114 protein-coding genes and 1 other RNA gene (2 of these 115 cut by a window edge) are annotated in these 115343 nt (G+C 34.7%); 63 read left to right on the forward strand and 52 right to left on the reverse strand.

Annotation, left to right across the window (positions count from 1 at the left end):
• The 9 genes from ACPF9A_RS21135 to ACPF9A_RS21175 all read right to left on the reverse strand — a co-directional run.
• Window positions 1-693: the 5' portion of a beta-ketoacyl-[acyl-carrier-protein] synthase family protein gene (locus tag ACPF9A_RS21135; protein WP_424000215.1), read on the reverse strand. The gene continues 588 nt to the left of window position 1, outside the view; 693 of the gene's 1281 nt are visible here — the first part of the coding sequence; its start codon is at window positions 691-693; its stop codon lies beyond the left edge, outside the window.
• On the reverse strand, window positions 686-1135 hold the full coding sequence (locus ACPF9A_RS21140; protein ID WP_424000217.1) for a 3-hydroxyacyl-ACP dehydratase FabZ family protein: 450 nt from the start codon (window positions 1133-1135) through the stop codon (window positions 686-688). Before ACPF9A_RS21140 ends, ACPF9A_RS21135 begins: the two co-directional genes overlap by 8 nt.
• 12 nt (window positions 1136-1147) lie before the next feature.
• The gene (locus ACPF9A_RS21145) at window positions 1148-1930 is read right to left on the reverse strand and encodes an SDR family oxidoreductase (protein WP_424000219.1); all 783 of its coding nucleotides are present in this window, start codon (window positions 1928-1930) and stop codon (window positions 1148-1150) included.
• 18 nt (window positions 1931-1948) lie between these two features.
• The gene (locus ACPF9A_RS21150; protein WP_424000221.1) at window positions 1949-3004 is read right to left on the reverse strand and encodes a type III polyketide synthase; all 1056 of its coding nucleotides are present in this window, start codon (window positions 3002-3004) and stop codon (window positions 1949-1951) included.
• 23 nt (window positions 3005-3027) lie between these two features.
• Window positions 3028-3735: a methyltransferase domain-containing protein gene (locus tag ACPF9A_RS21155; protein WP_424000223.1), complete on the reverse strand. Its 708-nt coding sequence runs from the start codon at window positions 3733-3735 to the stop codon at window positions 3028-3030.
• Window positions 3735-4856 carry an NAD(P)/FAD-dependent oxidoreductase gene (locus ACPF9A_RS21160; RefSeq protein ID WP_424000225.1) on the reverse strand — a complete coding sequence of 374 codons (1122 nt, stop codon included), beginning with the start codon at window positions 4854-4856 and terminating at the stop codon, window positions 3735-3737. The genes ACPF9A_RS21155 and ACPF9A_RS21160 overlap by 1 nt, the downstream gene beginning before the upstream one ends.
• An 81-nt stretch (window positions 4857-4937) precedes the next feature.
• Window positions 4938-5630 (reverse strand): OmpA family protein, encoded by a 693-nt coding sequence (locus ACPF9A_RS21165; RefSeq protein ID WP_424000227.1) that lies wholly within the window; start codon window positions 5628-5630, stop codon window positions 4938-4940.
• A 27-nt stretch (window positions 5631-5657) separates the two neighbouring features.
• On the reverse strand, window positions 5658-6137 hold the full coding sequence (locus ACPF9A_RS21170; protein ID WP_424000229.1) for a lipocalin family protein: 480 nt from the start codon (window positions 6135-6137) through the stop codon (window positions 5658-5660).
• A 241-nt stretch (window positions 6138-6378) separates the two neighbouring features.
• A complete protein-coding gene (locus ACPF9A_RS21175; protein ID WP_424000231.1) occupies window positions 6379-8355 on the reverse strand; it encodes an alpha-ketoacid dehydrogenase subunit alpha/beta in 1977 nt (658 codons plus the stop codon).
• 121 nt (window positions 8356-8476) lie between these two features.
• On the opposite strand from ACPF9A_RS21175, the gene ACPF9A_RS21180 reads away from it, so the two are divergent.
• From ACPF9A_RS21180 to ACPF9A_RS21205, 6 genes are all read left to right on the forward strand, one after another.
• Window positions 8477-9427, forward strand: a complete 951-nt coding sequence (locus ACPF9A_RS21180; RefSeq protein ID WP_424000233.1) for an isopenicillin N synthase family dioxygenase — start codon at window positions 8477-8479, stop codon at window positions 9425-9427.
• 5 nt (window positions 9428-9432) lie between these two features.
• Window positions 9433-9762, forward strand: coding sequence for a translation initiation factor (locus tag ACPF9A_RS21185; protein WP_424000235.1), 330 nt, complete (start codon window positions 9433-9435; stop codon window positions 9760-9762).
• A gap of 108 nt (window positions 9763-9870) precedes the next feature.
• A complete protein-coding gene (locus ACPF9A_RS21190; RefSeq protein ID WP_424000237.1) occupies window positions 9871-10803 on the forward strand; it encodes a DUF1835 domain-containing protein in 933 nt (310 codons plus the stop codon).
• A 1-nt stretch (window position 10804) separates the two neighbouring features.
• Window positions 10805-11671 carry a nucleoside phosphorylase gene (locus tag ACPF9A_RS21195; protein ID WP_424000239.1) on the forward strand — a complete coding sequence of 289 codons (867 nt, stop codon included), beginning with the start codon at window positions 10805-10807 and terminating at the stop codon, window positions 11669-11671.
• Between the two features lie 55 nt (window positions 11672-11726).
• Entirely contained in the window at window positions 11727-13760 is a 2034-nt protein-coding gene (ppk1, locus tag ACPF9A_RS21200) for a polyphosphate kinase 1 (RefSeq protein ID WP_424000241.1), read from the forward strand.
• Window positions 13747-14592 carry a substrate-binding domain-containing protein gene (locus ACPF9A_RS21205; RefSeq protein ID WP_424000243.1) on the forward strand — a complete coding sequence of 282 codons (846 nt, stop codon included), beginning with the start codon at window positions 13747-13749 and terminating at the stop codon, window positions 14590-14592. The genes ppk1 and ACPF9A_RS21205 overlap by 14 nt, the downstream gene beginning before the upstream one ends.
• 1 nt (window position 14593) lies before the next feature.
• Here the strand turns inward: ACPF9A_RS21205 and ACPF9A_RS21210 are convergent, their stop codons facing one another.
• Together ACPF9A_RS21210 and ung are read right to left on the reverse strand one after the other, a co-directional pair.
• Window positions 14594-15022, reverse strand: coding sequence for a response regulator (locus ACPF9A_RS21210; protein ID WP_424000245.1), 429 nt, complete (start codon window positions 15020-15022; stop codon window positions 14594-14596).
• Between the two features lie 79 nt (window positions 15023-15101).
• On the reverse strand, window positions 15102-15767 hold the full coding sequence (ung, locus tag ACPF9A_RS21215) for a uracil-DNA glycosylase (RefSeq protein WP_424000247.1): 666 nt from the start codon (window positions 15765-15767) through the stop codon (window positions 15102-15104).
• Window positions 15768-15964: 197 nt separating this feature from the next.
• On the opposite strand from ung, the gene ACPF9A_RS21220 reads away from it, so the two are divergent.
• From ACPF9A_RS21220 to ACPF9A_RS21230, 3 genes are all read left to right on the forward strand, one after another.
• A complete protein-coding gene (locus tag ACPF9A_RS21220) occupies window positions 15965-18136 on the forward strand; it encodes an endonuclease MutS2 (protein ID WP_424000249.1) in 2172 nt (723 codons plus the stop codon).
• 158 nt (window positions 18137-18294) lie between these two features.
• On the forward strand, window positions 18295-18699 hold the full coding sequence (locus ACPF9A_RS21225) for a thiol-disulfide oxidoreductase DCC family protein (RefSeq protein ID WP_424000251.1): 405 nt from the start codon (window positions 18295-18297) through the stop codon (window positions 18697-18699).
• 133 nt (window positions 18700-18832) lie between these two features.
• Window positions 18833-19945, forward strand: a complete 1113-nt coding sequence (locus ACPF9A_RS21230) for a DUF748 domain-containing protein (RefSeq protein WP_424000253.1) — start codon at window positions 18833-18835, stop codon at window positions 19943-19945.
• Window positions 19946-19959: 14 nt separating this feature from the next.
• Here ACPF9A_RS21230 and ACPF9A_RS21235 read toward each other — a convergent pair whose 3' ends face one another.
• Together ACPF9A_RS21235 and aroC are read right to left on the reverse strand one after the other, a co-directional pair.
• Window positions 19960-21270 carry a dicarboxylate/amino acid:cation symporter gene (locus ACPF9A_RS21235; protein WP_424000255.1) on the reverse strand — a complete coding sequence of 437 codons (1311 nt, stop codon included), beginning with the start codon at window positions 21268-21270 and terminating at the stop codon, window positions 19960-19962.
• 61 nt (window positions 21271-21331) lie between these two features.
• Window positions 21332-22396 carry a chorismate synthase gene (gene aroC / locus ACPF9A_RS21240; protein WP_424000257.1) on the reverse strand — a complete coding sequence of 355 codons (1065 nt, stop codon included), beginning with the start codon at window positions 22394-22396 and terminating at the stop codon, window positions 21332-21334.
• A gap of 228 nt (window positions 22397-22624) precedes the next feature.
• Between aroC and ACPF9A_RS21245 the strand changes: the two genes are divergently transcribed.
• Window positions 22625-23494, forward strand: a complete 870-nt coding sequence (locus ACPF9A_RS21245) for a UDP-2,3-diacylglucosamine diphosphatase (RefSeq protein WP_424000259.1) — start codon at window positions 22625-22627, stop codon at window positions 23492-23494.
• Here ACPF9A_RS21245 and ACPF9A_RS21250 read toward each other — a convergent pair whose 3' ends face one another.
• Window positions 23495-26413: an FAD-binding and (Fe-S)-binding domain-containing protein gene (locus tag ACPF9A_RS21250; RefSeq protein ID WP_424000261.1), complete on the reverse strand. Its 2919-nt coding sequence runs from the start codon at window positions 26411-26413 to the stop codon at window positions 23495-23497.
• Window positions 26414-26503: 90 nt separating this feature from the next.
• Here ACPF9A_RS21250 and ACPF9A_RS21255 point away from each other — a divergent pair, with 90 nt between their 5' ends.
• Both ACPF9A_RS21255 and ACPF9A_RS21260 read left to right on the forward strand, forming a co-directional pair.
• On the forward strand, window positions 26504-26983 hold the full coding sequence (locus tag ACPF9A_RS21255) for a hypothetical protein (RefSeq protein WP_424000263.1): 480 nt from the start codon (window positions 26504-26506) through the stop codon (window positions 26981-26983).
• A 103-nt stretch (window positions 26984-27086) separates the two neighbouring features.
• On the forward strand, window positions 27087-28205 hold the full coding sequence (locus tag ACPF9A_RS21260; protein WP_424000265.1) for a redoxin domain-containing protein: 1119 nt from the start codon (window positions 27087-27089) through the stop codon (window positions 28203-28205).
• Between the two features lie 73 nt (window positions 28206-28278).
• Here ACPF9A_RS21260 and ACPF9A_RS21265 read toward each other — a convergent pair whose 3' ends face one another.
• Window positions 28279-29937 carry a hypothetical protein gene (locus ACPF9A_RS21265; protein ID WP_424000267.1) on the reverse strand — a complete coding sequence of 553 codons (1659 nt, stop codon included), beginning with the start codon at window positions 29935-29937 and terminating at the stop codon, window positions 28279-28281.
• Between the two features lie 126 nt (window positions 29938-30063).
• Complete coding sequence (locus ACPF9A_RS21270) at window positions 30064-30699, reverse strand: rhomboid family intramembrane serine protease (protein ID WP_424000269.1); 636 nt, start codon at window positions 30697-30699, stop codon at window positions 30064-30066.
• Window positions 30700-30756: 57 nt separating this feature from the next.
• Between ACPF9A_RS21270 and ACPF9A_RS21275 the strand changes: the two genes are divergently transcribed.
• A complete protein-coding gene (locus tag ACPF9A_RS21275; RefSeq protein ID WP_424000271.1) occupies window positions 30757-31653 on the forward strand; it encodes a lysophospholipid acyltransferase family protein in 897 nt (298 codons plus the stop codon).
• Window positions 31654-31720: 67 nt separating this feature from the next.
• On the opposite strand, the gene glmM is transcribed toward ACPF9A_RS21275, so the two are convergent.
• On the reverse strand, window positions 31721-33109 hold the full coding sequence (gene glmM / locus ACPF9A_RS21280; RefSeq protein ID WP_424000273.1) for a phosphoglucosamine mutase: 1389 nt from the start codon (window positions 33107-33109) through the stop codon (window positions 31721-31723).
• 95 nt (window positions 33110-33204) lie between these two features.
• Here glmM and ACPF9A_RS21285 point away from each other — a divergent pair, with 95 nt between their 5' ends.
• From ACPF9A_RS21285 to ACPF9A_RS21300, 4 genes are all read left to right on the forward strand, one after another.
• Window positions 33205-33795 carry an ACP phosphodiesterase gene (locus ACPF9A_RS21285; protein ID WP_424000275.1) on the forward strand — a complete coding sequence of 197 codons (591 nt, stop codon included), beginning with the start codon at window positions 33205-33207 and terminating at the stop codon, window positions 33793-33795.
• 331 nt (window positions 33796-34126) lie between these two features.
• A complete protein-coding gene (gene ggt / locus ACPF9A_RS21290; RefSeq protein ID WP_424000277.1) occupies window positions 34127-35818 on the forward strand; it encodes a gamma-glutamyltransferase in 1692 nt (563 codons plus the stop codon).
• A 74-nt stretch (window positions 35819-35892) separates the two neighbouring features.
• Window positions 35893-36594: a hypothetical protein gene (locus ACPF9A_RS21295; RefSeq protein ID WP_424000279.1), complete on the forward strand. Its 702-nt coding sequence runs from the start codon at window positions 35893-35895 to the stop codon at window positions 36592-36594.
• 51 nt (window positions 36595-36645) lie between these two features.
• Entirely contained in the window at window positions 36646-37242 is a 597-nt protein-coding gene (locus ACPF9A_RS21300; RefSeq protein WP_424000281.1) for a hypothetical protein, read from the forward strand.
• On the opposite strand, the gene ACPF9A_RS21305 is transcribed toward ACPF9A_RS21300, so the two are convergent.
• On the reverse strand, window positions 37239-38309 hold the full coding sequence (locus tag ACPF9A_RS21305) for a substrate-binding periplasmic protein (protein ID WP_424000283.1): 1071 nt from the start codon (window positions 38307-38309) through the stop codon (window positions 37239-37241). The genes ACPF9A_RS21300 and ACPF9A_RS21305 overlap by 4 nt on opposite strands.
• Before the next feature lie 110 nt (window positions 38310-38419).
• Here ACPF9A_RS21305 and ACPF9A_RS21310 point away from each other — a divergent pair, with 110 nt between their 5' ends.
• Entirely contained in the window at window positions 38420-38845 is a 426-nt protein-coding gene (locus tag ACPF9A_RS21310) for a GNAT family N-acetyltransferase (protein ID WP_424000285.1), read from the forward strand.
• Between the two features lie 9 nt (window positions 38846-38854).
• On the opposite strand, the gene ACPF9A_RS21315 is transcribed toward ACPF9A_RS21310, so the two are convergent.
• The gene (locus ACPF9A_RS21315; protein WP_424000287.1) at window positions 38855-39622 is read right to left on the reverse strand and encodes an XRE family transcriptional regulator; all 768 of its coding nucleotides are present in this window, start codon (window positions 39620-39622) and stop codon (window positions 38855-38857) included.
• 138 nt (window positions 39623-39760) lie between these two features.
• On the opposite strand from ACPF9A_RS21315, the gene ACPF9A_RS21320 reads away from it, so the two are divergent.
• From ACPF9A_RS21320 to ACPF9A_RS21330, 3 genes are all read left to right on the forward strand, one after another.
• Window positions 39761-41020, forward strand: a complete 1260-nt coding sequence (locus ACPF9A_RS21320) for a putative DNA modification/repair radical SAM protein (RefSeq protein ID WP_424000289.1) — start codon at window positions 39761-39763, stop codon at window positions 41018-41020.
• A gap of 209 nt (window positions 41021-41229) precedes the next feature.
• A complete protein-coding gene (locus tag ACPF9A_RS21325) occupies window positions 41230-42003 on the forward strand; it encodes a TIGR03915 family putative DNA repair protein (protein ID WP_424000291.1) in 774 nt (257 codons plus the stop codon).
• A gap of 441 nt (window positions 42004-42444) precedes the next feature.
• Complete coding sequence (locus ACPF9A_RS21330; RefSeq protein ID WP_424000293.1) at window positions 42445-42855, forward strand: OsmC family protein; 411 nt, start codon at window positions 42445-42447, stop codon at window positions 42853-42855.
• A 72-nt stretch (window positions 42856-42927) separates the two neighbouring features.
• Here ACPF9A_RS21330 and ACPF9A_RS21335 read toward each other — a convergent pair whose 3' ends face one another.
• The gene (locus ACPF9A_RS21335; protein WP_424000295.1) at window positions 42928-43932 is read right to left on the reverse strand and encodes a sugar kinase; all 1005 of its coding nucleotides are present in this window, start codon (window positions 43930-43932) and stop codon (window positions 42928-42930) included.
• A gap of 469 nt (window positions 43933-44401) precedes the next feature.
• Here ACPF9A_RS21335 and ACPF9A_RS21340 point away from each other — a divergent pair, with 469 nt between their 5' ends.
• On the forward strand, window positions 44402-45442 hold the full coding sequence (locus ACPF9A_RS21340; RefSeq protein WP_424000297.1) for an alpha/beta hydrolase: 1041 nt from the start codon (window positions 44402-44404) through the stop codon (window positions 45440-45442).
• Window positions 45443-45456: 14 nt separating this feature from the next.
• Here ACPF9A_RS21340 and ACPF9A_RS21345 read toward each other — a convergent pair whose 3' ends face one another.
• Entirely contained in the window at window positions 45457-45987 is a 531-nt protein-coding gene (locus ACPF9A_RS21345) for a hypothetical protein (protein ID WP_424000299.1), read from the reverse strand.
• 161 nt (window positions 45988-46148) lie between these two features.
• Here ACPF9A_RS21345 and ACPF9A_RS21350 point away from each other — a divergent pair, with 161 nt between their 5' ends.
• Complete coding sequence (locus tag ACPF9A_RS21350) at window positions 46149-47192, forward strand: ThuA domain-containing protein (protein WP_424000301.1); 1044 nt, start codon at window positions 46149-46151, stop codon at window positions 47190-47192.
• 10 nt (window positions 47193-47202) lie between these two features.
• Here ACPF9A_RS21350 and ACPF9A_RS21355 read toward each other — a convergent pair whose 3' ends face one another.
• On the reverse strand, window positions 47203-47670 hold the full coding sequence (locus ACPF9A_RS21355) for a nuclear transport factor 2 family protein (RefSeq protein ID WP_424000303.1): 468 nt from the start codon (window positions 47668-47670) through the stop codon (window positions 47203-47205).
• Between the two features lie 127 nt (window positions 47671-47797).
• Between ACPF9A_RS21355 and panB the strand changes: the two genes are divergently transcribed.
• From panB to ACPF9A_RS21375, 4 genes are read left to right on the forward strand one after another with little or no spacing between them, the layout of a single operon-like run.
• Complete coding sequence (gene panB, locus ACPF9A_RS21360) at window positions 47798-48616, forward strand: 3-methyl-2-oxobutanoate hydroxymethyltransferase (protein WP_133687749.1); 819 nt, start codon at window positions 47798-47800, stop codon at window positions 48614-48616.
• Window positions 48617-48627: 11 nt separating this feature from the next.
• Window positions 48628-49128, forward strand: a complete 501-nt coding sequence (gene lspA, locus ACPF9A_RS21365; RefSeq protein ID WP_424000305.1) for a signal peptidase II — start codon at window positions 48628-48630, stop codon at window positions 49126-49128.
• A gap of 32 nt (window positions 49129-49160) precedes the next feature.
• A complete protein-coding gene (locus ACPF9A_RS21370) occupies window positions 49161-49859 on the forward strand; it encodes an RluA family pseudouridine synthase (protein ID WP_424000307.1) in 699 nt (232 codons plus the stop codon).
• A gap of 30 nt (window positions 49860-49889) precedes the next feature.
• Window positions 49890-50420, forward strand: a complete 531-nt coding sequence (locus ACPF9A_RS21375) for a DUF4252 domain-containing protein (RefSeq protein WP_424000309.1) — start codon at window positions 49890-49892, stop codon at window positions 50418-50420.
• Between the two features lie 9 nt (window positions 50421-50429).
• Here the strand turns inward: ACPF9A_RS21375 and ACPF9A_RS21380 are convergent, their stop codons facing one another.
• Window positions 50430-51290, reverse strand: coding sequence for a DMT family transporter (locus ACPF9A_RS21380; RefSeq protein ID WP_424000311.1), 861 nt, complete (start codon window positions 51288-51290; stop codon window positions 50430-50432).
• Between the two features lie 13 nt (window positions 51291-51303).
• Window positions 51304-52848: a hypothetical protein gene (locus tag ACPF9A_RS21385; RefSeq protein WP_424000313.1), complete on the reverse strand. Its 1545-nt coding sequence runs from the start codon at window positions 52846-52848 to the stop codon at window positions 51304-51306.
• Between the two features lie 145 nt (window positions 52849-52993).
• On the opposite strand from ACPF9A_RS21385, the gene ACPF9A_RS21390 reads away from it, so the two are divergent.
• Both ACPF9A_RS21390 and leuB read left to right on the forward strand, forming a co-directional pair.
• Complete coding sequence (locus ACPF9A_RS21390; RefSeq protein WP_424000315.1) at window positions 52994-54166, forward strand: 2-isopropylmalate synthase; 1173 nt, start codon at window positions 52994-52996, stop codon at window positions 54164-54166.
• A 2-nt stretch (window positions 54167-54168) separates the two neighbouring features.
• A complete protein-coding gene (gene leuB / locus ACPF9A_RS21395; protein WP_424000317.1) occupies window positions 54169-55287 on the forward strand; it encodes a 3-isopropylmalate dehydrogenase in 1119 nt (372 codons plus the stop codon).
• Between the two features lies 1 nt (window position 55288).
• Here the strand turns inward: leuB and ACPF9A_RS21400 are convergent, their stop codons facing one another.
• Window positions 55289-56512 (reverse strand): TlpA family protein disulfide reductase, encoded by a 1224-nt coding sequence (locus tag ACPF9A_RS21400; protein WP_424000319.1) that lies wholly within the window; start codon window positions 56510-56512, stop codon window positions 55289-55291.
• Between the two features lie 126 nt (window positions 56513-56638).
• Between ACPF9A_RS21400 and pheT the strand changes: the two genes are divergently transcribed.
• Entirely contained in the window at window positions 56639-59068 is a 2430-nt protein-coding gene (gene pheT / locus ACPF9A_RS21405) for a phenylalanine--tRNA ligase subunit beta (RefSeq protein WP_424000321.1), read from the forward strand.
• Here the strand turns inward: pheT and ACPF9A_RS21410 are convergent, their stop codons facing one another.
• Complete coding sequence (locus tag ACPF9A_RS21410) at window positions 59069-59641, reverse strand: fasciclin domain-containing protein (protein ID WP_424000323.1); 573 nt, start codon at window positions 59639-59641, stop codon at window positions 59069-59071.
• A gap of 205 nt (window positions 59642-59846) precedes the next feature.
• On the opposite strand from ACPF9A_RS21410, the gene ACPF9A_RS21415 reads away from it, so the two are divergent.
• Window positions 59847-60569, forward strand: a complete 723-nt coding sequence (locus tag ACPF9A_RS21415; protein WP_424000325.1) for a hypothetical protein — start codon at window positions 59847-59849, stop codon at window positions 60567-60569.
• Window positions 60570-60576: 7 nt separating this feature from the next.
• On the opposite strand, the gene ACPF9A_RS21420 is transcribed toward ACPF9A_RS21415, so the two are convergent.
• Window positions 60577-61701: a hypothetical protein gene (locus ACPF9A_RS21420; protein WP_424000327.1), complete on the reverse strand. Its 1125-nt coding sequence runs from the start codon at window positions 61699-61701 to the stop codon at window positions 60577-60579.
• A gap of 32 nt (window positions 61702-61733) precedes the next feature.
• Window positions 61734-63356 carry an ABC-F family ATP-binding cassette domain-containing protein gene (locus ACPF9A_RS21425; protein ID WP_424000329.1) on the reverse strand — a complete coding sequence of 541 codons (1623 nt, stop codon included), beginning with the start codon at window positions 63354-63356 and terminating at the stop codon, window positions 61734-61736.
• 179 nt (window positions 63357-63535) lie between these two features.
• Between ACPF9A_RS21425 and ACPF9A_RS21430 the strand changes: the two genes are divergently transcribed.
• Window positions 63536-64918: a transaldolase gene (locus ACPF9A_RS21430; protein ID WP_424000331.1), complete on the forward strand. Its 1383-nt coding sequence runs from the start codon at window positions 63536-63538 to the stop codon at window positions 64916-64918.
• Window positions 64919-64942: 24 nt separating this feature from the next.
• On the opposite strand, the gene ACPF9A_RS21435 is transcribed toward ACPF9A_RS21430, so the two are convergent.
• Both ACPF9A_RS21435 and ffs read right to left on the reverse strand, forming a co-directional pair.
• On the reverse strand, window positions 64943-65752 hold the full coding sequence (locus ACPF9A_RS21435) for an SDR family oxidoreductase (protein WP_424000333.1): 810 nt from the start codon (window positions 65750-65752) through the stop codon (window positions 64943-64945).
• A gap of 89 nt (window positions 65753-65841) precedes the next feature.
• Window positions 65842-65940: signal recognition particle sRNA small type (ffs, locus tag ACPF9A_RS21440), an RNA gene on the reverse strand.
• Window positions 65941-66073: 133 nt separating this feature from the next.
• Here ffs and ACPF9A_RS21445 point away from each other — a divergent pair.
• The 8 genes from ACPF9A_RS21445 (at window position 66074) to ACPF9A_RS21480 (ending at window position 74036) form a co-directional block, all read left to right on the forward strand.
• Window positions 66074-67129, forward strand: coding sequence for a glutaminyl-peptide cyclotransferase (locus ACPF9A_RS21445; protein WP_424000335.1), 1056 nt, complete (start codon window positions 66074-66076; stop codon window positions 67127-67129).
• A gap of 4 nt (window positions 67130-67133) precedes the next feature.
• A complete protein-coding gene (locus tag ACPF9A_RS21450; RefSeq protein WP_424000337.1) occupies window positions 67134-67520 on the forward strand; it encodes an acyl-CoA thioesterase in 387 nt (128 codons plus the stop codon).
• A 158-nt stretch (window positions 67521-67678) separates the two neighbouring features.
• Window positions 67679-69175: a hypothetical protein gene (locus ACPF9A_RS21455; protein ID WP_424000339.1), complete on the forward strand. Its 1497-nt coding sequence runs from the start codon at window positions 67679-67681 to the stop codon at window positions 69173-69175.
• A 144-nt stretch (window positions 69176-69319) separates the two neighbouring features.
• Window positions 69320-70051, forward strand: coding sequence for a LytR/AlgR family response regulator transcription factor (locus ACPF9A_RS21460; RefSeq protein ID WP_424000341.1), 732 nt, complete (start codon window positions 69320-69322; stop codon window positions 70049-70051).
• Between the two features lie 139 nt (window positions 70052-70190).
• Entirely contained in the window at window positions 70191-70367 is a 177-nt protein-coding gene (locus ACPF9A_RS21465) for a hypothetical protein (protein ID WP_424000343.1), read from the forward strand.
• A gap of 93 nt (window positions 70368-70460) precedes the next feature.
• Window positions 70461-72518, forward strand: coding sequence for a tetratricopeptide repeat-containing sensor histidine kinase (locus ACPF9A_RS21470; RefSeq protein ID WP_424000345.1), 2058 nt, complete (start codon window positions 70461-70463; stop codon window positions 72516-72518).
• 57 nt (window positions 72519-72575) lie between these two features.
• Window positions 72576-73244, forward strand: a complete 669-nt coding sequence (locus ACPF9A_RS21475; RefSeq protein WP_424000347.1) for a histidine kinase — start codon at window positions 72576-72578, stop codon at window positions 73242-73244.
• Window positions 73245-73397: 153 nt separating this feature from the next.
• Window positions 73398-74036 carry a hypothetical protein gene (locus ACPF9A_RS21480; protein WP_424000349.1) on the forward strand — a complete coding sequence of 213 codons (639 nt, stop codon included), beginning with the start codon at window positions 73398-73400 and terminating at the stop codon, window positions 74034-74036.
• A 27-nt stretch (window positions 74037-74063) separates the two neighbouring features.
• Here ACPF9A_RS21480 and glyA read toward each other — a convergent pair whose 3' ends face one another.
• Window positions 74064-75338: a serine hydroxymethyltransferase gene (gene glyA, locus ACPF9A_RS21485; protein WP_424000351.1), complete on the reverse strand. Its 1275-nt coding sequence runs from the start codon at window positions 75336-75338 to the stop codon at window positions 74064-74066.
• Window positions 75339-75585: 247 nt separating this feature from the next.
• Between glyA and ACPF9A_RS21490 the strand changes: the two genes are divergently transcribed.
• The gene (locus tag ACPF9A_RS21490) at window positions 75586-76770 is read left to right on the forward strand and encodes a hypothetical protein (RefSeq protein WP_424000353.1); all 1185 of its coding nucleotides are present in this window, start codon (window positions 75586-75588) and stop codon (window positions 76768-76770) included.
• A gap of 30 nt (window positions 76771-76800) precedes the next feature.
• On the opposite strand, the gene ytxJ is transcribed toward ACPF9A_RS21490, so the two are convergent.
• Entirely contained in the window at window positions 76801-77196 is a 396-nt protein-coding gene (gene ytxJ, locus ACPF9A_RS21495) for a bacillithiol system redox-active protein YtxJ (RefSeq protein ID WP_424000355.1), read from the reverse strand.
• Between the two features lie 157 nt (window positions 77197-77353).
• On the opposite strand from ytxJ, the gene clpB reads away from it, so the two are divergent.
• Complete coding sequence (gene clpB, locus ACPF9A_RS21500) at window positions 77354-79954, forward strand: ATP-dependent chaperone ClpB (protein ID WP_424000357.1); 2601 nt, start codon at window positions 77354-77356, stop codon at window positions 79952-79954.
• A 112-nt stretch (window positions 79955-80066) separates the two neighbouring features.
• Complete coding sequence (locus ACPF9A_RS21505; protein ID WP_424000359.1) at window positions 80067-80660, forward strand: TetR family transcriptional regulator C-terminal domain-containing protein; 594 nt, start codon at window positions 80067-80069, stop codon at window positions 80658-80660.
• Between the two features lie 57 nt (window positions 80661-80717).
• On the opposite strand, the gene ACPF9A_RS21510 is transcribed toward ACPF9A_RS21505, so the two are convergent.
• Window positions 80718-82355 (reverse strand): PorP/SprF family type IX secretion system membrane protein, encoded by a 1638-nt coding sequence (locus tag ACPF9A_RS21510; protein WP_424000361.1) that lies wholly within the window; start codon window positions 82353-82355, stop codon window positions 80718-80720.
• Between the two features lie 84 nt (window positions 82356-82439).
• Between ACPF9A_RS21510 and ACPF9A_RS21515 the strand changes: the two genes are divergently transcribed.
• A complete protein-coding gene (locus ACPF9A_RS21515) occupies window positions 82440-82982 on the forward strand; it encodes a SixA phosphatase family protein (RefSeq protein WP_424000363.1) in 543 nt (180 codons plus the stop codon).
• An 80-nt stretch (window positions 82983-83062) separates the two neighbouring features.
• Window positions 83063-83524 carry an SsrA-binding protein SmpB gene (smpB, locus tag ACPF9A_RS21520; protein ID WP_424000365.1) on the forward strand — a complete coding sequence of 154 codons (462 nt, stop codon included), beginning with the start codon at window positions 83063-83065 and terminating at the stop codon, window positions 83522-83524.
• Here smpB and ACPF9A_RS21525 read toward each other — a convergent pair.
• Window positions 83521-84162: a protein-L-isoaspartate(D-aspartate) O-methyltransferase gene (locus ACPF9A_RS21525; protein ID WP_424000367.1), complete on the reverse strand. Its 642-nt coding sequence runs from the start codon at window positions 84160-84162 to the stop codon at window positions 83521-83523. The genes smpB and ACPF9A_RS21525 overlap by 4 nt on opposite strands.
• A gap of 146 nt (window positions 84163-84308) precedes the next feature.
• On the opposite strand from ACPF9A_RS21525, the gene ACPF9A_RS21530 reads away from it, so the two are divergent.
• The 7 genes from ACPF9A_RS21530 to ACPF9A_RS21560 are packed head-to-tail and all read left to right on the forward strand — an operon-like array spanning window position 84309 to window position 90510.
• Window positions 84309-85283 (forward strand): Gfo/Idh/MocA family oxidoreductase, encoded by a 975-nt coding sequence (locus ACPF9A_RS21530; protein WP_424000369.1) that lies wholly within the window; start codon window positions 84309-84311, stop codon window positions 85281-85283.
• Window positions 85280-86170, forward strand: coding sequence for a 3-hydroxyacyl-CoA dehydrogenase family protein (locus ACPF9A_RS21535; RefSeq protein WP_424000371.1), 891 nt, complete (start codon window positions 85280-85282; stop codon window positions 86168-86170). Before ACPF9A_RS21530 ends, ACPF9A_RS21535 begins: the two co-directional genes overlap by 4 nt.
• A 24-nt stretch (window positions 86171-86194) precedes the next feature.
• A complete protein-coding gene (locus ACPF9A_RS21540; protein WP_424000373.1) occupies window positions 86195-86848 on the forward strand; it encodes a YggS family pyridoxal phosphate-dependent enzyme in 654 nt (217 codons plus the stop codon).
• A gap of 41 nt (window positions 86849-86889) precedes the next feature.
• Window positions 86890-88257, forward strand: a complete 1368-nt coding sequence (locus tag ACPF9A_RS21545) for an exonuclease domain-containing protein (RefSeq protein ID WP_424000375.1) — start codon at window positions 86890-86892, stop codon at window positions 88255-88257.
• A 1-nt stretch (window position 88258) separates the two neighbouring features.
• On the forward strand, window positions 88259-89116 hold the full coding sequence (locus ACPF9A_RS21550) for an ion transporter (protein ID WP_424000377.1): 858 nt from the start codon (window positions 88259-88261) through the stop codon (window positions 89114-89116).
• On the forward strand, window positions 89109-90029 hold the full coding sequence (miaA, locus tag ACPF9A_RS21555; RefSeq protein ID WP_424000379.1) for a tRNA (adenosine(37)-N6)-dimethylallyltransferase MiaA: 921 nt from the start codon (window positions 89109-89111) through the stop codon (window positions 90027-90029). The genes ACPF9A_RS21550 and miaA overlap by 8 nt, the downstream gene beginning before the upstream one ends.
• Window positions 90022-90510 (forward strand): gluconokinase, encoded by a 489-nt coding sequence (locus ACPF9A_RS21560; RefSeq protein ID WP_424000381.1) that lies wholly within the window; start codon window positions 90022-90024, stop codon window positions 90508-90510. Before miaA ends, ACPF9A_RS21560 begins: the two co-directional genes overlap by 8 nt.
• 54 nt (window positions 90511-90564) lie before the next feature.
• Here the strand turns inward: ACPF9A_RS21560 and ACPF9A_RS21565 are convergent, their stop codons facing one another.
• The 13 genes from ACPF9A_RS21565 to ACPF9A_RS21625 all read right to left on the reverse strand — a co-directional run bounded on the left by ACPF9A_RS21565 (window position 90565) and on the right by ACPF9A_RS21625 (window position 103064).
• Window positions 90565-91278: a response regulator transcription factor gene (locus tag ACPF9A_RS21565; protein WP_424000383.1), complete on the reverse strand. Its 714-nt coding sequence runs from the start codon at window positions 91276-91278 to the stop codon at window positions 90565-90567.
• Window positions 91279-91284: 6 nt separating this feature from the next.
• A complete protein-coding gene (locus tag ACPF9A_RS21570; protein WP_424000385.1) occupies window positions 91285-92868 on the reverse strand; it encodes a sensor histidine kinase in 1584 nt (527 codons plus the stop codon).
• 83 nt (window positions 92869-92951) lie between these two features.
• Window positions 92952-93536, reverse strand: coding sequence for a dephospho-CoA kinase (gene coaE / locus ACPF9A_RS21575; protein ID WP_424000387.1), 585 nt, complete (start codon window positions 93534-93536; stop codon window positions 92952-92954).
• Window positions 93533-94498 (reverse strand): CdaR family protein, encoded by a 966-nt coding sequence (locus tag ACPF9A_RS21580; RefSeq protein WP_424000389.1) that lies wholly within the window; start codon window positions 94496-94498, stop codon window positions 93533-93535. Before ACPF9A_RS21580 ends, coaE begins: the two co-directional genes overlap by 4 nt.
• Window positions 94498-95505, reverse strand: a complete 1008-nt coding sequence (locus tag ACPF9A_RS21585; protein WP_424000391.1) for a glycosyltransferase — start codon at window positions 95503-95505, stop codon at window positions 94498-94500. Before ACPF9A_RS21585 ends, ACPF9A_RS21580 begins: the two co-directional genes overlap by 1 nt.
• Before the next feature lie 52 nt (window positions 95506-95557).
• Window positions 95558-96364, reverse strand: a complete 807-nt coding sequence (locus tag ACPF9A_RS21590) for an enoyl-ACP reductase FabI (protein WP_424000393.1) — start codon at window positions 96362-96364, stop codon at window positions 95558-95560.
• Between the two features lie 168 nt (window positions 96365-96532).
• On the reverse strand, window positions 96533-98194 hold the full coding sequence (recN, locus tag ACPF9A_RS21595; protein WP_424000395.1) for a DNA repair protein RecN: 1662 nt from the start codon (window positions 98192-98194) through the stop codon (window positions 96533-96535).
• 55 nt (window positions 98195-98249) lie between these two features.
• Window positions 98250-99143, reverse strand: a complete 894-nt coding sequence (locus tag ACPF9A_RS21600; RefSeq protein WP_424004551.1) for a DUF4835 family protein — start codon at window positions 99141-99143, stop codon at window positions 98250-98252.
• Window positions 99136-100341 carry a bifunctional phosphopantothenoylcysteine decarboxylase/phosphopantothenate--cysteine ligase CoaBC gene (gene coaBC, locus ACPF9A_RS21605; protein ID WP_424000397.1) on the reverse strand — a complete coding sequence of 402 codons (1206 nt, stop codon included), beginning with the start codon at window positions 100339-100341 and terminating at the stop codon, window positions 99136-99138. The genes ACPF9A_RS21600 and coaBC overlap by 8 nt, the downstream gene beginning before the upstream one ends.
• A 5-nt stretch (window positions 100342-100346) precedes the next feature.
• On the reverse strand, window positions 100347-100673 hold the full coding sequence (locus tag ACPF9A_RS21610) for a DNA-directed RNA polymerase subunit omega (RefSeq protein ID WP_424000399.1): 327 nt from the start codon (window positions 100671-100673) through the stop codon (window positions 100347-100349).
• A 17-nt stretch (window positions 100674-100690) separates the two neighbouring features.
• A complete protein-coding gene (locus ACPF9A_RS21615) occupies window positions 100691-101518 on the reverse strand; it encodes an outer membrane protein assembly factor BamD (RefSeq protein WP_424000401.1) in 828 nt (275 codons plus the stop codon).
• A 119-nt stretch (window positions 101519-101637) separates the two neighbouring features.
• Complete coding sequence (gene dapA / locus ACPF9A_RS21620) at window positions 101638-102528, reverse strand: 4-hydroxy-tetrahydrodipicolinate synthase (RefSeq protein WP_424000403.1); 891 nt, start codon at window positions 102526-102528, stop codon at window positions 101638-101640.
• Window positions 102529-102530: 2 nt separating this feature from the next.
• Window positions 102531-103064 carry a DUF6913 domain-containing protein gene (locus ACPF9A_RS21625; RefSeq protein WP_424000405.1) on the reverse strand — a complete coding sequence of 178 codons (534 nt, stop codon included), beginning with the start codon at window positions 103062-103064 and terminating at the stop codon, window positions 102531-102533.
• A 45-nt stretch (window positions 103065-103109) separates the two neighbouring features.
• Here ACPF9A_RS21625 and ACPF9A_RS21630 point away from each other — a divergent pair, with 45 nt between their 5' ends.
• From ACPF9A_RS21630 to ACPF9A_RS21680, 11 genes are all read left to right on the forward strand, one after another.
• Window positions 103110-103895, forward strand: coding sequence for a 5'-nucleotidase C-terminal domain-containing protein (locus ACPF9A_RS21630; protein ID WP_424000407.1), 786 nt, complete (start codon window positions 103110-103112; stop codon window positions 103893-103895).
• 1 nt (window position 103896) lies between these two features.
• Window positions 103897-104802 carry a bifunctional metallophosphatase/5'-nucleotidase gene (locus ACPF9A_RS21635; protein WP_424000409.1) on the forward strand — a complete coding sequence of 302 codons (906 nt, stop codon included), beginning with the start codon at window positions 103897-103899 and terminating at the stop codon, window positions 104800-104802.
• A 14-nt stretch (window positions 104803-104816) separates the two neighbouring features.
• Window positions 104817-105266 (forward strand): GNAT family N-acetyltransferase, encoded by a 450-nt coding sequence (locus ACPF9A_RS21640; RefSeq protein ID WP_424000411.1) that lies wholly within the window; start codon window positions 104817-104819, stop codon window positions 105264-105266.
• A 92-nt stretch (window positions 105267-105358) separates the two neighbouring features.
• Window positions 105359-105952 (forward strand): hypothetical protein, encoded by a 594-nt coding sequence (locus tag ACPF9A_RS21645; RefSeq protein ID WP_424000413.1) that lies wholly within the window; start codon window positions 105359-105361, stop codon window positions 105950-105952.
• A 415-nt stretch (window positions 105953-106367) separates the two neighbouring features.
• Entirely contained in the window at window positions 106368-106610 is a 243-nt protein-coding gene (locus ACPF9A_RS21650; RefSeq protein ID WP_424000415.1) for a hypothetical protein, read from the forward strand.
• Entirely contained in the window at window positions 106592-106768 is a 177-nt protein-coding gene (locus tag ACPF9A_RS21655; protein WP_424000417.1) for a hypothetical protein, read from the forward strand. Before ACPF9A_RS21650 ends, ACPF9A_RS21655 begins: the two co-directional genes overlap by 19 nt.
• A gap of 14 nt (window positions 106769-106782) precedes the next feature.
• A complete protein-coding gene (locus tag ACPF9A_RS21660; protein ID WP_424000419.1) occupies window positions 106783-106971 on the forward strand; it encodes a hypothetical protein in 189 nt (62 codons plus the stop codon).
• Window positions 106972-107072: 101 nt separating this feature from the next.
• Window positions 107073-108317: a hypothetical protein gene (locus ACPF9A_RS21665; protein WP_424000421.1), complete on the forward strand. Its 1245-nt coding sequence runs from the start codon at window positions 107073-107075 to the stop codon at window positions 108315-108317.
• Window positions 108318-108440: 123 nt separating this feature from the next.
• Window positions 108441-109055: a fumarylacetoacetate hydrolase family protein gene (locus tag ACPF9A_RS21670; RefSeq protein ID WP_424000423.1), complete on the forward strand. Its 615-nt coding sequence runs from the start codon at window positions 108441-108443 to the stop codon at window positions 109053-109055.
• 221 nt (window positions 109056-109276) lie between these two features.
• Window positions 109277-109852: a hypothetical protein gene (locus tag ACPF9A_RS21675; protein ID WP_424000425.1), complete on the forward strand. Its 576-nt coding sequence runs from the start codon at window positions 109277-109279 to the stop codon at window positions 109850-109852.
• Window positions 109853-109857: 5 nt separating this feature from the next.
• A complete protein-coding gene (locus ACPF9A_RS21680; protein ID WP_424000427.1) occupies window positions 109858-110424 on the forward strand; it encodes a helix-turn-helix domain-containing protein in 567 nt (188 codons plus the stop codon).
• Window positions 110425-110432: 8 nt separating this feature from the next.
• Here ACPF9A_RS21680 and ACPF9A_RS21685 read toward each other — a convergent pair whose 3' ends face one another.
• The 5 genes in view from ACPF9A_RS21685 to prmC are tightly spaced (at most 6 nt apart) and all read right to left on the reverse strand, a layout consistent with a single transcriptional unit that may run on beyond the window.
• Entirely contained in the window at window positions 110433-110738 is a 306-nt protein-coding gene (locus tag ACPF9A_RS21685; protein WP_424000429.1) for a hypothetical protein, read from the reverse strand.
• The gene (locus ACPF9A_RS21690) at window positions 110735-111973 is read right to left on the reverse strand and encodes a cation:proton antiporter (protein ID WP_424000431.1); all 1239 of its coding nucleotides are present in this window, start codon (window positions 111971-111973) and stop codon (window positions 110735-110737) included. Before ACPF9A_RS21690 ends, ACPF9A_RS21685 begins: the two co-directional genes overlap by 4 nt.
• Window positions 111974-111979: 6 nt before the next feature.
• Window positions 111980-113971, reverse strand: coding sequence for an NAD-dependent DNA ligase LigA (ligA, locus tag ACPF9A_RS21695; protein WP_424000433.1), 1992 nt, complete (start codon window positions 113969-113971; stop codon window positions 111980-111982).
• A 5-nt stretch (window positions 113972-113976) separates the two neighbouring features.
• Window positions 113977-114558, reverse strand: coding sequence for a TIGR00730 family Rossman fold protein (locus tag ACPF9A_RS21700; RefSeq protein WP_424000435.1), 582 nt, complete (start codon window positions 114556-114558; stop codon window positions 113977-113979).
• A protein-coding gene (gene prmC / locus ACPF9A_RS21705; RefSeq protein ID WP_424000437.1) for a peptide chain release factor N(5)-glutamine methyltransferase crosses the window boundary here: on the reverse strand, window positions 114555-115343 show its 3' portion. It continues 81 nt past the right edge of the window; only the last 789 of its 870 coding nucleotides appear in the window; its start codon lies off the right edge, out of view; the stop codon is at window positions 114555-114557. The genes ACPF9A_RS21700 and prmC overlap by 4 nt, the downstream gene beginning before the upstream one ends.

Here is a 115343-nt window from a genome sequence, read left to right on the forward strand (position 1 = left end):
TGCGGTGCCACTCATAGGTCTACTTGCCTTCGTAGGATTATCGTTATATCCGCGAGGTAAAATACGCATGGCATCAAAGCCTCCCCATACATACGGACCACTATCACTACAACTACCGGTCAACATAATTTCAGCTTTGCCCTGGCTTATACGATCATATGCCATTAAAATACCCTCGGTACCCGTTGTACATGCTGCGGAATTTGTTGTGACTTGATTTCCGCAACCTAACAATCCCCCTAAATAGGCACTTATACCGCTCGCCATCGTCTGTATAACCGAAGTACTGCCGAGCCTACGCACATTCCCTTCATCTATTAAATGAATGGCTTCCCTAAATTTGTCGACCCCTAAAATTCCGGTACCAAAAATAATTCCGCGATCCCAACTTGGTTCATCGGTCGTATTTTTTTCTAATCCCGCATGTTTCCATGCATCTACACCCGCGATTACACCGTAAACGATTCCCGTGGCATTTAATCCTCTGCGCTCTAACGGTGTAAAATAGTTATCTATGAGTTTATCTTTTACCAAAGGCTCACCAGCAACCTGGCAACCAAAACCTAGCTTTTCTAAATTTGGTTGATGCCGGAGTCCGCTTTTACCTTCTAATAAAGCATTGGTAAAATCGGTAAGTCCCACGCCATTTGGCGCACATACTCCCAAACCTGTTATGACAACTCTTCTATTCATTATTTGTACCTATCATGCCAGCAACTATACCTTTACAGACTAATTTATCATCTTCGTCATACATTTTTACATTGCATTTTAGTTTCTGAAATCTAAAATACACCAATTCTGATATTACCTTAACGCGTTCCCCCGGAAAAACAGGCAGTAGAAACTCCATCTCAGAACTACTCATTCCTATTTTTAGGTTTGTTAGTTTAGATTGATTTCCTAATAGAAAAATTCCCAAGCAGACCAAACCTATTTGTGCGCAACACTCCGTTAACAATACACCCGGTGTTACAGGATTGTTCTTGAAATGCCCTTTGTAAAAATCTGAATCTGGTGAAAATCGATAGTTGCCCTGAACTCCTTTTCTATCTATATGCTGAATTTCGTCCACAAACAGAAATGGTGCCGTGTATGGTAATTCATCCAATATCCATTCGAAAGATTCTTTCATAGCCTTAACACCTTATATTAAACTTTCGCCACCATCAACTTTAATAACAGTACCCGTAATCCATTTTGCTTCATCAGTCGTTAGTAAATACACTGCATTTGCAACGTCTTCGGGATTTGTTAACCGATTATTCGGATTCCTCTTTAATGCATTTTCTTTGATTTTCTCATAACCGGGAATCATAGATAATGATTTAGTCATAGTAATACCTGCCTGTATGCAATTCGCTTTTATACCGATCGGTGCAAATTCTAATGCCATGCTTCTGGTCAATGCTTCTAAAGCTACTTTAGCTACCGAAACTGCACTGTAATTTGGCAATGCTTTCGTATTACCTTCACTTGTAAACGATATTACCCTAGTATCTTCTGCAAAAAGTTTGGCTTCCACCAAAGCCTTTGTCCAATCGTAGAGACTCAAAGCCATGGCATCAAAAGTGATTCTAAAATCGGTATCGGTCAATGTAGGTCCGTTTTCTGAATACATGGGTTTTAGTGTTCCTTTGGCTACGCTATGTATCAATACTTTTATTTGATGCCCTTCAGGTAACTTTTCATGAATATCAGTAAGTATTTCTGCTCGCTTACCTGCATTCAAAGCATCTACATTCATGCCAATAACTTCATTACCATAAGACCGAATTTCATTAAACGCCATTTCTATAACTTCCATATCTGTACGTCGATCTCGGTGAAGAATGAGTATATGATAACCGTGTTTAGCCAATTTCTTCGCCGTAGCTAATCCGAGTCCACTACTTCCTCCTAAAATCAAAGCCCAATAGGTATTTTTCATAGTTGTTATTTGATTATACTACCATTCTATCAATACACGTTGAGCCGAAAAACCAGGACCAAAACTTAATATCAAACCCTGTTCGCCTTCTGATATATCTTTTTCTAAAAAACGTTCTAACACGTATAAAACAGTGGCACTACTCATATTTCCATAAAGTCTTAAAACTTCTCTTGTATCATCAATATTCTTGCCTAAGGCACCAAAAAGTGATTCTACGGTTTGCACTATTTTCTTTCCTCCGGGATGAAAAATTAAATGGTCTACATTCTGAATATTACTACCGTACTTTTCTAAGAAAGGATGTACAATATCAGCAAAATGATTTGAAATTGTTTCGGGTACAGCAGGATCAAGAATCATTTTTAATCCGTGATTGGTCAAATCAAATCCCATCATCTGTGTTGCATCTTTAAAGTGATACATTTCTTCACCTATGATTTTTGGACCGACAGCATCTGCTTCTGAAGATAGCAACACACATGCCGCACCATCTCCAAAAATTGCTGCACTTACCATATTTGCCATGGAATAATCTTCTAGCTGAAATGTGGCAGTGGGACTCTCTACTGCAACCAAAGCAATACGCTTACCAGGATTTGACTTTAAAAAGTTGTGTGCATAGATGAGTCCCGAAACTCCCGCAGCGCAACCCATTTCTGTAACTGGCAATCTTACCACATCTTGTCGCAACCCCAATTCATTAATTAAATAGGCATCTAAAGACGGAATCATAATACCGGTACAACTAACGGTAATAATATAATCGATAGTTGAAGCGTCCCAATTACTTTTCTGCAAGGCATTTCTGAGCACATTCGAACCCATACGTTTGGCCTCCCTACTATATATTTTATTTTTATCTTCAAAAGAGGTGGTTACGAACACTTCTTCAGGTGGCATAATGGAATACCGCCTATCTACTGCTGCACCTTCAAAAATCTTTACCACTTTTCGTGAAAAACGTTCTTCTTGACCGCTTAGCCAAAACTCTACTAGTGGAATGATATCTTTTGTATCTCTATAAAACGCGGGTAATTCTTTGGTAACGCTAACAATTTTTGTGTGATTCATAATTATTCTTAATCTTCAATCTACTACTTCTTTTTTAAAACCCATATATATCTAAAAGCCCATTTCCATTGAATATGGTGTGATGCGGTTGTAACCTGACGAGCAAAATGCTCTAATTCTTCCTTTTTAAACGCCCTTCGTATAGATAAAAGTCCGTCTTTCTTGGCAATCTCAGTTTTTATAAAGAAGAAACTGAATGCCTTGAATAAATAATACGCAACGGGACTCCGTTCCAAATCATTTATGACGACACCCAACTTTGCTATTTCTACAAAACGATTTACAAATTGCAGTACACCCTCATCTGTAAAATGATGCAATGTCAACGTCGTCATGACCACATCAATATTCCATTCAGAAAAATCAGTTTTTAAAATATCGGTATTCAAGTAACTTATCTCAGGATAATCGGTTGAATATTGCTGTGCTAACTGTAAACCTTGTTCATTAAAATCTACGCCTATTAAATTTACTGTAATATTCCTCTTTCTGGCTTCATCTGCAAGCTTTCTTAGCATGGTTCCTTCGGCACAACCCATATCTAAAATCGTATACGATTTTTTAATTCCTGAACCAATCAGCTCAAAAACAGCACTTAAAGTAATACTATAACCCCCTAATAGTTTATTTACCCTATTAATATCTTGAAGTATAGTTTCTAGTTCAGTTGTAGTACCCAAAAAGGTATCCATTATCTCAATGTCTGAACTTCTTTGCTTAAAATCTACCATTATGAAATCAGTTGTCCATGGGTTTTTGAAATGATAAATTTTAGTATTGATTTTGATTTTCCGACGGATTTAATTCCCATTGAAACTAATGTTTTATTCATTAATACACCCTGTAATCTTCTCCCGAACCATAATCGATTACTAAATTCCTTTGACCATGATTTTTTATAATCTCGTTCCAAAAGCTCACGCGTATATTTTGGGTCATTAAAAAAGCGCAATGTCAATTCTGAAGCAATCTTAGCACTATGAATAGCCATCGCCATACCATTACCGCAAAGCGGATGAATGAGCCCTGCAGTATCACCACACATTAGCATATGACCAACGACACTTTCTTTTCTATCAAATGCAATCTGGGCAATTGTCATAGGTTGCTCGAAAATAGGTTCGGCATTTTCTAAAAACTTATTCAGAAATGGATTTACTGCTATTACGTTGGAGTTAAAACTACTGATATCCTTAAATTTTTTGAAACTATTATAATTAACCAAATAACAGAAATTGACATCTCCTGTTTCCGTCTTTGACAATCCGCCATAACCGCCTTCGAAATTATGTAAACCTACCAGCGCATCAGGAAAATCAGCCATTTTGTAATGGGACTTCACAGCCAACCAAGATTGTTTTTTATCACTAAACGCCCGCTCCATTTTCTTATCTAGAACAGAGCGCTTACCATAAGCGCCGATGGCTATTTTTGAGGTGTAGGTATTAGATTTAGTACTAATTGTAAACCGATTATTGTCGTAGGCTGTATTAATTACTTTTTCAAAGTAAAAAGTAACCCCTAGCTCGATTGCCCTTGTACATAAAAGCTGATCAAAAGCAAACCTGCTTATTCCGAATCCGCCTAATGGCAAATCGGTCTCAATAATGAATCCGTCTAATGTACTTATCTGAAATTTCGAAATATCTACAGCTCCAAAAACTTTTAAATCTACCCCTAACCGTTTTAGATAAGGATCGACTTCTTTTGAGACATATTCTCCACACACCTTATGATGGGGATATGGCTGCATTTCAATCACGGCAACATCCAATCCTTCCGAAGCCAAATGAATAGCAGCAGTCAAACCCGCTAATCCGCCTCCTATAATAAGTATGCCGTGTGCTTTCACTGCATGAAAGTTACACCAAAAACAAAAAAGCCCTGCATATGCAGGGCTTTTATTTTAACGCTAAACCATAATATATAGTTCTTAGTTTGTCTTTGTCTGTGCTTCCTGTTTTAAAGACTCACTTGCAACAATAGCTAATTCAACACGTCTGTTCTTAGCTTTACCTGCAGTAGTCGTATTATCTCCAACAGGTTGCGTTTCGCCATACCACTTGGTATCAAATCGGCTTGCATCGATACCCTGACTAATTAAATAATTAGTAACAGATTCTGCTCTTTGTTTTGAAAGGGTAAGGTTATATTCATCGGCACCAGCACTATCAGTATGCCCTTCTACTAAAATATTAGATTGTGGGTACTCTTTAAAAATACCAACTAGTTTATTTAATGTTGTTGCAGATGTACCTTGAACATTAGATTTATTGGTATCGAAATATACACCCGCATCTTCATTAAATGTAACATTGATACCTTCACCTACACGCTTTACTTCTGCACCAGGTATTTCTTCTTCGATACGTTCTGCTTGACGGTCCATTCTATTACCGATATAACCACCGGCTGCACCACCTATGGCTGCACCTAAAATTGCACCAAGAGCAGTATTATTACCACTACCAACGTTGTTACCTAAAACACCACCGATTACGGCACCACCCGTAGCGCCTATAACAGCACCTTTTTGAGTTTTATTTGCATTTTTAACCGTACTGCAGCTCATTACCATGGCAAGAGCGATTACATAACTAGTTCTTCGAATTATCATTGTTTTCATATGCTTATTTTAAATTTAAGTAGGTTATTATTTTTTACTGAATTGATACACCACATTTATAGGGGCACCTTCGACCATGACATTAGATTTTAATGTCATTGCCGATTCGGTCAAGTTCTCGATGTTTAAACGATAACCTGCACCACCAGAAATATCTTGATTTTTTTCATTAATGAATTTAAATTGTAACTGGCTAGTGTAATTTTCTTCACGTTCTACAACAGACCATCTAATATAACGGTCTCCACCGGTACAAAATGTAGATTGATTAATAGTGTATCTACCGGTACTATTGTTATCTCTAAAGAACCATTCGCTACCTTCTAGACAAATATCTTCTACGTCATTAAATAATACCGCCTTTACATTGCCTGTATTACCCTCAAAGGAAACATCGTTTAATGTCCATGTGCCACTTAGCAAATTTCTCTTTCCTCTCGCATCTTTTGACACTGAACATGAAGATATTACAAGTACGATACTAAAAAGCCAAATCATTTTTTTCATAAGTAAATTTATTTAGGTTTGATCTATATACGTTTAATGGTATTTTTTGGATGGATACATTTTAAATATTCGACCAATTACCACACAAAGATGCTGCTAAATAATTGTACCTATTACCTCTTTTAACAAATTTGTTGACGGGTTTACTCAATAATCGAGATTATAATGTTTAGATATATACCCCGAATTCTAATAATTGTTCATTTAATAAGGACGGATAGACATTTTATAAGATAGTTTACTAATATGCTATTAGTTCTTTTAATTCAGATTCGAACCTAGACTTGGATAAATATTGCTCTTCAAGCTTGGTATTAAAAGGTATCGGCGTTTCTAAACTACCCACCCTTTTTATAGGACCATCTAAGTATTGAAAACAATTCTCCATTACCATCGCCGATATATCACTTGCTATTCCCCCAAAAAGGCTGTCTTCCTGTAAAATAATTAATTTTCCTGTACGCTGTACAGATTCATAAATCGCTATCGTATCTAAAGGTTGTAAACTTCTTAGATCCAACAAATCGGCACGAATATCGGTGTTCTTTTCTAAAGTTTCTAAAGCCCAATGTACTCCTGCACCGTAAGTGACAATCGTAATTTGATCACCTTGTTTTAACAAACTTGCTTTACCTAAAGGCAACGTGTAATAATCAGCTGGCACATCTTGATATAAACTTCTATACAATCCCTTATGTTCAAAAAACAAAACAGGATTTGGATCTTCTATAGCTGTTGTCAACAACCCTTTCGCATCATATGGGAATGCGGGATATACCACTTTTAATCCGGGAGTTTTGGTAAACCAAGCTTCATTTGTTTGTGAATGAAACGGTCCGGCAGATACTCCGCCTCCACAAGGCATACGAATTACAACATCTGCTTTCTCTCCCCATCTATAGTAACTTTTAGCTAAATAGTTGACAATTGGGTTAAAGCCGCTACTGGCGAAATCGGCAAATTGCATTTCCATAACCGCCTTCATACCATTGATAGATAAGCCCATTGCCGCAGATACAATTGCCGATTCACATATAGGTGTATTGCGAACGCGCTCTTTACCAAATTCGTTTACGAAGCCTTCCGTTATTTTGAACACACCACCATATTCTGCAACATCTTGCCCCATGATAACTAGGTTATCAAATTTTTGCATCGACTGCCTTAATCCTTCAGAAATAGCATCTACCAAACGAATATTATTTACAGAATTACCAGGCTCAATCTTTACTAAATCAAAATTTTGATATACCTCACTTAATTCTTTACTTTGATCTGGTATAATTGCCTCTTCTTCAAGGGCTAATTTTAAATTTTCGTCGATTTCAACTTGTATTTCCTCTTTATAAGTAGCTATACTATTTTCCGTCAAGAGTCTTTCACTTATCAAATACTGCGTAAAATTTTCTAATGGATCTTTCTCTGCCCAAACATCTAAAAGCTCTTGGGGTACATATTTTGTTCCACTTGCCTCCTCATGTCCGCGCATGCGAAATGTTTTAAATTCTAACAAAATAGGTCTCGGATTTATTCTCATATCCCGAACCAATTCCGAAACCTTGTAATAGACCTCTAATATGTTATTACCATCTATTATATGAGACTCCATTCCGTATCCTACACCCTTATCTGCGATATGTTCACACTTAAATTGCTCATTGGTTGGCGTTGACAGCCCGTAACCATTATTCTCTACACAGAAAAGAACTGGTAAATTCCAGACAGAAGCGACATTTAATGCTTCATGAAAATCACCCTCACTTGTCGCGCCTTCTCCAGTAAATACGGCAGTTACGTTCTTTTCATATTTTAATTTATGAGCTAAGGCTATACCATCTGCCACACCTAATTGCGGACCTAAGTGCGATATCATACCAACGATCTTATAATCTTGTGTGCCAAAATGAAAGCTACGGTCTCTTCCTTGGGTGAATCCGCTTGCCTTACCTTGCCATTGTGCGAACAGTCTACATAAAGGAATCTCTCTTGCAGTAAATACACCTAAATTTCTATGCATAGGTAAAATGTACTCATCACTACTCAATGCAGTAGTAACACCTACAGAAATTGCCTCTTGACCTATGCCGCTAAACCATTTAGATATTTTACCCTGTCTTAGAAGAATCAACATCTTTTCCTCAATCATTCGAGGTTTAAGCATTGATTTATATAGCTTTAATTTTATATCGTCAGCTACTTTAAAATCGGTGTAATTCATTGATTTGGTCAATTTTGACTATTAAAATATAAATGTAACAAAAAAGCAAATAAAAAGTATAGATTATAACAAGGCTTGTAAATCCACAATAATTATTAATTTTACGTAAATTCTTTAAAATATGAGCTTAGTACCTAGTGTAGATTTATCCGATTTTCTTTCTGACGACCCAAAAAGAAAACAAAAATTTATTGATGAAATTGGAAAAGCCTTTGAAGAAATTGGCTTTGTTGCCTTAGGTGGTCACTTTCTTTCAGACAAGTTAGTAGATTCTTTATATGCTGAAATTAAAGATTTCTTTGATTTGCCCGGCGAAGTAAAAGATGGTTACCAAATTGAAGGAATAGGCGGTCAACGTGGTTATACTTCTTTCGGCAAGGAACATGCAAAAGGTAGAAAAGAAGGCGATTTAAAAGAATTTTGGCATTTCGGACAGTATGTGGAGGATAATGATGAATTAGAAAAGGAATACCCAGCTAATGTGATGGTAAAAGAATTACCACAGTTTAATAAAGTTGGAGAAGAAACCTATAAGATGTTAGAAAAAACAGCTAAATATGTTTTGCGTGCCTTAGCCCTTCATTTAAATCTTGATGAATTCTACTTTGACGAATTTATCAAAAACGGAAATTCAATATTGCGCCCAATACATTACCCACCAATTACCTCTGAGCCTAAAAACGCAGTTAGAGCTGCAGCTCATGGTGATATTAATCTAATAACGCTGTTAATGGGAGCACATGGTAAAGGATTACAAGTTCAAAACCACGAAGGTGAATGGGTAGATGCTATCGCAAGACCCGATCAATTAATGATCAATGTTGGGGATATGTTATCTAGACTAACAAACAACAAACTTTTATCGACTATTCATCAAGTGGTGAATCCTCCAAAAGAATTATGGGGAACATCAAGATATTCGGTGCCATTTTTCATGCACCCAGTTAGCGAAATGCCTTTAAATTGTTTAGAGAACTGTATTGATGAAGAACACCCTAAACTTTATACTGATATTACTGCAGGTGAATTTCTTCATGAGCGCTTAATCGAACTAGGGTTAATTAAAAAATAACCACTATGGACCTTAAAGACCAGTTAAAAAATTTATTTCCTGATCACGAACAAGAAGATGTTCCGGTTGAAAATGAAACAGAAAAAGACATTTGGCTTCAAGATGACCCCATCATTTGCAAGTACGAAAAGCGAAAGGGTAAACCTATTACCATCTTAGAAGGTTATACCGGCGCCGATGAAGATTTTAAAAAGTTAGCTAAAGAATTAAAGACCAAATTAAGTGTTGGCGGTAGTTTTAAGGATAATAAAATTATTATTCAAGGCGATTATCGCGATAAAATCATGGCACTACTTAAAGATAAAGGTTTCGCAGTCAAGCGTGTAGGTGGATAGTTTAGTAAAATAATTTACATTTAAAGTTCCATTTGTTTTCTGTTAAATAATTTTTTAACGTTGTTATTAGTATTATTTTTATTCTAATCAAACTAAATCAAACCTGGTATGAGTTCTCTCTTGCACATTACCAATGGGGATGTTTTCACCGAACGTCTTCAAAAATTAAATTTAGGTGGTGATGTCATTACTTGGCGCGAAATGCTTTGTGAAGGTCAAACATTACCAACCGTAGGTACAGAAACCTTTTGGAAAGCTCGATTCGAGTTTCTTCATAAAAACTATAAAGTCTCAAAATCTTGGTTTATTGAAAAGACCTTAAAAGAATATAGGTCGTTGTGTAGCCATAAACAGCAGGATCATATCGTTCTTTGGTTCGAGTATGATCTTTTTTGTCAAGTGAATATGCTAGCTGTCATCAGTTGGCTGCTTACCCACAGAAAATATGCCCAAATATCTTTGGTCTGTAGCGGTAATGAAGACGAAACAGATAAAATGTATAGCCTCAATGAGCTTTCTAACGAACAGTTATTAGATCTTTACAATAATAAAAAGGTATTAACTCAAGATGATACCGAATATGCTGATTATGTGTGGCAGTTATACTGCAGCAATAACCCTATTCGATTAGAGAATTTAACAGATTTTAAAGATTATCAGTTCGACTATCTTGGTGATGCCGTTAAATCTCACTTAAAACGTTTTCCAAGTATCAACAACGGTTTAAATGAAATGGAAAATACCATTTTAAAGTTAGCGGTAGATAAAAAGCCAAAATCGAAAACCGAATACATGGATATCTTACTTAAAAACCAAGGTAACCTAGGTTTTTCAGACACACAGTACGACCGTGCATTAACTAGATTAAAACCTTTAATTACTAGTTTGAACCCTGTTCGCATATCTAAAAAAGGCAAGGAGATTCTAGAAGGCAAAACCAGCTACTACTCTTGTATTCAAGACAACGATGTGTATTTAGGAGGCGCATTGAAATACAATTTCTTATATAATACTTCTACTAACAGAATTTTAAAATTATAGCATGCAATTAAAGCCTGCTGAGCTTATCATCAACGAAGATGGTAGTATCTACCATCTTAATTTATTACCAGAAGATATTGCAACTACCGTAATTACCGTTGGCGACCCAGATAGGGTGAGCCAAGTATCTCGTCATTTCGACACTATTGAGGTAAAAAAAGGTAAACGTGAATTTCATACCCATACCGGTCATTTGAACGGTAAGCGTATCTCTGTAATTTCTACAGGTATCGGTACAGACAATATCGATATTGTTATAAACGAACTTGATGCGTTGGTAAATATTGATTTAAAGACCAGAACACTTAAAGCGAATCATACTACTTTAAATATTATACGAATAGGTACTACCGGTGCCATTCAACCTGATATTCCTATTGACACATTTTTGATCAGTAAATATTCTATCGGTTTTGACGGACTTTTACATTTCTACGAGCATGATAAAATCAACTTTCCTGAAATAGAAGATGAATTTATAGCACATACTTCTTGGGATGCTTACAAAGCGAGACCATATGTGCTCTCGTACTCTGAAAAACTAGGTGAATTGTTTGTTGATAATCGTATACGATTAGGCTTTACAGCAACAAATACCGGCTTTTATGGTCCGCAGCAACGTCAATTGAGAATAAAGCCTAGCCAAATGGAATTGATGGAGAAATTATCTACATTCAGTTACAAGGACTTAAAATTGACCAATCTTGAGATGGAAACTTCGGGTATTTATGCACTTGCACAGCTATTAGGTCATGAAGCAGTATCGTTAAATTGTATTGTAGCAAATAGATCTACTTGCGAATTTTCTGCTACACCTACCGAATCTGTCGATAAGCTTATTGAATTATGCTTGAAAAAATTGGCTTAACAAACATTTATCACTTTCTTACTCTGGTACTTCTTATTTTTACTGAAATTTTAGCATGAAAAAAGAAAACTTAAAGCATAGAGATATTAATTGGCTCTACTTTAATGAACGTGTTTTACTTGAAGCTGAAAATAAGGATACCCCTTTATTAGAAAGATTAAAATTCTTGGCCATATTTTCCTCTAACCTAGATGAGTTCTTCAAGGTACGAGTATCGCAATTGCGTCAAATTAAACAGTTAGATAAGAAATTTCGCAAAAAACTAATGTTTAAAGCGAATAGCACGTTACAGCATATTCTAAAAACGATCAATGAACACCAAATTCAATTCGGAAAAGTAATTGCAAGCACTTTAGCTGAACTTGAAGACCACAGTATCTTTTTTCGGAATACGTCAAATTTTACACAAGAACAAAAACAATTTTTAGCATCGGTATTCGATGAAACGATAAAAGCATCTTGCGCTTTACACGAAATAAAAGATGAATTAACAGATGCCGCTATATATTTGGTAGTTACACACCCTAATCACGCTTACAGTGTTGTTAAAATACCTACGGATCAAGAGCGTTTTATACGCTTACCAGGCGAAGGACATCAATTTACATTTATAGATGATGTTATTAAGCTCAATATTAAAAGGCTACTGCCTAATAAAGAAGTTATTGATTGTTTTTCGATTAAGTTATCTAGAGATGCCGAGCTTTATTTAGAAGACGACTATTCTGATATTGAATTGGTCGAGAAAATATATAATTCTTTAGATAAAAGATTATCAGGTCAGGCGACCAGGTTACTTTACGACGAATCGATGCCCAACTGGCTAATCGACGCCCTTAAAAATGATTTTAAATTGGGATTCGTTGATCTATCCCCTGGTGGCACCTATCATAATTTATCTGATTTCTTTTCTTTTCCCCTTCCAGAAGGTACTGAACACTTGCAATACCAAGCAAAACCGGCACTACCACATAAAGAATTATCAAACAGTGATAATATCTTTGACACTATTGCTAAAAAAGACCAATTGGTACATTTTCCGTATCATGATTTTAAAGTGGTCGAAGATTTACTTACTGAAGCGGCTACCGATTCACAAGTAAGCGCCATTAAGATGACGATTTACCGCATTGCAAAGTCTTCGTCACTGGCAGATGCCATTATAACTGCTCTGGACAATAACAAGAAAGTCACCCTATTTGTTGAAGCTCAAGCTCGTTTCGATGAAGCCAACAATATTAAATGGGGGCGCATTTTTGAAGAGAAAGGTGCTAAGGTCATTTTTAGTATCCCGCAGGTCAAGGTGCATTCTAAGATTGCCATGGTTTACCGTAATGAAGATGATAAAGTAAAACGATATGCTTACATATGCACGGGTAATTTCAATGCTAAAACATCAAAAATTTATTGCGACCACGGACTCTTTACTGCTGATAAAAAAATAACTAAAGATTTAGGTCAAGTATTTCAAGTTTTAGAGCGTAAAATATTCGTACCGAAACTGAAACGATTGATGGTCTCGCCATTTACCACTAGAATTACATTCTTAAATCTCATTCAAAACGAAATCAATGCTGCTCGTGAAGGCAAAAAAGCTGCCATTACCGCTAAAATGAACAGTCTTGAAGATTCTAATATGATTAAGGCTCTATACCGAGCAGTAAATGCTGGTGTTGATGTTCGCCTTATAATTAGAGGCTTTTGTTGTTATCTAACAGCTAAAGACAATCTAAACGAGGGAATGAAAGACAATATTTACATTACCAGCATTGTGGATCGCTATTTGGAACATGGTAGAATTTACCTTTTTGAAAATGGAGGAAATGAATTAATGTACATCGGTTCTGCTGATTGGATGACGCGCAACTTAGATAGGCGAATTGAAGTATTGACGCCTATTTTAGACCCTGATATTTTTGATGAATTAAAACATATTTTGACATTACAGCTTAATGATAACCAGAAGGCCCGTGTTTTAGATGTGGAAAACTCCAATAAAAGGGTAGAGCAAACTGCTAATCAAGAAAAAATACGCTCTCAATATGCCATTTACGATTACCTTAAAAATAAATTAGATGAAGACTGTTAAGATTATTGGTGTACCAGAACATTTTAATCTTCCTTGGCACTTAGCTATAGAAGAAGGTGCTTTTGAAGAAAGAGGTATCAACTTAGAATGGACAGAAGTCCCTGAAGGTACAGGTAGAATGAGCGAAATGCTTAAAAACAAAGAAACCGACCTTGCTATAATCTTAACTGAGGGAATCGTAAAAAGTATTACTGAAGGTAATCAGGTTAAAATTATTCAAGAATACATTGCTTCTCCGCTTTTATGGGGAATTCATGTTGACGCGAATAGTTCATATACTTCTTTGAGCGATTTAAAGGGCACTACTGCGGCAATAAGCAGATTTGGTAGCGGTAGCCACCTCATGTCTTATGTTCAAGCAACAGAAATGGGCTGGGACACTGAAAATTTAAAATTCGATTTAGTAAATAATTTAGACGGAGCCGTTGAAGGGTTGTCGTCCGGTAGTGCCGACTATTTTATGTGGGAGCGTTTTACTACAAAGCCTCTTGTAGATAGTGGTGTATTTAGGCATTTAGGTAACTGCCCTACGCCATGGCCGTGTTTTGTATTGGTAGGAACAAAAGATTTTTTAAAGGAAAACGAGGGAGTTTTGAACCATATACTTGAAGTCATCAATATGTATACGGCTGATTTTAAACAAATTCCACGTATTGATTCGACTTTAGCAAATAGGTATAATCAAAAATTAGAAGATATTCAAGAATGGTTACAACTGACAGAATGGAGCCAGAAACAACTACCAGAACGTACGTTGACCAAAGTTCAACATACCCTGAAGGAATTGACTTTAATAGAAAAATCAATTCCGGTATCCGATATTCTTAGATGATTTAAATAGTAGCTAAGCTGTAATGCTTTTGAATTAACGCTTTGAACGTTTCATCAGATAGAGGTTTTTGAGCGAAATCGGCGATATATTTATTGGCGATAGCACGTTCTTTATCCTCTTTGTTATCACTTATCGTTACCAAAACAATAGTAATCTGATCTTTTAGCTTTTTAGGAACCAACTCCTCATAAGCATTCATAAACTGCCACCCGTCCATAACAGGCATTCTTAAGTCTAACATGACCATACATGGCAATTCTAATTGCTCTTGACCTTTACCTAGAATAAAATCAATGGCTTCTTGACCATTAAGGGCAGAATTAATATTCACATCCATGTCCAGTTTATTGATAAAGATGGAATGTAAAAAGTTACTCGCATCATCATCGTCTACCAATAAAATAGTATTTAGCCTTTCTAAGTTATTCATTTGAGTTGTTGTTTATGTTGTTAACTACTATTGTGCCCCAAAGCACAATCTAAATTTAAAGCTTTAATAAGTATCTAACTTACCAGGCTATAATTTTATTGCCTAAATCTTCTAAAATTTTATTACAAGATGAAAAATGTTTGTTTCCGAACCAATATCCTCGATTGGCACTTAACGGAGAAGGATGACCAGAGGTCAATAAATAATGCTTATTCGCATCTATAAGTTTTGCTTTTTTCTTGGCATAACCGCCCCAAAGCATAAAAATTATTTGTTCTCTATTCTCAGATAGTTTTGAAATCACGGTATCGGTAAATACCTCCCAACCTTGTTTTTGGTGACTACCAGGTTCATGAGCCCTCACCGTAAGCGTAGCGTTTAGTAGCAAAACGCCTTGCGCTGCCCATCGCTCAAGATTACCGCTTTCTGAATAACAGATACTTAAATCTGTCTCTATTTCTTTAAAAATATTAATTAATGAAGGCGGATGCTTAATGCCATCTTTTACCGAAAAACATAAACCATTTGCTTGATCAGGACCATGATAGGGATCTTGACCTATGATCACGACTTTTACATTTTCAAAACTACATGCATCGAATGCAGCAAAGATATCGGTACTATTCGGGTAACAGGTATGCTGTTCATATTCCCGCGCCACAAACTGCATTAAATTCATAAAATAGGGTTTATCAAATTCACCTTTTAATTGATTTTCCCAACTAGCATTCAACCTGATATTCATTATTCTCCCCTTAGATGTTTGACATCTTCAAAGTTAATATTTGATTAGGTTTAAGCAATGGTTAGTTCAGTTATCTATCCGTATTTTATTTTATACGTACACTCATTTTAACTAGTTAACGATTATTTATCTAAGCTCATCTGCCCTTATTACAATTCATTGTCAATGCGTACCTTTGTAGCTTACTAAAGCATATCGTGGCTAACATACATTCCAAAACATTACAAGACTTAGAATTTCCATCTGTATTAAAACAAGTATCTGCTCGTTGCAATACCGAACTAGGTAAAGAAGCAGCAATGGAAATCGCCCCTTTTATAACCGAAGAAGTTATAAAAATCGAATTGGGAAAAACGGCGGAGTATCTTTCATCTTTAATTAGTGAAAACCGGATTCCCAATCACGGTTTCGATAGCATAAATAATGATCTAAAGCTGCTTAAAATTGAGAACACGACTTTAGAACTTCAAGGATTTAAAAGAATTGCTGGTATTTGCATTACTGTTGAGCAACATCAGAAATTCTTTAAAAAATTCAAGGAATATTATCCTTTATTTTTTGAATTTGCCTTAAAACTTGAGCCAAACAATCATATTCCGAATTTAATCAATGATGTCATTGACCGTTTCGGTGAAGTAAAAGACAATGCATCTGATCAATTATTTTCAATAAGAAGACAAATTAATCTGGTACGCGGAAAGATTAGCCAAAGTTTTGGAACTGCCCTAAATACCTATAATTCTTCTGATTACCTAGATGAAATTAGAGAATCTGTCGTTGAAAATAGACGTGTATTAGCAGTAAAGGCAATGTATCGCAAGAAGGTAAAAGGTGCCGTAATGGGAACTTCAAAGACCGGAAGCATTGTTTACATAGAACCTGAAGCTGCCTTAAAATATAGTCGCGAGCTTAATAATCTGGAATTTGAAGAGAAGGAAGAAGTTCAACGTATTCTCAAGCAATTAACAAGTCAAATAAGACCATTTAGAGCTCTTTTAAGCGATTATCAAGTTTATTTGACGCAAGTGGATGTCATTGCTGCCAAAGCAAAGCACGCGGAAGATATCGATGCTCTATTACCAAATATAAATTCAAATAACAGATTATATCTGCGAGATGCCTACCACCCGCTGTTATTTTTAAATAATAAGCGAAAGGGCGAAAAAACGTATCCACAAACCATTGAATTACACGCTGAGAATAGGATTATTGTGATATCCGGACCCAATGCAGGTGGTAAAAGTATTACGCTTAAAACGATTGGGTTACTTCAAGTAATGCTTCAAAGTGGTATGTTGATTCCCGTTCACGAAAGAAGTGAGGTCTGTTTCTTTAAGAAAATTTTGACGGACATCGGTGACAACCAAAGCATTGAAAATCATTTAAGTACGTATAGTTACCGATTAAAAAACATGAACCAATTTCTAAAGCGTTGCGATGGCGATACTTTATTCTTAATCGATGAATTTGGTACTGGTAGTGATCCGGAATTAGGTGGTGCTTTGGCAGAGGCGTTCTTAGAAGTTTTTTACGAACGTGGTTCTTATGGCGTAATTACAACACACTATGCCAATTTAAAAGCACTTGCCAACGAATTACCACATGTTACGAATGCAAATATGCTTTTCGACGGAAAAACATTAGAGCCTACTTTTCAATTGATTTTAGGTCAAGCTGGTAGTTCTTTCACATTTGAAGTTGCCCAAAAGAACGGTATACCTTACTCTCTTATCAACAAAGCAAAGAAAAAAATTGAACGTGGAAAAGTTCGTTTCGATGCAACAATAGCCAAACTACAGAAAGAACGTAGTAAAATGGCTGAAACAGGTTCTCGACTAAAAGAAGAGGAAATTAGAGCTCGAGAAGAAGGTCAGCGCTTAGAAAAGTTGAATGCAAAGGTCAAATCTAAGTTAGAGAACTATCAAGAACTCTACGACCATGATCAGCGCATGATCCAGCTAGGAAATAAGGTAAATGTCGCGGCAGACAAGTATTTTCAAGATAATAAAAAGCGCCCTTTAGTTTCAGAACTATTAAGAATCGTTGAGACAGAGAATAGTAAACGAACGAAGAAAACTGCTAACCAAGCAAAAGCAGAAAGAGCTAAAAAAGTAGCTGTTGCGCAAGAAGTTCAAGAAGAGGTTAAGGTTATTCGCGAGAAAAAGAAAGTTGAAAAGAAGAAAGCAATTTTCAAGGAAAAGAATAAACCAAGACCAGTATTTACTATCGGTGATCGCGTTCGAATGCTTGATGGTAAAGCCGTAGGCAGCATAGATTCACTAGAAAAAGGTAAGGCTATAGTTAACTATGGCATTTTTACCACCAACGTAAGTGTGGATCAGTTAGAACTGGTTGAAAGAAAAAAATAATACTGATTTTTAGTTGGTTACGGAAAATCGTATACGATTTTATTTTAGTTTAAAGTATAATACTAGATTTAAATTTTGGGTTTTTATCAGTTATATTCTGATAGGATATTATAAAAATGTTGTGAGATGTTGATTAAATATTGTTTTAATTTTGCAGTGTGAATTCAAATAAAAAAATCATTCTTTTCGATGGTGTTTGCAACTTATGCAACAACAGTGTTCAATTTGCCATAAAACGAGATAAAAATGATGTTTTTAGATACGCTGCCATTCAAAGTGAAACTGGAAAAAAATTATTGAACGAACGTAATATCGACACTAATGAGGTTGATTCCATTATTCTTATAGAACCGAATATTGCCTACTATACCAAATCTACCGCAGCCCTTGAAATTGGTAAGGATTTGAAAGGACTAAACACCATATCTACTATTTTACTATGGTTGCCGGAGTCCTTCAGAAATATCGTATACGATTTTGTTGCAGCAAATAGATACAAGTGGTATGGCAAAAAAGAAGCTTGCATGATACCTACAGAAGAATTAAAGAGCAAATTCATTTAATAATTACTATTGCTCTCCCTTTCCACCAAATTTTAATTCAAAGCAGATTTCTTTTACCTCTAACGGTTTCTAATAGTGTTCGTTAGATTTTTAACATTTACCTTTTACCCGTTTGTTAATTACAAAGTAAACTATGAGCGAGGTTAAACGTAAAATATATAAAAAGAAAAGGTATGTATTACCTATTATCATAATAACCTTATTGGTTATTATTAGACTTTCTCTACCCTATTTTATAAAGAATTATGTAAATAATGTTCTTGCAGATATACCCGGCTACTATGGTCAGGTAGAAGATATAGACCTATCTATTATTCGAGGGGCCTACACGATTCATGGTATGTACTTGAACACGGTCAAAGCAAATTCTGAAATTCCGTTTCTCGATTTTAAAAAAACTGATATTTCTGTAGAATGGAATGCGCTTTTTCATGGCAAAATAGTTAGCGAGATTGAAATGTCGGAACCGACTATTATTTACGTTTTTGAAGACCAACAAGATACAACTGGTCAAGCAAATACAGATGACTGGTCGAAGGCATTAACCGATTTAGTACCCATTGATATTAACCAGCTAACAATCAATAATGGAAAATTTGCTTTTTTACAATTACAAGCGGATCCAAATATTGATTTACACTTAGCTAACGTTCAATTATCAGCCTCTAATCTTCGAAATGTAGTGGAAAAATCGAGGACATTACCCTCAAATATACACGCCACAGCAACATCTATAGGTAATGGAAATGTTATTTTAGATGGTGACATGAATTTAGTAAAGGAAATTCCTGACATGGATGTTTCTTTTAGCCTAGAAAATGCCAACGCCATTGCACTTAATGATTTTACCAACTATTATGCTGGAATCGATTTTGACGAAGGTTCTTTCGATTTATTCGGGGAACTGGCTATTGCCGATGGTTATATGAAAGGGTCATTTAAGCCCATTCTTAAAAATGCGAAATTAATCGGTAAAGATGATGGATTTCTACAAACACTATGGGAAGGATTCGTGGGCTTCTTTAAATTTGTTTTAAAAAACCATAAGAAAGATACCCTAGCAACAAAAATTCCGGTGGAAGGCGATCTAAACAATGTGAAAACAAAAATGTGGCCAACAGTTACCAGAATATTTAGAAATGCATGGATTCAAGCTTATAAAGATGTTGTAGATGATGATCTTAATTTTAAAGATGCTACAGATGCAGCCGATAAGTTGAAAGATAAAAAATCTAAAAAAAATTAGGACTTGGTTAAGTCCTAATTTTCCTTATGCTTATAATTATCATCCCAATTCTTAACCTTCGGATCATGTAATTTACCTAGAGATTTTGCAACAACCATAGACACAGTTGCATCGCCTGACACGTTGATTACTGTTCTACACATATCTAACGGTCTATCAACAGCAAAAATCAATGCTAACCCCGCCTCAGGAATTCCAGCTTGGGCTAAAACAATTACCAGCATAACCATACCCGCCCCTGGTACTGCCGCACTACCTATTGAAGCTAATGTAGCGGTAACAATAATTCCTAATTGTGCCGATAAACTCAAATCCATTCCAAATGCTTGGGCTATAAAAACAGCCGCAATCGCTTGATATAAGCTGGTACCATCCATATTTATGGTTGCACCGATAGGCAATACAAAACTTGTTACTTCTTCATCGACACCTAAATGCTCTTCTACCCTTTCCATGGTTACAGGTAAGGTTGCTGCGCTTGAACTCGTTGAAAATGCTAGTAATTGAGCTGGCGACATACCTTTCATAAATGCACTAGGAGATGTTTTTGTAAAAACCCATACCATTAGTAAGTACACGCATAACATTAATGATAGGCCTAAAACTACGCAGAAGGCATACCATGCTAGTGCTTTAAATAGATCAAGACTTGGAGATTCTACAATTAACGCCGCTAACAAGGCAAAAACACCATAAGGTGCAGCGAGCATTATTAAATCGATTAACTTTAAAATAACTTCATTGAAGCCGTCAAAGAACTTTTTAACGGGACTTGCTTGTTCTTCGGGAATAAGTATCAAACCGATTCCAAAAAATATAGCAAAAAAGATAACTTGTAGCATGTTTCCGTTATCCGAAGCTGCTGCAAAAATATTGCTCGGAACCAAATCCTCCAATGCTTGTAACGGTCCGGCTTCTTGCTGCTTATCTGCCTTATTTTTAATGGCATCAGCATCACCTTTATAATTCTCAACTAATTCTGTTCTAGTAGCCTCTGTAATTGAAGCACCTGGCTTTACAATGTTTACGACACCTAAACCAATAGTAACGGCGATAACTGTGGTAGCGATGTAAATACCTATAGTACGACCACCCATTTGAGAAAGTTTAGAGATATCCTTAAGATCAGATACTCCTTTTATCAATGAACCTAAAATAAGAGGAACGGCAATAAGCTTTAACGAGTTGATGAAAATATTACCGAATGGCTTGATCCAATCTGAAATAAATTTTGGTCCCCAATCTAGCTGAACCATGGCTAAAGCAAATAAAACTCCCGCTAACATTCCTATTAGAATTTGCCAATGCAACTCAAGCTTCCTCATATATAAAGTAGTTTAGGGAAGTAAGATAGTATTTTGCAGGGAAAAGTGCTAAAAACCAAACCTATAATTTAATGGTACGGTTTAAAAGGGCATAATCTGCCAAAACCAATGCGGTCATCGCTTCAACTATAGGCACAGCTCTTGGTACCACACAAGGATCGTGTCTACCTTTGCCCTGTGTTTTAATGGTATTACCCTCTTTGTCAATTGTTTCGTAGCCTTGAATAACCGTGGCTACTGGCTTAAAAGCAACATTGAAATAGATATCCATTCCGTTACTTATTCCGCCCTGAATACCACCACTATAGTTAGTTTTTGTAGAACCGTCATTATTAAATTGATCGTTGTGCTCACTACCTTTCATCTTTACACCTTCAAAACCACTACCATACTCAAAGCCTTTTACAGCATTTATAGATAACATTGCCTTCCCTAATTCGGCATGAAGTTTATCAAAAACCGGTTCTCCTAAACCAATCGGTACATTTTTGGCTACACATGTAATAATACCGCCAATAGTATCTCCGTCTTTTTTAATGGATTTGATATATTCCTCCATTTTAGCTGCCATTTCTGGGTCAGGGCAACGAACATCGTTAGTTTCTGTTAGAGATAAATCTAACTCTGTATAATGTTTATTCAAACTCATATTACCTACTTGAGATACAAAAGCTTGAATTTCTACTCCTTTCAAAAACTGTTTTGCAATAGCACCTGCCACTACTCTACTTGCCGTTTCACGCGCAGAACTTCTACCACCGCCACGGTAATCTCTAAATCCGTATTTTTTATCATACACATAATCTGCATGCGATGGTCTATAAGAATCTTTTATATGTCCGTAATCTTTAGATTTTTGATTGGTATTATGAATAGCAAAACCTATTGGCGTCCCCGTAGTTTTACCTTCAAATATTCCTGAATAAAACTCTACTTCATCTGGCTCTTTTCTTTGAGTAACAATAGCAGATTGACCTGGTTTACGACGATTAAGATCATGTTGAATAGCTTCAAAATCTAATTCAATTTCTGAGGGACAGCCATCTATAACTCCTCCTATTGCTTTTCCGTGAGATTCTCCAAAAGTGCTTACCCTAAATATATTTCCAAAGGTGTTCCCGGCCATAATACGTATGTTCTAAATGATATAATACTGATTGTATACCTTACAATTCAACTGACTTCAAAGGTAAATGTTAATCGTTGGATTGAAAAATTTAAAAAGCGCATAATATTAGCTTAACATTACTTATTTGTGATAAAGATTATTTAACCTTTTGATTAAAAATTGTTGACCAAGTATATAGTAAGTGCATATACTAATAGGTTTAATTTTGTCATAAAATTTATCCCCTTGAAAAAACGACGTCTTGAAATAGTTGTGCTTTCTGATATTCATTTAGGTTCTTATGCCTGCCATGCAGAAGAATTACTAACATACCTATCTAGTATTGACCCTAAAATCTTAATTCTGAATGGCGATATATTAGACGCAAAGAAAATGCGTAACAATTACTTTCCTCCCTCCCATCTAAAAGTAGTTAAGAAAATATTTTCGCTAGCTTCAAAAGGTACCGATGTACATTATATTACCGGTAACCGCGATGAACCTTTTCGTAAAATTGATGAAATTTATATGGGTGCCATACAAGTTTCTAATCGGCTTACTTTAAAACTGAACGGGAAAAATACACTGTTTTTTCACGGAGACATTTTCGATTTTTCATTTAGACACTCGCATTGGCTTTTGAATTTTGGTGGAACCGGTTTTGATATGCTCTTAAAACTTGCCAAGCTGAAGACAAAAACCCTTCATGTATTCGGAAAGAAGAACAAACCATTCACCAATCCGGAATTGGAATATGGAGAGCGTGATCCACAACAAATAGCACTTTTTGAAAAAAATGTAGCTAAAATGGCTATTAAACAACACTTTGACCATGTCATTTGCGGACACAGTCACGCACCGAACAAGCAACTTTTTGAAACTAAAAAGGGAGAATGTCTTTACCTAAACTCCGGTGATTGGGTAAAGCACATGACTGCCCTTGAATATTCTTTTAAACGTTGGAAACTTTACCGCTACGAAAATGACAAGCTTGCCACATTCTATATGGATGAAGAACTTAAGTCTATGAACATAAACGAGCTTATCGAAACAATTACACTACGCAAGACAAGAGAACTAAACGACCAAAAAGAAAAAGACGAACTTAAAGGTTAGCTACTTTACCAAAGCTTCTTTCAATATACTTACCGGATGTTGTGCTATTCGCTTTGTACCATCAAATATTTGGTGTCTACAACTTGTTCCGTTAGCTGCGATGATGGTTTCTGGACTAGATTTGCTCACTGCAGGGAATAATTTTAGAGCTCCAATTTTCATGCTTGTCTCATAATGCTCTTCTTCATACCCAAAAGAACCAGCCATACCGCAACAACCAGATGCTATAATGGTCACCTTATAATTTGTTGGCAGGTTCAATACATCAAAAGTAACTTTTTGATTACTCAATGCTTTTTGATGACAGTGATTATGAATTTTTATATCTCTAGCTTCTTCAGTAAAATCAGACGAACTTAAATTACCATCTGCAATTTCTTTTGCCAAGAACTCTTCGATCAAAAAAGAGTTGTCGGCAATTTTTTGGGCTGTCTCTTTATCTGATGTCATACGTTTGTATTCATCTCTAAAAGATAAGATTGCTGAAGGCTCTAAACCTAGAACAGGCAAACTTGCATCTGCGAACTTCTTCAATTCTTCGGTATTCGTAATCGCTAGCTTTTGAGCCTGCTTTAAAAAGCCTTTTGATAGAAATGTTCTCCCACTTTCAGCATAGTACAATTGAACATCGTAACCAAGTTTTGTCAATAATTCTATTGCATCTTTACCTACTTCAATATCAAGGTATTTGGTAAATTCATCAATAAATAGTACTACTTTTTTCTTTGACTTAATATTTTGACTACCATATTTTTGAAGGTGTTTATTGAAATTAAAGCTATAAACTTTAGGCAAACTCCGTTCTTTAGCTACTCCGCTTGTTTTTTTCAGCAATCCGCCTAGAAATTTGGAGTCATATATCGCGTTTGTCAAGCCCGAAACCTTACTTCCTAATCCGTTTAACTTGGTATTGTAAGCAAACAATTTTCCTCGTAAAGAATAACCATTTGCTTCTTGATATTGATATAAAAACTCTGCTTTTAAAGTGGCTACATCTACGTTACTAGGGCACTCACTTGCACAAGCCTTACAACTTAAGCAAAGGTCGAATGCCTCTTTAATTTCAGGACTATCAAAACTATTCTTTGCTGTACTATTTGGGTTCGTCAAAAACTCTCTTAAAGTATTCGCTCTACCTCTAGTAGTATCTTTCTCGTTTTTGGTTGCGTGGTAACTAGGGCACATACCACCGTTCATATGATGCGTCTTTCTACAATCGCCACTACCATTACATTTTTCAGCCGCCTTAAGTATCCCCTCACTATCAGAAAAATCCATCAAGGTCTTAATCTCAGGCTCTTCGCGGTTTACCTCATATCGAAATGACTTATCCATTGGGTAGGCATCCACAATTTTACCCGGATTGAATATACCTTTCGGATCAAAATAAGATTTGATTCTTCTTAGAAGTTCATAATTCTTATCCCCGATCATTAATGGTATAAACTCTGCACGTACAATACCATCGCCATGCTCTCCACTAAAAGAACCTTTATATTTTTTGGTCAATTTGGCTACATCGGTGGTAATATCTCTAAACAACCCAACATCTGTAGATTTCTTAAGGTTTAGAATAGGTCGTAAATGCAATTCACCAGCACCGGCATGTGCATAATACACAGCACTTTGCCCATAGCCTTTCATGATTTCTGAAAACTCGGCAATGAAATCTTTTAAATCTGGTAAAGCCACTGCAGTATCTTCTATACAAGCTACCGCCTTCATATCACCCACTATATTCCCTAACAGACCTAAACCCGCTTTACGTAACTCGATTGCTTTAGGTATTTGATCTCCAAATAATACAGGATTAGCATAACTGAGTCCCGATTTCGTAATTGTCTTTTGCAACGATTCAACAGCCTCTTTCAACTCAGTTTCTGTATGTGCCGACACTTGTAGCATTAACAATGCTGCCGGATCACCCTCTACAAAAAACCGATTCGCCAATTGCGCACGGTTGTTCTTGGTGCAATCTAAAATGACCTTATCCATCATTTCACACAACTGCAACGGGTGCTCCATTACAGGTACCACATCCATTAAGCAATCTTCTAAAGAGGTGTAATGTGTAACGACCATTGCAGACAATGCGGGTGGTAAATCATCTAATTGAACTGTAATTTCCGTAGTAAAAGCCAATGTTCCTTCACTCCCACATAGCAATTCTGCCATGTTAAAATAAGGCAAATTACCACCGAATACATCTGACTTCAATAATTCATCTACAGCATAACCTGTATTTCTTCTATGTATTTCTGGCTTCGGAAAATGCTCTATTATTTCAGAAGCTATTGATTTATTATCTAGTTCTTTAAATAAACTACTATAAAGTGATGCTTCAAGTGTGTTCTCTTGCTGCTTTTGTTTAAATTCAGCCGCTGTTATTCTACCAAATTCAGCTTCGTTACCGTCTGACAAAATGGTTTTCATCGAGATAACCTTATCTCGCGTAACCCCATATTGAATAGATGTAGTACCCGATGAATTGTTACCCACCATACCACCGATCATACATCTATTTGAAGTTGATGTATTAGGGCCAAAGAACAATCCAAAAGATTTTAAATATTGATTTAGCTCATCTCTAATAACACCTGGCTGTACAGTTACTTGCTTTTTATCTTGATCGAAGCTTATGATTTCTGTAAAATGCTTAGATACATCAACTACCAAACCATCGCCTACACATTGCCCTGCCAATGATGTGCCGGCAGTTCTCGGTATAAGTCCGATGTTTTGATCGTTCGCAAACTTTATAATCTTTTTGATATCGTCAACTGACTTCGGAAAAGCAGCTCCTAAAGGTATTTTTCTGTATACTGATGCATCTGTAGCATAAATAGTCTTGGTAAGATTATCGAATCGTACATCTCCCTCTATATCTTGTCGTAACTTTGACAGCAAATTATTATCCAACTTAACACAATTTTGATTGCTAAATTAAGTTTTATTGTGTGAGCTACATTACAAATTAGATCATTTTTAATCACAAAAAACAACTACTATATGAAGATTTTAAAAGGTATTAGTGTATTATTATTTATGGCAACCTGCTCGCTTTCTGCACAAGAAATTTCGAATCATGCATTAGGATTACGATTAGGAGATAGCGACGGATTCGGTGCCGAAATCAGTTATCAAAAATCTCTAACACGCGACACCAGAGTTGAATTTGACTTAGGATGGAGAGACAGTAGAAATTTTAATGCATTTAAAATAGCCGGACTATACCAATGGGTGCGAACAATTGAAGGGAACTTTCAATGGTACTATGGTGTTGGTGGTGGATTAGGAAATGTTGATTTTCCTGGTGATGACGGCGGACTCTTTGTTTTTGCCGCTGGTGATATAGGTATAGAGTACAATTTTGACATTCCACTAATACTATCTTTAGATTTTAGACCAGAATTAGGAGTTGTAGGTTATGACGGATTCTCTGATAATTTCGATTTTGATATAGGTTTAGGCATTAGATATCAGTTTTAAGCCTAAATAAAAGATAATTTCAAAGACCTTTAACCATTGCGTTAGAGGTCTTTTTTTATATCCTATATATAAGTACATTTGCAACTTAACCTAAGTGAAATTTATGAAAAATAGTATTGTAATACTGCTTACAGGTATATTGTTATTTAGCTGTAACTCAAAGCCAGAAAGCTTTACCCTGAATGGTAAGTTAAGAGGAGAAATGACCGATGGCACTCGTGTTTTCTTGAAAAAAATCGGAGAAAACAATCAACCAATGGAAGTAGATACTGCTACCACAACAAATGGTGAGTTTACCTTTACCGGAAAATCTGATATACCTGAGCTTCATTACATTTTCGTTGAACAATTACCTGGCTATACTGCCGTAATTTTAGAAAACGGAGAAATTCAATTTAGCGCTCAAAGAGATAGTATGGGCTTTGCCGATATTAGCGGAACTTTTCAAAATGACACTTTCGCTGACTACATGGAGCAGTCTAGAGAGATTTCAATGCAAGCACAATCTATTCAAAAAGATAAGCAAAACGCTACTGGCGAGGCTGCATTGGCTTTACAAGACGAAATGAAAGAATTGCAGGAGGAGTATAAAAACTTTGAGCTGGATTATGTGAAAAATCACCCGAAGGCATTAATTTCTGCATTGGTACTAGACAGAGCCCTTGCTACTAAAGCGGTTGACCTTGAAGAAGCCGAAGCAATTTACAAAACTCTATCTGAAGAAATAAAAAATTCTAAACCGGGTAAACAAATTATAGAAAGTATCGAGAAATTGAAAGTTTCAGAAGCTGCTGGTAAAAATTCAAGTATTGGCGCTAAGGCTCCTGACTTCTCTGGACCTAGTGTTGATGGAACTGAACTTGCCTTGAAAGATGTAATGGGAAAAGTTACTTTAATAGATTTTTGGGCAGGTTGGTGCAGACCATGTAGAGCTGAGAACCCTAATATCGTTGCTGTATACAACAAATATCATGATAAAGGTCTAAACGTTTTAGGTGTTTCGTTGGATAGAACAGAAGAAGCTTGGAAAAAAGCTATCGCGGAAGATGGATTAGTATGGAACCATATTTCTAACATTGCTTACTTTGATGATCAAATTGCTAAGCTTTATAATGTTGATGCAATACCTGCAGCATTCTTATTGGATGAAAACGGAATTATCGTTGCAAAAAATTTAAGAGGACCAGAACTAGAAGCTAAAGTTGCAGAACTTTTAAACTAAAGACTTCTTTTTAAAATAGAAAAGCCCCAAGGTTGAATATACCTTGGGGCTTTTTTAGTTAATTTTTATAAAACTAAAATTTATTATAATAATCATTGAATGTACCGGTAATCGAAGCTCCATTTGCTTTACTTACAGTCCCCCAAACAGCTGCTACAGTACTATCGCCTAAGAATTCTAAGGTTGCACCTTCTTCTAAAATTAAATCTCCATAAATAGACATATTGCCCTCAATACGAAGTGTAGCCCCTGCTTTGACCACAATATCTCTTTGACGGTTTACCCTGCCAATAACTATGGTTCCGTTCATTTCAAAAACTCCATTTTCGTTTATCGTTAAATCATCCTTTACCGTCCAAGAACCGCATAACAACAATGACCCGTTTATAGTTATAGAATTAAATCGTTTAGAACCTGAAAAGGCTTGCTCATTACCTTGTTCTACGGTATAGGTTGAACTTCCGCTGAATGAGGCAAGATTCTCGCAACTACTTACCAAACTTTCTGTTGGTCTATTTAATTTTATAATCTGAAAACCAGATTTACCTGATGCTGCAAAAATATAATCTCCTTTTGAAGCTACATAGTTAATTGACCCTGTTAGTTCAATTACCCCAACACCATTTGTACTGTCATCTTTATTCTCGGAAAGACTTAACCCTCCTGCGCCGTTAGCCATTAATAATACATCTTCATTTACCGCAACACCATTCGTTACAATTTCACCTGGCTCGGCATTTTGAGGATTTGTCAATATTGATAAATACTCCATAAAGCTACCAGTAGCAGCATTATATACACCAGCACCTTTAGTACCTTCAGAAACTACAATAGTTTCATTTAAAAAATCCAAAGTACGTTTGGCGTCAACACCAAAATCAGACTTAATATCAATAGATCTTAAGACATTCAAGTTTTGATCTAAAAAACTTACACCTTGTGCAGCATCTAAAACGGCAATTTCACTACCATTATAAGCTACTGACCGTAAATCTGCAAACGCAGTCTCGTTCAAAGCACTTAAATCGTTTTTATCATATATTACTACGAAGCCATCTTGACCACTTGTTACTACCACATTGTTGTTAATAATACGAACATCTGTAGCATTAAACCCTTCTTGAAAGCCGTAGGTAATGTTAGAAGTATTCATTCTACCTCCACTAACTGCGATTTTAGCAACTAATGAGTTTGCCGTAGCAGTAACCGATTGTTCTGAATCAACACCACCGGCAACATAAATATAGCCGTTATCGTAAGCGATTGAATTTAAATCGGCATTGGTGTAATATACCCTTGATGTTACCCTAGGGTTGTTCGGGTCACTAATATCGATTACGTCGATAGCACCTACATAGTCTTGACCTACTGTATTATATGATACATAGCCATAATCACCATCTAGTACAACATGGGTAGCCGCTAGATTTTCACCGTTTGCAAAGGTCGGTGGCGCAATTTGCGCAACTAAAGTAAGCGGATAGTCACCTGCCTGTTCTGCTTTACCGGTTGCATTATAGCGCTTAGCACTAGCAATAGGATCTTCGTAAATATCCAATACTCCTGTGCGTTCAAAACTTACACTATTGTCAAGCTTAGATTGGTCAGTTTCACTAACCAAATTATCTTCAGGGTTTTCAAAAATCGTAGTTTCATCACTACAACTGGCAACAAAAAATGTAGCAGCAATAACCATTAGCCATACTTTTCTGGTAGATAGGGTTGATTTCATTTTAATCGGGGTTTTTGAAATAACGACCCTACCTCTGCGAATGTTGTCTATATATAGGTAAAAACGATGAAATGCACTTAATTAGGGTGGATTAAACACTTTATTCCAAAAAAAAAGGAAATTGATCTAAATCTTACCCATTTTCTCAAGCACCAATAATAGTACAATTGGCAATGCTAGTAAACCGACCATTAGCGTATCCGTTTGCAATAGACTGGGCATAAATATTAAAGTACAAACATAACCGCCTATTGCACCACCGAAGTGTGCAGTATGCCCAATATTACCCAATCGTTTTTTCATGCCATAAATAGAATATAGCAGATATCCAATACCAAAAACAAAGGCAGGAATAAAACCATAAAAAGGAGAAAATGGTTGCAGAAGAACAACAGAGTAAACAATTCCCATTACAGCACCACTTGCACCTACAGCAGAATAGTATGGCTCATCTTTATGAAAATATAGTGCCAATAGACTACCTCCAAATAGACTCACTAGATATACTATTATAAATTGTGTTACTCCAAGCCAAGCTATAACTACGTCTGCAAAGAAATAAAGGGTAAGCATATTAAACAATAAATGTGAAATATCTACATGCAGAAATCCCGATGTTGCCATACGTTCTTTCTGACCTGCTTTAATTGCCCCAATACTAAATTTATAGCGTTCAAAAAAAGTAGTATCACTGAATCCCTTCATTGACACTAATACATTTGCCGCTATTATTGCTATGGTCGCTATATCAATGTTGTACATTATCTGCCCTTTATTTGGCGTCAAATATAACTATATTTGCCCATAATTTTTTTGAAAATGCAACTACTGGCCTTTGTTTTGATCTATCCATTTTTATGGGTTGTTTCTATTTTGCCACATCGCTTATTTTATGGTTTATCTGATATTGCCTGTTTCTTCATATACCGCGTATTTGGATATAGAAGAAAAGTGGTGCAAGAGAACTTGAATTTGGTCTTTCCAGATAAGTCTGCTGATGAAATTCATCGTATTGAAAAGGAATTCTACAAACACCTTTGTGATATGTTTTTAGAAATGGTCAAAACCATGAACCTTAGTAAAGAGGCTGTCGCTAAAAAATACCACCTTGTAAATCCTGAAGTTTTACTGGAAATCGAAAAAGAACGAAGTATTATTATTTTATGTGCACATTATGCCAATTGGGAATGGAACGTAAGCATCAATAACTACGTAAACTCTAAGGGGTATGCCGTTTACCAGAAAATAAACAACTCTTATTTTGATAATTTTATTAGAAAAACTAGAGCTAGATGGAATACTACTTTAATAACCCAAGCACAGACCGCCAAAACAGTCATTCATAATTTTAGAAATAATGTCCGTGCTACGTACGGTATGGTAAGTGACCAGTCACCACAAGCGCATAGAGCGCATTATTGGACAGATTTCATGGGAATAACTGTTCCTATATTCAATGGAGGCGAAGCTTTAGCTCGAAAGACAGGGCTAGCTACAGTATTCTTAAAAGTAAGCAAAGTAAAACGAGGACATTATAACGCGGAATTCATCCCTATTGCTGTAAATAGCAAAGAGACCGAAGAACATGAAATCACGGACAAATTCTTAAGGCTGACCGAAGAACAAATTCGAGAAAAACCTGAATATTATTTATGGACCCACAAACGTTGGAAACACAGGGGTAAAAAACCTGCAGCTTTTGCTGAGGTTAGTTAACGTTATAGCAAATAAAAAACCGGAAACAGTTGAACTGCTTCCGGTTTTTTTATCGATAAATATGATTTTATAAACCTGCTATAGATTTTATCTCACCAATAATTCTATCTGCTAATCCATCAGCTTCTGCCTGACTTTTAGCTTCTGTATAAATTCTTATAATTGGCTCTGTATTCGATTTTCTTAAATGAACCCAATTCTCTGAAAAATCAATTTTTACACCATCAATAGTAGACAACTCTTCGTTTGCATACTTTTCAGCCATAGATTTTAAAATTCCATCAACATCTAAACCAGGTGTCAACTCAATTTTCTTTTTACTCATAAAATAACTTGGGTAGCTAGCTCTTAATTCAGCCACAGTACCCCCTTTTTCAGCCATCAACATTAAAAATAACGCTGTACCTACTAATGAATCTCGACCATAGTGACTTTCTGGATATATGATTCCGCCATTACCTTCACCACCAATAATAGCATTATTAGCCTTCATTCTGGTAACCACGTTTACTTCACCTACTGCAGCAGCTTCATAAGTACCACCATGCTTTTGGGTAATATCGCGTAAAGCACGAGAAGATGATAGGTTAGAAACCGTATTACCTTTTGTTTTACCTAATACATAATCGGCACAAGCAACTAACGTATACTCTTCACCGAACATTTCACCATCGTTACTAATGAATGCCAAACGGTCAACATCTGGATCTACTACGATACCAAAATCGGCTTTTTCTTTAACCACTAAATCACAGATATCTTTTAAATGCTCTTTTAATGGCTCTGGATTGTGCGGAAAATGACCTGTTGGCTTGCAATACAGCTCTACCACTTCTACCCCGAATTCCTTTAAAAGTTTTGGTATAGCAATTCCACCTGTAGAATTCACTCCATCTACTACTACTTTGAATTTTGCTTTTTTAACTACTTCGGCATCAACCAAAGAAAGGTTTAAAACTTCATCGATATGTATATCGATATAACTATCATTCCTATTTATCACTCCTAAATCATCAACATCAGAAAAATCGAAATCTTCCTTTTCTGCTATTTCAAGAATTTTAGCTCCCTGGGCAGCATCTAAGAATTCTCCTTTTTCATTCAACAACTTTAAGGCATTCCATTGTTTTGGGTTATGACTTGCCGTTAAGATTATACCACCATCGGCATTTTCCATTGGTACAGCAATTTCAACGGTTGGTGTAGTAGACAGATCTAAATCTACCACATCGATACCTAAACCTACTAAAGTAGAAACCACAAGGTTTTGAATCATCTCGCCAGACAAACGGGCATCACGACCAATAACAACTTTCAACTTATCTTTTTTAGAATAGTCTTTCAACCAAACCCCGTAAGAAGCCGCAAACTTTACCGCATCAATAGGCGTAAGATTGTCTCCTGGTTTACCTCCAATTGTTCCTCGTATTCCTGAAATAGATTTTATTAGTGTCATATAATCTTAATAAGTTTTTTGCAAATATAAACGTATCATACTTATCACTATTGCCCTTCTTTGTAAATTCGACTTACAAAGCAATAAATAGTCGAATGAATTTTTTAGCGCATATCTACCTCTCTTTTAATGACAAAGAAATTACCATTGGCAACTTTATTGCTGACAGTATACGCGCCAATAAATTTCAACATTTACCCATAAAAGTTCAAAAAGGGATTAAACTGCATCGTCAGATAGACACGTATACCGATACCCATGTAATACCAAAAATTAGCAGTAAACGACTTCATGAAAATTATAGTCATTACAGCCGAGTTATCGTTGACATCTATTATGATCATTTCTTAGCCAAAAATTGGTCTACATATTCTGAGATTCCTTTGGATGTTTTTGTGGATGACTTTTATGACCTTTTAGAAGACAATTACGAGATATTGCCTATCGGAGTCAAAAAAATGATGCCTTATATGATTTCCGATAATTGGATATATAATTATTCGAAAATGGATGGCATTGCTCGCGTGCTTAACGGTATGAACCGTAGAACGAATAATAAATCTAAAATGAATTTTGCCATTATTGACCTTGAAGAACATTATGATGCTTTTGAAGCAGAGTTTACCGAGTTCTTCGAAGAACTAATTTCGTTCTCTAAACAAAAATTTGATTCACTCACTATATAGACATGCAATGCTAAGGTCATTTTTAATACATGTTTTTTGTACGCTATATATTCTTTGCTCAAATATGTGCTGCCCAGATGATGACGAACTTAATTACGAAGAATATGACATAACAACATCTGATGCAATCTTTATTTAAGATGACAAAAAAGTGTTTGAGGTTGGTGACAACCTTTGAGGTACGTCATAATACGAATAAAATAAATTAAATTACACGTAATTATAAGCCAATTGTTTATTTCATTTTTTACATATATAAAAAAAATTTAAATTATATATATTAATATCAATATATTAATACAACCAACCTAAACCTTTAATTTAATCACTTATGAACCAAATTAAAATAACACTTTTGCTCGTCGCCTTCATAACTTTAGGCAGTTGTAAAAAGAATCCTGCAGTACCAACAGGTACGGTTACAGATAAAGCGATGGTAGTATCGGCACGTGAAGAAGCTTCAAAAATTGGTAGCGATATCATGCAAAAAGGCGGTAATGCTTTTGATGCAATGGTCGCTACAGAACTTGCTTTAGTTATTGCCTACCCATTTGCCGGTAATATTGGCGGTGGCGGCTTTATGGTGTATAGAAAAGCAAATGGTGAAGTAGGCTCGCTAGATTATCGTGAAAAAGCTCCATTGTCTGCGCATAAAGATATGTATCTAGATTCTTTAGGTAACGTTATACCGGGCATGAGCACACTAGGTGCTACAGCCGTTGGGGTACCTGGCACCGTCGCCGGTATTATTGAGGTTCACAAAAAATTCGGTTCCCTACCCCTTGAAGAAATTATGGCCCCTGTTATTGCCTTAGCAGAGCGTGGCGTTGTGGTAACCGCAAATCAAGAAAAAAGATTAGCTAGTCAACGCGATAAATTTATAGAGGTTAATGGCGATAGTACCAAATTTGCTACTGTTTATAAACTGAACGACACTATCAAGTATCCTGCTTTAGCAAATACCTTTAGAAGTATCGCAAAAAATGGTAGAGACGGATTCTATAAAGGGGAAGTTGCAAAAAAGCTTGCCGCATTCATTCAAGAGAAAGGTGGCTTTGTTACTGAAGAAGATTTAGAAAAATACCAAGCGGTATGGAGAGATCCTATAAGTTTTAATTATAAAGACCTGCATATTATTTCTATGAGTCCGCCTAGCAGTGGCGGTATTACCATAAATCAAATTTTCAAAATGATGGAAAAATATGATGTTGCAAAACTAGGACACAATTCTCCAAAAATGGTACAATTGTTTACCGAAGCATCAAGAAGAGCCTATGCAGATAGAAACTACTTTTTAGGTGACCCTGACTTTGTTGAAATACCTTATGACAAATTACTAAGTGATGAATATCTTGCCGAAAGAATGGCAAACTTCTCTTTTGACAAAGCAACAAAATCTTCTGAAGTAGAACATGGCAATATTGAGATTCTTGAAAGTATGGAAACTACCCACTACTCTATTGTTGATCAAGAAGGCAATGCCGTATCGGTAACAACTACACTAAACGGTGCATATGGCTCAAAGTTGTATTCAGATGAGTTAGGCTTCTTCCTAAATAATGAAATGGATGATTTCAGTGCTAAAGCCGGCATACCGAATATGTTCGGTCTTGTTGGTGCCGAAGCAAATAGTATAGCAGCCGAAAAAAGAATGTTAAGCAGTATGACCCCAACTATCGTTGAACGCGAAGGTAAGTTATGGATGGTTGTCGGTACACCGGGTGGATCTACAATTATTACCGCTGTTGCCCAAACCATTTTGAACGGATATGAGTTTAAAATGAGTATGCAAGACGCTGTTAATGCGCCTCGCTTTCATCATCAATGGTTACCTGATATGATTATCTTTGAACCAGACGGATTTTCTTCGACCTTAACCGATGAGCTAAAATCTAAAGGGTATATTATAAATGAAGAAAGCACCCCAATTATAGGCAAAGTAGATGCAATACGTATTTTATCAAATGGCAAACTTGAAGGTGGTGCCGATAAACGCGGAGATGATGCTGCTGTAGGGTTTTAGGTAAAACTAAATTTGAAATTTAATAGATTATTTTTCAGTTACAATGACTTACAAATGAATTATTTGAATATATTATGCTAAAGAAATTATTTAAGTTAATTGGTATTTTCATATTACTTGCCGCAATAGCCTACGGTGTTTTATATTATCTCTATAATGAACCTGTACCTACTGGTGAATCCGGACCTGAAGCCGACGCTTTGGCGTACAGAATGTTCGACGCACTCAATTACAAAAATTTCAATAATACCAAAATTTTAGAATGGTCTTTTCGCGGTAATCATACGTACAAATGGGATAGGGAAAAACAAATAGTTGTAGTTGGTTATGATGATGTTGTTGTCAACTTAGATTTGATCACCCCGCATTCAAGTACTGCTACGATCAACAACGAACCTGCGTCTTATGAGAAAACGCAAGAATTAATTGAAAAAGCTCAAAGCTATTTTAATAATGATTCTTTTTGGTTAGTTGCTCCGTTTAAAGCTTTTGATCGCGGTACCGAACGTTACTTAGTTAATTTAGAAGATGGCTCTGAGGCGCTGCTTGTAACTTATACTCAAGGCGGCGATACACCTGGTGATTCATATTTGTGGATTATAGAACCTAGCGGAAGACCAAAAAGCTTTAAACTTTGGACAAAAATAATCCCAATTGGTGGCGTTGAAGCTTCTTGGGAAGATTGGATAGAAACGGAGAGTGGTGTATTCTTACCTACCCAACACAAACTTGGTCAGTTTTCTATATCAATGGGAGATGTCAAAGGCACTTACTAAAATTTATATACTCAATTACAGTTTAACTATTTCACTTAAGCAAATCATTAAATGCAAGATTATAAATTTCCTTTAGATTTCAAATTCCATATCGGCACACTATCCAACGATTTTTCTGCAGTTGATGCTAATGGTAATATGGTTGCCTATGTAAAACAGAAACTTTTTAAATTTAAAGAGGCTGTTGGCGTTTATCAAAATGATAGTAAAACGAATTTACTTTACAATATCAAAGCAGACAGGTGGATAGACTTCTCGGCATGTTATTCTTTTTCGGACCCATCTGGTAAAGAATTTGGTAAAATAGGTCGCAAAGGTTGGGCATCGATTTGGAAAGCGCATTATGAAATATTTGACCAAAACAAACAACTTAAGTACACTATTAGAGAAGAGAATGCTTGGGTAAAAGTTTTGGATGGCTTAGTAGGGCAAATACCCGTAATTAATCTTTTTACAGGTTTATTTTTGAACCCTGCGTATTTGGTTATAAACGGCAACAATGAAACCGTTGTTCGCTTATCTAAAGAAAAATCTTTAGTAGGTCGTCGATTTAAAGTTAGTGAAGTAAAAAAACTGAACGGAAATGATGACGATATTATCATATTAAGTTTAATGATGATGGTTTTACTAGAACGTCGTAAAGGCTAAAATTCTGCCAAACTATATTCATTTAAAACCATATCCCATTCTTCAGTTTCTACTATTTCTAAGATTCGCTGCGAAATGCGCTGCTCTAATTCTATATGCGTTTTTGGGAGTCCGAAGGCATAAAATTGAATATCAAATTTTACGGGCAGCAACTCTAATTTATGTAATGCAGAATCTCGCTGAATGGCATATTTTAATATAGGCTCATCATACATGAAAGCCTTTAATATACCTTTATCTAAATCTTTTAAACCCGTCGGCACATTAGTGTACTTACGTATATCTCTAAAAAAATGTTCTGATAAGAAATTTTCAGTGCCAGAATTGGCAATAGTACCCACTGCCCTATCTTTAAATTCATTGAAACCATCGGGGTTATTAGTAAGTTGATTCACGGTTAAACTTGATGCTATGCTCGCTGTTAATCCTGAAATAAATAAGAGTCCGCCAAACATTAATAGTAAAGCAGTAAGTTTTCCTAGCTTAGTTACCGGCGCTTTATCACCATAACCAACAGTTGTTAAGGTTACTGCAGACCACCACATACCGTCCCACAACCCTCTGCTTCCAGGTCTAAATGCTTCCGGATTCATTTTTCGTTCGAACAACCAACCTAAAACTCCAAACAGAAAAATAATAAATAGTAAAATCAACAAACCACTTAAGAAACCGACATTGAAAAATCCACCTACGAACTGCTTAAACTTATCAAAAGAAGATACTTCGGCAATAGCTATCGTCGCATTCGAGGCGTAAAAAGAATGTGTGAACTCCATTTCTTTACTACGTTGACTAGTAATGGTTAACGGATTAATACTTAAATCAATTCCGCCAGAACGAAGTGAATCTAACATTGGTGAAAATTCCATAGGAATCATCTCATATTCTATATTCAAATCACTAGCCACTCTTTTCCATAACCAAACGTTTAAGCCTTCTAAATTTTCTCCACTTTGAAATATAAATGGTGCCGCAGCAGTGTAACCAACGCGTAATTTTTCAGTCTCTGTTTGACCACTTAATGAGTTAGAAATTAGAAATAGGGTAATCAATAGTAGTGTCCTCATAATTATAATAAGATTTCTATTCTCTTAATATAATCATTTTATAGGGTATCTGCAGATTACCCTAATCGCAGAAATTAAAGTAATTTTAAGTTTTTAAAGAAACTAAGTATATGGATATTAAACTAATTACCTTCAACGAAGTTACGTCAGACTTACAATCTCAGCTGACTGAACTTTATAAACAATTGAATGCAGAGCTAACTCAACTAGACTTAGCTTCTGCATTATCTGATTATAACACAACTGTTGTTGCCATATGTATGGATGATGATATTTTGGTTGGCATTGCTATGATGGCTAAATATAAAGTAGTATCTGGACACAAGGGAATGATTGAAGATGTTGTTGTTTCTTCTAAATATAGAGGTTCAGGTATTGGCAGAAAGCTAATGGAAAAACTGCTAGAACAGGCGGAAAAATCAAAACTTGACGATGTACTACTATTCAGTGGTCACCACAGAACTGCAGCAATTTCCCTTTATAAAAGCTTAGGATTTATATTAAAAGAAAGCGGTATGTATATTAAAAAATATTAAAGTTATTATTTAATTAACCTTCTTAACATGTTGTAATTGATCTTTTAACTCATTCATCGACTCTTGTAATTGACGTAAAAGACCATTATCAGTTGTAGCATCAACATTAAAAGTTATTTTACTACTTACTTCCCAAATTTCTTGAATCTGAAATGGTTTTATATCATAAGGCGGATAGGTTTCATTTAAAGATATTAAAGTAATATTATTTGAATTCGGTCGCTTTTCAATTTTCTTTACCATAATCGAATCTTGTAATACAACTACATACATTTTATTGGCGTTAACATAATCTATATGCTCTATTGCTTTTGCCAAAACCCATTCGCCAGGATGTAAATTTGGTAACATACTATCACCTTCTACTTGAAACCCTCGATAGGTTGCATTTCTAAATTCTGGAATAGGTAAATCGAATGCAGGTAATTGTTGATACCAACTAGTATCTGCAATATTCTGAGGATACCCAGCAGCAGCTTTTGCATTTACCAAAACCATGTTGTCGCGATTGGCAGAATCGACAGTTACCACTTTAGGTATTACACTAGTCTTTGAAGTCTCTAAATATTGCTCTTCACTTTCGCCAAACAACCAAAGCGGATTTATTTTAAACTGTTTTAATAATTCTGACACTACTTTACCAGATAATTTGGTTCTACCACGCTCTATATCGGCTGTTGTATTAGATACACCAATGAGCGCGGCAAAATCTGCTTGTGTAAAGCCTAACTCCCTTCTTAAGTCGGTAAATCGCTTTAATGTCAGTTCGTTTTCCATAATCTTTTCAGCTTAATAAAGATTTTAATACTTCTTTATACTCCAAATATAGTGATTATGGACTATATCCAAAATAATATTTGGAATATTTCCATAATTAGGAATTAATCCATAATTTTGGAATAATTACTAATTGCTATGGATTTTAATCGCATTAAAGAAAAATTAAACATATTGGCAGATGCTGCAAAATACGACGTGTCTTGTTCTAGTAGCGGTAGCAATCGCAAAAATAAGGACAATGGTCTTGGTGATACCGGTAATGGTATTTGCCATACTTACACCGAAGATGGTCGTTGTGTTTCATTGTTGAAAATTTTGCTGACCAACCATTGTATTTTTGATTGTGCCTATTGTGTTACCCGTAAAAGCAATGATATTCAAAGAGCTGCTTTTAAAATACAAGAGGTAGTTGATTTAACCATCAATTTTTATAGAAGAAATTATATAGAAGGACTATTCTTAAGTTCTGGTATTTTTAAAAGTGCCGATCACACTATGGAACGGTTGATAGCCGTTGCCAAAAAACTTCGGGAAGAAGAAAACTTTAACGGGTACATTCACCTTAAATCAATACCTGGTGCTAGTGATGAATTAATGTATGAGGCCGGATTATATGCTGACCGTTTATCGGTCAATATTGAAATCCCCACTATATCCGGCCTTAAACTTTTAGCGCCAGACAAAAAGCATGAAGACTTTATTAAACCGATGCTGAAGGTGAAAAATGAAATTATACGATACACCGAAGAGCGTAAGATTATTAAAAGCACCGCAAAATATGCTCCGGCCGGTCAAAGTACGCAAATGATAGTTGGTGCTACCGGCGAAAGCGATAAAGATATTATGTACTCAGCCACCCACTTCTATAAGAATTACAATATGAAGCGGGTTTATTATTCGGGGTACGTACCTATTTCAACCGATAGTCGTTTACCGGCATTGGGTAGTCAGGTACCCATGCTACGTGAAAATAGATTATACCAAACAGATTGGTTACTTCGGTTTTACGGATTTAGTGTCAATGAAATTTTAGATGCAGATAATCCGAATTTAGATATGGATATAGATCCCAAATTAATGTGGGCACTTCGAAATCTAAATCATTTTCCTGTAGATATTAATAAAGCAGAACCACGAATGTTAGCGAGAATTCCGGGAATTGGTATGGGGTCTGTACACAAGATAATTAGCGGTAGAAAATATCGGAATCTTAACTGGGAGCATTTAAAAAAAATGGGGATTGCCCTTAATCGTGCAAAGTATTTTATTGTCTGTAACTCCTCTGATTGGGAACGACGAGACCTAGATGCGCCTACCATAAAAAGTATGATTTTACAAACTCAAAACAGCAAATTCAAAACTCGTTATAACAATCAATTATCTCTATTTAACTAAACTTATAATTTAATACACTTAGTAGACTATGGAAAATATTATTAACACCTTGAACTCGACAAATATATCAATTTCAAATACTGTTATTGACCGTAGTCAGAGTCAAATACTAGCAATAGGATACCAAATGGTATTATTAAAAATAAAGATTAAAAAAAGAGCAAAAATTGTATCACGAATATTTTTCTTCAACTTCTAAAACTAGTTATATGAATGCTTCAAAAACCTTAGTTTACGATGGTAGTTTTAATGGTTTTTTAACTGCTGTTTTTATTGGCTTTGAACAAAAATTAACTCACGCCGATATTCAAAAAAATAGTCAATTTCAAAGTGGACTGTTTGCAGAGACCGAAACGATTTTTACCAATGTTGAAAAAGCACAACGCGTTTGGAATGGAGTGCGAAAAAAAAGTAATTCAGCAATAAAGAATATCTACTTTGCTTTTTTAAGCGAACAGAATAATATTGAAGCACTACTCTATCATTATATTCAAAAATTAATGGGAGGCACATATTTAGGTGCTACAGATTTTAGCGATGCCGGTATTTTAAAAATTAATCAGCTAGCGCATAAAGTAGGAAGAGAAAAACATCGTATGGAAGCATTTGTCCGATTTCAGCTTACTAAAGATGATGTGTATTTTGCCAATATAGAACCAGATTTTGATGTACTACCTTTAATCTCTAAACATTTTAGAAATAGATACGCTGACCAACAATGGATCATTTATGATGTAAAACGTAAATACGGACTATTCTATGATTTAAATACTGTTGAAATCATTTCATTAGACTTATCTGATATTCATACCAATAGTATACAGAAAAGTGCTGCTTTTACAGATGTTGAATTTGAATATCAAGACCTTTGGAACAATTATTTTAAAAGCACCACTATAAAATCTCGTATTAATAACAAACTACATGTTCAACATGTACCAAAGCGTTATTGGAAATATCTGTCAGAAAAAAAAGCCGTTTAATACTATGAACTTTGTCTTATATATCATTTTCAATGAAGCTTACCAGCCTCTTTGAATTGATAACAGCAAATTCTAAGCTGAAACTTTATTCTCATGTTATGCTTATCTCAATTTAAAAATGAAGTGAATAAAACTTAAATCACCGTTGCCTTAAACTTATATTTTTATTATCTATTGGTATAAATGATAATTTTATATCAGGGTCGTTACTTGTTCTAGAATCATCTACTTAATAAATTTAGCTCGCCATAAGTACTGGAGTATGACCTTGGTCATATTTCATAAAACTCACTCACCTTACTTTTACCTTAGAAATAAGTGTATGAAACTCAGACCTCATACTATATTACGGTGATGGATTTTTAAATAAAAGTTGACTGGGTTATTGGTTTTAAATTTCAATACCATAATAAGATGTTTTTAAATTGAAAAATATTATAAATGATGAATTATCAAATAAAGGCTTCTTCGACGTACAATAATGATGCTGAAATTCATATTAAGCAATCTGATATTGATTTTGGAACTACAGCTAAAACATCAGAGGTGCTACCTAATCCTGCAGAATTGTTCTTAGGTTCATTTGCCGCTTGCATGCTTAAAAATGTGGAGCGATTTTCTGAGATGATGAAGTTTACTTATAACCGAACAACTTTAGAAGTTAAGGCAGAACGACTTGATAATCCTCCAAGAATGGATAATATTGTTTACAGTTTAACCATTTTTAGCGATGATGAAAAATTAAACACAACGCTCTTAAAAAAGAATATTGAAAAATATGGCACCATTTACAATACCGTTAAACTATCATGTGCAATATCTGGTTCAATTAAAACCAATGCTATTCTTTAATTAAGTCTCGACAATTTTTAAATGACAAATAGGTATATTTTACAATAAACATTGAGTAGCAGTAGAAAAATTTTATCTCACCAACCTACCCGTAATATTACCGGCTATAATATTATTGACTTCAGTAACGGTAGCAAAATTTACATCGCCGTCATACGTATGTTTTAAGGCACAAGCTGCACTTGCAAAATCCATGGCCTTAAAATCATCATATTGTTGCAATCCGTAAATTAAACCAGCCGCGAAAGCGTCGCCAGTACCAATACGGTCAACAACATGGGTAATATCTATATCTACAGTTTCTCTAAATTCAATACCATTCCACATTCTAGCCCTAATTTTGTGCCAAGAGCTATTCAATGATGTTCTAATTTTATCGAATACCTTTTCTATCGTAGGGAATTTTTCCATCAATTGCTTACTAGCTTCAATAAAATCATCATTACCATACCCATAATCTGTACCTAGAACTTCGTTAATTTCATTAACTCCGCCGATAAAAATAGTTGAATAATGCAACAGTTCAGTTAATGCCGCTTTTGGGTCTTGACCATACTGCCAAAGTCCGCTACGGTACGTTGGGTCCGCAGAAACAGCCATTCCCTTTTCTCTTGCAAGCTTCAATCCGTTTTTAAGCACGTCGAAAGCTCCTTGAGATAATGCAGGCGTAATACCTGTCCAGTGCATCCACTCGCCATCTGTCAGGGCATTTTCCCAATTAACTTTAGAAGGTTCAATTTCTGAGAATGCGGAGTGTGATCGATTATACGAAATCATACTTGGTCTAATAACTGCGCCTACTTCAAGAAAATAGACTCCTAAAGGTCTTTTCGATTTAATAACAGATGATGTATCAACTCCGAATTTTCGAATATATGTCATTGCCGTATCACCAATAAAATCATCTGATACAGCACTAATATGCTTCACGTTACCACCAAAATTTGAAATTGAGATTCCAACATTTAATTCTGTACCCCCAAAATAAAACTCGACAATATTAGACTGCACAAACTTTTTATGGCCTCTTGGCGAAATACGCATTAGCACTTCCCCAAATGTTATAATCTGACCCATGTTGAAATTTTTATCCTAAAATAGTTAATGCAAAATAAAAAACCTTTTGTTCTTTACAATTATATCAAAACAATGAAAAATTGATTTTTTTTAGTCTGATATAAACCTATTCAATAGCTATCATTATAATTTACTTTAAGTACAACCTTCTTGTATAATTGGCTAGCTTTTATATTTATAACAGCGCCAACAAAGGCATAAACATAACTATCTAACTTTTACTACTTGTCAGAGCAGTATCAATTTAAAAGCTATAAACTACTTCAGGTCAAGCCCACGAATTATTTATAAAAGAATCTTAAAATGTCAAGATTTATGCGAGCAGTAAGACCTAGCAAGCTTAGCGGCATTAAAAATTGAATGATTGAGCTAAAGTGTCAAATATGTGTTAACATACTATTACAATGAATCATAATCCATTAACATAGATATCTTCGTATAATAATTAAGCATCTTCAGATTTTTAAATATGAAAATTACCTCAATTCTTTTTCTACTATTATCATGTAATACGTTCATATCTTTTAGCCAAAATAAAATTGCTGAAGAGAAATTTGTTACTATTGGTGGTATAGATCAATGGATTACCATAAAAGGTGATGATAAAAACAACCCAGTAGTACTCATGATTCATGGCGGACCTGGTAGTACAATGAGTCAATTTGAAGACCACATGTATACTAATTGGAAAAAAGAATTTACAATTGTGCATTGGGATCAGCGCGGTGCCGGCAAAACATTTGGCAAAAATAGTCCCGTTGACATCAATGAAGAATTCTATGTAAACAACCCCTTAAGCCTTGCCGATATGACGAATGACGGCATTTTGGTTACGGAGTACCTTTTGAAGTATTTAAACAAACGAAAAGTCATACTTATAGGTACCTCTTGGGGCTCAATATTAGCTACACAAATGGCACAACAAAACCCTGATCTATACCATGCCTACATCGGTCATGCGCAATTTGTAAATTTTTCTAGTAACATCTCTAACGCATACTCAGAGGTATTTAAATTAGCTGAATCTTATGACGATCAAATAGCTATTGAAAAACTGGAAACCTTAGGTGCCCCACCATATAAACAAGCTAAAAACTACGGACAACTATTACGGATCGTAAAAAAATATGAAAAAATCAATGCTACCCCAGCACCATTAGAATGGGCTAAAATAGCTGGTAGCTATGAAAATAATGCAGATAGCAGAGCTCGATACAATGGCGATGACTACTCATTTTTAAACCTGGTCGGTGATGATAGTATGGGGATAAAATCTATGGTAAGTGGTATCAATTTTGAAAAACACGGACTTAACTTTCGCCTACCCGTATATATGATACAAGGTGAACATGATATATTGTGTTCTAAAGATTTAAGCAATCCATATTTTGAAAAAATTAGGGCTCCTAGAAAAGAATATTTCATAGTTTCTAAAGCAGCCCATGGATTTAACGAAGCTATTGTCGCAAAACAATATGATATTGTAAAAAATCTTAGAGTTCAAAATTGATATTGAATCAAGAATTACTTCCCTCCTTTTTCACCAATGAAATGATCACTTTTTGCTTTAAATAGTACATTGAATGAGGTAAGACTGCCATAAATACGTGTAATATACTGCTGTAAGTCAACTTTCTCTTGATCATCTAAATTCTTGCTAGAATTAATCTTCTGTTCCATTACCCGAATACGATCCCGAACCATAACAATTTTATGGAAGAATGTATTTATTGGAATTTCTTTAGTACTCATGCCAGCTTCACCAGGTTCTAAAATTAGGTTACCACCTTTCCATTTATCTGCAATGGCAACGCGTTGAGTGGCGTCGCTCCATTTTTGAAGAATAGCTACTAATGAACTTTCGACATCAAAAAAACTAACTGTATCTACTTCATTTTTAATAGCTTCTATTACTTCATATTCAGAATCTATATCAATAGTTTCAAGTCCGCTATCCATAAATGTAACCCAGTACATGGTACTTGATACATTTGTTATTACACCTTTACCGAAGTCAGTATGTGCTATTCTCGAGCCTATTCCTAAAAATTTCATTGTATTCAACTTTTGTTTGATGCTAATTTAATAGCACTTTTTTTCATCCGCAACTAGATATTGAAATTTCATTCGTAACTAATTATAATTTCGCTATTGCCATCTTAACTACTTCGTGTACATTTAAAGTCATCAGTTTTAAAGAATCATAAAATATCAACATGAAAAATATAGTGATAGTTGTTTTATTGAGCATTGTACTTACCGCTTGTGGTGAAAAAAAGAAAGAAATGAAAGTTATAAATCAAGCACCGGTAAAATTAAAAGCATTGATTATTGACGGACAAAACAATCATTACGTTTGGCCTAAAACCACGATGATGATGAAAGATTATCTTGAACAAACAGAGCTTTTTACTGTTGATATCCATAGAATGGATTCTGTTTGGTTAGGTATAAAATATAACCAGACAAGGCCTGAAGCCTACAATTCATTTATAGAAACCTATCCATTAACAGATAAGAGCTATCATATATCAGATAGCCCAATAAAAACTTCTGATTTTACTTTTGACTTTAATGACTACGATGTAATTATCTCGAATCTTGGTGCAGAATCTCCTTTATGGCCAGAGAAAACTAGAAATGATTTTGAAACCTATATGAAAAATGGAGGAGGATTAGTTGTCATACATGCAGCTAATAATGCTTGGGGAGAATGGGAAGAATTTAATAAAATGATCGGATTAGGTGCGTGGGGAGGTCGTGATGAGAAATCTGGACCTTATGTATATTATAATGAAGCTGGCGAAGTAATTGAAGATGCTTCAGTAGGAGTATGTGGTTCTCACGGACCAGAATATGAATTTCAATTAACTACAAGAGCACCTGAACACCCCATTATGAAAGGCATTCCCCAAAAATGGTTACACACACCTGACGAATTATACGAGCGCATGAGAGGTCCGTTTGAGAATGCTACAATCTTGGCAACGGCTTTTGCAGATGTAGAAAAAAATGCTCCACCATGGGACCCTACTATTACTGGTCTAGGTCAACATGTACCGCAACTAATGGCCATAAATTATGGAAAAGGTCGCGTATTTCATTCAACTCTAGGTCATTTTGATTACTCGATGGAATGTGTAGGTTTTATAACCACACTGCAACGAGGTGCAGAATGGGCTGCAACAGGAAAGGTTACCCAAAGCATTCCAGAAGATTTCCCGACAGCGGATACCAGCACTGCTAGATCATGGAAATAAACTGAAAAATTTATTTTGAAGATGGAGTACAACCTTCAGTTCTTCTAGTATCTATTAGGTAAATTATTTGCCATGCATCATTTTCTTTATAAAGTTGAAAAGAATTTACCCCACAGTGATGAAATGCCCCATTAAGCCAAAATTCATAGGGTACCCAAGCATTGGCCATATGTGCATCAATCTTTATAGTGTAATCGGTTAATCGTTCTTGAAAATTAACGGAATCTGGTATACTCGTAATAGAGTGTACTAAATCTGTATAATTTTCTGTACGCAATAAAAATTCACCAGCTTTATCTTTACCCACAGTCTGTAAGTAAATAGTTGAACTAACTACTTGTTGCATTGCCAAAGAGTCTTTTGCGTGAAATGCTTTGAAAAAATCATCAATTGTTTCTTTGACCAAAGTTTCATCTGATGTTTGCGCATAGATGCCAAAAGAAAGAAATACGAAAATCAATAAAAGTTTATTTTTCATGAGTATTTTATAATGTCTTTTCTAAATTACTCATATTAAAGTTTATTACTACTGTATTGGTTACGTTGTCTGCCCTATAATCTCATTAAAACTCCTTACTTTTATGGCAATAAATCAAGAATAGACAATGTCAGTAGCTAAAAAAGAATATAAGAGAGTCACGGTAAAATCTTTAGTTGATATGAAAAAGAATGGAGAAAAAATTTCCATGCTTACCGCATACGACTATTCAATGGCTAAAATTGTTGATGCCGCAAAAGTTGATGTAATTTTAGTTGGTGATTCTGCAAGTAATGTAATGGCGGGTCATGAAACCACGTTACCCATTACTTTAGATCAAATGATTTACCATGCATCTTCTGTAATTAGAGCTATAGACAGAGCATTAGTTGTTGTTGACTTACCTTTCGGAAGCTACCAAAGTGACCCTAAAGAAGCTTTGCGTTCTGCTATTAGAATCATGAAAGAAAGTGGCGCACATGCTGTAAAACTTGAGGGTGGTGCTGAAATTAAAGAATCGGTCAAAAGAATTCTTGCTGCCGGTATTCCTGTAATGGGGCATTTAGGTCTTACACCACAGTCAATATATAAATTTGGAACATATACCGTTCGTGCCAAAGAAGATGAAGAGGCTGAACAATTAATGGAAGATGCCAAATTATTAGAGAAACTAGGGTGCTTCGGCGTAGTTTTAGAGAAAATACCTGCTGAACTCACAAAAAAAGTTTCAGAAAGTCTTACTATACCGACCATTGGTATTGGTGGTGGAAAATATGCTGATGGCCAAGTTTTAGTCGTTCATGATTTATTAGGGATGACGCATGAATTTAACCCTCGTTTTTTACGTAGATACATGAACTTATATGAAGAAATGGGTAATGCGATTTCTAACTATGTAAGTGATGTAAAAAGTCAAGATTTCCCTAATGATGAGGAGCAATACTAATTAATTTATACATGTCGAAACCTTCTAGATACTTTTCTAAAATTTGGATTATAATCATTGTTTTAATGACTGTTGGTTGTGATCAAGCATCTAAAGAATTAACTCGACAAAAAGTAGCACCACAATCTTTTATACCCGTAATAGAAAATCATTTAATTCTAACCAATGTAGAGAATACGGGTGCAATGCTCGGGTTCGGTCAAGACTTCCATCCTATTGTTAAAAAAATAATATTTCAAGGTTTACCATTACTTGTATTGGTCATTATGCTTTTTAGAATAATGACTAAACCAAATTTAAACACATTTTTACTAGTTGCATTTGCACTTGTGATCGGTGGTGGAATAGGTAATTTGATTGACCGAATTGCCTATGGCTCGGTTACTGATTTTTTTCAATTACGCTTAGGGTTTCTAAGAACAGGAATTTTTAATCTTGCCGATGTTGCTGTAACCACGGGAGTTTTACTACTACTATTTTTGATATTCAGAGGAAAAAAACTGGCTATTTAGGTGATTGAAAATTCAAATAATCCAATTAAATTTTGTCAAAAAAAGAACATTCTACTATAGATAATCTTCAAGTTTTATTTGAAGACAACCACTTAATTATAATTAATAAACGCCCTGGCGATATTGTTCAAGGAGATAAAACCGGCGATTTACCTTTAAGCGAGACCGTAAAAGGCTATATAAAGAAAAAGTACGATAAGCCCGGCAATGTCTATTTAGGGGTTGTACATCGATTGGACAGACCTACATCTGGTATTGTAGTTTTTGCCAAAACGTCTAAAGCGCTACCTAGATTAAATAAAATGTTTGCTGAAAAGGATGCTAAAAAAACCTATTGGGCAGTAGTAAAAAACTGTCCTGAAGAGCCAGAAAAAAGATTAGTACATTATATGAAGCGCAATACCAAACAAAATAAATCGTACGCTCATAGTAGTGAAGTATCAGAAAGTAAAAAGGCTATTTTATCTTATAGAACAATAAAAAAACTAGACCGCTATTTTCTTTTAGAAGTGGACCTTGAAACGGGTCGACACCATCAAATACGATCTCAGTTAACAGCCATCGGCTGCCCAATTAAGGGAGATTTAAAATACGGATTCGACAGAAGCAATGCTGACGGTAGTATTCACTTACATGCTAGAAAATTACGTTTAATGCATCCTGTAAAAAAAGAACCTATAGAAATTATTGCTCCACCACCAAATGACCCAATTTGGAATGCGTGTCTTTAATTTTACTACTTTTAGAGAAACACTATAACCATGTTAAAGAAAATTTGCGCGCTAAGCGTATTCCTAATAATTACTTCGTGCGGTAGCTACAATTCTATTGATACCTTTTACAATGCACATAAAAATGACAACCAAGTTACTGCGGTTCGCGTTCCCCAATTTATGTTGTCGATAATCAGTGAAATTTCACCTGAAATGAAAGCTATGGTTGGTAATGCCAAAGATTTAAGATATATGCAATTTCCTAGCGAAACAGCTAGCAGAACTCAATTCTTAAATCAACAAATGAATGGTATTACCGGTAATTCATTTATTGAAGTTTTTAGAAAAAATGATGAATTAAAGCGAAATGTCGTTTCAGTTCGTGAGAAAAAGAATCTAGTTAAAGAAATTCTTATTTATAATAACAACAGCCAAACGGGGTCGTTTTTATATTTTAATGGGAATTTTGACCCTGTAAAGGTTCGTGAAATGGCTAAAAATGAGCAATTCACCAAATTCGGTGAAAATATTATCAGTCAGTTTGGCGCGAGTACTCCTGGTATAAATTCTCAAAACTAAAAACGGACATCAGGTCGGCTTTTTTGAGCGAATACTTTCTATTACTACAGAACTTAAAATAAGTATTCCGCCTAAGATTGTGGTGCCTTTAGGTATTTCCGACAAAAATATAGCTCCTATTATAATTCCATACACGGGTTGTACACTACTTAAAATACTTACCGTAGTAATATTAAAATGTTTAAAGGTCATTAAAAACATAGTATGGCCAATTGCTGTTGTTAAAATAGCCAACGCCACTAAAACTTCCCACTTACTTAATATAATTTCAGAAGAAATCGTAAATAAAAACGGGAATAACAAAATGCCAACTATACCTGTTTGGTAGGTCATTAACATAGAACCATTATACTTAGCGACCTTCTTTTTTAATAAAATATTTCTTAAAGCATATGCAAGTGCCGAGAACACCCCAAAGCCAATGGCTATGGTATATTCATTTTCAAAATCTAAAGACGGACTCAGAAAAAACATACCTGTAAGTACCAAAAAAGCGAGTAATAAATGCATTAATTCAAACTTCGTTTTTAAAAGTAGTGGTTCTAAAAATGCCGTTATTACGGGGTAAGTAAATATCGAAAGCATACCAATGGCCACGTTAGATAGTTTTAGCGCATAAAAATAAGCGACCCAATGTATACCCATTAAAATACCGCTTAAAAATATTATTGGAGCATCTTTCTTTTCTATTTTTAAGCTTAAGCCCTTCCACTTACAATAAATAAGTAAGGCAATAAATGCCAGTAATGCTCTTGAACCAATGGTTACGGGTACAGGTAATTGTACGTAGCGACCAAGAGCACCTGAAGTAGCTATGAAGAGCATAGCCAAATTAATTTCTAATAAGTGTTGTATGTGATTATTTCTCATTTAAGCAGAATATTTAGCGCGATTTTGCTAAAGCCTTTTCTCTCATAATCTGAGAAACTGGTTTATTCTGCAAATGACTCTCTAACCATGATAATATATCTAAATATAAAAATGCCCTTTTTTCATACGGATGGTCTTCATATTTTTTTAACTCGGTATATAATTTCTGAAATTCCGCTTTTAACTGACTCGGATAAATGCCCCCAAGACTTCTCAAGAACTTGATCATCTCTTTTTGCACAGCGTGCATGTCGTTCATTTTTAAGAGAAACTTATAGGTACTTTTTAATTGTATTTCTAAATGATAGTCCATACCAGCCTCATAATGAGCAACTAAGCTTAAAACACGAGCGAAGCACATTAAATCTTCACGCATTTTCAAATTCTTATTATCTATAATTTTTTTCAGATATTGAATGCAGGTCTTATTGTCCCCAATACCGAAATACAAACATGCAATTTTATAATACAGTACCATTACATGGTGAACATCTATTCTATCTCTATGCTTGTTAATACCGTATTCTATAATTTTCACTAAGTACAGTCCCTTTTCGAAGGTACCTTCTAGAAAATGTAGGTTCAGCTTATTGGCATTTAAGTACATAAAAACCAGTGAAGTGATATTATCGTTGTCAGGAAAATCCTTTTCCTTAATGGTATTCTCTAAACGTTCTAAAACTTCTTTAAACTGAGAGCTATATTGCACATAAAACAGAGATTCTAAAAGGTAATGATTGCCCTTTAAAAAGAAAACAGGGTTCAAATAAATCATGTCTTTATGATCATAAAAAAGATCTACCCATTTACTCGAATATTTGTAACACGATAAAAAATCTTGAGTAAGAAAACTATACCACAGATAGGCTTTATACAACCATAACTTTTCTCGAAAACCTAAATCTTCAATATTATATAAAGGTAAGTGATCGTTAAAATAAGTTTTTACTTTTTGGTAATCTTCATCACTACGTACATAACCAACCTTCAACATCATTCCGTAAAGCTGTAAAGAAAGATTTGAGAGTTTACTGGTCATAACATTATGCCCCGATAATTCTTTTGCCTGTATGGCAAGTTCATCTGCCCTATCTGGTATACTTCTGGTAATGTATTGGGTTTCAATAATTTTCTCTAGCTCAACAATTTCGTAAGCAATATTCTTTTCTTCGTTTTCAATAGCAACACTTTTTACCTTATCAAGAATCTTTAGACTTTGCTTGTAGAGTCCTTTTTGATATAATATAGTGGCAAAGTCTAATTGCTCTCTAATTTGAACCCTAATATTTTGATTGACCGGGTTCAATCTTAAACTGACTAAAATCTGCTTGTATAAGTGCGCTTTAAGGTTTGAAAGTTGTGCTTTTTTAACAATGCCACTTTCTAGAATGATTTTCTCATCATAATTCTTAATTTTATCCAATAAGTTGAACAGTGCCAAAAACTTGGCATCGGTATTCACTCCTAATCTGCCAACATAAAGCTTAAATTGGCGCTTCTCAGATTTAGAAAGTGATTTAACCAAAACGAATAAAGCATCTTTATGCGCATTTGTCATCGTAAAAATAAGAGTTTAAAGTATTGTAATTCAATGTTTTATATGCCTAAAAAACGGACTTAACGTTGTAAACATGTTAACAAAATTTGAGTATTTTGTGTTTTAGGTTATATATTCGTTTGACGAGTAAAACTACGTAAATATAATGAGTAAAGATATAGTACAAATATTTGACACTACTTTAAGAGATGGAGAGCAAGTTCCTGGCTGTAAATTAGACCGTGAACAAAAACTAGTTATCGCCGAACGTCTAGATACCATGGGTGTTAACGTAATTGAAGCTGGTTTTCCTGTTTCAAGTCCGGGAGATTTTCAATCTGTTGAAGCCATTGCCAAGCTCGTTAAAAATGCTACTGTTTGTGGTTTAACTCGTGCGGTTAAAAAGGATATCGAAGTTGCAGCAGAAGCTCTTAAACATGCCAAAATGCCTAGAATTCATACAGGTATCGGTACATCTGACTCACACATTAAATTTAAATTCAACTCTAATAGAGATGCTATTATAGAACGTGCAGTTGATGCGGTTAAATACGCAAAGACTTTTGTAGAAGATATTGAATTTTATGCCGAAGATGCGGGTCGTACAGATAATGAGTTCTTAGCTCGTGTTTGTGAAGCTGTAATTAAAGCCGGTGCCACAGTTTTGAATATACCAGATACTACCGGGTATTGCTTACCTGATGAATACGGCGCCAAAATAAAGTATTTACGAGAAAATGTAAAAGGTATAGAAAAAGCCATTCTTTCATGTCACTGCCACAATGATTTAGGATTAGCTACTGCTAATTCTATTGCAGGCGTTGTAAACGGAGCTAGGCAAATTGAATGTACTATTAACGGCATTGGTGAACGTGCAGGTAATACTTCTTTAGAGGAAGTAGTAATGATTTTGCGCCAGCACCCAAATTTAAATTTAGACACGACTATAAACAGCAAATTATTGTATGATACCAGTTTAATGGTATCCAGTAAAATGGGAATGATGGTGCAGCCTAACAAAGCTATTGTAGGTGCTAACGCATTTGCCCATAGTTCTGGTATACACCAAGATGGTGTTATTAAAAATAGAGAAACATACGAAATTATAGACCCAGCAGATGTTGGTGTTACCGAATCTTCAATAATTCTAACCGCTAGAAGTGGTAGAGCCGCCCTAGCGTACAGAGCTAAAATTGTTGGATACGAATTAACCAAAGTACAATTAGACGAGGTTTACGAAGAGTTTTTAAAGTATGCCGACACTAGAAAAGAAGTAAAAGATGATGATATTCATCAAATCATCGAAACTTCACATATAGACCTACAAAGTATTAGCTAACTATGCATTTAGAAATTGCTGTTTTAGAAGGAGACGGAATTGGACCTGAGGTCATTGCACAATCAATAAAGTGCCTACGTTCTGTTGAAGAAACTTTCGGTCATAGTTTTACGTTTAAAAAGGGACTTATTGGTGCTTCTGCAATTAAGAAAACGGGAAGTCCGCTACCAGATGAAACATTAAAACTATGTAAAAATACCGATGCCACATTATTTGGTGCATTAGGTTTACCTGAGTATGATGACAACCCTAAAGCTAAAATTTGGCCAGAACAAGGTCTATTGAAATTACGGAAAGAATTAGGACTATTTGCAAATATTAGGCCGGTAAAAGTATTTCCTTCTTTAGTAAAACAATCTCCATTAAACAAAGTTCATGTTCAAAACACTGACTTAGTTATTTTTAGAGAATTGGCCGGCGGTATTTATTACGGTCAGAAAACGAATGATGAAGACAGGAACTCTGCTACAGATACCTGTACCTATACCGAGTCTGAAATTAGCCGAATAACTCACTTGGCCTTTAAATCTGCACGTTCTAGAAAAAAGAAAGTAACCTTAGTAGATAAAGCAAATGTTTTAGAGACTTCTCGTTTATGGAGACGCGTAGTTCGTTCTATAGCCGAGAGCTACCCAGATGTAGAGTTAAATTGTCTATTTATAGATAATGCGGCGGTACAGATGATTTTAAACCCTTCTCAGTTCGATGTTATTTTGACCGATAATATGTTTGGCGATATTCTTTCTGATCAGGGTAGCGTTATTGCCGGCTCGATAGGACTTTTACCTTCTGCCTCTGTCGGACTTGAACATGCCATGTTCGAACCAATACATGGTTCATACCCAGATGCTGCCGGTAAAAATATTGCAAACCCAGTCGCTTCAATTCTGAGCATGGCTATGTTATTACAGCATTTTAAAATGAATGAAGAATCTGATGCTGTCGTGGCCGCAGTTTTAAAATCATTTTCTAAGAAAATAGTAACTCCAGATATCTTAGGAAGTTCAAAATACGGCACCAATTATGTTGGTGATTTTATTGCCGATAATATTATGGAACTAGATGGTAACTTTAGTATAAACGACGAAAACATCGGTTTAGGAAAATCGACCATTATATAAATTACTCACTAACCAACTCAGAAATTAATTCGTTAAAATTCTTTTTGAATTCTACGAATTTCTCACCTGTTGCTGGACCATTAAATCCCGTATGAATTTTTCGTACATTCCCTTTTTTATCAATAATTATGGTAGTAGGGTACGATAGTACATGGTTTAGCATTGGTAATTTTTCTTGCGCTTTTTGTTTATCATATGTACCATACTGAGCCAATAAAATAGGATACTCTACTCCTATTCTATCTTTTAATCTTCTAATACCTTCAAAGGCTTTAGCTTCAGTTTTTGCCGATTCAAAAGCAAGACCAATAACTTCTACGTTATCGTTATTTTTTAAATAATCTACTAAAAATATAGTTTCATCTAAGCAATTTGGACACCAGGTTCCCATTAACTGAACTATAATCACTTTATTTTGATAAGTCTCGTCTGCCAACGATATTATATTCCCATCTCCGTCAGGGAAAGTGAAAGCTAGCTTATCATACCCTTCATTCATAAATGTAAGCGAGTCAGGATCCGGTAATTCAAATGTGTCATTTCTAGTAGCTTTAAAAGGCTCTTTAAAATGATTGCCCGAATAGAAAATACCGTTCATACTCGAATCGGTAACTTTTGCATTAAATAAAAATGCATGGGCACCATCAAAAGCAGATAATCTAAGCGAATCGCCATCTAATACACCTTCAAGAAATCTATAATCTCCAGTGGTAGTTCTAAACGTTCCGGTAACCTTATTATCTTCCTGTAAAAAAATACCCTTACCTACGTACTCTTCAGCTAAATCAGGACTAAAATAAGTCTCCCAGATTCCAGAAACATTATTATCTACGCTTTTATTATTAATCTTAAATCTATCCTCTGTACCATATACAGCAGTAAATGGCACTATTCTATTTAAGCTTTCTTTTATAAAAAGACCCTCCATTTTATTCTCGGTAAACGTTCCGGTCAAATATCCTTCAAAAACAGGTGTTTGCAAACGAATAGAATCTCCTTTAATTTCTATTTCATCGACATCTATAACTTCTTCCGCATTAAATATTTGCATGGCATAGCTACCGTCTATTTTCTTAGCGACCTTTAGATTGAAAGGTAAGGCTTGCCCATCCATTACATCAAGCTCAACTAGCCAAATTCCTTCAGATAAATTCACTTCTGGTTTCTCCTCCTTACACCCAACTAATACTAGTAAAATTGAAAGTACTGCAATACCTAATTTCATGTTTATTTATATTTTAATCTGTAATAAACAATTAAAATAGCAGAATTAAAAATTAAAATAAACACTTCATAGCTTATTGAATGTATACGGGCATTGTTTTATCTTTGCTCCCTATAAAAGTTTTGAATGAAAATATCATATAACTGGCTTAAACAGTTTATACAAATTGATTGGGAATCACAGAAAACCAGCGAACTTTTAACCGATTTAGGTTTAGAGGTAGAAGGAGTTGAAAAATTTGAATCTGTTAAAGGCGGATTAAAAGGTATCGTTGTTGGGCACGTATTAAGTTGCGAAAAACATAGTAATGCCGATAAGCTAAATGTCACTATGGTTGATATCGGCTTAGATGCACCGGTACAAATTGTATGTGGCGCAAAAAATGTTGCTGCTGGTCAAAAAGTACCTGTTGCTACTATCGGCACTACACTTTACACTGCAGAAGGAGAAGCCTGGACAATTAAAAAAGGTAAAATCAGAGGCGAAGAAAGCTACGGAATGATTTGCGCCGAAGATGAACTTGGACTTGGTGATAGTCATGATGGTATTATGGTTTTAGATAAACATTTAAAACCAGGCACCGCATGTGCCGAAATTTTCAATATTGAAGAGGATGAAGTTTTTGAAATAGGTTTAACCCCTAACCGTGCAGATGCCATGAGTCATTTTGGCGTCGCTAGAGATTTAAAAGCGGGATTAAAACAACGGGAAATTAGTAAGGAGTTGATTACACCTTCAACAAGTCATTTTAATATTAATGATCGATCTTTAAAAATTGATGTTGATGTTTTACAACCCGAATTAGCTCCTCGATATTGCGGGGTTACGTTGAGTAATCTTATTGTGCAGCCATCTCCAACTTGGCTTCAAAACAGACTTAAAGCTATCGGTCTTACTCCTAAAAATAATGTCGTAGATGCTACCAATTATGTACTACACGAACTTGGGCAGCCTTTACATGCATTTGATGCCTCTAAAATAAAAGGACATAAGATTCTGGTTAAAACCTTAGCAAAAGGAACCAAATTTATAACACTAGATGGTGTAGAAAGAACTTTACATGAAGACGATTTAATGATCTGTGATGCAGAAAAACCTTTATGTATTGCGGGTGTTTTTGGCGGTTTAGGATCTGGGGTTACCGAAGAAACTACTTCAATATTTTTAGAAAGTGCTTATTTTAATCCTGTATCTATACGTAAATCGGCAAAAAGACATGCTTTGAATACAGATGCTTCTTTTAGATTTGAACGTGGTATTGATATTGAAAATGTTGAGTATAGTTTAAAACGTGCCGCATTATTAATTAAAGAGATTGCAGGTGGTGAAATAACTTCTGATGTTTATGACCTGTACTCTAAAAAGCAGCCTAACTTTGAGGTTTTTCTTGCTTTCGAGAAAATTAACAAATTAATAGGTCAAGAAATACCGCAAGACACTATTAAATCTATTTTGGCATCACTTGATATAAAAGTTAAAAATGTTACCGAAACAGGCATGGGGCTTGAAGTGCCATCATATCGCGTAGATGTGCAAAGACAAGTAGATGTAATTGAAGAAATTTTGAGAGTCTACGGGTATAACAATATAGCATTTGGTCAAAAATTAAATGCCTCAGTTGCTACTACAGAATCAACTGCAGACCACACTATACAATCAATAATTGGTAACTCTCTAGCTGCAAAAGGATATTTTGAAATTTTGACCAATAGCTTAACAAATCCTGATTATACAGCACTATTGGGTGCAGAACATGATGAATTTAAGTCTGTTAAAATTATAAATCCTTTAAGTGGCGATTTATCGGTATTACGAAGAGCATCAATATTTTCTGCTCTAGAAGCCGCTAGTTATAATATTAACCGAAGAAGAGCCAATCTTAAATTGTTCGAATTTGGAAAAACATATTATGCAAAAGGCGACAAGAGAATTGAACCAAAGTATCTAAGCATACTACTATCTGGAAATTCAATTCAAGATAGTTGGACGAATAAAGCTTCTGCAACTACCTTTTTTGAACTAAAATCTACTGTTAGGGCTGTATTAGTAAGACTTTGTATACATAATTTAAAGAGTGAACCAACTACTTCTTCAATTTTCTCTGAGGGACTAACTTTTACCTATAATAAAAAAGAATTGGTTTCTTTCGGATTGATAAAGAAGTCGCTTCTTAAACATTTTGATATAAAGCAAGATGTACTATATGCAGATTTCGACTGGGGAGCAGTTCTAAACCAAATTGAAACAACCCCTGTTATTTTTAAAGAAATACCAAAGCACCCTGAAGTTAAAAGAGATTTTGCTTTATTATTAGACAACAAGGCAACCTATCGAGAACTTTACGAGCTCGCATTTGGCACTGAGCGAAAGTACCTTAAAGACATGACTCTTTTTGATGTGTATGAGGGTAAAAATCTACCTGAAGGCAAAAAATCTTACGCAGTAAGCTTTACGCTTCAAGATGATAAAAGTACCTTGACAGAGAAACAGATAGAGAAAATTATGTCGAAATTACAAAACACCTACGAGCAGAAATTGGGTGCATCGCTTCGATAATTAAAGCATTTTTTCAGGAACAAAAACGGTGTCAATCTCATGAATGATGCCGTTACTTTGATTAGAATCTGCAGTAACAATAATCGCACTATTACCAGATTTATCAGTTAAAACTATATCAATACCTCTCATTGTCGCCGTAATTTTTTCCCCTTGAATGGTCGTAAATTTAGCAATACCATTACCTCGGCACATCGCCTTTAAAATTGTTGAAGCAGAAAGTTTATCAGCAATGATATGATAAGAAAGCATAGCCTTTAATAACTTCTTATTTTCTGGATTATATAGTTTGTCAATAGTCGCTTTTGATAATTTTTCAAAAGCCAAATTAGATGGTGCAAAAACGGTAAATTCTCCGCTATAATTTAGCACCTTATCAAGATTTGTTGCTCTTAAGGCATTTAATAGTGTTGAATGATTTTCATTTGTAGCCGTGCTTTCAATAATGGACTTTTCTGATTGAATATTAGAGATTAAACGTTCGAATTGTAATTCAATCACATTGTCCTGTGCATAGGTCTCAAGCCCTATAAACAGGGCACACAGGGACATGAGGGATGTCCATTTTTTCATAATAGGTGGTTCTTAAGGGGCAAATGTTCTAGTAATCGATAAACGGTTCGATTTCGTCGTCAAGATACAATTAGAAGTCATTTACACCTAGTTAAATTATCAAAATAAAATATTTTAACATTTTATTAACTTTTAATTAAGTTAAACAAGATTTTAGTCAATTTACTAATTGATTAACTTTGAGTGTATTGCTAAAAAAAAGAACATGTTACTATCTAAAACGAATATAGAAGAGAAGCTTTCTAAGATTAGAAAAAATCATATTTTATCTGAAGAAATGAGGATGAAAGAAGTTTATGAAATCTTTTCACAGGTTGATGATGAGTTAGATAGAATCGAACAAAATGTTACAACCAGTAAGGGTGAAATAAATAACCACTTTAATATTGATAAGCTTAACAGCTCAAATATTTATCACATTGAAGAAATTAAGCAAATCTGTATTGATTACCGTTTACGTTTTTTAGATACAAAATTTTTTAAAGGACCGATACCATCTGAAGCCTTATCAAAAATTAAGGCGATTGAAAAAGTACACAATCTTGAGATTAAAGAATTCAAAATAATAGCGCCTTCTAAACTTTTTAAATTGGAAGATAAAGATGATCCTTTGTTATTTGCACCAATTGGTAATGGATATCATTATTTAATTCATCAATGGGGTAATGACCTTCAACCTTTACGCAAGTTATTAATGTGGCCCTTTAAAAGCATTGTCAATCTCTCTATTCTTGTTCTTGCTATAAGTTTCGCTGTGACATTAATGATACCTGACGGACTTTTCTCTAAATCAAATTCTAACGCCCAATTTTGGATATTGTTTTTCTTTATGTTTAAATGTATCGCCTCTGTGGTTATTTTCTACGGATTCGCACTGGGTAAAAATTTTAATCCTGCTATTTGGAATAGTAAATATTTCAACAGCTAGTCGAATTTTACTTTGCAAATATGGTTTTAGGAATGCCTTCTAAATCAATATTATCAATTAATTTAAAATCTGGAGCTGGGGTAATTCTTAGAATACCACCTTTGTCTACTTGCCCTTTTTTCTGATACCCGATTAAAACATAATTGTTTTCTTCATCGTAGGCAATTGAAGTTGCTGCCGCAATATTGTACTTAATTTGCAATTCGGTTTCAGTCAAAAAATTCTCAAATAAATAAACTACCGTACTATTTTTATCAAAGTCATAAATTGCTGGCACCTCCACTACTTCTGCGGTTGGCACACTCTTTTGAAAATAAAATTTACCTAAACTATCTACAAAAAAATCAGTCGTAGTTATAAAACCTGGCTCGGTGTTTTCACCATATGTTGTATACGACTTTTCTAAGGTAATAGGATCTAGAGTTGTATGCAGTTCTGGATAACTAACAATTACTTTACCGGTATTATTCGTAAACAATCTAAAAGCATTGTATCCTAAATCTAACTCCATTATAACAGCTTCTTCGGCTAAATCAATAACTGATAAATGAAATTCATCAGTAACAAATTCATTCAAGGTCAAGACAAACAATCTATTTGAAGATGATACTATTGCAATAGGTTTTTTATCTAAAGAAATTTCAGTTTGACTTTCTACTTCAGCATCCAATGAATTAATTCGAACTATAAAATCTTTATCTTTTCCTAACAACTCTCTCTCATAAGCGACAGCCACAATTTCATTAGTATGTGCCATTGCAAGAATTTCTATTGAACAAGGATCAATATCGGTAAAAAGAGAAATCGATTTAGATATAGAATTTTCAGCAGTATACCATTGCAATGAAGCTTCACAATTACTGCTTGAATAATAACTAATATTTGTAGAAGTGCGATATTTTAAGGCATTTGCCGGTATCGCATTAAACGAATTCAATGTATTTTTAACAACTAACTCATTATTTGCAGATCCAATAACTACACCACTTAACTGATTATTTCGCTGTAAAAAAACAGTATAATCTGCATCTATAGTAATAGGAATTTCTTCTTCAATTTGTTCAGAAGATTTTTCGCATGCGAAGAAACTAAAGGCTAGCACAAAGCAAGCCAAATATTTGTAGGTTTTCATAAAACATCGATTTGGGTTAATCTATTCTATGCTTATTCTGCGTACATTTTGTTACGCTGATCTTTCAATGCCTTGTCAGACATATATTCATCAAACGTTGAATACCTGTCAATGTTGCCTTTAGGCGTCAATTCTATAATTCTATTTGCAACTGTCTGAGCAAATTCATGATCATGTGTGGTCAACATTACGGTACCTTTAAAATTCTTGAGAGAATTATTAAAAGCTGTAATACTTTCTAGATCTAAGTGATTTGTTGGCTCGTCTAACATTAACACATTAGCACGCATTAACATCATTCTACTTAACATACAACGTACTTTTTCTCCTCCTGATAGTACTGTACATTTTTTCAGTGCTTCTTCGCCACTAAATAACATTTTACCTAAGAAACCGCGTATATATACTTCTTCGCGCTCTTCTTCTGTTTTTGCATATTGACGCAGCCAGTCTACTAAATTAATATTATCGGTAAAGAAGCCTGAATTATCTGCCGGCAAATAGGATTGGTTAGTTGTTACTCCCCATTGAAAAGTACCTTTATCTGCTTTTTTATTTCCGTTTATAATCTCGTAAAAAGCTGATGTAGCTCTTGAATCTCTTGAAATAACAGCAATTTTATCACCTTTAGCTAGGTTGATGTTTACATTATGGAATAACAGTTCTCCTTCATCAGTAGATGCAGAAAGTCCTTCTACTTGTAGTATTTGATCACCAGCTTCGCGTTCCCTGTCAAAAATAATTGCAGGATACCTACGACTAGATGGCTTAATATCATCAATCTTTAGTTTTGAAAGCATTTTTTTACGAGATGTTGCTTGTTTACTTTTAGCAACGTTTGCACTGAATCGAGCTATAAATTCTTGCAATTCTTTAGCTTTCTCTTCTGCCTTCTTATTTTGTTGTGCACGTTGTCGCGCAGCTAATTGGCTACTCTCGTACCAAAACGTATAGTTACCAGAATATAAATTTAGTTTTCCGAAATCTATATCACCTATGTCTGTACAAACGGTATCTAAGAAGTGACGGTCATGACTTACAACTATTACTGTATTTTCATAATCTGCCAAGAAATTCTCTAACCAACTAATTGTTTCATAATCCAAGTCGTTGGTAGGCTCATCCATAATCAATACATCAGGGTTGCCGAATAAAGCCTGTGCCAATAACACACGTACTTTTAACTTAGAATCTAGTTCTGACATTAAGGTATAATGCATATCGGCATTAATACCAAGATTTGATAATAGTGCTGCTGCATTACTGTCAGCATTCCACCCATTCATTTCTTCGAATTTCACCTGCAACTCCCCTATTCTATCTGCATTTTTATCATCGTAATCAGCATACAGAGCGTCGATTTCTTTTTTGATTTCATAAAGTGGCTTATTACCCATTACTACTGCCTCTAAGACCGTAAAATCATCGGCAGAGTTGTGGTTTTGCTCTAATATTGACATTCTTTTACCTGGCTCTAAATGAACATGACCAGAAGTTGGATCCATTTGCCCGGCAAGTATTTTCAAAAAAGTAGATTTACCGGCACCGTTAGCGCCAATAATACCATAACAATTACCTTGGGTAAAAGCTACGTTTACTTCATCAAACAAAATTCTTTTGCCAAATTGAACAGATAAATTAGAAACAGATAACATAGAAACAAAATTTTAAAAATCCGTGCAAAAATACTGAATTTCTAGCCTTACACTACCTAGTTTATCATCAAATTCGACAAAAGATTCTTAAGTTAGCGGCTGACAACATTTAACTAGCTATTAACAGCAACTGGTAATTAGGTTTGTTATTTTTGGCTAATACCAGATTCATATACTATATGATAAGAATTTTACTCTCTACATGCGTAGCTTTATTAATGGGATGTTCCTCTACCAATAAAGATTCAGAAACGGTACTATTCGCTGGTGAAATAGTGAATCCGACAAGTAATCAAGTTATTTTAATGAAAGGCGGACTCAAAATTGATTCTGCTAAGCTTGATGATAAAAATCGGTTTAAGTTTAAACTTCCATCCCTTGAAAACGGACTATATCATTTTAATCTAGCCCCTGAATTTCAATATGTCTACCTAGAAAAAGGTGATAGTTTAATGGTGAGGCTAAACACTATTTACTTTGATGAATCGCTAGTTTTTTCTGGAAGTAATGAAGAAACAAATAATTTTCTATTAGATCTTTTCCTTACCGCTGAAGACGAAGATTCTGCCATGTATACTGACTATTACGAATTAGAACCAGCAGATTTTTTAGAAAAAATAGAATCATTAAAAAAAGAAAAAGTTTCTAATCTTAATGAAATAAATTCAGAAAATCTTCTTTCTGAAGAGGCTGTAAAATTATTGACAGGCAGTATCGATTATACTTACAATAGGTATAAAGAAATTTACCCCTTTCAGCATAAGCGTAAAACAGCCGAACAAAATTTTCACGACTTACCCCAAGATTATTTTAGTTATCGAACTCAAATCAACTACGGCGACAATACACTTACTTATCTAAGACCTTATTATGATTTCATGAAAGCACATTTCGGAAATTTAGCGTACATGAGCTGTGTGAAAAATTGTAAAGACTCTGCTAATGATTATAGTAAGCAGTTACATTACAAAAAGCATAAACTACATTTGATCGATAGTCTTGTTGTCGAAAAAGAGTTAAGAGATAATCTGTTCAGAAATGTTGCATTAGATTATTTGCTCAAGAAGAAAGATGCTCCTGAAAACACTGAAATATTTTTGAATGAATTTAAGAATGTATCTAAGAACAACATGCATATTGAAGAAATTGAAAACCTATATCAAGGTATTACAAATCTTCAACCGTCTAAGATAATTCCGAATTTAGAAGTTTTAAATTTTGAAAATCAAAGCAAAACTTTAACTGAAATTTCAGCTAATAGAAAAGTCTTATTTTACTTCTGGTCTGGCACCAATAAAAAACAATATCTAGATATTTTTAATAGAATCGCTGTACTTAAAGAGAAAAAACCTGAATACGAATTAATTGGCATTAACATTAAAACGGACTTTGATCAGTGGAAATCTATCATTGCAACACTTGGCGTAGATTCTACTCTACAATACCATAGTACCGATTTTAAAGAATTAACAGAGAAACTGGTTTTATACCCCATGAACAAGGCTATTCTTACAGACAATATGGTAATTGTAGATGGTTTTTCAAACATCTACAAGAATTAAAGCATACGCTTAACTGTATATTTCTTAATGAGAGCTATGACCTTCTAATAGTTTCTCGAACCATCTGCTTGGTAGAATACCTTTAAGCGTTAATGAGAATTTTTGAATAAAAGAACCTACCCTATAATGTGGCTTAGGATTTTTGGTTTCAATAATTTTAGCAATTTTTTTACCTACTTCTGCCGGATTACCGCCGCTATCAACATCTGCATCTATAGATTCTAATGTGCTCTTATAAGCTTGTTTATAAGGCGAATCGTCATGAACAGGGGTATGATATCTACCAGAAGCAATATTGGTAGCAAAATCTCCTGGTGCCAATGTAGTTAACTTGATACCGAAGGCTTTGGTTTCCATTCTATAACTTTCGGTAACAATCTCTAATGCACCTTTTGAAGCAGAATAAATACCTCTATAGGGTAAACCCATATAACCTGCTATAGAAGTAATATTTATAATAAGTCCTTCTTTTTGATTACGCATTACAGGTAATACCTGGTTCATAACATTTAAAGGTCCGTTGAAATTAGTTGCAAATGCTTTTAAAACTTCTTCATGAGGGGTTTCTTCCATAGGGCCGGTTATGCCCACACCTGCATTATTTACCAATACATCTATTCGTGATTCTTGTTGAAGTAATGAGGCTATACAACTTTTAATGGTCTCTTCTTTTCTTACATCCATTTCTAAAAGTGGAAAATCAGAAAATGACGGATATTTACTTTTACTACGTGTTGTACCGTAAACTTTATATCCTTTCTCCTTTAAATGTACACCTATTGCTTTGCCAATACCTGAAGATCCACCTGTAATTAGTACTACTTTTGTTTTCATTTTATAGAAAATAAGCGATGCTAAACGTTATATAGAATTGGTTTTGAATATGTTACCTTAAAATTTAAAATTTCACTTTAAGGCACAAAAAAAGGCAAGCTACCTACATCGCACCGCTACGACCATATACCCTTGCTGTGTTCCCACCCTGGGGGATTCTACAGGAGCTGGTCGTGTAGGACTTGCCAGGTGCAAATATACAATCTTTTAAAACTTTGACAATCCTTTAGTTTCTAATTTTTATGAATTAAATTGCCTATTAATAACAAGAAACCCTTCTTGCAAACACTTACTACGTAAAATCAAATACCCGATTTCTAAATGAAAATTATAAATTTTTTCTGTATCGTTCTTATTACCAGCTTATTCACATCTTGTGGTAGTGGCAATCAAAAACCGTCTGCCTTATTTGAAATTAGTTTAGAAAAAAATGTAAATCAAGTGAATCAAAACCAAGAAATTGGTGTTACCATTAAAAATAAGAAGGAAAAACAAATAGAAAGTATTCAATATAGCATTGATGGCACCACAATTCCGATTAACAACGATAAAATTATAATTAATGTCCCCACTCTTGGTAACAAGATTTTGACCGCCAAAATCACTTTTGATGGTGAAACCGTCGATATTAATAAAAACTTAAAAGTCCTTTCTGAAAAAGCTCCAGAAATTTATACTTATACAATTATTAACGAATACCCACACGATACTATGGCATATACACAGGGTTTAGAATTTCATAATGATACCTTATATGAGTCTACAGGTAAAAAGGGACAGTCTTTTTTGCGAAAATTAGATTTCAAGACCGGCAAGGTATTCGAGCAAATAGATTTAGATGAAACATATTTCGGCGAAGGTATTACCATACTTAATAACAAAATCTATCACCTTACTTGGCAAAGCGGAATAGGATTTATTTATGATTTAAATACGTTCAAAAAATTAGATAACTTTCAGTACGGTAAAAGTCGTGAAGGCTGGGGTTTAACGAACGACGGTACCAAGATTTTTAAAAGTGATGGAACAGAAAAAATATGGTTTTTGAATCCGGATACGATGACCGAAGATGGCTATATAGAAACGGTGACCAATTCTTCTATATTTAATTCTGCTAACGAATTAGAATATGTTGACGGAAAAATTTACGCCAACGTTTATCAAAAGCCAAGTGTTATGATTATTGACAGTAATACAGGCGCTATAGAAGGTGTTATCAATTTTAGCGGATTGAGTGATATCATTACTAAAACTGAAAATTGGGATAAAACAAATTACGTGCTTAACGGTATTGCGTATCACCCCGAACGAAAAACATTTTTTGTTACCGGTAAGTTCTGGGACAAAATGTTTGAAGTGCAAATAGAGAAAAAATAGAAATATGGCATTTCAAAAAGAGATTGTTGTTTCGCATGACGATTTAGACGATTTAAACCATGTTAACAATGTACGTTATGTACAGTGGATACAAGATATTTCTAAAGAACACTGGCAAACCGTAGCAACTGCGAAAATGCAGCAAGATGTCATTTGGGTCGTACTAACCCATCATATAGAATATAAGCGAGCAGCAGTATTAGATGACCCAATTATCATATCAACACATATAGAATCTAGTTCTGGTGCCAAATGTGTTAGAATTGTAGAGATGAAACACGGCACGACCAAAAAATTATTGGTTAGATCAAGCACAGAATGGTGTCTTCTTGATAGTACATCTTACAGACCTACACGAATTCCTGAAGAGATTAAACAAATATTCCTTTAACTTAGTAAATAACCTCGGGGTAAGCCCACGAGGCATTCGTAAGAAAACAACCTTTAAATTTCGAGGCAAGCCTCGGAGTATTTAAATCTCGATTATCGAGTAAAACCCTATATAACGTGCGGATTAGAATACTAATATCCATCTCTATTTTATTTCTTATGCTATGGAGTACATCATGTAGAAAAGATTTTGAATATACACCTAGCAATGGTCTTTTGTCTTTCTCTAAAGACACGGTTTATCTCGATACTGTTTTCGCGAATATCGGTAGTAGCACCTATTTTTTAAAAGTCTACAATGACAGTAAAGATGATATTATAATTCCAAAAATCGCTCTTAAAAATGGTAATGAGAGTTTTTACAGATTGAATGTGGACGGAGTTGCCGGCAAAAATTTTGAAAATATTCCCCTTTATGCCAAAGACAGTCTTTTTATTCTTATTGAAACCACAATAGATATCAACGACGATACTTTGAGCGAGCTGGTATATACCGATGCTATTCAATTTGACAGTGAACCCTATCAACAATCAGTTGAACTTGTTACCCTAGCGAAAGATGCTATTTTTCTTTTTCCTGATGTGGCTTCAGAAAATAGCAATCAAACTGTTGTTCTCTATAATGATGATTCTGGAAACCCTATCGAAGTAAAGGGGTTTGAATTAAAAGATGAGCAATTAAATTTTACAAATGCAAAATCTTATGTTATTTACGGTTATGCCATTGTTCCCCAAGAAAAAGAACTTGTTATAGATGCAGGTTCAAGGATTCACTTTCATCAAAACTCTGGAATTTTAGTACAAGACGGAGCTCAAATTTCTATTAACGGACAACTTAGCGAAAATGGGGATCTTTTGGAAGGTGAGGTAATTTTTGAAGGCGATAGACTTGAACCTGAGTTTGCTGAGATACCTGGCCAATGGGGTGCCCTTTGGATCAGCGCCGGCAGCCAAAATAACACCATCAATCATTTAACTTTAAAAAATGCCGAGCTTGGTATTTTCGTTGAAGGTAAACCAAACACCACCGAGAAATCACTTACTATTTCTAATAGTCGCGTTTTTAATAGCTCTAGATATAATCTTTGGGCGCGTAACACTAGTATAGAGGCTTCCAACTTAATTTTAGGTGCATCTGGCAATTCATCTCTACTTATTGAAAATGGAGGCAGCTATTCATTTACACATGCAACAATAGCCAATTATTGGAATAAAGGACTTAGATTTAATGCTGCACTAGAAATTTACAATTCCAGAAAAAATGCTAACGAAGACGGATTCGATTTAACCAAAGCCGAGTTTAAAAATTGTATTATTGATGGCAATAGCTCAACTGAGATTTTACTGCAATCGAATAATCAGAATTCATTTAATTTTAGTTTTCAAAATTCTTTTATCAAATTCAACGAATCCACCATCGACGACGATTTGCTTTACAACTTTGATGATGAAATGCTTTACTCTACTATTATTCTTGAAGGTAATATTGATTATTATCTACCATTCGAAAATGATTTTAGAATTGGGCTAGAATCCGAAGTAATCAATAAAGGTGATGTCAATACAGCAAATTCAGTGCCTTTTGATATTATAGGCGAACCACGATTACCTAACCCGGACTTAGGGGCTTTTCAAGCAAAAGAGAAAGAAATGTAATTGTATTAGCAGATTTGTTGACAGATTTTTCTCTCACAAGCCCCGTCAATGTTGATTTTATCAATATGTCCTCGGTTTTTATAAGGATATTCTAGGTCTTCTTTTTCTTACCTATGTTTAATTTCGTAGAATACACTATTTCTTTTGAGTTATACATACACCATAATAGATTCTGATGCTGTATCTAATTTGCAATTGCATGCATTTTTAGATGAGTATGGTGATTTCGAATGTATAAATACCACTAGCAACCCTTCAGACGGTCTAAATGATATTCTAAAATTTTCGCCAGATATTGTTTTTATCAATCTTAATAAAGACTATTCATCTGTTTTTATGATGGTTACCGAGATTCATCAATATATGAATCAATTGCCGATATTAATAGGTATAGCATCAACCAAAAATTACGCTTACGATGCAATCAAAAATGGCTTCTTTGATTATTGGCTACAACCCTTTAACGAATTTGATATTCGAAAATCGCTATTAAAACTTCAAAAGCGAATGCCGAAAGAAAAGGTTCCTGCTACTTTATGTTTAAAGTCTTACAATGATTTTCAATATCTGAATACCAATGACATTCTTTACTTAAAAGCTGATAATAATACCACCGAATTTTTCATGAAAGATGGTACAATTATAAATGCCTTTAAAACGTTAAAGACTTTTGAAAACACGCTACCAGAAAACTTTATGCGTATTCATCAAAGTTATATCGTTAATACCAGTTATGTTTCTCGTATTAATTTTGGTAAATCTGTTTGTGCTTTAAAGCAGGTTAACGAACAACTACCGTTTTCAAAAACATACAGGGAGAATATGAATAACCTTAAGAATATTCTTTCAAAAACCACCTTTTCTTCTTTAAATTAAAGAATTCTCTCACAACTAGTTCATATACTATCAGAATCAACTCATCTACTCAAGACTTTAAATATTGGCTTCGTTACTCAACGAACACTAGTACTTTAGCTATATCATAAACCAAAAACCCCTAATAAACAGAGACAATATGAAAAAAGTTACAAGTATTTTAGCAGTTGCGATAATGACAATAGGTATGGCAACATCAATAATTCAGAACACAGCTAGTGAATTTGAATTTATGAACGATATTTCTAAAGCACTAGCTTGTGATGATTGTGCTTTACCACCAGATGATAGAAGACCGCCAAAAACTATTGCATAATTAAAATTTGTAAAAACAAAAATAGCCTTTAACAAACATGTTAAAGGCTATTTTTTTATACCTTGGTTTTTAATCTCTATAAAATTATTTTTTTTGAACAAGTCTTATTTTTACATAATAATACTCTTTTTAAATTGTCTTGGTTGTTCAAAAACAAAACCTGAAAAGGTAACACAAGAAACACAAACCACCAACGACAGTATCTCAGTCTGGGTATCTGAAAGTCTTGCTCCCGAGATAACAGAAGAAGATAAATTATCCCTACAATTAAAAGCTTTTAATCTTGCAAAAAATGCTGGCAATGATTCTCTAAAAGCTATATACTTCTCAAATCTTTCTTACAACACCAATTTTATAACTGACAGTTTATTATACCGGAAAGCAAATGAACAAGCCATTTTGCTTAATAAGCGCATTAAAGATTCATCTGCTCTTGGTAATGCCTACTGGGACTTGGCATATTTTTTTAATAAAAATAATGTCAAGGATAGCGCATTTTACAATTATTCAGAAGCACTAGGTATTTTCAATGCCATTGATAACAAAGGAAACATGGGAGAAATGTATTTGCGCATGGCCACTATTCAAATGAAAATCAAAGATTATATAGGCAGCGAAGCAAATACCGTAAAAGCTATAGAAAATTTTAAATCAATTGAAGACGACAAAAAATTATCTGATAGTTATAATCTTTTAGGTATCGTTTTGAACGATTTAGAAGAATATGATAAATCACTTTCGTATTACAAAGAATCATTATTTTATCTAAAAAAGACCCCCAATTCCAATACTGGTGAAGCCAGACTTATTAATAATATTGGAGTAACCTATAGGAACAACGAACAGTACCTGCTAGCAATTGAAAATTTCGAAAAAGTTTTAAGCACCAATAACTTATTTGTAAAGACCCCCGACCTATTCGCCAAGGCGTTAAGTAACTTTGCCACTGCGAAATTATATAATAAAGACACTGTAGATGTTGAAAACCTTTTTATTAAAGCAATAGAAATTAAGAAAAAAGTAAATGACCTAGGTAGCTTATCCTCAAGTTTTTATAATTATGCTGAATACGAAGCTTTTGCCAAAGACACACTTAATGCTATAATTAAAGCCAAAGAATCTGAAAGGTTAGCCTATGCTGGGAATTCAAATGAACGATTGTTAGAAACTTGGTCTTTATTAGCCAAGATAGACAAGGAGAATGCAACTGATTATTTCCAAAAATATACGAACCTTAATGATAGCCTTCAACGTGAAGACCGTAAACAGCAGAATAAATTTGCTAGAATCCGTTTTGAAACCGATGAATTCATAGCCGAAAATGTTGAATTGGAAAGCGAGAAAGAAGTACTCTCAAAACAAAAGCAGATGTGGATTGGTATTGCCACAGGCTTCTTCTTACTTGGACTTTCAATCTACATCATAATCAACCAACGCGCAAAAAATCAAAAACTTCGGTTTGATCAGCAACAACAGGCGAACAACCAAGAGATTTTCAACCTCATGTTGACCCAAAAACAAAAAGTAGATGAGGTGAAGCGATTAGAGCAAAAAAGAATATCAGAAGAACTGCATGACGGTGTACTCGGTAAAATGCTAGGCGCCCGTATGATATTAACCGGATTGAATAAACGCTCAACCGACGAAGCTATTCAAGAAAAATCAAAAGCTATTGGCTCATTGCAAGAAATTGAAAATGAAATTCGTTCTATTTCTCATGAATTAAGCCATAGCGCATATCAGAAAATAAACAATTTTACCGACTCTGTTGAAACGCTGCTTGCCAATAACAAAAATGTCAATATCAAAACTATATTTCATTTTAACGAAGACGAAAATTGGGATAGTTTAGCTGGCGATATTAAAATTAACGTGTACCGAATAATACAAGAAACTTATCAAAATGCGATCAAACATGCTAATTGTACCTATTTTGAAGTAACATTTTATAGAAACGATGCTACCTTTAATGTAATCATGAGCGATAATGGTATTGGTTATAATGTCAATAAAGGCAAAAAAGGAATCGGAATAAGAAATATAACCTCTAGAATAGATAAATTAAATGGAACCTTTCATATAGATTCCTCTGAAGGACAAGGAACTACCATATCTTTAAATATTCCTGTTAAAATTGAATCTAAAAAATAGTGTGATAATAATACCACATATAAAAACGTTTAGTAAATTACATTAGAATCGTAATTTATGAACACTGTACGAATTTTAGCGGTAGATGATCACGAAATGACCGCATTAGGATATAAATATATTCTTGAGGATGCTGATTTTACAGATTTCAATGTAAAAGTAGAGATTGCTACCAGTTTCGAAAAAGGTAAATCCAAAATTGAAAACTCGAAACGAGCAATACCTTATGATGTCATTTTATTGGATATTCAATTATTCTCTCCAGAATCGAAAGACCCAAGGACAGGAATTGATTTAGGCATTGTTGCGCGAGCTGAGGTACCTAATTCAAAAGTTGTGTTCATGTCTTCTTATAGCGACAATTATAGAATCAATAATATTTTTAAAACTGTTAACCCAGATGGGTATATGGTTAAATCTGAAATTGATGAATTGTCACTTAAAACAATGGTAGAAACCATCGTAAAAAATTCACCTTACTATACCGCTAGTGCACTATCTGCTATACGTCGCAGAATGTCTACTGATATCGTGATCGATGAACAAGATCAAAAAATTCTATACCACCTTTCTCAAGGTATACATACAAGAGACATTGCGCCATTAATTGGTTCTGCAAATACTACGGTAGAAGCTAGAAAAAGGCAGCTTAAGGCCCTATTTGATGTCAAAAACGGTAACGATCTTGCCTTAATCAATGAGGCTAAAACACGAGGATTTCTTTAAACACCTAAATTTTATAATCCTGAATATCAATGGTTTAAAAATTTAAAAGTGATTTTATAATAATATCCTCCGAAATTCTAAGGATTTCCTAAGTGAAATTGCAAAGTGAGAAAGGTATCTTTATAAGAAAGAATGCTATAAATTTCGAACTATATGCCATTTAACTACGAAAACTTTATCAATAATTCAAAGTTAGAATATACCAAAGAGATTGCTGGTTTAGATGAATTTCTAAGCGCTATCGGCTTTCATTATTTCTCTAATGTTAAGCTTAATAACAAGCATATTACGTTTAATTCTATAAGCTTAGTATTAGAAGTATCTTGCAATTTAGACCTTCTAGAACTACTTGCACATTTTAATACCGGTAGATGGGGCAACAACGGTAAAGAAGATTCTCCTTTACATAACGAGCTAGAAATTCTTGATTTAAAAAATCAACATACTATTGATATTGAAGAACTTACGTTATTTTTAAATGACACAAGTATTGTTATAAAACGAATTTACGACCAAAGTATATCAACCCAATTAAATGACATTTTAAAGCAAATTGCCTTCAACTATGTTTTTTTAACAAGAGGTCTTTCTCAAAAACCATATGAGATTTTCGTACCTATATTTGAAGATGTATTTGAGAATATAGATGCCAATGAAGCACAATCGGATATGACACCAAAATCTTATTCTGAATTTTGGGGTATCTATTTAGACAAAGACGATGAGGCTTCTATTTACGATGTAAATAAAAATACTTATGTAAATGGTGATTTAGAGTTTTTATCTGAATAAAAACTCTAAATCAATAAACTATTTAAATTATGCTTTAAAAATTGGTCTTGTATTCATCATTGCATTGACTTTACCTTTAACGTCATTAATGATGGTTTCGTTTTCAGGATTCATTATAACCTGATCAATAAAATCAACAACTATTTCCATATCACTTTCTACCAAACCTCTAGTAGTAATAGCTGCAGTACCAAAACGAATTCCTGAAGTTACAAATGGTGATTTATCATCAAATGGCACCATATTCTTATTCGCAGTTATATCTGCTAAAACCAAAGCTTTCTCGGCATCTTTACCTGAAATATTTTTATTTCTAAGATCTATAAGCATCATGTGGTTATCAGTACCGTCAGAAATGATGTTATAGTCCCGTTTTACAAAAGATTTAGCCATTGCATCAGCATTTTTCTTTACTTGCGATATGTATGTGGCATATGATTCTGTCAAAGCTTCCCCAAAAGCGATTGCTTTACCTGCAATTACATGTTCTAACGGTCCACCTTGGTTTCCTGGAAAAACTGCTAAATCTAATAAAGCTGACATTTTCCTTAGATTACCATTTTTTAACTTTATACCAAATGGGTTTTCAAAATCTTCGCCCATCAATATTAATCCGCCTCTTGGACCTCTTAATGTTTTATGTGTTGTTGTCGTTACAATATGACAATGAGGAATTGGATTATTCAAAAGTCCTTTCGCAATCAATCCTGCAGGGTGAGAAATATCAGCCAATAATATAGCATTTACACTATCTGCAATCTTACGAAAACGCTCAAAATCCATATCTCTAGAATATGCAGATGCGCCAGCGATTATCAATTTAGGTTGCTCTTTTGAAGCTATTTCTTGAATTTTATCGTAATCTAATCTACCGGTTTCCTTATCAACACCGTAGAATACAGGGTTATATAATCTACCAGAAAAGTTTACAGGCGAACCATGTGTTAAGTGACCACCATGAGATAAATCGAATCCTAATATCTTATCCCCTGGCTGTAAACAAGCATGATATACAGCTGCATTTGCTTGAGAACCAGAGTGAGGTTGAACATTTGCATAAGCAGCTCCAAAAAGCACTTTTGCTCTATCTATAGCCAATTGCTCAACCTTATCCACTACTTCGCAACCGCCGTAATATCTTTTACCAGGGTAGCCTTCAGCGTACTTATTGGTAAGTACTGATCCTTGAGCTTCCATCACTTGCGGACTAGTAAAATTTTCAGAGGCAATTAATTCAATGCCATTGATTTGACGTTGTCTCTCTTCTTCAATTAAATTAAAAATTGTGGTGTCGCGTTGCATGTCGATATATATTATAAATAAGTTGCAAAAATACAAATAGCGTACCTATTGAAATATAAAAAAGAACACAAACACATAACTTATTTATTAAAATTAGTTAATAACTATACTGTTATATCTTATTGAATAAAAAAAGTATTCATGCATCTCACCGATAATATACTATTCCTTGTCCTATTTCGTTAATTAATAACCCTTTTATGGCACGGCTGTTGAATAGCTATTATAAATCATAAAAATAATAGACATGAAAAAATTTCTACTATTTAGTTTTTTAGGTCTACTACTATCTTGTAGTGGTGTAAAAAAAGCGCAGGAGGCTCTGAACTCTGGCAATTACGAAACTGCTATCAATAAAGCAGTTATGAATATTGCAGAAAATAAGACCAAAAAAAGTAATCAGACTTATATTGTTCTTCTCGAAGAAGGATTTAAAAAAAATACCGAAAGGGAATTGCAACACATTAAATTTCTTAAAAAAGATGGTAATGCAGCAAACTACGAAGAGATTTTTAATGCCTATGGTCGTTTAAAATCTATTCAAGAACGTATTCGCCCTTTACTTCCTTTACATATTCAAGATGAGAATAGAAGGGCACACTTTAATTTTAAGAATTACGATGATGATATCATTGCAGCTAAATCTAATTTATCTGAATATTTGTATTCCAAAGCTACTACGCTATTAAATACCGCTAACTACAAAGTTGATTATAGAAATGCCTATAATGACCTTAAATATTTAGATGAAGTAAATCCAAACTACAAAGATGTGGTTACTAAAATCGATGAAGCATATTTAAAAGGTTTAGATTATGTAATTGTTGACATGACCAACAATACTGATCAGATCATACCAAAAAGATTAGAGGAAGAACTTTTAAATTTAAATACATACGGTTTAAATTCTAACTGGACAGAATACCATACGAATAGAATACAAAATCAATTGTATGATTATCAAATGGAAGTTTCTTTTCAAGACATCAATGTTTCTCCTGAACAAATTAGAGAGAAACAAATAAGTAAAGAAAGACAAATTAAAGATGGCTACACCTTTGTTGAAGACAGAAATGGCAATGTAGTTACAGACAGCCTTGGAAATAGTGTTAAGGTTGATAAATTTAAAACTGTAAAATGTAATTTCTATCAATTTACACAGTTTAAAAGTGCCAAAGTAACAGGGGTAGTTAGTTTTATTGACTTAAAAAAACAACAAAAAATTAATCAATACCCATTAACTAGTCAATTCGTATTTGAACATATTTATGCAAATTACGATGGTGACAAAAGAGCACTAGATAATGATTTAGTTTCTCTATTACAATTGGCAAGAGTACCTTTCCCTACCAATGAGCAAATGGTTTATGATGCAGGTGAAGATTTAAAAAACAATCTCAAAAGTATTCTGAACAATCAAAAATTTAATTAATAAAAAAGCCCCGTAAAACGGGGCTTTTTTTTATACGTATTGTTCTAATTTGATATCAGAAATTGCACTGTGCGAATCGTGTATTACCACTACCCCATTCTTTATTATTAAAAGTTGAGGAGATTGGTGCATCACTCCAAATTCAGAAGCCACTGCATTAGATACATCTCTATTAGCAAGCAAATCTAAAAAATACAAATCCATTTGTCCATTTTCAAGACCATAACTACTTTTAAACATATTTAACACCATTCTACTTATTCCGCAAGATGTAGAATGTTTAAATATTACCTGAGGTCGACCGCTCGACGCCTCTTTAATTTCTTTTAATTGAGCTACTGAGTTTAAAGGTATCCAAGGAATGCCCGATGAAGAATTTTCCCCATCACCCTTAGAACCTCCAAATAAACCACCAAATAATCCCATAAAATTCTTAATTTAATGTTGTCATTTCAACACCCCTAGACTGACTAAATGTCATTAAGTTTTACCGATTTACAGACATTTTGTCCTGTACCACTAATTGGTAAGATTGTTGAGTATTATCTACCAAAAGTATTACAATTAACTAAAACTACAGAAAATGAATATAAATAATTTCACTATAAAATCGCAAGAGGCCATACAACAAGCCCAACTGATTGCCCAAAATAAGGGACATCAGCAAATTGAAAATGAACACCTATTTAAAGCACTTACCGAAGTCGAAGAGAATGTCATGCCTTTTTTACTTAAAAAGCTAGGTATCAATTTTTCACTTGTTCAACAAATTCTAGAAAAAGAACTCTTAAGTTTTCCAAAAGTTGAAGGTGGCGATATCCAATTTTCTAGAGAAGCCAGCAAAACATTAAACGAAGCCAGTATTATCGCTAAAAAGATGGAAGATGAATATGTTTCTATCGAACATTTATTTTTAGCCATATTAAAATCTAAAAGTAAAATTGCACAGATTTTAAAAGACCAAGGGGCTACTGAGAAGCATTTAATGGCTGCTATCAATGAACTTCGAAATGGCGATAAAGTTACCTCGCAAAACGCTGAAGACAACTATAATTCACTAAAGAAATATGCTAAGAACCTTAATGAATTAGCAGATAGTGGTAAACTAGACCCGGTAATTGGTCGCGATGAAGAAATTCGTAGAATTCTTCAAATTTTATCTCGACGTACCAAGAATAACCCTATTCTAGTAGGTGAGCCAGGTGTAGGTAAAACTGCCATTGTAGAAGGTTTGGCACATAGAATTATTCAGGGCGATATACCTGAAAACTTAAAAGATAAAGTTATTTATTCTTTAGATATGGGTGCCTTAATCGCCGGCGCAAAATATAAGGGTGAATTTGAAGAGCGCTTGAAAGCCGTAATTAAAGAAGTGGTTAGCGCAGATGGCAATATTATCTTGTTTATTGATGAAATACACACGCTTATTGGTGCTGGTGGCGGACAAGGTGCTATGGATGCTGCTAATATTCTTAAACCTGCCCTTGCAAGAGGTGAGTTAAGATCTATTGGAGCAACTACTTTAGATGAATATCAAAAGTATTTTGAAAAAGACAAAGCTCTTGAAAGAAGATTTCAAAAAGTGGTTGTAGACCAGCCAGATACAGAAAGTGCTATTTCGATTCTAAGAGGTATTAAAGAAAAATATGAGGCACACCACAAGGTTCGTATTAAAGATGAGGCGGTTATATCGGCTGTTGAATTATCGCAACGATATATAACTAACAGGTTTTTACCAGATAAGGCTATTGACCTTATGGATGAAGCTGCTGCTAAACTTAGAATGGAGATTAATTCTAAACCTGAAGAATTAGATGTGCTCGATCGCAAAATTATGCAGATTGAAATTGAAATCGAAGCGATCAAACGTGAAGATGACAAGCAAAAGCTTCAGGTATTAAATCTAGATTTAGCAAACATAAAAGAAGAGCGAAACGAAATTTTTGCGCAATGGGAAAGTGAAAAATCAGTCGTTGATAATATTCAACAGACTAAACTTGATATAGAAAACTTTAAAGCTGAGGCCGAACGTGCAGAACGTAATGGTGACTATGGTAAAGTTGCCGAAATTAGATACGGCAAAATTAAAGAGGCACAAGAGAACCTGACTAAATTGCAAGATGATTTAGCAGAACAACAACATTCTGGGACTTTAATCAAAGAAGAAGTAACTAGTGATGATATAGCTGAGGTTGTTGCAAAATGGACAGGCATACCAGTTACTAAAATGTTGCAAAGTGAACGCGAGAAATTACTAAAACTTGAGCAAGTATTACACAAACGTGTAGTGGGTCAAGAAGAAGCTATTGAAGCGGTTTCAGATGCGATACGGAGAAGCAGAGCCGGACTTCAAGATTCTAAAAAGCCTATTGGTTCGTTTCTTTTCTTAGGAACTACCGGTGTTGGTAAAACAGAACTTGCTAAAACCTTGGCATCGTACTTATTCGACGATGAGAATGCAATGACAAGAATAGACATGAGCGAATATCAAGAAAGACATTCGGTCAGTAGACTTGTAGGTGCACCTCCAGGGTATGTTGGTTACGATGAAGGCGGACAATTAACCGAAGCGGTTCGTAGAAGACCTTATTCTGTTGTGCTGTTAGATGAAATCGAAAAAGCTCACCCAGATACGTTCAACATTTTATTACAAGTGTTAGATGAAGGTAGGCTTACGGATAATAAAGGTCGTGTAGCAGATTTTAAAAACACCATTATTATTATGACCAGTAACATGGGTAGCGATATCATTCAGGAAACTTTTGAAAACGCAGTGGATGTTATTAGTGCAGCAGAGACCGCCAGAGTTGAAGTTCTGGGTCTTTTAAAGAAAACGGTTCGACCTGAGTTTATCAATAGAATTGATGACATTGTTATGTTTACACCTTTAACAAAAGATAATATCAAAGAAATTGTAAGACTTCAATTAGAAAGTTTGAAGAAAATGCTAGACAAACAACAAATTACATTAGATGCCACCGAAGAGGCTATCGATTATTTAGCTGAAAAAGGATATGATCCTCAGTTTGGTGCTAGACCGGTAAAAAGAACTATTCAAAAAGAGGTTCTCAACAATATGTCTAAAGCACTTCTTAGTGGTGAAATTAAATCTGATAGTGTCGTCTTGCTTGATGCCTTTGACAATAGTTTGGTTTTTAGAAATCAAGAAGATATTACCGTCTAATATTTAAAAAATTGAGATAAAAGCGTTCATATGTACAATATGAACGCTTTTTTTTATCAACAATATATACCATACAGTATAGATTTTTTATATTCGCATAAAACAGTCTTATATGTCTACTAAAGCCGAAAGAACTACCGCTTATATTATTGAGACTGTCGCTCCCGTGTTTAATAAACACGGTTACGTAGGTACTAGTATGAGCGACCTAACCGATGCCACCAACTTAACGAAAGGTGCACTTTATGGTAATTTTGAAAATAAAGAAGCCTTAGCCCTTGCTGCATTCGAATTTAACAGATCTGTATTGCTCACAGCTATTGATGAACACTTATCAGTTGAAGGTAAAGCGATGGCAAAAATCGAAAATCTTATTGAATTTTATAAGAAATATGATGTTTTTACCATGAATATGGGTGGTTGTCCAATATTGAATATTGGTATAGATGCACAGCATAATAACAAATTACTTGCTGCAGCAGCCAAAGAAACTATTAAAGAAATAGAAGGTAAAATTGCTTTGGTTTTTGAAAATGGAATTAATAATGCCGAATTTAAATTACCGGTATCTCCTCTTCAATTTTCAAAACAATTGTTCACGATTATTCAAGGGTCTATTGCAATGGCAACCATTACAAAAGATCGTAAATACCTTTTAAACACGGTTACTTACCTAGATGTTCTAATCAAAAGAGAACTTAAATAAAATACTACTTCTTATAAATTAAAATACTAGATTATTGAAAGATAACGGGTTTGTTTATTACTCTCCCGTTACCCTAAATATCCAGATTTTATCATTGTATTTTCCTCCAAGTTTGGAGTCTCTAGCTTGTCTTGCATCTTTTATAAAGTTGTATTTTGCTAGGTATACATAATTATATTTATTCTTTTCTCTAAAGAATGATTTTGCATCAATTCCCCTTTTCTTCATATCGGCCAAGAAAGCGTCAAGGTATTTCTTAGTGCCAAAAACGTTGGCAATTAAGTAGTAACCCGGCTCTAGAGAACCTTCTTTTGCCACTTCTTCATACTTTTCGCCAGCTTTAACACTTACAACTTCATTTTTCATTGCCATAGCTTCGCTCTGTGCTATAGAATCTTGTCGTTGTTGTTGAACTAAAGCTACAGCTTCTGCTTCTTTTCGCATAACAGTAGCAACAGAGTCTTGTTGCTTTTGCTGTTTTAAGGCTTTGGCAGTCGCTAATGCCTGTTCAGCTCTAGCAGTCTCAATTGAATCTCGTCTTCTTTTGATATCTCTTTTAGACTCCTTTACCGCTAAATCTGATCGTCGAGATGCATTTGACAAGGAATCTTTAACTCTTTTAGTTTCAACTAAAGCCAAACGTTTTTGCTTTTTCGTCTCATTTTTAAGAGCAAGTTTTTCTGCTGCTGTCAATTCTGTTGACACAACCTCCTGTTCTTCCTGACTTTCAAGAAGCTCCTCTCTATTCTTCTGCTCTTCTGCTAACAGTTGCTCTTTAAGTTTTTCCTCAGGTGTTTGTAACGTTCCTAATTTATAAGAAGTAACCAATTCAAACGAAGGGTCTTGTCCTTTTAAATCTGAACTGGTACCTATTTCAACCAGTGCACCAAAAGAGAATCGTTTAAAGAAACGACCACCAACTCCTCCTGAAAATCCGTAAAAACTATTATAACCTGCCTGTGCCCAATACTTATTTGTTGATAGCAATGTTGTTAATCCTACTTGATTATCCAAGCCTGGTATTGTCTTGAAATACAACATAGGTCTTAAAACCGAACTATCATCTGCACTTAAGACGCTAACAGGAATATCATAACTTACCAAAGCCTGAAACAATCTATCATCAGGACTAGAGTTACGCTCATTAGAGGTGAAGTTATAATCGAATAAGTTTTCTGATACTAGACCAATATTAAATCTATCAATACTTAAATTAACTCCTGGTGCCATTTGCAGAATAAAATCATTCTCTGCAGTAGTCTGTAATGGGTTAGGTATAAAAAAGCGATCATCTGCTAACTTCTGTTGAAAAGCAAATACATTTAAACCAACACCTAAAATAACACCTTCACTCAATTCTATGGTATGAGCATAGTTAAGAGCAGCTCCGGTATTCAAGAAAACTCCTGTATTGTGTTGAAAGAAACCAACACCGGCAGCAGAAACATCATTAATTCTTGTTGTATAATTTAAAAATAGTGAAGTTGGGTCGCCGTCATAAGATTGCCATTGCCATCTAGCCCACAAAGCTACTGAAGATGGGTTATTACGATTTAAACTATATGCGGGGTTTACTAAACTCCCGTTATATTCAGTAAGGTTTTGCTGCCTAAAATCAGTAGGCAGAACGACTTCTTGTGCCTTAAGACCTAAAACTACAAATCCGATAAGAAGTGCCCCACAAAATTTTTTCATATGCAAAAAAACAAAAAATAGACTATTTATAGTACTATTTTAAAGTAATTTTAGTTATTAATTTTATACACCAAACATAATTACATGAAAGCATTCAAAATTGTTCTTTTTATTTTGCTATCAATCAGTCTTTCTTGCAAAGATGAACCAGTTCTTGACACAACACAAGATCAAACTGCAATTTCTACATTCTATCTTATTAGACATGCAGAAAAAGAACGTAGTAATCCTGATGATGCAGATCCAGAACTTAACCAAAAAGGCTTAGGTAGAGCAATGCATTGGGCAGAAATTCTAGCAGATACCGAGTTAGACGCAATTTATTCCACCGATTATAATAGGACCTCTATGACTGCCGCTCCTACTTCTGTCAAGCAAAATATCGATGTTCAATATTATGACCCGAGTACTATAGACATTACCCAATTTAAAGCTGAAAATTTAGACAAAAGTGTATTAGTCGTTGGCCATAGCAATACTACACCAGAATTCGTGAACAAATTAATAAATGAAGAAAAATATTTTGCTATCGACGATAGTGAAAATGGAACTTTGTTTATCGTTAAAATAATTAACGGAATACCTTCAGTTGAAAAACTTATTTTCAATTGCAACTGTCCTAGTTAATAATTTCTCACATTTATATCATTAGCAATAAGTATTAAAAGGCTAAGACATTCATTGAAATGTTCTTACTTTTGCCCCCGATGCAGAATACAGTCAACATAAAGAACAAAAGAGCTCGTTTTGAATACGAGCTATTAGATAAATACACGGCAGGTATCGTTTTAGCTGGTACAGAAATAAAAGCTATACGAGAAGGTCGTGCTTCTATTTCAGAAAGCTTCTGTGAGTTTAATGACAGAAATGAACTATTTGTAATTAATATGCAGATAGATGAATATTCTCATGCTTCTCATTTCAATCACAAACCAAAAGCAGAGCGTAAATTATTATTGCAGAAAAGAGAACTTAAAAAGCTCAGTAAAGAGGTAAACACTTCTGGTCTAACGATTGTACCACTTCGCGTTTTTGTTAATGAAAAAGGATTTGCAAAAATGCAAGTTGCTTTAGCTAAGGGTAAAAAACTTTACGATAAAAGAGAGACTATGAAAGACCGTGATAATAAGCGAGATCTAGATCGTGTAAAGAAGAATTTCAACAACTAGTTTTTATTCTCTAATAACGGTACAAACCTAAAAGAACCATATTCTGTCTTTGAAAATTCTTTTTCGGTGGTTCTAATAAATAGGGTCATTATTTGTTCTTCAAATCCGATGGGTATAACTAACCTACCCCCAACTTTTAATTGAGATAAAAGTGCTTTTGGTACTGAAGGCGCCCCAGCAGTTACAATTATACGGTCGAAAGGTGCTTCTTTAGGCAAGCCTTTATAACCATCGCCAAAAATCACTTGTTTTGGCCTATAACCCATTTTCTTGAAAAATAAACTGGTTTTCTTGAAAAGCTCTAACTGCCTTTCAATGGTATACACCTTTACTTTAAGTTTTAATAGAACTGCGGTCTGGTAGCCACTACCTGTACCGATTTCTAATACCTTTTGACCTTCTTCAATCTGTAATAGTTCCGTTTGAAAAGCAACGGTGTACGGGTGCGAAATAGTCTGGTTTGCGGCAATAGGAAATGCTTTGTTTTGATAGGCATGTCCTTCAAAACTACTGTCCATAAACAAATGCCTAGGTATTTCCTTAACGGCATCTAGCACTTTTTTATCTGCTATTCCTTTGTCAATCAATATTTGCGCTAGATGGTTGCGCATGCCCCTGTGTTTTAAGGTATCTCTCAATGGTAGTCGGTTTGACCATCAAAGTTAACAAAGTTCTTTAAACGATGAAGTACCTATGAAAACTAATCTCATTTTTTTATTAAATTGAAATTATGCAATAGGATAAAAGTACCTAACTATGTGTATTTTTGATAAAAAGAAAGCAAATGTTAAAAGTTGGCGTTTTAGGAGCTGGGCATCTAGGCAAAATTCACCTTAGACTTCTAAATGAATCTAAAAAATATGAACTTGTTGGTTTTCATGATGCAGATAGTTCTAATGGAGAAAAAGTAAGTTCAGAGTTCGGATATACCTATTTCAAAAACCTCGAAGATTTAATCGATGCCGTAGATGTTGTAGATATCGTAACCCCTACTCTTTCGCACTTCGAATGCGCAAAGAAATCCATAGAAAAAGGGAAGCATATTTTTATTGAAAAACCTATAACCCATAATCTTGAAGAGGCTAATTCTTTACTTGCATTAGAACAAAAATACAGCGTTAAAGGTCAGGTAGGTCATGTTGAGCGTTTTAACCCAGCATTTACTTCTGTAAAACACGCTATTAAAGACCCTATGTTCATTGAAGCACATAGATTGGCTGAATTTAACCCCAGAGGCACTGATGTACCTGTTGTTTTAGATTTAATGATTCATGATATCGACGCTATTTTAAGTGTGGTAAACTCTGAAGTTATACAGGTTAACGCAAGCGGAGTTTCAGTAATTAGTCAATCGCCTGATATTGCAAATGCTCGACTAGAGTTTGCAAATGGATGTGTAGCCAATTTAACAGCCAGTAGAATTTCTTTGAAGAATATGAGAAAATCTCGCTTTTTTCAAAAGGATGCCTATATCTCTGTAGATTTTCTAGAGAAGAAGGTTGAAGTTGTAAAAATGAAAGATGCCCCTAATGTACCAGGAGATTTTGATATGATTTTACAGAATGCAGAAGGTGTTAAAAAACAGATTTATTTTGAGAACCCAACTGTCGAAGCTAATAATGCCATATTAGACGAACTTGAATCTTTTGCTTATGCAATTGCAAATAATACGACACCTGTTGTCAGTTTAAAACAAGGAACACAAGCTCTAAAAGTTGCTTTACAAATTATTGCAGCATTTAATTCAAAGAACATATGAATACAATAGCAGTTATAGGCGCAGGTACCATGGGTAACGGAATAGCCCACGTATTTGCTCAAAACGGATATCAGGTACACCTTATTGATGTTTCTCAAGATGCCTTAGACAAAGGGCTCTCTACCGTCGCCAAGAATTTGGATAGAATGGTAGCCAAAGAAAAAATAACTACAGCTGACAAAGAAAATACTTTAGCAAATATTAAATCTTTTACAGAATTGAAATTAGGGGTTGCCAATGCAGATCTTGTTATCGAAGCTGCTACAGAAAATGTAACTATCAAGCTTAAAATTTTTAAAGAGCTAGATGACGTTTGTGATGCAAATACCATTTTAGCCTCAAATACTTCTTCTATTTCCATAACTCAAATAGCTGCTGCAACCAGTAGACCTGAAAAAGTTATTGGAATGCATTTTATGAATCCTGTTCCGATTATGTCGTTGGTTGAGATTATTAGAGGATATAGCACCTCTAATGAAACGACCGATGTCATCATGGATCTTTCTGAAAAATTGGGCAAGACCCCAACCGAAGTTAATGACTACCCTGGTTTTGTGGCTAATAGAATTTTAATGCCAATGATTAACGAGGCAATTGAAACCTTACATCATGGCGTTGCTGGTGTTGAAGAAATAGATACGGTTATGAAATTAGGCATGGCTCACCCAATGGGACCATTACAGTTGGCAGATTTTATTGGTTTAGATGTCTGTCTTTCTATCCTTAATGTAATGCATGACGGATTCAAAAACCCGAAATATGCACCTTCGCCATTATTAATCAATATGGTTATGGCGGGTAAAAAAGGAGTAAAATCTGGAGAGGGCTTTTACGATTATTCCGCGAGTAGAAAAGCTGAAAACATATCAAGTCAATTTTCTAAATAGTAGAAATTAAGAATTCATAGTTATATGTCTATAAAAGATAGTTTATTAGCCGTTAAAAATACCATACCCGATTCGGTAACCTTAGTGGCAGTTTCCAAAACCAAGCCTAATTCATATATTCAAGAAGCATATGATGCTGGTCAGCGCATTTTCGGCGAAAATAGGGTTCAAGAAATGACCGAAAAATGGGAGAATATGCCAAAAGATATAGAATGGCATATGATAGGTCACTTACAGAGAAACAAAGTTAAGTACATGGCTGAATATGTTTCTTTGGTTCATGGTGTTGACAGCCCTAGATTATTGTCAGAAATAAACAAGCAAGCAGAAAAACACAACAGAGTTATTTCATGTTTATTACAGGTTCATATTGCAGAAGAGGATACGAAATTTGGGTTTAACGAAGAAGAGCTACTTGATTTAGTAGCTAACGAAGAATTTAAAGCTTTTAAAAATGTAAAAATTGTGGGGCTAATGGGTATGGCCACTTTTACCGATAACATGAATCAAGTTCGTAGAGAATTTGCTAGCATAAAATTACTCTTTAACAAACTCAAAAATAATTATACTGATTTTGCGACACTATCAATGGGTATGAGTGGTGATTATCAAATTGCAATTGAAGAAGGTAGTACCATGGTACGTATAGGAAGTAGTATCTTTGGATCCAGAAATTAATACCTCAAAACACCACTACCCCATAAATCAGATTATATTACATGTACGCAATTTTAGATATTGAAACTACAGGAGGGAAATTTAATGAGGAGGGAATCACTGAAATTGCTATTCACAAGTTTGATGGTCAAAAAGTAGTCGATAAATTTATTAGCCTAGTAAATCCTGAAAAAGAAATACAACCTTTTGTAGTTAAGCTTACGGGTATTAATAGTAAAATGCTCAGAACCGCGCCAAAATTCTACGAGGTAGCCAAAAGAATTATTGAAATTACCGAAGACACTATTATTGTTGCTCATAATGCACAATTCGATTATAGAATTTTAAGAACTGAATTTAGACGTTTAGGTTATAATTTTGAACGCAAAACTTTATGCACAGTAGACTTGTCGAAGCTTTTACTACCAGACGCTGAATCGTATAGCCTAGGTAAATTGGTAAGGTCTTTAGGCATACCGGTGAGCGATAGACATAGGGCAAACGGCGATGCCCTAGCTACCATAAAATTGTTTAAACTTTTACTGGCCAAAGATTCAGAAAAAGTAATTATTAAAGAAACTATACGAAAAGAGACCCAAGGCGAACTCTCAGAAAAACAATTAGATATTGTTAGAGATTTACCTAATAAAATAGGTGTATTCTATATGCATGATAAGGATGGAAATATTATTCACCTTAGTAAAACAAGCGATATAAAAAAGAGGGTCAATCAACTGTTTACCAAAACAAGTGATAAATCTCGTAAAATTGCAAAAGACACTAAAAAAGTAACTTTTGAACTTACCGGAAATGAACTTATTGCGATTTTAAAAGAACATGAAGAGCTATTAAAAATTAGACCTAAGTACAGCATAATACCTAAAAAAAGAATGTACAGTCACGCAAACTGCATGAGCACAAACATAAATGGATATTACGCTTTAGAAATAAAACCATATCGAGAATGCAAAGAACCACTAGCTCTTTTTAACGGAGTATTCAGTGCAAAAAATTACTTATATAAAATTACGAAGGATTTCGGATTATGCGAAAAAGTGAATGGCATTAGTGAAGCTCGTAAAAATTGTTCTGGTTATGACGATGGCACATGTAAGGGCGCTTGTATCAATAAAGAAAATGCTGAAGAGTATAATGCACGTGTAATTGCTGCAACTACTAAAAACAGCATCAACGGTAACAAGGTTTTAATTATTGACAAAGGACGAGAAATTGGAGAACAGAGTGCTATTTTAATAAAAAATGGCTCATTAGTTGGCTTCGGATTCTATGACCTTAACTATCAAATAAATAATATTCATATCTTAGAAAGTATTATCACCCCTATGAACGGTACTCGAGATGCAAATTATCTTATTGAATCTTATTTAAGAAAGAAACGGGTACTTAAAATAATGGAAATAAACGATTAGTTTGAACGAGAACGAAAAACTGTCACCCTGGAGGAATAAGATTCATGAAATAATTTATGAAGCAGATACCCCTATGGGTAAATTGTTCGATATTATTCTCTTCGTTATTATCATTTTCAGCGTAATTCTAATTATGCTCGAAAGTGTAAAGGCTATTGATGCAGAGTACCATGAAATCCTTTTTGTATTAGAATGGGTAGTTACCATTTTCTTCACCATTGAATACATCGCACGTATTATTTCAATTAAAAAACCAAGTCATTATATTTTTAGTTTTTACGGTATTATAGATTTTCTTTCTACTATACCGTTATACATATCTTATATTTTTGCAGGCTCTCAAGTGCTATTGGCAGTACGTGCTTTTAGATTGCTTAGGGTTTTTAGAATTCTAAAACTTGCCCGCTTTCTTGGCGAAGCCTCGCAATTAAAAAGAGCTTTAAAAGCTAGTAGAGCAAAAATTACCGTATTTCTTTTCGCCGTACTTATTGCTTCGGTAATGATGGGTACCCTTATGTATTTGATTGAGGGTGATGAAGCTGGTTTTACTAGCATACCTACAAGTATTTATTGGACGATAGTAACTTTAACTACCGTAGGCTATGGTGATATTGCTCCTATTACTCCGCAAGGTCAGGCAATTGCTACCATAATTATGTTATTAGGTTATGGTATTATCGCGGTACCGACAGGTATGGTTACTGCCGAATTTGCGAAACAAGGAAAAGACACTTCTAACTTAAAAAATTCAGGAAGCTATGTTCATGTCAATACTCAATCTTGCCCTACCTGTAGCAAAGAAGGTCATAGAGATGACGCAAAACATTGTTATAACTGTGGATCTATACTAAATGAATAAAACTCTTATCTCCGTTGTTGGCCCTACTGCCATCGGTAAAACCAAATTAGCTATACTCTTAGCCCAACATTACAATATAGAAATCATTTCGGCCGATTCAAGGCAGTTTTTTAAAGAAATGAATATTGGTACTGCTGTACCCAGTATTGACGAACTAAGCCAAGCTAAACACCATTTTATACAGCATAAAAGTATTACCGAACAATATACTGTTGGTGATTATGAACGGGAAGCTATTGAAAAATTAGCTGATCTATTTAAAAAACATGATGTGGTCATTATGGTTGGTGGTAGCGGACTCTATGTGAACGCCGTTACTGACGGACTAAACACGTTCCCCACAGTAGACCCAAACATTAGAGAAGAGCTGAATGATGAACTCTCTAAGAAAGGTATTAGGGTTTTACAGTCGAGACTAAGACATCTAGACCCTATATATTACGAAAAAGTAGATATCCATAATCCGCAACGAGTAATTAGAGCTCTTGAGGTTGCCATCGGTAGCGGACAACCTTATTCTTCTTATATAAACAAACCTAAGGCAAAAAGAGAATTTAAAGTTTTATCTGTCGGATTAAAGGCTGACCGACCATTAATTTATGATCGTATTAATTCGAGAGTAGATCTTATGGTAGAAGCTGGTTTGCTAGATGAAGCAAAAAGTGTATTAACTTTTAAAGAATACAATGCATTACAAACTGTTGGTTACAAAGAGCTATTTAAATATTTGGACGGCGAATGGACGTTAGATTTTGCCATCTCAGAGATCAAAAAGAATACTAGAAGATTCGCAAAAAGACAGTTAACCTGGTTTTTAAGAAATGAAGAAACTAAATGGGTCGATTTCGATTATAATGCGGAAACACTATTGCCAGGAATTGACAATGAATTGGTAAATTTAAAAAATGGTTAACAAACAGATTTTATTTGTAATGGGCGTATCAGGTAGTGGAAAATCTACCATAGGTAAGCTTTTAGCCGATAAATTGCATATTCCTTTTTTTGACGGAGATAGTTTTCACCCAGAGGCGAACGTTAAGAAAATGAAAGAAGGTCACCCGTTAAACGACAAGGATCGTCAAGGGTGGTTAGAAAAACTTAATGAAGTTGGTATAGCTAATTTAGAAACCGGTGCAGTAATAGTGTGCTCGTCTCTTAAACAAAAATACAGAGCCACATTAGGAAAAAACTTAGACAACAAACATCAATTTATTTATTTAGAAGGTAGTTTTGAGCTCATAGAAGCACGACTCAATAAACGAGAAAATCATTATATGCCTGCGGGACTATTACAATCTCAATTCGATGACCTTGAAACACCATTAGATGTACTTACTGTTTCAATTGATCAAGCTCCAATTGAAATTGTAAACGAGATTATTAAAAAATTATAAAAATAAAAAAGCATCCGGAAAGGATGCTTTTTTTTATGGTAACTCTTGTTGAAATTATTCGCCTTCCGTCTTTACTACCAAACGGAAACCTTCACCATGAATATTCAATATCTCTACGGTGTCATCAACTTTTAGATACTTACGTAACTTGGCAATGTAAACATCCATACTACGTGAAGTAAAGTAATTATCATCTCTCCAAATTTTGGTCAACGCTAACTCTCTTGGCATTAAATCATTTTCATGCAAAGCCAGTAAACGTAACAACTCATTCTCTTTAGGAGAAAGTTTAATGGACTCGGTATCTTTATATTTCAAGAATCTTAATTTAGAATTTAAGTGGAAACCACCGATTGTAAATTCGAATTTCTTGCTATCTGCCAAACCATTAGAAGCTTTTCTCTGTAGAATAGCTTTTAATTTCATTAATAGAACCTCAGAATCAAAAGGCTTGTTCAAATAATCATCTGCACCAGCTTTATACCCCTTAAGAACATCTTCCTTCATCGTTTTTGCCGTTAAAAAAACGATTGGCACGTTCTCATTTTTCTCACGAATTTCTTTCGCTAACGTAAAACCGTCTTTATAAGGCATCATAACATCTAAAATACAGATATCATAATTATCTTTTTTGAACTTCTCAAAACCTTCCATTCCATTCTTCGCCAAAGTGACATCAAAGTCATTCATTGACAAATAATCTTTCAATACAATTCCGAAATTCGGATCGTCCTCAACTAAAAGTATCTTCTTGTTTATTGTTTCCATATTTTTTTATATTAACGGCAGTTTGATGTAAAATGTACTTCCTTTTCCTTTTTCACTTTCGGCATAAACTTCGCCTTGGTGGTCTTCAACTATTTTTTTAACGTATGACAATCCTAATCCATGCCCTTTAACGTTGTGTATATCTCCGGTGTGTTCTCGATAGAATTTTTCAAATACTTTCTTAAGAACAGCCTTACTCATACCAGAACCTTGATCTTGTACTTTTATAATAATGTAATTTTTAGCTCTTTCTGTAAACACATCTATTTTAGGTGCTACTTCTGAGTATTTAATAGCATTATCCAACATATTTACAATGACATTGGTAAAATGCATCTCATTAGCCAAAACTTCATATCGTTCTGCATCTAAATGTGTATGAATATAACCACCTCTATCATCAACGATCAATTGAACATGTGTAATTGCATCTTCTATAATGTCGTGAACATTGACCCTATCCTTACTTATATCAAGCTGATTTTTTTCGAGTTTTGATATTCGTAATACATTTTCTACCTGAGCATGCATTCTTTTATTCTCATCTCGAATCATCTGTAAATACCTCAAAACCTTTTCGTGGTCATTGATTATCTTCGGATTCCGGATTGCTTCAACAGCTAAATTTATAGTTGCAATGGGTGTTTTAAACTCATGCGTCATATTATTTATAAAATCTGTTTTTATTTCAGAAATCTGCTTTTGACGAATTAACTGATAAATTGCCCCTGCATACGCTACAACTATAATAATTGTAAACAATAATGAAAGTAGGGCCAGACCTAAAATAGACTCTACCAAAAATCGTTTTTTCTTCGGAAAAGAAATTAACAAATCAAAATTTGAAACTCCCTCATAATCAACGAACATGGGAGATTTATAAATATTCGCCTCTGCATATTTAAATTTCGGCGATTTTACTTTGGTCGGCAGACCATTACTATAAACACCATATTCAAAAGCAATATCAACACCTCTATTTTCTAACTCGCGTTGCAATAACAACTCAATTTCTTGTTTAGAAACACGTTTATGAATAGGCACACGCTTTGCATAAACCATAAACACATCTTCCATGGCGGCTTTTTCCATTTTAGTAATCCCGCCAATTTTTTCAAATCGTTGTATAGGGTTCAATCTTGGGGTATTATCTTCTAAATCGAAATCTGCTCTAAAAATAGATGTCGTTCTTTTACTGGTATAACTTTTAATGATGGTAGTATCTGCACCATCACTACTATCAAAGAACGTAGAAGAAATACCATAATCCTCTTCTAAAATACCGTGTTCGTACAGTAAAATTTCATTGGAATTGACATCCTTATCAATAAAGAAAAAATTTGTAAGCTGAGTACCCTTTAGTTCTCCTCCAGCACTATCCTTCGCATGTAAATACCTGTCGAAATAATTTTTAGATTCTCTTTCTGTAATCTTATTGGTGACGCTGTTCAAGGCTTCAGATACACTGCTAGAAAATTGCTCTTCTCCGCTATCTATAGATTTACTAATCCAGAAACTTTGAACGAAAATCAGACCAATAAGAGAAAGGCTCATTAAAACTATTAAGAGCACAAATAACTTTTTGTTCATTGGGTGTTAAAATTAAAGATTTAACAGTTAGACGATAGCACGTTTAACCTAACCTTAACAAAAATGTTAAAATTGCTAAATAACTAGCAATCAGTTAAGATAGAAGCGTGTACTTGAAGAACAATTGAGCTAGTTCTTTCTAAATCAATATTTTCGATTACGAAATTGCTTGATTTAATTTTTATTTCATCATCAAGTTGATTATTGATTCTCGCCATTACCTGTTCTCTGGTTGAATTATCGCGATCTAAGACGCGCGATATTCGAAGTTCTTTAGGAGCAGTTACTACAATAATTCGATCATAAAGATTTTGAGAATTGTTCTCGAACAACAACGCAGTTTCTTGAATTACATAGCAAGAATCTTGTTCTTTTACCCAGGCAAGAAAATCTTGTCTAACTACGGGATGCACAATACCATTAAGATTTGCCAATAATTCGGAATCATTGAAAACTTTTTTGGCTATAAATGGTCTATTTAATTGACCATTCTCATAAGCTTCATCGCCTAATAACGCAATTAGCTTTTCTTTGATTTCAATAGACGTATTCATTAAATACTTAGCTCGGTCGTCTGAGTTATACACGGGCACGTCTAGTTCTTTAAACATCGCTGCTACCGTAGATTTTCCACTACCGATCCCACCTGTTAAACCAACTATCATCATTCTCTTAACAATATAAATTCAACCTCATTCGTGGTGATGACCGCATTATTCAACGTACTCGGATAACTAACCAATTGTATCGAGAGCCTATTATCTGTTTCTTTCGTTACCTTTTCATAATCTGCCTCAACTGAAAAATCGGTACTCTCAAGTTCTTTTAAATGTTCTAATGTACCTTGACAACGCACTTCAACTATTTCTGGAAACGTACGAACTTTTACATTTGCCGGTAAATTAATTACGGTGATCGGCACTTCGATTACTTTTTCTGAAAACTTAACTACTTCGCCCGAAATCGTTACCATGTCATTCGAAAAGGTAGTGCCATTTGAGTGTTTGGGTAATTGAAGTGAGATTTCATCTGTAAAAGAATTACTTAACTCGCTCTTATTAATAACTGCAGTTTTAACCACAGAAATGGAATCGATTTGACTTTTAGGCCCTGAAATTTGAATAGAATCTGGACTAATTTTTATATCTCCTTCAAGAATATGATTCGCAGCAAAAGTAATATCTAAGACAGCCCTTACCGGTACTTTCTTTGTATCTAACGATGTAAAGTCAAAATATATGGCGTCGCTTTCAAAGTCGGTCAATGTGCTATAATTATTCAACTGAGCTTCTAGTTGAATTCTTATTTGATCAGCTGTTAGATAATAGCTGTCATCTTTATGCATTACCTTACTTACATCTAATTGAATATGCTTGGTTTTAAATTCATATCCTAAAAACTGGAATCCCGCCGCCTGTAAACGAACCTGAATTTCATCTTTAGGAGTATTCGCCAATAAAAACTCTTTCGGAATATTTATATACTCCACCTTAAAGGTCGTGTTATTGGTATAGGTCAGAGATAGTTTATTTATAAGCCAAGCAAACGATGCACATAACAAGAACATAAGAAAGACTTTTACCTTCCTTTTCTTCAATCCTGTCTGTATCCATTCTATTAGCCGTTCCATCAATTCACTCTAAAAAATAATTTTGGAAAAATTTCCTCTGGTTTTTTACTTGAAGAATTAATATACAGGGTTGATTTTAGAAATCCGTACCCATAACCGAAAAATTGTATCGCAGTTGCCATTAAAGATAGTAATGACACTTTTAAATCACTGGTTTTTCGAAGGGCATCTATAAACAACAGCAAAAAATATATAGCATAAATATATAGCGGAAACATATAACCCGCCAACCCAAATACGACTGAAAACAATAATCCTAAACAGAATACTGTAGGAAACCAATAGGTGATTTTCTTTGTTTCTGGATGCCACTTATTTAAAATTGGGCGTACCATACCGAATTTGTTCACCTGAATATAAAACTTATTCCAGTCTATTCGTCTTTTATGATATACAAAAGCTTCAGAAATCAGTTTTGTTCTATAGCCCTTGTTCCAAATACGAATGGTTAAATCTGGATCTTCACCTGGGTGAATATTTCCGTATCCGCCTACGTTTTCAAACGCTTCTTTAGAAATACCCATATTAAAACTTCTGGGCTGAAATTTATCTACCGCCTTTTTACCACCACGAATTCCGCCAGTGGTCAAAAAAGAGGTCATAGCATAGTTGATCGCTTTTTGAACCGTAGAAAAAGAATCGTGTGCAGCATCTGGACCACCATAACAATGCACATAATCTTCTTGCAAACTCTTTTCTGCTTCTACAAGATATTGAGGTGGCAGTATACAATCAGAATCTAATACGATAAAGTAATTGCCTTTTGCCCTGCCCATACCGTAATTTCGAGAATCACCAGGACCAGAATTGGGTTTCTTGTAGTATGATATTGCCAAAGAATCTACATACTCACCTATGACTTCTTCAGATGAAATAGTAGACCCGTCTTCGACGATCACCACCTCAAAAGTTTTGTCATAGGTTTGTAAACGTAGACTATCCAACAGTTCTTTAATTTCGTTGGGTCTATTGTATACGGGAATGATAAAAGAAAACGACAAGTTCATTATTACTCTCCTTTGAATAGGCTCCAACAAAATTGGAAAACTAAAATCTAAATTAAAACTTCTCTATAACTTCTTGGCTAACCCCTGTGTTAGAGAAACCACCATCGTGAAACAAGTTCTGCATGGTCACTTTTCTTGTAAGGTCAGAGAATAATGTTATGGTATAATCTGCACAGTCTTGAGCTGTTGCATTACCTAACGGAGACATTTTTTCTGCATAGCTGATAAAGCCATCAAATCCTTTTACTCCTTGTCCTGCCGTAGTTGCAGTTGGTGATTGAGAAATCGTATTTACACGTACTTTTTTCTCTTTACCAAAGAAATACCCAAAGCTACGGGCAATAGATTCTAAATATGCTTTGTTATCAGCCATGTCATTATAATCTGGGAATGTTCTTTGTGCCGCCATATAGGTCAACGCTACAACACTACCCCACTCATTCATAGCATCTGCCTTGTAAAGTGATTGTAATACTTTATGAAAAGAAAGAGCTGAAACATCCCATCCCTTTGCTGTAAAATCATATTTCTCATCGGTGTAAGCACGACCTTTACGAACATTAACGGACATACCAATCGAATGCAATACGAAATCAATTTTTCCTCCTAAAATTTCAACTGCCTTTGCTACTAAATTATCCAAGTCTTCAACACTTGTTGCGTCTGCTGGTATAATTTGTGAACCTGTTTCTTTAGCCAATTCATCAATCTGTCCCATTCTCATGGCAATCGGGGCGTTTGTCAATACAAAGGTACCACCTTCTGCGTGAACCGTCTGTGCCGTTTTCCATGCAATAGAATTCGCGTCTAATGCTCCAAAAATAATTCCCCTTTTTCCTTTTAATAAGTTATATCCCATGATGGTTGATTCTATAGTTAGATTTAATATTCAAAGATATCTAAAATATGTTAAAAGAGAATTGATGTATCGCGTTAAAAACCCTAAAACAATCGTCTTGTTTAAGGTGTTCGAACATCAAAATGCAAAAAGACACTTTTTACTATTTAGAAGTATTTATATTTATGATTATAAAGCAGCATTCAAAAGCTCTTTTGCATGTGCCAAAGCAGAATCGGATACATCTTTACCGCTTAGCATATGAGCCAACTCTACCACTCTCTCATCAATGGTCAGTTGCTTTAAGTTCGTCATGGTACGCTCTTTACCTTCGGTTTTAAAAACTTTAAAATGATGATTTCCTTTTGATGCTACTTGTGGTAAGTGTGTAATTGAAAACACCTGAAGATCGGTACTCATATCTTTCATAATATCTGCCATTCGGTTAGATATTTCGCCAGATACTCCTGTATCTATCTCATCAAACATAATTGTCGGTAGCTTTTCATACTTAGCCAATATCGCTTTGATCACCAACATTATTCTTGATAATTCTCCACCAGATGCTACTTTTTTTAATTCTCCATAGCTACCTCCTCTATTCGCTGTGAATAGAAATGAAAGTTCATCTTTACCAGTTGCTATAAATGCTTCTGCAGTACTCAGTTTAATTTCAAAAGATGCACTAGGCATACCTAAAAGCCCTAAATCTGATTCTAATTTTTTCTTTAATTGAGGAATTACGGAATTTCGTTTTTCGCTCAAAACAACCGCCTGAGTTTCTAAAACCGCTTCTAACTCTTGAATCTCTTTCGTTTTTGTCGCAATTTTATTATCTAAATTGGCAGTTTCAAAAACCTTATCGGCGAGGTCGTTCTTTATGATAATTAGTTCAGCTATATCGCCAACATTATGCTTTTTTAATAAATTATACAGTAACTGTAATTTATTATTTACTTGCTCAAGCTGATCAGGGTTCGCTTCTACACTTTCTTGTAAGCGTTGCAATTCTGAATTAACATCATCTAATTCTATAAGTACAGATTTTACACGCTCGAACAAATCTTTATAATTGGATCCAAAATCGACCAACTTAGAAAGTGACTGACGCATTTCTGTCACCAAAGGTAAAACACCAATTTGCTCATCATTGAACAATTGATCGCCTTTAGACAATTGCTCCATTATCAACCCTACATTGTTCAGCTGCTCGTATTCTTCTTCTAATTCTTCTATAACACCCACTTTTAAGGGTGCTTTTTCTAATTCTTCTAATAAGAAGGTATTATAATCTTGCTCTTTATTTGCTGTACTTTGTATATCGATTAAGGTCTGAAGTTCTTTCTCTGCTTTGCGATACGTCTTTAAACCTTTTCTGAATTCGGTTAATCGCTTTTGGTTATTTGCCAATGCATCGACCAATTTCAACTGAAAGTCGTTTTCGGTAAGTTGCATGGTCTGATGCTGAGAATGAATATCTATAAGGTTTTCACCCAAAGTAGATAACACCCCTAAGGTAACGGGAGTGTCGTTTACAAAAGCTCTCGATTTACCACTTGGCAAAATCTCGCGTCTAATAACCGTACTATCTTCATAGTCCAAATCATTTTCTTTAAAGAATTTTTGGAGTCCGTAGGTGTCTATTTTAAATGTACCTTCTATAATACATTTTTCATCCTTGACACGTAAAGAGGTTAAGTCTGCCCGTTTGCCAAGCACAAGTGATAAACCACCAAGTAAAATAGATTTACCAGCACCTGTTTCACCGGTAATAACCGTGAAACCTTTGTCGAAGTCTACCTCTAGACGATCAATTAATGCGTAATTGGAAATGGAAAGGGTTGAAAGCACGCGTTAGAATTTTAGATTCACAAAGGTAATCTATAATTCCGTTTTGTAAAATGGTTCAATATTTAATATCGTTCCAAGTAGAAGCGTATAACGGAGCAATTTTATTTAATGTTTCTTTCAGCTTTATAATATCTATTTTTGGTCCGTCAGAAAAAATATTCTTAATTTCTTCAGATTTTGCATCAAAGAATGTAGAAATCAAAAAAGCATTAGGTCTTCTATTAATCATAGTTTGAAACAAATTCATGGTACCGGCAATAACTTGCTTGCCCGTACTATTATTATCTGGCAAAATATCGAGACCTTTTCGATGATAGTTATACATTGCTATTCGATACTCTCTATAGGTATTCGATAAAAGATTATCTACCAGCTCAAATCTACTTCTGTTAGAGTCGGAAGACTGGCTCCATCCGGCAGAATTACTACCCTGAGCTTGAGTTACAATATTCTGTGCCTTTCTATAAAAATCTGTTCCGCCTTCTAAAGAAAAAGTATCGGCATCTAAGCCCAACATAATATATACATAGTAAGCCATAACGCTTACCAGGTTAGATTCGAACTGGTTCTCATTGAAAATTAAAGGTTGAAATTCAATATATTGAAAATTGAACGCATTGTCTTTATAATTAAAAACCGGAGATGAATAAGAGGTATTATAAACTGGTCTAGAAGATTGTATTTGAATATTACCACTAAAATTATTTGATTCGAAAGAGGTAATGGTAATGAACATTTGGGCATTTACCCGTTCATTCTCTTTATATACACGGTTTGTCCATTTTGTTTTATTAATGAAATCATTTAACGAACGCTCTAAAGTTTTAAATACCTGCTGCTCGCCTTGTGATAATTGATCGGAATTGACTGTTATCGCACAGGTTAATTCTTGTGCATTTGATACTAAGCTAAAAAAAGTGAAAAGTAATAGAAATATAGCCTTACGCATACCGTCTTTTAATAATTTCATTGAAGATATCCACGGCAACTTCTGCCTTGGTCTTTAGTTCAAACGTAGTAATGTTAGAATTGGTATCTATAAATGAAATTTTATTGGTAACACCGCCAAAGCCAGCACCTTTATCTCGCATTGAATTTAATACGATGGCATCTAAGTTTTTACGTTTAAGTTTACCTTTTGCGTTTTCAACTTCATTTTCGGTCTCCAATGCAAAACCTACCAGAAATTGATTTTTTTTATGATCTCCGAAAGTCTTCAAAATATCTTTATTCTTTACCAATTCAATAGTAAAGTTTTCTTCGGATTTTTTAATCTTTTGTTCTGCTACAGTTTTAGGTCGATAATCGGCTACAGCAGCTGCACAAATGACAATATCTGAAGTATCGTAATACATTTGGGAGCTATGATACATATCGTCAGCAGAAACTACATTGACTACATGTATATTATCATGAATGACGGACAAATGTGTGGGTCCGGTCACCAAATAGACTTCAGCTCCAAGATTAGCCGCCGTTTTGGCAAGTTCGAAACCCATTAATCCGGAGGAGTGATTACCTATGAAACGTACTGGGTCAATTGCCTCGTAGGTCGGACCTGCAGTAATCAATACTTTCTTTCCTGACAATGGCAATCCTTCAGATAACTGCTTTTTAATAAAGCTAACAATATCTTCTGGTTCTGCCATTCTACCCTCGCCATGCAGACCACTAGCAAGTTCACCACTTGTTGCCGGTATGATCATGTTACCAAAAGATGTAAGGGCATCTAAAGAACTTTTGGTACTCGGGTGCTTGTACATATCAAGATCCATTGCCGGAGCAATAAAAACCGCACATTTAGCCGATAAATACGTAGCCATTAAAATATTATCGCAGTTGCCTGTTGCCATTTTAGACATTGTATTCGCCGTAGCTGGTGCTATGACCATTAAGTCTGCCCAAAGTCCCATTTCTACATGATTGTTCCAATCGACAGTATTCTCTTCTGTCTTAACAAAATCAAGTACTACAGGGTTTTTAGCCAAAGTAGCCAGGGTAAGTGGGGAAACAAAAGAGCTGGCACTATCGGTAAGTATGACCTTAACGTTAGCGCCAGCTTTTATAAATAAACGAACTAAGAATGTAGTTTTGTAAGCGGCAATTCCTCCGGTAATTCCTAAAAGAATATTTTTGCCGTTCAACATAATTCTTAAGCGTCTTTTTCTGTATTTCTATGGTAGATCTTATCTGTCAACCACTCTTCTACTGCCATTGCGTGTGGCTTAGGTAATTTTTCATAAAACTTAGAAACTTCTATCTGCTCTTTGTTTTCAAAAACTTCTTCTAAACTATCGCTATAAGTAGCAAACTCTTCTAATTTCTCTAAAAGTTCTTTCTTAATTTCAGAATTGATCTGAATAGCACGTTTAGAAGCGATTGAAATTGCCTCGTAGATATTTTCAGTAGGTGCATCGAACTCATTACGGTCAATAGTTACCGTTGACACAGCTGCTTTAGAGTTTTTTAAATCGTTCATATTCATAATTACATTATTTATTTTGATTCAACGTTTTGCGCTTGCATACGTTGTAATTCTTTGTCAATTTTTTCAATTAAATCAGTTGCCTGCTTGTCGAATTTCGAATCTGGAAATTGCTTTTTCAAAGCAACATGTGCAGTTTTAGCATTTTTCAAACGCTCTTCTTTAACCTGTTCAAAACTATTTACCGCCATATGCGTCAAGGCATCAACCTTAATATACATAGCTTCTTCTCTAAATGGAGAACCAGGATTATCGGAAACAAAATTATCACTTGCCGCTACTGCCGATTTTAGCATATCATAATTGAAACGGCCAAGTTTATTATACTGCTTTACAATTTCAAAAGCTTTTTCTTCCTTTTTAGTAGTTAACTCTTGAGCCATTGCATTAGCTTCTGCAAAGTATTCTGAATCAGGATTGGTGTTAATGAAATTCTGCAATTTCAATAATGCTTTATCTGTATCTGTTTGATCTAAAGAATATTCTGGCGATAATTCATAGAAGCTTTTTGCACCTAAGAAATTTGCCTCAACAGCCTTATCACTTTTAGGATACGATTTTACAAAACGCTCGAATTGGTACCCGGCCATATTGTAATCTTCTCGCTGAAAATAACTGTTAGACAAAAAGTACATAACGCGTTCACCTTGAGGTTTACCTACATACTTTGGTGCAATTTGTTCAAGCAATCTGTTCGCTCTTTTAAAATCGCCCGCTTCGTAGTAAGTTTCTGCCATATCGTATTTAGCTTTTACATCATCGTGCTTCAGTACCTTTTGGTACTCGCTACATGATTGTAAAGCTATGGCAATCAATAGTAATGGAAAAACTCTCCTCATTTTAAAAAACATTTTGCAAAATTAGTGATTATCAATGGATTTAAAAAACATTTTAAACCAATAAAAATACAGGCTTTATACCATAAGAACGTCCTACCTAGAGAAGATTTAACGAATATTTATGCAGGTACACGTATCATAGATTCCATAAAAGAAACAATTCTATGCTTTAAGGCATCGCTCGCGGCAACCAATGGCAATCGCACAAAGGGCTTCGTAAGACCTAAATATTCAAAAATAACTTTAATGCCGGCCGGGTTTCCTTCCTCAAAAATTAACTTCATACCATCTTGAATTCTATAGTGATAGCTATAGGCTACTTCGGTATTACCAGCTAATCCTTCATGTACCATTTTAGAAAATTCTTCTGGCAAACCTTGTCCGATTACAGAAATTACTCCGTCACCACCAGCAACTATAGTTGGTAATGCGGTAATATCATCTCCGGAAAGCACTAGAAAGCCGGCTGGTCTTTTCGATATTAATTCTTGTACCTGTGTCATATCGCCACAAGCTTCTTTTACTGCTACTATATTATCAAATTTCTTTGCTAAGCGAACGACAGTTTCTGGCAACATATTACTACCGGTACGACCAGGTACATTATATAAAATTATCGGTAACGGCGATGCTTGAGAAAGCGCTGCGAAATGCTGATAAATACCTTCTTGCGTAGGTCTGTTATAATACGGAGAAACAGATAAAATCGCATCATATGCAGATAAGTCTGCCGTTTGTAGCTCTTCTACCAACGCCATAGTATTGTTACCGCCAATACCGATTACTAATGGTAAAGCACCTCGGTTCGCATCTTCAACAGTTCGCATAACAAGTTGCTTTTCTGCTTTTGATAGAGTTACAGACTCTGCTGTAGTACCTAAAACTACCAAGTAGTCTATATTTCCCTCAATACTATAGGCCACTACTCTTCTAAGAGCTTCAACATCTACCGAACCATCTTCTGTAAAAGGCGTTATTAACGCTACACCTGCCCCCCTTAAATCTCTCATAATTAAATCTCCTTAAAAATGCCCAAGTACTTTTTCAATTCTTTTTTAAATATTTGAAAGTCCTTTAACGGCGTATCTAACATTAAATCATTGTAAGTCGGTCCAACTTCTTTAAACCCGACCCGTAACCGAGCTTTAGCCTTCATTGACATTAAATTCAATAATAGGCTATCCTCATTATAATAATTCACTAAAAGGTCATATTCTCGTCCTAAAAACTCAAGGGCATAACTGTTTTCAATTTCACCGTTCCATCCTAAATCCTTATCTGAAAAAACAGGAGTGGCATACGGAGAGTTCTTATCATAAAAACGCTTATATCCAATAATTTTAACCGCATTGGGGTGTAACGATAACTCTTCTTGAAACTGAAAAAATACTTCAGATTTCTCAAACTTATCTAGATCCACGATGCAACCTACAGAACGTATTCCCTTACTCTCACGCGTTACAGCAACTGGTGTTGCCACCAACTGTTTTAATATCTTACGGCCAGATTTCCGTTTAAACTTGTCCTTAATTCCTTTTAAAAACATGTATTTTTACATTTAGACAAATGTAAATAATATCCCTGCAACTCTATGGCGAAGTTAAAACACTTTGGTATTTTAAAAATAAAACATTTTGTTATATTTTTAACATTACTAAATTTAGCATCTTGCAAAAACAACCCTGAGCAACTAAAAGAACTGACTGGCAGGCAGATACCTATTGACACCAGTTATAGTTCTGTCGACAGCATTCAGAAATTTATTCAGCCTTATCATGACCGCGTTGAAAGTATTTTAGATAGCACTTTGGCATATGCACCATTTGTAATCTCGAAAACCGATGGCAAATTTAATACTACAGCAGGTAATTTAATGGCAGATATTGTGTGGAGCGAGACCAACCCCATATTCAATAAACGCACTGGGCATACTATTGACCTGGTATTATTGAACCATGGTGGTATTCGATCTATTATATCTAAGGGAAATGTTACTTCTCGAACTGCTTATGAAGTAATGCCTTTTGAAAATTCGGTGGTCGTCGTAGAACTTAAGGGCGATGCCCTATTAAAGATGGTCGACTACCTAATACAATCTAAAAGAGCTCACCCTGTTGCTGGTATACAGCTTATACTTAATAAAGACAACACGGTCAATACTTTTTCAATTAACGGAAAACCTGTAGACAATAACAAGTCTTATTATGTTGCAACCTCTGACTACCTAGTTACTGGTGGCGATAATATGAATTTTTTTAAAGAAGCGCTTTCTAAAACAGAAACCGATTACAAAATACGAAATGCCATGATAGATTTCTTTTCTAAAGTGGATACCATTGCCCCAAAAGTAGATTTAAGATACTATCAATTACAGTAATATGGAAAGAAGAAAATTTATACGAAATACTGCTGCGTCATCTAGTCTGTTAACTCTTGGTGGCTTAGGTCTAAACTCTTGTAACGTATCTACAAAAAAGCATATTACTATTTTACATACCAACGATGTACACAGTCATGTAGATGCATTCCCTAATGATCACGCAGACTTTCCTGGGCTTGGCGGTTTGGCGCGAAGAGCGGGTTTAGTAGATAGTATTCGTAAAGAAAACCCAAATACATTTCTATTTGATGCTGGCGATATTTTTCAAGGTACTCCCTACTTCAATTTTTATGGTGGTGAGCTGGAATTTAAACTAATGAGCATGCTTAATTATGATGCCACTACAATTGGTAATCATGATTTTGATAATGGTATTGACGGATTATTAGCGCAAATGCCTTACGCTAAATTTAATTTTATCAGCGCCAATTACGACTTTTCAAAAACAGTTTTAGACGGATTAACACAGCCATATAAAATTTATGAGAAAGACGGAATTAAAGTGGGTGTCTACGGATTAGGGATTAAATTAGACGGATTAGTTACAAAACAACTTTATAAAGAAACGGTATTTCTGGACCCCTATGAACTGGCAACCGATATGGAGACCAAACTTAAGGAGGAGGAAAAGTGCGATTTAGTCATTTGCCTTTCTCACTTAGGATATGAATATAGCACTGAAAAACCCGATGATTTAAAACTTGCCAAAAGAACTAAATACACCGATTTAATTATTGGTGGTCACACCCATACATTTTTAGATAAACCAACTGTAGTTACCAATGCTGCTGAGCGTGATGTATTGGTCAATCAAGTAGGATGTTTTGGCGTGAACCTTGGTCGTATAGATTTCTATTTTGACAACAGCACTGTTAACGCGAACGGGTACACTATTAAAGTCTAAAAAAGAGACCTCTTATGCTTTACTATAAACGTTGCTCTAGCGATAACAAAAACTTCAAGGAATTAGTAGCGTTACTTGATGCAGATTTGGCATTACGAGATGGAGACGAGAACACTTTCTACGCACAATTTAATGGTATTGATGCGTTGAAAAACTGTGTCGTCTTTTATACTGATGAAACCCTTGTTGCTTGCGGAGCTTTCAAAGAATTTAACAAAGACTCGGTTGAGATTAAACGCATGTATGTTCAACCAGATTACCGCGGAAAAGGAATTGCCTCAAAAGTACTAGTAGTATTAGAAGAATGGGCAAAAGAATTGAATTATAGTTACTCCGTCTTAGAAACAGGATTACGACAAACTGAAGCCATTGCACTCTACAAAAAGAATAACTATACAGTTACCGATAACTATGCCCCTTATGAGCATATGGCTAATAGTGTTTGTTTCAGGAAGGTGTTATAATATAGTTTTTACAAAATATAATTGAGTAGAATCAGTATCTTTCTTGTTCTTATTGATGTTGTTGTAATACAAATTCCTAGTTCTACTTAATAATGAAACAGCTTCTTATTTTAATAATAATCCTGTCAAATTTGAACTTATTTGGACAAGACTTGACTATAATAAATAAGAATGTTGACTTTGCTGATTCATTAAATTATAACAAAGAAATCCGAATTTATAGAACTTCGGGAATGACAAACTATACGGGCATTTTTAGATTCTATCAAGATAACAAAGAAAAATGGAGAGCAGAATTAATTAACCACTATGCAATAATACCTAACCAAAAAGAATTCAGAATTGAAAAAAGAAAACTGAAATCCAAACGTAAAATGGATTTGGTTTGGTTAGAGATCCTAAAAACCAATATTCAAGATTTGCCTAATATGACTGATATTGATTGGAAACTAAAGAAAGAGCCAGTAATTCAGGATATGAATGGCGAAAAAGTATTGAGTTGGAAAAAAAACTTAATATTGGACGGAGATGGATATTATGTTCATTTTCGACAAGGAAAATACTTTAATAGAGTTTATTATTCTAATCCTGAAAGTTACTTACGGATTTATAAAAATGTGGATGAATTAGTTTACTTCAACGAATTATTAAATTTGATAAGGACTGAATTCGGTGTGTGGAAATAATAGTAAGTAAAATAAAGATTAAACGTTAAGTTTCCTTACATGCCATATTGATAAAATAAACCTTGTAAAACTAAATATGCTAACCAAAAAGAACATTAAAATACTTCGCTCCGTTGCTTTAATAATTGTAGTTGCTGCTCTTTTCATGGTCGCATTCGATAAAATTATTTTTGCTTCATTTGCCTTTACAACAGCCGGGTTTCTTCTCTTACTTTCTCTTTTCAATGAAATAACCAAAATATTTAGAAACTTATAAACTTTTATTATGTTAGAGAATCTGGCTGGCAATTAGGGCTAAGGTCTTCCAATGAATCATACCAAAAATTTCTTTCCTTCTAACTACATTTATCTAAGTCGTTGTAAAATATTGTGCACTCTCAGCAATTTTTAAGATATTAATATAAAGTGGATTATTATGGCAACTGTAGATAAAATAAGGAATGGATTGATTGATAAACTCCTTACTATAAGAAATAAGGAATTTTTGCAAGCACTTGATAAGATTATTACTTCGAGTTCTGCGGAAACCAAAATAGTTGAATTAATAGTTGAGCAAAAACAGATGTTGCAAATGAGCGAGGAAGATATATCAAATGGTCGATTGATTTCGCAAAACGAAATGGACAAACGAAATCTTAAATGGCTGAACTCAATGTAATTTGGACAAAAACCGCAGATATTCAATTTGCTGGGATTCTTGAATATTGGGTTAATAGAAATAAATCAACCGCTATTGTAATTATAGCCTTTTGGGACAATCGACAGAACCCTATAAGCTTGTTAGAGATTCTACAGGGCAAAAATAACCTTTTATAATAAAACCATAAACAATGCAATTAAACATACATTCTGAAGGAATTGAAGACCATCTTATAACTCTACAAGAGAAATATTTAAACTTAAAGACTGCTGTTTTAAAAAACCTTAAGTTAAATCCTGAGGAAAAAAAAGGACAGCTCAAGAAAATTAAGACGGAATATCTTGTTGAGAAAAAAAATGTTAATGGGAATTTTTATTAAGATATAGACATGATTTATTGATTTCAAATCTGTGAATAAAAATATTAAACTATTGCTGTAACAATTTCATAAAAGCGGCATCTATTTATGAAAACTAAACAATGAAAAGCATTTTAGTAGCTCTTGTCACAATTATCTCTCTACATTCCCAATCAAAAGTAGATTACTTAGAGCAAAATCGATTTGATTTGACAAAGTCAAACTTTGACTTTCCGCAAAAAGATTTCAGCATCATTGGTTTTGGTGCTTACCATGGTAGTGTAAAAACTGAGGCGGCAGAACACAACCTTCTTAACTCATTAACCAAAAGCGGGGCGATTGAATATTACTTGCCTGAAACAGATTTTAGCCTTGGGCATTTCCTAAATCAATACTTACAAACGGGCGATACACTATTACTTAAAGACCTAGTGATTAACTATGGTGCTAGAGTGCCACAAGAACGAAGTATTGAAACTTACGAGAAGTGGAAAGGCATTAAAAACCTCAATGATAAATTACCTAGAAAAAATAGATTCTCCGTCTTGGGTATTGATCAGATAGTGACCTATAAATACACGGCTAAACACCTTTTAGAACTTTTAAACTCTGATAAAATTCAGGATAATGCAGTACAACAACTAGAACAAATGGTTGCTTTAGATACTACTGATTATTCGCCATATTACGATAGTTATTCTAAAAGTATTATGAAGGCATTTGTAGCATCTTATGAGACAAATACTGCGTTATTCTCAAAGTCCGTTATTGATGAATTTGCCTTTAATCACATAATACAAGACTTAAAGTATTCGTTTAATCCCGAGGTAAATCGTGAAGAGGTTATATTCAATAATTATGTGCACCTCAACTCCATTTATAATTTTAAAGAAAAGCCCCAATTTATAAGGTTCGGTTTTTTTCATTTAGAGAAGCAGAGAGAAAGTAATAATCCGTCATTTTTTACCAGGTTGATAGAAAACAATATTTACCCAAGAGAGAAAGTTATTTCTGTTATGGGTTATTTGACCGAAAGTCGGGTACTCTGGGACCATGTGTATGATGACAACGGAACATATCAATCTTTTACCACCGAGGGCGGATTCGGAATTGGGGATTACGAGAAAGAGTATTTCTTAGGTATCGAGCACCTGAAAAAATCTAAATTATCTGACATGACCTTATTCTGCTTAAATGCTAGTAATACGCCGTACAGTGACGGTATGCCAGATTTAATTGAGGTGGTAATGACAGATGAAGATTATAATAGCGAAGCTATAAAAGGAAAATCTACCACAGAGTTTATCGACTATGCCATTTTAATTTCGAATTCAAAAGCGAATACTCCTATTGAAGAATTGAAGTAAATATACTAAGGCGTCAACTCTTCAAACAAAAAATAGTATTAATGTGATTTCTAGCAAAACACAATTCTATACTTGGTATAATGTTTAATTTTACTGCATAAATAATACACTAACACCACAATCATGAAAATAATAGGCATAGGCAAGAATTACGTAGTAGATAAATCTGAAATTGACGGATTAAAAAATGACGTACAGCTCATTTTTACAAAGCCAGATTCTACACTTGTCACAGATAGTAAAGATGTAGCATTTCCAGCCATCGCCAATGAGTTGATTTATGAAGTTGAACTTGTTGTAAAAATTGGTAAAACAGCTAAAGATGTTAGTATTGCAGATGCAAACTCTTATATCTCTGAAATAGGTATCGGTATTGACTATACCGCAAAAGATGTACTTACTGCAAGTAGAGAGAAAAAAGGCCCTTGGGCTTTAGCGAAAGGTTTCGATGGTGCTTCACCTATTGCAGGTTTTAAACCAGTATCGAACTTTCCTGAATTAGATAACATTAATTTTGATTTAGTAATCAACGGAGAAAAGAAACAGGTAGGTAATACTGGTTATATCATTTATAACTTTGCAGAAATTATCAGCTTTGTATCTACATTTATGACCTTGAATCCTGGGGACATGATTTTTACCGGTACACCAGCAGTTGGTGCAGGTCAAACATTTAAGGGAGATCACTTACAAGCTTCTATTGAAGGAGAATTATTGTTAGATTTCAAAATGATATAACCCTTTTAATAAATTTTATACTGAACCGGACACCTATAAGGCGTCCGGTTTTTTTTGCTAAAAATTTAGCTGCATTTCGTTCTAAGTTCTTACCTATTCCTCTTGAAACACCTACCCCCTATTGATTACCAGCTTTTTATAAATTCATCTAGTATTTCTATTTTCGTACTTTTTATATTGTAATTTCGTACGTTTTATTATATATTATACAAAATAGTTGAATGAACTTTGTTTTCCTGTTAGTTGCAATCTTCGGATTTTTCTTAACTGCCTTGTTACTTCTAAAGAAAAATGTAAATAAATTACCTCAGTATTTTCTTGCTTTCTTTTATTTTATTTATGCTGTTTACTCCCTACAAACTTATATTTTTACAGAAGGTTTATTAACGCAATTTAAATGGTTCTATTTTTGGCCTTTGCTACTCTATAGCATCATAACCGTGCCTGTATACTTCTATTTTAAGACGGTTATGGACGATAAGTTTACATGGAAATCGCAATACCTTTTACTTTTCGTTCCATTTATTATGAGCGTTATAGATGTTGCCTTAGTTTTTTCTAAGCCAGCAACCTATTATAAAGAAATTGTAGATAATGCTATTGCTTTCCCCAAAGAACGGTTCAATGCTCAATACGGCATGCTTAGTTTAAATGAGCATTATAGTTTAAGGCATTTATGGCAATTAGTATATCTTTTTTCTCTACTACCATTGTTAAAGCGATTTTTAACCATAAACCCGAACGACAAACTAAAGTCCGTTCTAATAGATGGCTGCTTTTGTTTTATTCAGCACTAAGCATAATGGCATTTATTACCTTATTTTTTGGAATAGAACGGTTATTAGGATTGAACACTTTACATATAAACAACCCTAGTTTGCAAAGCCTGAACCTTATTTTATTAGTGGTTTTATTGGTGATAAGCATTGCTCCCTTATACTTCCCTTCTATTCTCTACGGATTTCCAAAAAATCAGTTATTAGTATCATCACGAATTTTAAATAATACCACATCTACAGAACAGATGTACGGATTAAATAACCAAGAACTGAATAACTCACTAATTGTAATTGAACAGCAGGAAGCTTTTCTGCGTCAAGATTTTAATTTAAAGGCATGTGCAGAACTTTTACATGTGCCGCCTTATCATGCCGCTTATTTTTTTTATCAGACGAAAGGTATCAGTTTCAATACTTACCGGAACAAGATTAGAATAGAAAAAGCAAAGCAGCTTATTGATTCGGGATTTCTAGAATCGAACGATTTATACAAACTTGTGTACTTGTGCGGATTCAATAACAAAAGTGATTTCGAAAATAATTTTCAGAGATTTACAGCAATAAGTTTTAAAGATTATAAATCTAAGTAACTTGACCTCTAGGCGTTGTTGTTAATGATAAAATTGACAATTACCTTTAACTCTTCATCTAAACTAATTGTAGGGTAATCTTTTTTCGCCAAACGATACCAATAACCTGCATTAAACCGATCACCTTCTTTACGGTGCAGATAAGCATGTAACCAACTACCCAATGTATTGTGCATATCTTGGGCTATATTATGCGAAGTTTCCCAATCGCCCTTGGCATCATACCATATCGATTTTAGTCCGTCTGACCATTCTTTTGGTGCATGAGTCAACTCTAAACTTTTTTCAAATTCTAAGTAGGTCTTCGGTATCATTTTACTACTCGTTTTATAAGTTTCTCTACCGTTAAGCCTTGACCGATAATAGAGAATACGACAACTATATATGTGATCACTAAAAATGCATCTCTATGCATCTCATCAGATAAGCCTAGTGCCAATGCAATTGAGATACCACCACGCAAACCGCCCCAGGTCATTACCAAATTTGTTCTAGGCACAAAGTCTAACCTCTTCTCAAAGAACTTAATTGGTATTAATAGCGATAAGTAACGACAAATCAATACTAACGGAATTGCCAACAATCCGGCGATTACGTATTCTGTTTTAAAGGATAATACGAGCATTTCCATCCCAATTAATACAAATAATAATGTATTTAGAAGGATATCCAACAGCTCCCAAAATTTATCTACATAGGTTTCTGTAGTTTCTGACATGGCAGAATTACGCACGGTATCATTACCAACTACCAGACCTGCTGCAACCATTGCTAGAGGAGCTGATAAATGGAATTTCTGGGCTATCAAAGTACCTACCATTACAGTTGCCAAGGTGATGATCACTTCTATATCATAATCATCTATAGATTTCATAAGTTTCCAAGTTCCCCAACCTAAAGCAAGACCTAACGCCAAACCGCCAATTACCTCAACTCCGAAAAGTTCTAGAATGTCTAATGGATTTACTGCAACATCTGTAGCAGATGCCAATTGAAAAATGGTTAAGAAAACAACTACTCCTACCCCGTCATTGAACAATGATTCTCCCACAATTTTAGTTTCCAGTTGTTTTGGAGCTCCTGCTTTTTTCAATATTCCCAATACTGCAATTGGATCTGTAGGCGATATTAATGACCCGAATAATAGGCAGTATATAAAGGAAATCTCCATTCCTATAAACTGTAATAAATAATACATGCTCGTACCAACTAGAAAAGTTGAGACTAATACCCCCAAAGTAGAGAATACTAATATAGGCCAACGCTGCACTTTTAATTGTTCAAAATTGGTATGCAATGCGCCTGCGAACAACAGAAAACTTAACATAATATCTAGCAGTACAGATTTAAAATCTATCTGGGTAATGATGTATCGTTCCGCATTAATTAAGGTGTCATCAATATAACCTATTAAAAAAACTGCCAACGTAAATAGAATTGTAATCAGCATTAAGCCAATACTATTAGGTAGTTTTAGAAAACGCGCGTTTATATAGCCGAAAATTGCCGAAAGAAATACTAATACTGAAATTATTGTAAAAACGTCCATAGTTGTTTATGCTATCATATTTATAAAATCTTGCTCGCTAATAATAGGGATTTCTAAGCTTTCTGCCTTTGTCCGTTTACTCGGGCCCATTTTATCACCTGCAACCAGAAAACTGGTCTTTGATGATATCGAAGAACCTACCTTGCCGCCATTATCTTCGATTTTCTTTTTAAGCTCATCTCTACTCAAAATCTCAAACACACCTGATACTACAAAGGTTTTACCAGCTAACATATCGGTCTGGTTTTCTAATTTCTCGGCAGATATGGCTAATTGTACGCCGTAACTACGTAATCTCTCTATAGCATCTATATTCTTCTCGTTCGCAAAAAAGTCAATGACACTTTGTGCGATTCGCTCTCCTATTTCATCTACAGATGTCAAATGCTCAAGAGTAGCTTCCTTCAAAGCATCTATATTCTTATAAGCTTTTGCCAATTTCTTTGCCACAGTCTCCCCCACAAAACGAATACCTAAGGCAAACAATACTCGCTCAAAGGGTATTTGTACTGATTCTGATACACCTTTGACTAAATTCTCTGCGGATTTCTCAGCCATTCTCTCCAAGGGCAACACATCTTCTTTGGTGAGTTTATACAAATCGGCATAATCGTCTATTAAACCTTCTTTAAATAGTAATTCTACGGTCTCACCACCTAAGCCTTCAATATCCATCGCCTTTCTTGAAATGAAATGCTGAATACGCCCGGTTATCTGTGGAGGACAACCATATTCGTTCGGACAGTAATGTTTGGCATCACCTTCTGTACGGGTAAGTTCTGTTCCGCATTCGGGACACTGATGTATATACTCCGTAGGTTTTGAATCTGCAGGTCTTTTGGTTAGATCTACCGCTATAATCTTCGGAATGATTTCTCCTCCCTTTTCTACAAATACCGTGTCACCAACACGTACATCTAATTTTGCAATTTGATCAGCATTGTGCAATGAGGCTCTTTTTACTGTTGTCCCTGCAAGCAAAACAGGTTCTAGGTTAGCTACAGGAGTAATTGCACCTGTACGCCCTACTTGATAGGTTATTTCATTTAAAGTAGTAAAAACTTGCTCTGCCTTAAACTTATACGCCATTGCCCAACGTGGCGATTTTGACGTAAACCCTAGTTCTTCTTGATTCTGAAGACTATTTACTTTGATCACTACACCGTCTGTTTCATAAGGTAACTCATGTCGTTTTATATCCCACTCCTCTACAAATGCCATAACTTCATCTGTAGTTTGGCAAAGCTTTGCCACCGTTGGTACTTTGAAGCCCCATTCACGGGCTTTCTCTAACATATGAAACTGAGAATCTATATACAGATTTCTGCCTACAATGCTATATAGCAAACACTCTAACGGTCTTTGTGCAACAGCATTGCTATCTTGAAGCTTTAAACTACCAGATGCTGTATTTCTAGGGTTCATATATGGATCTTCACCATTTGCTACTCGCTCTTCGTTCATTTTTAGGAACCCCTCAAAAGGTAAAACAATCTCTCCACGTATATCGAACTTCTCTGGGTAATCTCCCTTTAGTTGTAACGGAACCGATTTAATGGTTTTGATATTATTGGTAACATCATCTCCTTGAATTCCGTCGCCACGGGTAACTGCTTTTACCAGCTTCCCTTTTTCATAGGTTATGCTGATAGATGCACCATCGTACTTTAACTCGCACGTAAAAGCCACAGGCACATCGCCTAGGTTGCGCTGAATACGTTTCTCCCAATCTTCCAAATCTTCTTTAGAATAAGAATTATCTAAAGAATACATTCTGTGCTCATGAACAACGGTGGCAAAATTCTTGGTTATCATACCTCCCACTCGCAAAGAAGGTGAACTGGCATCATAGAATTCCGGATGTTTTGCCTCCAAATCCTGCAATTCTTTCAATTTCATATCGAACTCATAATCGGAAATGGTCGGATTATCCAACACATAGTAATTATGATTATGCTCTCGTAACGCTGTTCTTAGTGCTTCTATTTTTGCTTTCATATTCCTTAAAGCTGCTCTTTATTAATCCATTTTGGTGTTGGTAACGGAATGTAATTTTCCATTTTCTCTAACAATGAATCTATATCATCATCTACCAAAATAGTATTTATATGTTCTTGTTTTACAAAACCTTCTTTGACCATGTCATGCATCATCTTTAAAAGGGAATCATAAAATCCGTTTGTATTTAATATTCCTATCGGATATTGATGCAATCCCAGTTGAGACCAGGTCAACATTTCAAAAAATTCTTCTAAGGTTCCAAATCCACCAGGCAACATTAGTATACCGTCAGATAGGTCATGCATCTTCAATTTACGTTCGTGCATATTTTTGGTAACAATTAATTCTGTCAATCCTTCATGAACTACTTCTTTCTTTTTCAAGAATACAGGAATGACACCTACTACCTTTCCGCCATTGTTAAGAACTCCTTCAGCTACTTTACCCATGATGCCTATTTTAGCTCCACCATACACCAACTGAATAGCTTTCTTTGCGAAAGTCTCGCCCAATTCATATGCCTTTGACCCAAATACAGAATCGACACCTTCACTACTACCGCAAAACACTACAATACTTTTCATTCTCTTATTCCTTTTAACATGCGGTCATTACCAAACATATCTTTCCGTAACTCTATAGTCTTAAAATTAGATTTTTCTAATAATTGTTTAGTTTCTTCTCCCAAATACTGATTGATCTCTAAATACAAACAACCATCTTCATTTAGATGGTCAGCTGCAAAATTTACTACTGCGATATAAAACTTTAACGGGTCTTCGTCTGGTACAAAAAGTGCTAAACTAGGCTCATGGTCTATGACATTGTTTTGCATTTCTGCTTTTTCTAATTCTCGCACGTATGGCGGATTAGAAATAATGATATCAAATTTTTGATTCAATTCTTTTGCTGAGGTTTCCGCATCCAAAGACAACATATCTGCTTTAAAAAACTTTACACCTGTATTCAGTAATCCGTTATTTTCCTCAGCTACTTTTAAAGCATTATTAGAAATATCTAACCCGAATATTTTTGCATCCGTCAGGTTTTTATCTAAAGAAATGGGAATACAGCCGCTACCTGTACCCATATCTAAAATTGTCAGTGCTTTTGCCGCATTCTTATAGTCATCTAAAATCCAACGGACTAATTCTTCAGTTTCTGGTCTTGGTATCAATACATGTTCACTGACCTTAAAATCTAGGTCCATGAAATATGACGCACCAATAATATGCTGAATAGGCTTCTCTAGTTTTAATTCAGATAAGGCTTGAAATATAACAGTCTCATGTTCTTTATCAATAACCAGACCTGGCTGAATTGTCAAAACAAAACGTTCTAAATCCAAATAATGTTCAATGAGTAAATA

Origin of the sequence: Maribacter sp. IgM3_T14_3 (assembly GCF_049603095.1) — a bacterium.
Lineage (GTDB): Bacteria > Bacteroidota > Bacteroidia > Flavobacteriales > Flavobacteriaceae > Maribacter.

Coding starts and splice junctions, on each gene's coding strand:
- aroC (WP_424000257.1), bottom strand. CDS start 22,396: ATGGCCGGGAACACCTTTGGAAATATATTTAGGGTAAGCACTTTTGGA.
- ACPF9A_RS21615 (WP_424000401.1), bottom strand. CDS start 101,518: ATGAGGAGAGTTTTTCCATTACTATTGATTGCCATAGCTTTACAATCA.
- ACPF9A_RS21510 (WP_424000361.1), bottom strand. CDS start 82,355: ATGAAAAAATTTTGTGGGGCACTTCTTATCGGATTTGTAGTTTTAGGT.
- ACPF9A_RS21565 (WP_424000383.1), bottom strand. CDS start 91,278: ATGGAAACAATAAACAAGAAGATACTTTTAGTTGAGGACGATCCGAAT.
- ACPF9A_RS21315 (WP_424000287.1), bottom strand. CDS start 39,622: ATGGAAAACGAACTGACATTAAAGCGATTTACCGACTTAAGAAGGGAG.
- leuB (WP_424000317.1), top strand. CDS start 54,169: ATGCATTTAGAAATTGCTGTTTTAGAAGGAGACGGAATTGGACCTGAG.
- ACPF9A_RS21285 (WP_424000275.1), top strand. CDS start 33,205: ATGAATTTTTTAGCGCATATCTACCTCTCTTTTAATGACAAAGAAATT.
- ACPF9A_RS21230 (WP_424000253.1), top strand. CDS start 18,833: ATGAGCGAGGTTAAACGTAAAATATATAAAAAGAAAAGGTATGTATTA.
- ACPF9A_RS21170 (WP_424000229.1), bottom strand. CDS start 6,137: ATGAAAAAAATGATTTGGCTTTTTAGTATCGTACTTGTAATATCTTCA.
- ACPF9A_RS21145 (WP_424000219.1), bottom strand. CDS start 1,930: ATGAAAAATACCTATTGGGCTTTGATTTTAGGAGGAAGTAGTGGACTC.
- dapA (WP_424000403.1), bottom strand. CDS start 102,528: ATGAGAGATTTAAGGGGGGCAGGTGTAGCGTTAATAACGCCTTTTACA.
- ACPF9A_RS21400 (WP_424000319.1), bottom strand. CDS start 56,512: ATGAAATTAGGTATTGCAGTACTTTCAATTTTACTAGTATTAGTTGGG.
- ACPF9A_RS21350 (WP_424000301.1), top strand. CDS start 46,149: ATGAAAAATATAGTGATAGTTGTTTTATTGAGCATTGTACTTACCGCT.
- ACPF9A_RS21480 (WP_424000349.1), top strand. CDS start 73,398: ATGCCATTTAACTACGAAAACTTTATCAATAATTCAAAGTTAGAATAT.
- ACPF9A_RS21190 (WP_424000237.1), top strand. CDS start 9,871: ATGAGTTCTCTCTTGCACATTACCAATGGGGATGTTTTCACCGAACGT.
- panB (WP_133687749.1), top strand. CDS start 47,798: ATGTCAGTAGCTAAAAAAGAATATAAGAGAGTCACGGTAAAATCTTTA.
- ACPF9A_RS21635 (WP_424000409.1), top strand. CDS start 103,897: ATGGAAAGAAGAAAATTTATACGAAATACTGCTGCGTCATCTAGTCTG.
- ACPF9A_RS21185 (WP_424000235.1), top strand. CDS start 9,433: ATGGACCTTAAAGACCAGTTAAAAAATTTATTTCCTGATCACGAACAA.
- ACPF9A_RS21195 (WP_424000239.1), top strand. CDS start 10,805: ATGCAATTAAAGCCTGCTGAGCTTATCATCAACGAAGATGGTAGTATC.
- ACPF9A_RS21375 (WP_424000309.1), top strand. CDS start 49,890: ATGTTAAAGAAAATTTGCGCGCTAAGCGTATTCCTAATAATTACTTCG.
- ACPF9A_RS21275 (WP_424000271.1), top strand. CDS start 30,757: ATGCAACTACTGGCCTTTGTTTTGATCTATCCATTTTTATGGGTTGTT.
- ACPF9A_RS21490 (WP_424000353.1), top strand. CDS start 75,586: ATGAAAAAATTTCTACTATTTAGTTTTTTAGGTCTACTACTATCTTGT.
- ACPF9A_RS21385 (WP_424000313.1), bottom strand. CDS start 52,848: ATGACAAATGCGCATAAAGATGCTTTATTCGTTTTGGTTAAATCACTT.
- ACPF9A_RS21540 (WP_424000373.1), top strand. CDS start 86,195: ATGTCTATAAAAGATAGTTTATTAGCCGTTAAAAATACCATACCCGAT.
- ACPF9A_RS21465 (WP_424000343.1), top strand. CDS start 70,191: ATGAAAAAAGTTACAAGTATTTTAGCAGTTGCGATAATGACAATAGGT.
- ACPF9A_RS21310 (WP_424000285.1), top strand. CDS start 38,420: ATGGATATTAAACTAATTACCTTCAACGAAGTTACGTCAGACTTACAA.
- ACPF9A_RS21325 (WP_424000291.1), top strand. CDS start 41,230: ATGAATGCTTCAAAAACCTTAGTTTACGATGGTAGTTTTAATGGTTTT.
- ACPF9A_RS21255 (WP_424000263.1), top strand. CDS start 26,504: ATGAAGATTTTAAAAGGTATTAGTGTATTATTATTTATGGCAACCTGC.
- ACPF9A_RS21580 (WP_424000389.1), bottom strand. CDS start 94,498: ATGGAACGGCTAATAGAATGGATACAGACAGGATTGAAGAAAAGGAAG.
- ACPF9A_RS21265 (WP_424000267.1), bottom strand. CDS start 29,937: ATGAAATCAACCCTATCTACCAGAAAAGTATGGCTAATGGTTATTGCT.
- ACPF9A_RS21320 (WP_424000289.1), top strand. CDS start 39,761: ATGGATTTTAATCGCATTAAAGAAAAATTAAACATATTGGCAGATGCT.
- ACPF9A_RS21430 (WP_424000331.1), top strand. CDS start 63,536: ATGATAAGAATTTTACTCTCTACATGCGTAGCTTTATTAATGGGATGT.
- ACPF9A_RS21305 (WP_424000283.1), bottom strand. CDS start 38,309: ATGAGGACACTACTATTGATTACCCTATTTCTAATTTCTAACTCATTA.
- ACPF9A_RS21450 (WP_424000337.1), top strand. CDS start 67,134: ATGGCATTTCAAAAAGAGATTGTTGTTTCGCATGACGATTTAGACGAT.
- ACPF9A_RS21515 (WP_424000363.1), top strand. CDS start 82,440: ATGAAAGCATTCAAAATTGTTCTTTTTATTTTGCTATCAATCAGTCTT.
- coaBC (WP_424000397.1), bottom strand. CDS start 100,341: ATGTTGAACGGCAAAAATATTCTTTTAGGAATTACCGGAGGAATTGCC.
- pheT (WP_424000321.1), top strand. CDS start 56,639: ATGAAAATATCATATAACTGGCTTAAACAGTTTATACAAATTGATTGG.
- ACPF9A_RS21690 (WP_424000431.1), bottom strand. CDS start 111,973: ATGGACGTTTTTACAATAATTTCAGTATTAGTATTTCTTTCGGCAATT.
- ACPF9A_RS21505 (WP_424000359.1), top strand. CDS start 80,067: ATGTCTACTAAAGCCGAAAGAACTACCGCTTATATTATTGAGACTGTC.
- ACPF9A_RS21570 (WP_424000385.1), bottom strand. CDS start 92,868: ATGAACAAAAAGTTATTTGTGCTCTTAATAGTTTTAATGAGCCTTTCT.
- ACPF9A_RS21645 (WP_424000413.1), top strand. CDS start 105,359: ATGAAACAGCTTCTTATTTTAATAATAATCCTGTCAAATTTGAACTTA.
- ACPF9A_RS21140 (WP_424000217.1), bottom strand. CDS start 1,135: ATGAAAGAATCTTTCGAATGGATATTGGATGAATTACCATACACGGCA.
- coaE (WP_424000387.1), bottom strand. CDS start 93,536: ATGATGATAGTTGGTTTAACAGGTGGGATCGGTAGTGGAAAATCTACG.
- ACPF9A_RS21335 (WP_424000295.1), bottom strand. CDS start 43,932: ATGGGTCAGATTATAACATTTGGGGAAGTGCTAATGCGTATTTCGCCA.
- ACPF9A_RS21665 (WP_424000421.1), top strand. CDS start 107,073: ATGAAAAGCATTTTAGTAGCTCTTGTCACAATTATCTCTCTACATTCC.
- ung (WP_424000247.1), bottom strand. CDS start 15,767: ATGAATATCAGGTTGAATGCTAGTTGGGAAAATCAATTAAAAGGTGAA.
- ACPF9A_RS21175 (WP_424000231.1), bottom strand. CDS start 8,355: ATGAATTACACCGATTTTAAAGTAGCTGACGATATAAAATTAAAGCTA.
- ppk1 (WP_424000241.1), top strand. CDS start 11,727: ATGAAAAAAGAAAACTTAAAGCATAGAGATATTAATTGGCTCTACTTT.
- ACPF9A_RS21660 (WP_424000419.1), top strand. CDS start 106,783: ATGCAATTAAACATACATTCTGAAGGAATTGAAGACCATCTTATAACT.
- ACPF9A_RS21585 (WP_424000391.1), bottom strand. CDS start 95,505: ATGAACTTGTCGTTTTCTTTTATCATTCCCGTATACAATAGACCCAAC.
- ACPF9A_RS21270 (WP_424000269.1), bottom strand. CDS start 30,699: ATGTACAACATTGATATAGCGACCATAGCAATAATAGCGGCAAATGTA.
- ACPF9A_RS21625 (WP_424000405.1), bottom strand. CDS start 103,064: ATGTTTTTAAAAGGAATTAAGGACAAGTTTAAACGGAAATCTGGCCGT.
- ACPF9A_RS21530 (WP_424000369.1), top strand. CDS start 84,309: ATGTTAAAAGTTGGCGTTTTAGGAGCTGGGCATCTAGGCAAAATTCAC.
- ACPF9A_RS21260 (WP_424000265.1), top strand. CDS start 27,087: ATGAAAAATAGTATTGTAATACTGCTTACAGGTATATTGTTATTTAGC.
- ggt (WP_424000277.1), top strand. CDS start 34,127: ATGAACCAAATTAAAATAACACTTTTGCTCGTCGCCTTCATAACTTTA.
- ACPF9A_RS21180 (WP_424000233.1), top strand. CDS start 8,477: ATGAGCTTAGTACCTAGTGTAGATTTATCCGATTTTCTTTCTGACGAC.
- ACPF9A_RS21150 (WP_424000221.1), bottom strand. CDS start 3,004: ATGAATCACACAAAAATTGTTAGCGTTACCAAAGAATTACCCGCGTTT.
- smpB (WP_424000365.1), top strand. CDS start 83,063: ATGCAGAATACAGTCAACATAAAGAACAAAAGAGCTCGTTTTGAATAC.
- ACPF9A_RS21380 (WP_424000311.1), bottom strand. CDS start 51,290: ATGAGAAATAATCACATACAACACTTATTAGAAATTAATTTGGCTATG.
- ACPF9A_RS21235 (WP_424000255.1), bottom strand. CDS start 21,270: ATGAGGAAGCTTGAGTTGCATTGGCAAATTCTAATAGGAATGTTAGCG.
- ACPF9A_RS21545 (WP_424000375.1), top strand. CDS start 86,890: ATGTACGCAATTTTAGATATTGAAACTACAGGAGGGAAATTTAATGAG.
- ACPF9A_RS21680 (WP_424000427.1), top strand. CDS start 109,858: ATGGCATTTATTACCTTATTTTTTGGAATAGAACGGTTATTAGGATTG.
- ytxJ (WP_424000355.1), bottom strand. CDS start 77,196: ATGGGATTATTTGGTGGTTTATTTGGAGGTTCTAAGGGTGATGGGGAA.
- ACPF9A_RS21455 (WP_424000339.1), top strand. CDS start 67,679: ATGCTATGGAGTACATCATGTAGAAAAGATTTTGAATATACACCTAGC.
- ACPF9A_RS21165 (WP_424000227.1), bottom strand. CDS start 5,630: ATGAAAACAATGATAATTCGAAGAACTAGTTATGTAATCGCTCTTGCC.
- ACPF9A_RS21295 (WP_424000279.1), top strand. CDS start 35,893: ATGCTAAAGAAATTATTTAAGTTAATTGGTATTTTCATATTACTTGCC.
- ligA (WP_424000433.1), bottom strand. CDS start 113,971: ATGAAAGCAAAAATAGAAGCACTAAGAACAGCGTTACGAGAGCATAAT.
- ACPF9A_RS21610 (WP_424000399.1), bottom strand. CDS start 100,673: ATGAACGATTTAAAAAACTCTAAAGCAGCTGTGTCAACGGTAACTATT.
- ACPF9A_RS21675 (WP_424000425.1), top strand. CDS start 109,277: ATGAACTTTGTTTTCCTGTTAGTTGCAATCTTCGGATTTTTCTTAACT.
- ACPF9A_RS21155 (WP_424000223.1), bottom strand. CDS start 3,735: ATGGTAGATTTTAAGCAAAGAAGTTCAGACATTGAGATAATGGATACC.
- ACPF9A_RS21420 (WP_424000327.1), bottom strand. CDS start 61,701: ATGAAAACCTACAAATATTTGGCTTGCTTTGTGCTAGCCTTTAGTTTC.
- ACPF9A_RS21340 (WP_424000297.1), top strand. CDS start 44,402: ATGAAAATTACCTCAATTCTTTTTCTACTATTATCATGTAATACGTTC.
- glyA (WP_424000351.1), bottom strand. CDS start 75,338: ATGCAACGCGACACCACAATTTTTAATTTAATTGAAGAAGAGAGACAA.
- ACPF9A_RS21410 (WP_424000323.1), bottom strand. CDS start 59,641: ATGAAAAAATGGACATCCCTCATGTCCCTGTGTGCCCTGTTTATAGGG.
- ACPF9A_RS21425 (WP_424000329.1), bottom strand. CDS start 63,356: ATGTTATCTGTTTCTAATTTATCTGTTCAATTTGGCAAAAGAATTTTG.
- miaA (WP_424000379.1), top strand. CDS start 89,109: ATGAATAAAACTCTTATCTCCGTTGTTGGCCCTACTGCCATCGGTAAA.
- ACPF9A_RS21475 (WP_424000347.1), top strand. CDS start 72,576: ATGAACACTGTACGAATTTTAGCGGTAGATGATCACGAAATGACCGCA.
- ACPF9A_RS21630 (WP_424000407.1), top strand. CDS start 103,110: ATGGCGAAGTTAAAACACTTTGGTATTTTAAAAATAAAACATTTTGTT.
- ACPF9A_RS21670 (WP_424000423.1), top strand. CDS start 108,441: ATGAAAATAATAGGCATAGGCAAGAATTACGTAGTAGATAAATCTGAA.
- ACPF9A_RS21685 (WP_424000429.1), bottom strand. CDS start 110,738: ATGATACCGAAGACCTACTTAGAATTTGAAAAAAGTTTAGAGTTGACT.
- ACPF9A_RS21600 (WP_424004551.1), bottom strand. CDS start 99,143: ATGCGTAAGGCTATATTTCTATTACTTTTCACTTTTTTTAGCTTAGTA.
- lspA (WP_424000305.1), top strand. CDS start 48,628: ATGTCGAAACCTTCTAGATACTTTTCTAAAATTTGGATTATAATCATT.
- ACPF9A_RS21345 (WP_424000299.1), bottom strand. CDS start 45,987: ATGAAATTTTTAGGAATAGGCTCGAGAATAGCACATACTGACTTCGGT.
- ACPF9A_RS21300 (WP_424000281.1), top strand. CDS start 36,646: ATGCAAGATTATAAATTTCCTTTAGATTTCAAATTCCATATCGGCACA.
- ACPF9A_RS21390 (WP_424000315.1), top strand. CDS start 52,994: ATGAGTAAAGATATAGTACAAATATTTGACACTACTTTAAGAGATGGA.
- ACPF9A_RS21650 (WP_424000415.1), top strand. CDS start 106,368: ATGGCAACTGTAGATAAAATAAGGAATGGATTGATTGATAAACTCCTT.
- clpB (WP_424000357.1), top strand. CDS start 77,354: ATGAATATAAATAATTTCACTATAAAATCGCAAGAGGCCATACAACAA.
- ACPF9A_RS21700 (WP_424000435.1), bottom strand. CDS start 114,558: ATGAAAAGTATTGTAGTGTTTTGCGGTAGTAGTGAAGGTGTCGATTCT.
- ACPF9A_RS21535 (WP_424000371.1), top strand. CDS start 85,280: ATGAATACAATAGCAGTTATAGGCGCAGGTACCATGGGTAACGGAATA.
- ACPF9A_RS21205 (WP_424000243.1), top strand. CDS start 13,747: ATGAAGACTGTTAAGATTATTGGTGTACCAGAACATTTTAATCTTCCT.
- glmM (WP_424000273.1), bottom strand. CDS start 33,109: ATGACACTAATAAAATCTATTTCAGGAATACGAGGAACAATTGGAGGT.
- ACPF9A_RS21560 (WP_424000381.1), top strand. CDS start 90,022: ATGGTTAACAAACAGATTTTATTTGTAATGGGCGTATCAGGTAGTGGA.
- ACPF9A_RS21640 (WP_424000411.1), top strand. CDS start 104,817: ATGCTTTACTATAAACGTTGCTCTAGCGATAACAAAAACTTCAAGGAA.
- ACPF9A_RS21415 (WP_424000325.1), top strand. CDS start 59,847: ATGTTACTATCTAAAACGAATATAGAAGAGAAGCTTTCTAAGATTAGA.
- ACPF9A_RS21435 (WP_424000333.1), bottom strand. CDS start 65,752: ATGAAAACAAAAGTAGTACTAATTACAGGTGGATCTTCAGGTATTGGC.
- ACPF9A_RS21590 (WP_424000393.1), bottom strand. CDS start 96,364: ATGGGATATAACTTATTAAAAGGAAAAAGGGGAATTATTTTTGGAGCA.
- ACPF9A_RS21655 (WP_424000417.1), top strand. CDS start 106,592: ATGGCTGAACTCAATGTAATTTGGACAAAAACCGCAGATATTCAATTT.
- ACPF9A_RS21445 (WP_424000335.1), top strand. CDS start 66,074: ATGAAAATTATAAATTTTTTCTGTATCGTTCTTATTACCAGCTTATTC.
- ACPF9A_RS21210 (WP_424000245.1), bottom strand. CDS start 15,022: ATGAATAACTTAGAAAGGCTAAATACTATTTTATTGGTAGACGATGAT.
- ACPF9A_RS21330 (WP_424000293.1), top strand. CDS start 42,445: ATGATGAATTATCAAATAAAGGCTTCTTCGACGTACAATAATGATGCT.
- ACPF9A_RS21355 (WP_424000303.1), bottom strand. CDS start 47,670: ATGAAAAATAAACTTTTATTGATTTTCGTATTTCTTTCTTTTGGCATC.